Below are 115343 nucleotides of genomic sequence, written 5' to 3'. Positions count from 1 at the left end.
AGCTCACCGAACAAAAAAAGAACTATGCCAGGGGCAAACTCATCCGCATCACCCAAACATCGCCGGAGCGGGTTGAACCCCAATGCCCCCATTATGCGCTTTGCGGCGGCTGCGATCTGCAACACTTGTCAGATTTGAGCCAGCGGCAGCACAAGCGCCGGGCCCTGGCCGAGTTGTTTGCCAAGCTCTCGGGCCTATCCGAGCTGCCGGAGATAGGCGAGCTGGCTTCCGCCCCTTGGCATTATAGACGCAAGGCCAGACTGGCGACCTGGTATGGCAAACAAAGTCGCGAATTCACCCTGGGGTTCAGGGCCAAGTCAAGCAGTAAAGTAGTTGCCATTGGCGAATGTCCTGTATTGGCGGCTTCGTTGTCGGAACTGATAAAGCCGTTGGCAGCGCAACTGGCACACCTGCAGGGCGTGGCTCAGCTTGGTCATGTGGAACTGATTGAAACCGAAGCCGGTCGTTTTGTGGTGCTGAGAATTACCCGGCCACTGGTGAATAAAGACAAGGAAAAGCTCAAGGCTTTTGCCGGGCAGCAAGGATTACAGTTGGTGCTGCAGGACAATCAGGGTGAGTGTGAGTACCTTACGGGCAATCAGCCAAGCTACCGCTTGTCCGGCGCCGATGGCGATGAGCTGACGCTTAAATTTAATCCGGGGAATTTTATTCAGGTCAATGGTGAAGTAAACCGCGCCATGGTGGCCAAGGCCATAGATTGGCTGCAACCCAAGGACGGCGAGCACATATTGGATCTCTTCTGCGGCATGGGTAACTTCAGCCTACCGCTGGCGGCCACCGGCGTTAGGGTCACAGGTGTCGAGGGCGTGCCTGCCATGGTTGAGCAGGCCAGACAAAATGCCAAACAGGCCGGGCTTGAAGGGTTGCAGTTCTTTTGCGCCGATCTCAGCGCCGACCTCTCGGCCGAGCCTTGGCTTGGTAAGGTGGATAAGCTGCTGCTGGATCCCGCCCGTGCCGGTGCCTATGAGACGCTTTCTTATCTGAAAAACATCGCGCCCGAGCGAGTGGTGTATGTCTCCTGTAATCCGGCGAGCCTGGCGCGGGACAGCGTCTTGTTGCTTGAGCAAGGCTATCGCCTGGAGCGCCTCAGTGTGTTGGACATGTTCCCCCAGACCCATCACACCGAAGCCATGGCCTTGTTTGTGCGGAATTGATGCTTTTATTGTCTATCGAGTCAATTTTATCAATAAAGGTACTCACGGGGGTTTGACATCCCATCGGGTATGCTCAAGATAGGGAGTCTTGTTGAGTCTGTTAATCGGACACTAAAGGAAGGTGAGATGGTATCTGTTCGCGAAGCACACTTTAAGGATCCTGATTTCAATCTGGATGAGTGGGTTAATCGTTATGTGGCCGACTCCGCCGATGCCGGGCGTTTGTTGGAGCTGATAGCCAAGGTGGAAGCGCTGCCTATGGGTAAGTGCAAGCGTCCCAAAGCCGAGCTGCAGGCCAAGGCGCGGGAGATGATAGAGATCCTCGCGCCGCTCAACATGGATATCGAAACCCTGCAGGCCGCCATCTTATTTGTGTTTTTCGAGGTGGGCATAGTCGATGAAGCCAAGCTCACCGAAGACTTTGGCCCCGAGTTGGCTACCTTGGTCAACAGCGTCAAGACCATGGATGCCATAGGTGCGCTCAAGGTGGGCAATGACAGCCGCAGCAGCGAACCGCAAATCGACAATATCCGCAAGATGTTGCTGGCCATGGTGGAAGATGTACGCGCCGTGGTGATCAAACTGGCCGAGCGGGTATGCCTGCTGCGGGCCGTGAAAAACGACGATGAAGAAACCCGGGTATTGTTGGCCCGGGAAATTGCCGACATCTACGCGCCGCTGGCCAACCGTTTGGGCATAGGTCAGCTCAAGTGGGAGCTGGAGGATATCTCGTTTCGTTATCTGCATCCCGAGACCTATAAAGAGATTGCCAAGCAGCTGGACGGCAAGCGCCTGGACCGTGAAGTCTTTATCGACAACTTTGTCAATCAGTTGCAAACGCGGCTGGATGAAGAAGGCATTCGTGCCAAGGTCTATGGCCGCCCCAAACATATCTATTCCATCTGGCGCAAGATGCGCGGCAAGCAGCTTAAATTTGACGAGCTGTTTGACGTACGTGCGGTGCGAATCGTCACCGACCGGCTGCAGGACTGCTACGGCGCGCTCGGTGTAGTGCATACCCTTTGGCACCATATTCCCAGAGAGTTTGACGACTATATTGCCAACCCCAAACCCAACGGCTACCAGTCGATTCACACTGTGGTGGTGGGGCCGGAGGGCAAAACAGTCGAAATCCAAATTCGTACCCAGCAGATGCATGAAGATGCCGAGCTCGGGGTGGCGGCTCACTGGAAATATAAAGAGGGCAATCACTCCGGCAAACAGAGTGGCTACGAAGAGAAGATCAACTGGCTGCGCAAGATTTTGCAGTGGCAGGAAGATGTGGTCGAGAGCGGCAACCTGGTGGAGGAGATCCGGGCCCAGGTCTTCGAAGACAGAGTTTATGTGTTTACCCCGTCCGGTGAAGTGGTGGACTTGCCAGCCGGCTCGACCGTGCTGGACTTTGCCTACTATATCCACTCTCAGGTGGGTCACAAGTGTATTGGCGCCAAGGTCGATGGCCGCATAGTGCCGTTCACCTACCAGGTGGAAACCGGTGAGCGCATCGAGATCATCACCTCCAAGCATCCCAATCCGAAGCGGGATTGGCTTAACCCCAACCTGGGTTATATCAAGACCTCCAGAGCCCGCAGCAAGATCCAACACTGGTTCAAGCAGCAGGACAGGGACAAGAACCTGGTGGCCGGACGCGAGATGCTGGAAGCCGAACTGGCGCGGGTGGGGCTGACACTCAAGGATGTCGGCAGCGCAATTGAGCGCTTCAACATGACCAACATGGATGACCTGTTGGCGGCCATAGGTGGCGGCGATGTGCGCCTCAACCAAGTGGTTAATCATGTACAGAGCCGACTCAGAACTCAGGAGCCTTCTGACGAAGAAGCGGTGGAAGAGCTGGTCAAGAAAGGTCAGCAGAAACCCATAGGCGCCAATCGCGGCCAGATTGAGGTCAATGGTGTCGGTAATCTGATGAGCCATCTGGCGCGCTGCTGTCAGCCGGTGCCCGGTGATGAAATTTTCGGTTTTATTACCAAGGGACGCGGTATTTCGGTGCACAGAGCCGATTGTGAGCAGGTCAAGGAACTGATGCGCGCCCATCCCGAGCGGGTAGTGGATGTGGTCTGGGGCGAAAACTACTCCGGCGGCTACAAAATCCGTATTCGAGTGGTGGCCAATGACAGAACCGGTCTGCTGCGGGATCTCACCTCTGTGCTGGCGGCGGAAAAGTCCAATGTGCTGGCGATGAGTTCCTCATCGGATCTCAAGAACCAGACTGCGGCCATTGAACTTGAGATGGAGCTTTATAACCTCGACGGTTTATCCCGGGTTATTTCCAAGCTGACCCAGATAGACGGGGTAATAGAAGCCCGCAGGCTCTGATGCCGGATTGGTATTCGAGTGACACGAAAAACAGGACGCATAGGTTGCGTCCTGCTGTTTTTTAAGACTTATCAAAGAGTCGTTGGATTGGTAAGCGTATTAGCAACAAAGGAGTAACGGCGGTGGCGGCAGATATCAATGCATTGCTTGAGATTATGGCAAAGCTCAGGGACCCTGAGCTGGGTTGCCCATGGGACAGGGCGCAGGACTTTGACTCCATAGTGCCCTACACCCTGGAAGAAGCCTATGAAGTGGCCGACGCCATAGAGAGCCGCGACTGGCAGGAGTTACCTTCTGAGCTTGGCGATCTGCTGTTTCAGGTGGTGTTCTATTGTCAGCTTGGCAAGGAAAAGGGCTGGTTTGATTTCGCCACTGTGCTTGAGCGGATATGTAATAAGCTTATCAATCGTCATCCCCATGTGTTTGCCGCCGATACCGACTTGAGTTTTGACTCGGCGCCGGATGCCAAGAACAACTGGGAGCGTATCAAGGCGGCCGAGCGCGCAGGGCGCGAGCTGCACTCAGTGCTGGACGATATTCCCAAGGCGCTGCCGGCGTTGGCGCGGGCGGGTAAGATCCAAAAGCGGGTCGCCCGGGTAGGCTTTGATTGGCCCGAGCTTGAGCCTGTGGTCGGCAAGGTACAGGAAGAGATTGAAGAAGTGTTGCACGAAGCACGTCAAGCCACGCCGGATAAGGCCAGGGTTGAGGATGAAGTGGGCGACTTGCTGTTTGCTGCGGTGAATCTGGCGCGCCACTTGGGGGTGGATCCCGAGCAGGCTCTCAGAGGGGCCAACAACAAGTTTGAGCGGCGTTTTCGTGCTGTTGAGCAAAAAGCCAATGCCAGCGGCAAGCCGTTTGAAGAACATGATCTGCAGGCACTGGATGCTTATTGGGATCAGGTCAAGCGTGAAGAGCGCGGTGAAATCCAGTAGAAGGCGAAGCCTGGATTAAAAATGCGCGAATGAGATCAGAGCGTAAAAATTATCGTCATTCCTGTTTGGTAAATGGCAGGGGCTTTGATATACTGTCGCCCCGTCCTGGTGCTTTCATTCGAGCACCTATTTATCATTCTTTTTTCTCAGGTTCAGCATGACTACAAGGTATATCTTCGTTACTGGTGGCGTTGTTTCATCACTAGGTAAAGGCATTGCAGCAGCATCGCTCGCGGCAATTTTAGAGGCCAGAGGCCTGAATGTAACCATCATGAAGCTGGATCCTTACATCAACGTTGATCCGGGAACCATGAGCCCAACCCAACACGGGGAAGTATTTGTCACTGAGGACGGCGCAGAGACAGATCTGGACTTGGGCCACTATGAGCGTTTCATCCGTACCAAGATGAACCGCCGCAACAACTTCACTACAGGTCGTATCTACGAGGAAGTGCTGCGCAAGGAGCGTCGTGGTGACTACCTGGGTGCAACTATTCAGGTTATTCCGCACATCACCAACGCCATCAAGGAAAAAGTCCTCGAAGGCGGTGAAGGCCATGATGTCGCCATCGTTGAAATCGGTGGTACTGTGGGTGATATCGAATCTCTGCCTTTCCTCGAGTCTATCCGTCAGTTGGGTGTTGAACTGGGCCGCGATCGCAGTTTGTTTATGCATCTGACTCTGGTGCCTTTTATCGGCCCGGCTCAGGAAGTGAAAACCAAGCCGACTCAGCATTCAGTTAAAGAGCTGCGTTCTATCGGTATTGCGCCGGATATTCTGGTTTGCCGTGGCGACCGTGCTATTCCAGCCACAGAGCGAGCCAAAATCTCCCTGTTCTGTAATGTTGAAGAGCGGGCGGTTATCTCCCTCAAAGACGTGGATTCCATCTACAAGATCCCGGCGCTGCTGCGCTCACAAGGGCTGGATGAGCTGGTAGTCAAGCGCTTTGGCCTGAGCTGCCCTGAAGCCGACCTGTCCGAATGGGAAAACGTGGTTTATCAGGAAGCCAATCCAAACAATGAAGTGACCATAGGTATGGTCGGCAAGTACATCGAACTGCCGGATGCCTACAAGTCAGTCAACGAAGCGTTGAAGCATGCCGGCCTCAAAAACCGGGTTTCGGTGAACATCAAATATATCGACTCCCAGACTGTTGAAGTCAAAGGCGTTGAAGTGCTGGAAGGTCTGGATGGCATTCTGGTTCCCGGCGGCTTTGGTGAGCGTGGTGTTGAAGGTAAGATCCTTGCCGCTCAATACGCCCGTGAAAACGAACTGCCATACTTTGGTATCTGTCTGGGTATGCAGGTTGCCCTGATTGAATTCGCCCGTCATGTCGCCGGCATGGAAGGTGCCCACTCTACCGAATTCAACAAGGAAACCCCGTTCCCTGTTGTGGGCCTGATCACCGAATGGATCGATGAAGAAGGCAATCTGGAGCAGCGTGACGAGGCCTCAGATCTTGGCGGTACCATGCGTCTTGGCGCTCAGCTGTGCCATCTGATTGAAGGCACCAAGGCCGCTGCGGCTTATAAGAGCAACACCTGTATCGAGCGTCACCGCCATCGTTACGAAGTGAACAACGCCTTCCGTGAGCGTCTGGAAAAAGCCGGCTTGGTATTCAGTGGCTTGTCTTCGGATCGCAAGCTGGTAGAGATGATCGAGATACCTGGTCACCCTTGGTTTGTTGCCGGTCAGTTCCATCCGGAATTCACCTCCACACCTCGCGACGGGCACCCGCTGTTTGAAGGTTTTGTCGCCGCCGCCAGTACTTACCAAAAGCGTAATCTGGGTTAAACTATAAGAGCCGGACTGCTATGGCAGCTCCGGCTTTTTCATCCCCGGCCGCGCCGGGAAGTGTGAAGTGAAAGTCCAATACCCATATGAGAGACGCTGAACGCTCAGATGGGTATGGGTTTTTTCTTTAACTTTAATCGAGGACATTATGGCTAAGATCATTAACGTCATTGGACGCGAAATCATGGATTCTCGCGGTAACCCCACTGTAGAAGCTGAAGTGCATCTGGAAGGTGGTTTCATCGGCATGGCAGCAGCTCCATCAGGCGCTTCTACCGGTAGCCGTGAAGCGCTGGAACTGCGCGATGGCGACAAGGCCCGCTATCTGGGTAAAGGCGTGCTCAAGGCTGTTGACAATGTCAACGGTCCTATCCGTGAAGCCCTGCTGGGTAAAGATGCCACGGCTCAAGCTGAGCTGGATGGCATCATGATCGCGCTGGACGGCACCGAAAACAAAGACAAGCTGGGCGCCAATGCCATTCTGGCTGTGTCTTTGGCTGCTGCCAAGGCCGCTGCTGCCTTCAAAGGTATGCCACTTTACGCTCACATCGCTGAACTGAACGGGACTCCTGGCCAGTACAGCATGCCGGTTCCTATGATGAACATCTTGAACGGTGGTGAGCATGCCGACAACAACGTCGACATTCAGGAATTCATGGTACAGCCAGTCGGTGCCAAGAGTTTCCGTGAAGCCCTGCGTATGGGCGCTGAAATCTTCCACAACCTGAAGAAGGTGCTCAAGTCCAAGGGCCTGAACACTGCCGTGGGTGACGAAGGCGGTTTTGCGCCTAACCTGTCATCCAACGCCGATGCCCTGGCTGTTATCAAAGAAGCCGTTGAAGCTGCTGGCTACAAACTGGGTACAGATGTGACTCTGGCTCTGGATTGTGCGGCTTCCGAGTTCTACAAAGACGGTAAGTATGACCTGGCCGGTGAAGGCAAGGTATTCGATTCCAATGGTTTCTCTGACTTCCTCAAGTCGCTGACCGAGCAGTATCCTATCGTTTCTATCGAAGATGGCCTGGATGAGTCTGATTGGGATGGCTGGGCTTACCAGACCAAGATCCTTGGTGACAAGATCCAGCTGGTGGGTGATGACCTGTTCGTGACCAACACCAAGATCCTGTCTCGCGGTATCGAGCAGGGCGTTGCCAACTCGATTCTGATCAAGTTCAACCAGATAGGTTCTCTGACCGAGACTCTGGCCGCTATCCGCATGGCCAAGGAAGCCGGTTACACAGCCGTTATCTCTCACCGCTCAGGTGAAACTGAAGATGCGACCATTGCCGACTTGGCAGTAGGTACCGCAGCCGGCCAGATCAAGACCGGCTCTCTGTGCCGTTCTGACCGTGTTGCCAAGTACAACCAGCTGCTGCGTATTGAAGAGCAACTGGGCGCCAAGGCAGCCTACCACGGTCTGAGTGAGATCAAAGGTCAGGCGTAATTTTCGCCCCCAGCTACAAAAGGCCGCCACTTGGTGGCCTTTTTTGTTGTACTATCAACACTAATCGTATTTTTTAGGGCATGAGCTGAATTTATCACCATGAAACGACTGCTTTTTGTCATCGCCTTGTTGCTGGGGCTACTGCAATATCGTCTTTGGCTGGGAGAAAACAGTCTGCCGGAGTACTTCCATCTTGAGCAGCAGATAGCGGCTCAAAATGACAGCAATGCCAGGCTCGAAGAACGTAACCAGGTACTGAAAGAGGAGATCCGCGATCTGCGCAGCGGTACCGAAGCCCTGGAAGAGCGTGCCCGCAATGAGCTGGGGTTAATCAAGAAGGGTGAAACCTTTTATCGGGTTGTTGGTGGTGAGCAGCGTTCCATGTCTTTGGCCAGTCAGTAGCGGCCCAATTTCAACATAACGGATATCCATGAGCGAATCTATTTCCTCCCGAACCATAGCGGCCGGGGTCCCCAGTGATGAACCAGTGATTGCCATAGTACCGGCAGCGGGAATAGGCAGTCGCATGGGCGCCGACTGTCCCAAGCAGTATCTGCCACTTGCCGGCTCCTGCATTTTGGAGCAAACCCTCAAGGGGTTGCTGAGTCACAACGGCATCTCAAGGGTGATAGTGGCGCTGAACCCGGAAGATAGCTTCTTTGGCAAACTGGCGGTGGCCAGTCATCCCAAGTTAGAGACAGTCACCGGCGGCAAAGAGCGGGCCGATTCTGTGCTGGCGGCGCTTGAGAGCCTGGTAGCCGACAAGCCATTGCCCGCCAATACCTGGGCCCTGGTACACGATGCCGCCAGACCCTGCCTGACCCATGGCGATATTGATAAGCTGCTTGCTTCACGGAAACAACATCCTCAGGGGGCGATACTGGCTGCGCCAGTGCGCGACACCATGAAACGCAGCGGCGTTGATGGCTGCATCAGTGAAACGGTTGCCAGAGAAGCACTCTGGCATGCGCTAACGCCGCAGCTGTTTCCACTGCTCACTTTGACCGATGCGCTGAAAGCGGCGCTGGCCGCCGGTGTGCTGGTGACAGATGAAGCCTCGGCGATGGAGTGGCGCGGAGTACACCCGGCACTTATCAGCGGCCGCAGTGACAATATCAAGGTAACCCATCCGGACGACTTGCCGCTGGCAGCGCTTTATCTGGCGCATCAGCGGGGCAACTGAATACAGGAACAAGCAATGAATATACGTATTGGACACGGTTTTGATGTACATAAATTCGGTGGTGAGCCGCCCTTGGTCCTCGGTGGGGTGAAAGTGCCGTACCACACAGGCCTGTTGGCGCACTCGGATGGTGATGTGGTATTGCACGCGATTTCAGATGCGATACTCGGCGCCATGGCACTTGGTGACATAGGTAAACACTTTCCCGATACAGATGCCGAATTCAAGGGAGCCGACAGCCGGGTGCTGCTGCGTCATTGTTACCGCCTGGCACTGGACAAAGGCTTTCGTCTCGGCAACCTGGATGTGACCATTATTGCCCAGGCGCCCAAGATGGCGCCGCATATTGAAGCCATTCGACAGATGTTGGCCGAAGATCTGCACACAGATCTCGATTCCATCAACGTCAAGGCGACCACGACAGAAAAACTCGGCTTTACCGGCCGCAGTGAAGGCATTGCGGTAGAAGCCGTGGTGCTGATGTTCGGTATGTAATACCGACTCATTTACAGGAAAAGATTCAAATAAGATGAATTCATTACACTTTCTCTATGGCAAGCCTCTCTCCAAAGGCGATATGCGCACCAGCAACAGCGATTTTCAGGTGCAGGAAATACTGCCTTTTCTGCCCTCGGGCGAGGGTGAGCACCATCTGCTGCATATTCGTAAAGATGGCCTGAATACGGTTCAGGTGGCCGAGATGCTGGCCAAATTGGCCAAGGTGCATCCCAAAGAGGTGACCTTTGCCGGCCAGAAGGATAAGAATGCCATCACAGAGCAGTGGTTCGGCGTACGAATTCCGGGGAAAGAAACACCGGATTGGCTGAGTCTCAACAGTGAGTCCATCACGGTATTGAGTGCGGCGCGTCATAACAAGAAGCTGCGCATTGGTGCGCTTTCCGGTAACCGTTTCAAGCTGGTTCTGCGCCAGATAACTCAGCCGGAAGATGTATTGCAGCGGCTGGAGTCGATTGCCGAGGGGGGCGTACCCAACTATTTCGGTGAACAGCGCTTTGGCCACAACGGCCGCAACATAGAAATGGCGCGGCAGATGCTGCAGGGGCGCAAGGTGAAAGACAGAAACAAGCGCTCCATCTACCTGTCGGCGCTGCGCTCATTATTGTTTAATCAACTGGTATCTCAGCGCCTGGCGACCCATGGGCTTGAGTGTCTGGACGGTGATTGTGTCATGCTGGCCGGCAGCCGCAGCTTCTTTGTTGCCGAGCGCTGGGATGGGGTGTTGCAACAAAGGCTGGCAGAGAAAGATATTTTGCTGTCGGCGCCCATGTGGGGTAGGGGGCAGCCACTCAGCAGTGCCGATGCCTTGGCCTTTGAGGCTCAGGTTCTGGCCGAATACAGCGCTGATTGTGAAGGCCTGGAAAAAGCCGGGCTCGAGCAGGAAAGGCGACCACTGTTGTTGCGTCCCGAAGGGATGAAGTACCAGTTTATCGAGCCGGACACACTGGAGCTGGAGTTCAGCCTTCCCGCCGGCAGCTTTGCAACCTCAGTGCTGCGGGAACTGCTCGACTATGATGATGTGACCGAACGTCTGTGGCGTGAGCGCCAGGCGGCTCAGGAAGGAAACCCTGCATGAAAATCTTGGTCAGCAACGATGATGGGGTAACGGCTCCTGGGATCCGCGCCCTATCGGAAGCCTTGTCAGCCGTTGCCGAAGTGCTCACTGTGGCGCCGGATCGCAACTGCTCCGGTGCCAGTAACTCTTTAACCTTGACGAATCCCTTAAGGATTAATAAGTTAGACAATGGCTACATCTCGGTAAACGGCACGCCAACCGATTGCGTTCATCTGGCGATTCGTGAACTCTATGAAGGCGAACCCGACATGGTGGTCTCGGGGATCAATGCCGGTGCCAATATGGGAGACGATACCCTCTACTCAGGCACAGTGGCGGCGGCGATGGAAGGGCGTTTTCTGGGGTTGCCGGCAGTGGCCGTATCCTTGGTGGGCCGTGAGCTTACGCATTATGACAGTGCGGCGGCCTATGCGGTGAAGATCATCATGGGGCTTAAGAAGCATCCTATTGCCTCGGATCAGATCCTCAATATCAATGTGCCGGATCTGCCTCTCGATGAAATCAAGGGGATACGGGTTACTCGGCTCGGCGCCCGCCATAAGGCTGAGGGTATGGTCAGAGCCAGAGATCCTCACGGCCGCGAGGTGTTTTGGTTGGGGCCACCCGGGATTGAACTGGATGTGGGTGAAGACACAGACTTTTATGCCGTGTCTCAGGGATATGTATCCATCACCCCATTAACTGTAGATTTAACCGCCTATCGGCAGCTTTCACAATTGCAACACTGGATAGAAAAACTATGACCCGGGTAGCCTCCACATCGGCACTGAACTTAACCAGAAAACTGCAGGAAGCAGGGATCCGTCACCCGGGTCTGTTGCAGGTGGTGGCCAAAACCCCCAGAGAGTTGTTTCTTGATGGTGCCTTGGCGCACAAGGCTTATGAAAACACCGCTCTACCCATAGGCTCGGGCCAAACCATATCCCAGCCTTACATTGTGGCGAGAATGACGGAGTTATTGTTGGAGCATAATCCTGCCAAGGTGCTTGAAATAGGTACCGGATCAGGATATCAGGCGGCGGTGCTGGCGCAGTTGGTGCCAGAGCTTTGCACGGTTGAGCGGATCAAAAGCCTGCAAATTCAGGCTCGCCAACGCCTCAAACGCTTGGATCTGCATAATGTGGCCTTCAAATACGGTGATGGCTGGCAAGGTTGGCCCAACAGGGCGCCCTTCGATGCCATCATGGTGACAGCGGCGGCCTCTGACATTCCCACAGCCTTGCTGGAACAGTTGGCAGAGGGGGGCGTACTGGTGATTCCCGTTGGTGATGAGAGCCAACAGTTGCTGAAGATCCGCCGGGAGAGGGGACAGTTTATTTCCCAAGTGGTCGAAGCGGTAAAATTTGTTCCCTTAATCAGTGGCGGTTTGGCCTGATAGTCATTAAAGCATGCAGGAGTATTCTTGAGCCCATTGCATTCTAGCCAGTTTCTGCATAAAAAGGCGTCATTTCTTTGTCGCCTTGGCTCAGTGCTATTGGTCACTCTGGTTTCTGGATGCAGTTTTCAGGCTCACAGGCCGGCTCCGGTCGAATCCATTTATGGCGTAAAACGGCCGGCGATCGAAAGAGGCTCTATTCGCTCTGATACCTATAAGGTGAAAAAGGGCGATACCCTCTACTCCATCGCTTGGGGGGCCGGTAAAGACTATGCACAAATAGCCAAGTTAAATCAGCTAGATAAGTCTTATACCATCTACCCTGGCCAAGTGCTCATTCTCGATAGTAAAAAAAATGTTAAATCGAATTCGCAGCCGAGTTCGAGTAAAAACTCCAAATCCAAACCTCAAAAACCAAAAGATAAGATCTATAAAAAACAGACTGTTAAGCAGAAGCAAGCCGTCGCTCAAGCCAAGCAAAATAAGCCGAAAAAAACACTTGATCCCAAACCAAAGTCTGCTTACCCTGTATCCAATGGTAAACAGAATGTTAACCATGTTGTCCACAAGCCGAGTTCGACTCTGCCGGACAAAGTCAGTCGCTGGATATGGCCAGTCAATGGTCGGGTGATTGGCGCCTTCTCTGCCAAAGAGCAGGGAAACAAAGGAATCAAGATAGCCGGCAACCGAGGCGATATTATTAAAGCCACTGCCGATGGTCGGGTAGTCTATGCGGGTAATGCTTTGCGGGGTTATGGAAACCTCGTCATTATCAAGCATAGTGATGACTATCTCAGTGCTTACGCCCACGCCGATAAGATCTTGGTCAAGGAAAAGCAGCATGTGTCCGCCGGGCAAACTGTTGCGAAGATGGGAAGCACAGGCACCAACCAGGTCATGCTGCACTTTGAGATCCGCTACCATGGTCAGTCTGTTAATCCACTTAATTATTTACCCAAACGCTGATTGTTTGGGAGCCAAAGTTGGCATATGGAGGATAAAAAGCGATGTAAATTAGTTTGTTAAGGTTTGGGAGAGAATATTATGAGCCGCAAAAATGCTAGCGCACCCGTGGAAGAGCTTGTAGATTTATCCGTAAACGACACGGAAGTGGCGTCGAAGAAGGAAGAAGCTCTGGCCGAAATGGTTCAGGATGACCTGCAAAAGAACTTAGACGCGACCCAACTTTATCTGAGTGAAATCGGATTTTCCCCCTTGCTGAGTGCAGAAGAAGAAGTCTTTTTCTCGCGCAAGGCCCTCAAAGGTTGTGAAAAATCACGCAACCGCATGATCGAAAGTAATTTACGCCTCGTGGTCAAAATAGCCCGCCGTTACAACAACCGTGGCTTGGCACTCTTGGATCTGATTGAAGAAGGCAATCTTGGTCTGATCCGTGCCGTAGAGAAGTTTGACCCCGAGCGCGGATTCCGTTTCTCCACTTATGCCACCTGGTGGATCCGCCAGACCATAGAGCGAGCCATAATGAATCAGACCCGCACCATACGTCTGCCTATTCATGTGGTGAAAGAGCTCAATGTGTATCTGCGTACAGCCCGGGAGTTGGCTCATAAGCTGGATCACGAACCCACAGCCGAAGAGATAGCCGAAAAGCTGGAACTGCCGAGCAGTGATGTCAGCAAGATGCTGAAGCTGAATGAGAGGATCACCTCGGTCGACACCCCGATAGGCGGTGACAACGACAAGGCTCTACTCGATGTGTTGGCGGATGATGATGAGATGACGCCGGATGCCCAGGTGCAGGAAGAAGACATTTCCAATTCAGTAGTTAAGTGGCTCAATGAGCTCAATACCAAGCAAAGAGAAGTGCTTGCCAGACGCTTTGGCCTACTGGGATATGAACCTTCTACTCTGGAAGATGTGGGCTCGGAAATTGGCCTGACCCGTGAAAGAGTGCGGCAAATTCAGGTGGAGGCATTGAAACGCCTGCGCGACATACTCTCCTCTCAGGGGTTGTCGGTAGAGGCCCTGTTCAAGGCCTAAAGCAACTTACCATCCTTTGTAATAAAAAGAAGGGACGCATTGCGCCCCTTCTTTCTTGTATTTACAAGCCACAGCGATAGCTGGAGTAGCGGACTTAGTTTGCCAACGCCTTGAGTTTATAGATTAGGTCCAGCGCCTCTCTTGGGCTGAGTTCATCCGGGTTCAGCCTGCCAAGCAGAAGTTCAAGCTCAGATGGCGGCGTTTCCAGTTGCAGTGTGGCCTGCGCCGGGACATTGGAGTCTTGACCGTGATCGCGACTTTCAAGTTGTTGCAGTTTCAATTTTGCGGCCTTGATCACTGAGGCCGGAACACCGGCCAGTGAAGCAACCTGCAAACCATAGCTCTTGCTGGCGGCCCCCTCCTGCACTGCGTGCATAAAGACTATGCTGTCGCCATGCTCCATGGCATCCAGATGTACATTGGCAACTTGGGGCATCAATTCTGCCAACTGAGTCAGCTCGAAGTAATGGGTGGCAAACAGTGTCATGGCGCCGAGTCGCTGAGCCAGATACTCTGCCGCCGACCAGGCAAGTGACAAGCCGTCATAGGTGGAGGTGCCGCGGCCAATCTCATCCATCAGCACCAGACTCTCTGCGGTCGCATTGTGGAGAATATTGGCCGTTTCTGTCATTTCCACCATAAAGGTGGAGCGGCCCGAGGCCAGATCGTCCGAGGCGCCGATACGGGTGAAGATCCTGTCAACAGGCCCTAGAATCGCCTTATCTGCCGGCACAAAGCTGCCGATATGCGCCATCAGGGTGATCAGTGCCACCTGACGCATGTAAGTGGACTTACCGCCCATATTGGGGCCTGTGACCACCAACATTTTACGCTCAGGGCTAAGAGTTACCGGGTTGGCGATAAAGGGAGCCTGGCTGACCCGCTCAACTACTGGGTGACGCCCGGCTTCAATATGTATGCCCGGCTTATCGCTCAATTCCGGCTGGTTGTAGTTGAGGCTGTCGGCCCGCTCGGCAAAGTTGCTCAGTACATCCAACTCGGCCGCCGCCATGGCAAAGGCCTGCAACTCGCTGAGCTTGGGTAGCAGGAGATCGAACAGCTCGTCCCAAAGCTGTTTTTCCAGTGCCAGCGCCTTGCCCTGACTGGAGAGCACTTTCTCTTCATACTCTTTCAGCTCGGGGATGATATAGCGCTCGGTGTTTTTCAATGTCTGGCGTCTTTGGTAGCTCAGAGGCACCAGCGCCGACTGGCCGCGGGAAACTTCGATATAGTAGCCGTGTACCCGGTTGAAACCGACTTTCAGGGTGGCTATTCCCGTTTGCTCTTTTTCCCTGACTTCCAACTGTTGCAGATAGTCACTGGCGCCTTCACTGAGGCGGCGCCATTCATCCAGTTCGGCATGATAACCATCGCGGATCACGCCGCCATCACGAATGAGTACCGGTGGGTTGTCGACAATGGCCCGCTCCAGCAGCGCGAGTTCTTCAGGGAATTCACTGAGCTGGCGTTTCAAACGGCCAAGCTCGGGGCTTTGCGTATTTGCCAATAGTTGCTGCAGTTGCGGCAACAGCGCCAGCGCTTGCCGCAGACGGGCAAAGTCTCTCGGGCGGGCGCTTCTCAGAGCCAGGCGCGCCATGATCCGCTCCACATCACCGAGCGCCTTGAGGTCATCATGCAACGGTTCGAACAGGCCGCTGGCAATCAACTCCGCCACCGCAGTTTGTCGCAGGCCTATCTGTTGATGATCTCTGAGTGGCTGATGGATCCAGCGCTGTAACATCCTACTGCCCATGGGGGTAGCGGTTGCATCCAGCACCGAAGCCAAAGTATTGTCCCGGCCACCGGCAAGGTTCACCGTCAGTTCCAGATTCCGACGGGTGGCGGCATCCAACACTATGCTGTCGCTCTGGTTAAAGCGGGTAATGGCATTGATATGGGGCAGGGCGGTGCGCTGGGTATCTTTGACATACTGCATCAGGCAGCCGGCGGCCTGCAGTGACAGCCTGGCGTCTGTTATGCCAAAACCACGCAGATCTTTGGTGCCAAACTGATCCAGCAACAATCGCATGCTGGTATCCAAGTCAAACTCCCACTCGGGACGACGGCGTTTGCCCTTGATGCCGGCGATCAGGCTTTGTTGGGAAAAGTCTTCGCTGTAGAGCAGCTCGGCCGGTTTGGTGCGTTGCAGCTCTGCCTCCAATGATTCAAGGGTGGCCAGCTCGGCAATCACAAAACGGCCGGAGGCCACATCCAAGGTGGCGTAGCCAAAACCGTTCTTGCCTTCGTAGACGGCGGCCAGCAAGTTATCCTGACGTTCTTGCAGCAGCGCTTCATCGGTGAGGGTTCCGGGAGTCACTATGCGCACCACTTTGCGCTCGACCGGCCCTTTGGACGTGGCCGGGTCACCAATCTGCTCACAGATGGCAACCGACTCACCGAGCTGCACCAGCTTGGCGAGATAACCTTCCACCGCATGATAGGGAATACCCGCCATAGGAATAGGATCGCCGCCACTCTTGCCCCTGGCCGTCAGTGAAATACCCAAGAGCTCGGAGGCTTTTTTGGCATCATCGTAAAACAGTTCGTAAAAGTCCCCCATGCGATAAAACAGCAGCATTTCGGCATGCTGCGCCTTCATCGACAGATACTGTCGCATCATCGGGGTGTGTTTTTCCAAATCAGGGTTATCCATAGGCGTGATCACTGCATTCATGGGAGCTTTCAGATGTTTCCTTGACTGTTTTTCCAAGAGCGGTTGCCCTTTCGACAATGGCGCCAATAGTATCAGTTATTCATCACTGAACCAGTCGTGGGCGGGTAAATTTTATGCTTTCGGTCACAAGTGATTGATCCGCAAGCGGCCTTTAAATAAATTATCACCAGCACTTGATACTGTATGATTGTACAGTATACTAGGTGGCAGATTGGTATTGACGCCAAAGCTCTTAAAAGGAGCGGCAACATAGATTTCAGGCGGCGCATTGCGCCGCAATCAAGAGGGAACAGGAATGAAAATAGATCCAAACAAAGAGAAGGCGCTGAACGCAGTTCTGGGACAGATAGAGAAGCAGTTCGGTAAAGGTTCTATCATGAAACTGGGTGAAGACAGAACCATGGATGTCGAAACCATCTCTACCGGTTCGCTTTCTCTGGACGTGGCTCTGGGGGCCGGCGGTCTGCCAATGGGCCGTATCGTTGAGATCTATGGTCCTGAATCTTCTGGTAAAACAACCCTGACACTGGAAGTGATTGCTGCGGCGCAGCGTGAAGGCAAAGTGTGTGCTTTTATCGATGCCGAACACGCACTGGATCCTATCTACGCCAAGAAGCTGGGCGTGGATATCGATAACCTCCTGTGTTCTCAGCCAGATACAGGTGAACAGGCGCTGGAGATCTGTGATGCGCTGACTCGCAGTGGCGCCGTCGATGTCATCATTGTTGACTCAGTGGCGGCGCTGACGCCCAAGGCTGAAATCGAAGGTGAAATCGGTGATTCCCACATGGGTCTGGCGGCCCGTATGATGAGCCAGGCAATGCGCAAGCTGGCCGGTAACCTCAAGCAGTCCAACACTCTGCTTATCTTCATCAACCAGATCCGGATGAAGATAGGGGTCATGTTCGGTAACCCTGAAACCACCACTGGTGGTAACGCCCTTAAGTTCTACGCTTCCGTTCGTCTCGATATTCGCCGTACCGGCGCTATCAAAGAGGGTGACGAGGTTGTTGGTAACGAAACTCGGGTTAAAGTGGTTAAGAACAAGATTGCCGCCCCCTTCAAACAAGCCGATTTCCAAATTCTCTATGGTCAGGGGATCAACCGTACCGGTGAGTTGGTTGACCTGGGCGTAGCCCACAAGCTGGTGGAAAAATCCGGCGCCTGGTACAGCTACAAAGGTGACAAGATAGGTCAAGGCCGCGCCAATGCCGGTAAGTTCCTCAAGGAAAATCCCGAAGTGGCAGCCGAAATCGAAGCGGCACTGCGCGCTAAACTGCTCAGCAAAGCTGAAGCGGCTCCTGCCAGCGCCGAGACAGGTGAAGGCAATGTCGATCTGGAAACCGGAGAAGTCTTCTGAGCCAGTCGGTAATGGATGTTGCGGTCGCGCTATTGGCGCGCCGCGACTATGGCCGCGAGCAACTCAAGAGCCGCTTGCTGGACAAGGGCTTTGAGTCGCCGGAAGTTGAACAGACTTTGGATGCTCTGGAAGCCAAAGGTTTTATCGATGATCAGCGTTTCGCTGCAGCCTTGCTGCGCAGCCATATTGCCAAGGCCCACGGCCCGGGGAAAGTGCGTCAGGCACTGATGCAAAAGGGCTTAAATAAACAATGTATTGAGCAGGTTTTGGATGCCAGTGATTGTGACTGGTTTGCCTTGGCCCGTACGCGCGCGCTGAAGAAATTCGGTGATAGTCCCGCAGATGATATGAAAGAAAAAGCTCGTCGAATTCGTCACTTGATGGGGCAGGGCTTTAGTTATGATCAAGTGGCATATGCCCTTGAATATGACCCTTACGACTGACTTTTCCCTCTATCACAATTGCCCCTTCACAACTAAGCTTACCGCTGCTAAAGCATCCCAAACTGACCTTGTTTTACAAAACCCCAGCATTTACTTTCCTTGAGTTGCAGTCGTTGTTTGCACGCCAAAGTAACACTCAGCTGTTAACACTCCGTTCTGGCGCTTTTAGCTGACTTTATCTGTCCCGTTAAAACTTGCCGTAGCCTTCAGGGCTCCATCCCCTGAGTGATTCTGCGCCTGTGGCAAATGGTATTTGCTGACTCAGGTTATTGGGTTTCGGCTTATGCCGCTAACGCTCTCTGTACCTTGGCTGTATCAGGCGTCATACCCTGCGCAATCTAATTGGTATTCTGGCGCTGCATGCTTATAATGCTTGGCAAAAGAGCGCTTGAGTGGCCGGGCGACGCACGCCTTTAGACCACTTTTTATACATTATTCAGGCTTAAGCAACTCAGGACGATTTATGTACCAAACCACAGCAGCACTCAGAAGTGCTTTCCTGGAGTTTTTCCGCAAGAATGGCCATCAGGTAGTCGACAGCAGTTCACTGGTGCCAGGCAATGACCCCACTTTGTTGTTCACCAACGCCGGGATGAACCAGTTTAAAGACGTATTCCTCGGTATGGACAAGCGCAGCTATAGCCGCGCTACCACTTCGCAGCGTTGTGTTCGCGCCGGTGGTAAACATAACGACCTGGATAACGTGGGTTATACGGCCCGTCACCACACCTTCTTTGAGATGCTGGGTAACTTTAGCTTCGGTGATTACTTCAAAGAAGATGCCATTCGCTTTGCCTGGACCTTCTTGACTGAAGAGCTCAAGCTGCCCAAGGAACGTCTGTGCGTTACCGTTTATCAATCTGATGATGAAGCCTTTGATATCTGGAACAAGCAGATAGGGGTTCCCGCCGAGGACATTATCCGTATCGGCGACAACAAGGGCGCACCTTATGCTTCAGATAACTTCTGGCAGATGGGCGATACAGGTCCTTGTGGACCTTGTACCGAAATATTCTATGATCACGGTGCTCACATTCCTGGTGGCCGTCCAGGTACACCGGAAGAGGATGGTGACAGATTCATTGAGATCTGGAACATAGTCTTCATGCAGTACAACCGTCAGGCCGATGGTGTGATGGAGCCTCTGCCCAAGCCTTCGGTTGATACAGGTATGGGTATAGAGCGTATTGCCGCCATTATGCAAGGCGTGCATTCCAACTATGAAATTGACGTGTTCCGCACTCTGATTGCCAAAACGGCCGAGATCATCGGCGTGACAGATCTGGAAAACAAATCCCTGCGGGTTATCGCCGACCACATTCGCTCTTGCGCCTTCCTTATTGCCGATGGTGTGATGCCGTCCAATGAAGGCCGGGGTTATGTACTGCGGCGTATTATCCGCCGCGCCGTGCGTCACGGTAACAAACTGGGCGCCACAGACACCTTCTTCTACAAGCTGGTACCTACACTTATTGACGTGATGGGCGATGCTGCCAAGGGCCTTAAGGCGACTCAGAGCATAGTGGAAAAGGCGCTGAAAGCCGAAGAAGAACAGTTTGCCCGTACACTTGAGCGTGGTCTGGGTATTTTGGATGCTGCTTTGTCTGAGCTTAAAGGCGATACCTTGGATGGTGGAACCGTATTCAAGCTCTACGATACCTATGGTTTCCCTATGGATTTGACCGCCGATGTTTGCCGCGAGCGTAATATCAAGGTCGATGAAGATGGTTTTGATGCGGCGATGGCCGAGCAGCGTAGCCGGGCTCAGGCCGCCGGTCAGTTTGGTGCCGATTACAACGCCGGGCTGAAGATTGATGCCGACAGTGAGTTCTGCGGTTACAGTGAACTCAGCGGCAATGGCAAGGTTATCGGCATCTATGTCGATGGTCAGGCGGTCGACACTCTGGATGCCGGTCAGCAAGCGGTTATTGTGCTGGACAAGACTCCATTTTATGGCGAGTCAGGCGGCCAGGTAGGCGATAAGGGCCAACTGACAGCCGAAGGTTTGCTGTTTGAGGTGAGCGACACCCAAAAGTATGCCCAGGCCACAGGTCATATCGGCCAACTGAGCCAAGGCAAACTGACTCTGGGTCAGGAGTTGCTTGCGCAAGTCGATAAGAAACTGCGCCATCGCACTCAGCTGAATCACTCAGTGACTCACCTGCTGCACGCCGCGCTGCGTCAAGTATTGGGTGAGCATGTGACTCAGAAAGGTTCATTGGTGGAGCCCGAGCGTCTGCGTTTCGACTTCTCTCACTTTGAAGCGGTTAAGCCTGAAGAGCTCAAGGCGGTTGAGGAGATGGTCAATACCCAGATCCGTCGTAACCACGAGCTGAAAACGGCTGAGATGGACATAGAGCAGGCCAAAGCCAAGGGCGCCATGGCCTTGTTCGGTGAGAAATACGACGCCCAGGTTCGGGTTGTGACCATGGGAGACTTTTCTATCGAGCTTTGTGGTGGTACCCATGTGGGCCGCACCGGTGACATAGGTCTGTTCAAGATCACTTCCGAAGGCGGTATCGCCGCCGGTATTCGCCGTATTGAAGCAGTCACAGGTGCTGCTGCCATGGCCTTCGTCGCCGAGCAACAGCAAGAGTTGAGTGATGCTGCTAACTTGCTGAAAGCAGACAGTCACTCAGTGGTAGCCAAGCTTAAGGCGCAGTTGGAGCGTAGCCGCCAACTGGAAAAAGAGATTGCTCAACTCAAAGACAAACTGGCCGCCGCGGCCAGTGCCGATATGATTTCCGATGCGCAAGAGATTGCCGGAGTCAAGGTGTTGGTGAAACAGGTCGAAGGCATTGACCCTGGCTCTCTGCGTGGTCTGCAGGACGAGCTCAAGCAGAAGCTGCAATCTGGCATAGTGGTGCTGGGTCTGGCTCATGGCGACAAAGTAAACCTTATCGCCGGGGTGACTAAAGACTTGACCGCTAAGGTGAAGGCCGGTGAATTGGTGGCCATGGTGGCTGCGCAGGTTGGTGGCAAGGGCGGTGGCCGTCCCGATATGGCTCAGGCTGGTGGTAGTGAAGTTGCCAACTTGCCTCAGGCATTGGCATCGGTAACGCCTTGGCTGACTGAACGTCTGGCATAATTTCGCCACCAACGAGGTCTATGTGACACAAGAAGTACGTTCAGGCAGTAACGAGCGACTGTATGTCAAAAAGTTCGGCGGCACCTCGGTAGGCTCGATTGAGCGTATCGAGGTGATTGCCGAGCAGATTGCCAAAGCTCAATTGAGCGGCGAGCATCAGGTGTTGGTGCTCTCCGCCATGGCCGGTGAAACCAACCGTTTGTTTGCACTGGCGGGGCAGATTGACCCCGATGCATCGGCGCGGGAGATGGACATGCTGGTCTCCACCGGCGAGCAGGTGAGTATTGCGCTGATGGCGATGGCGTTGGCAAAACGTGGCGTCAAGGCCAAGTCGCTCAATGCCGCCCAGGTGCAAATCCACACCAATAGCCAGTTTGGCCGTGCCAGTATCGAACGAGTTGACGTTCAGTATCTGCTGGAATTGCTGGCCCAGGGAATTATCCCGATAGTGGCCGGCTTCCAGGGTCGGGATCAATTCGGGGAAGTGACCACTCTTGGGCGCGGAGGCTCGGATACCACTGCTGTGGCATTGGCTGCCGCGCTCAAGGCGCAGGAATGTCAAATTTTTACCGATGTGGCTGGTGTCTATACCACAGATCCCAATATTGAACCGAGCGCACAAAAGCTTGATGCCATCAGTTTCGAAGAGATGCTGGAGATGGCTCGGTTGGGAGCCAAGGTGTTGCACCCGGATTCAGTCTCTTATGCCGAGCGCTTTCGGGTTCCCTTGCGGGTGCTTTCCAGCTTTGAACCTGGCAGTGGCACCCTGATACGTTTCGATGCCTGTGAAGACAAGAGTAATCAAGTAGCGGGTATCGCTTGCAGTAAAGGGCAGGCGATGCTGAGTCTGAGTCGCACCGACGATTCACCGGACCCCTTTGCGGCAGTATTTTCACTGCTGGCCGAAAATGGTGTGGAAGTGGATCTGGTGACCAAGGCGGGTACAGATGACAGCGTCAGCTTTACCTTGGATGCCAGCAGGCTCCCTTGGGCGTTAAAGGCGCTCGATGAACCGGAACTTGGAACATCGTTTGGCCCATTGGTGTTTGAAAAAGCCCTGGCAAAGGTGTCTGTAATAGGTGCCGGCGTGCATCGCAGGGCCGAGGCAACCGCCAAGGTGTTTGATATCTTGGGGAATGAAGGAATTCATGTTAAGTTGATGGCAACATCAGAGATAAAGCTGTCAGTGGTAATAGATGAATCGGATTTACACAGGGCAGTTCGGGTGTTACATCACGCTTTTGAACTAAATAAGGTGTAATTAAACAACGGATTTAGTATTGAATACTATTAATTTGTACTAAGCTCACCTTATAATAATGGTTACGACGGATGAGCGCCGTGTGTAGAAGATATGGAAACTAGAGGAGCAATCGAATGCTGATTTTGACTCGTCGTGTTGGCGAAACACTGATGATTGGTGACGAGGTCACAGTGACAGTGCTGGGTGTGAAGGGGAATCAGGTACGTATAGGTGTGAATGCACCCAAAGAAGTTTCTGTGCACCGTGAAGAGATTTATCAGCGTATTCAGTCTGAGAAAACAGGAACACCTTCTGAAGGTGGTAACTTCTGAGGCGACATAAAGTGAACCTCCGTCAGGAATAGAAGAGTCAGTTTTTAAACTGGCTTTTTTATTTTCTGGAGCCGGAAAACCCTTGATAGCACAGGATTTGCGCGTTATTTAGGTCAGGTGATTAAAAACAGGACAAACGGAAAAGGTTTCGGAAAAAGGGTTTGACTTATTTTCTTCAAACAGTAATATGTGCGCCAAGAAAACGGAGAGGTGGCCGAGTGGCCGAAGGCGCTCCCCTGCTAAGGGAGTATGGGCTTTATGCTGGATAGAGTACCTGGCTACGAACCAGGCGGTCGGAGGTTCGACTCCTTCCATGCGCGCCAAATAGCAAAGAAGTAAGACGCCCCGCAATAGCGGGGCGTTTTGCTATCTGTTTCTTACTCGCCTGCAATTTCCTAGCTATCCACAGTGCCTTATCCGTAAGCTTGATACAGAGACACAGGCCCACTGAAAGTCCGGGATGTAACAAGTTCTGGATAGAGAACCTATTTTCATCATCAAGTACCATGCTTTGCTCTTCATATGACCTTTCCCCCGAATTTAAGACAATTTTATCGCTTATGGCGAACACATCCGGGAAAGGCTTTAAAACCATTTGTATTCACAAGTCCCCTATGTTGAAACTTGCCACCCTTGCCGGCATTCGCGATATCATCTTCCCTTCATTTTGGTTTGAGTTTTAGTTTTTCATCAAAAATATTAAATAAATATTTATGAATCATCATTCCCTATGAGGTTTTATTGATTTGTTTTGGTATGACCAATTTACATTGAGGAAGGTTTTTTGTTATAGATTGGTTATCGCTTTTGACCTAAGTCACATGGTTAGGTGCAACTTGGCCTGTTAGGCTAAAACAAGCAGTGATTGAAAATCGCACTTTTTCGCATATTTACCATTATTGTCCGGCTGGGGTGCCATGTTCTGTCATCTCAGACCAGACTTAGACATGGAAAGGCCTGCCGCGCCATTAACAAAATGAGGAAGATATGATGTCGCTTTCTGAGCAACTCGTGGAAGCTGTGGGGATTATGCTGCTCGGTATGGGGCTGGTTTATCTGTTCTTGGGGCTGCTGATCTTGGGGATCCGGATATCGGCCCATTATCTGGCACCTAAACCCAGCTTGGAGGATAAGAACCAAACTCAGGAAAGGGCCAAGGCACAATCCGCAGTCGTCGCCCAGGCAGGCGCACCAACGCCGCAACAGCTGGCAGCCATTAGCTGTGCCATTCACCAATACCGCAAACAGGCTTAAATGCCGCAATCTGATGGATAAAAAAGATGAGTAAAGCTTTAGCATTAACCGACGTTGTCCTGCGGGATGCCCACCAGTCATTGTTGGCAACCAGAATGCGTATCGAAGATATGTTGCCGATTGCATCCAAGTTGGACAGTGTTGGCTTTTGGTCCCTGGAGTCCTGGGGCGGTGCAACCTTTGATGCCTGTATCCGTTATCTGGGTGAAGACCCATGGGAGCGGATCCGGGCGCTGAAACAAGCCATGCCCAACACCCGGCAGCAGATGTTATTGAGGGGCCAGAACTTGCTGGGTTATCGCCATTACAGTGACGACTTGGTGACCCGGTTTGCAGAGCGCGCCCATGACAGCGGGGTCGATGTATTCCGGGTGTTCGATGCCATGAATGATGTGCGCAACTTGCAAGCCGCGCTGAAAGCCGTGATTGATGTTGGCGCTCATGCCCAGGGCACAATTTCTTACACCACAAGCCCCGTACATACATTGCAAACCTGGTTGACCATGGCCAAGCAATTGGAAGATATGGGCTGCCATTCACTCTGTATCAAGGACATGGCCGGTTTGCTCAAGCCGATGGAGGCATTTGAGCTAATAAGCCGCTTGAAGTCGGAAACTGATCTACTGATCACCATGCAGTGCCATGCCACTACAGGGTTATCAACCGCAACCTATCAAAAGGCGATTGAGGCCGGCATTGATGTTCTGGATACTGCCATTTCTTCCATGAGCCAAACCTATGGTCACAGTGCCACCGAAACCTTGGTTGCCATGGTTGAAGATACCGATAGGGCGACAGGCTATGACTTGGCACTGCTGGAGGAGATAGCCGCCTATTTCCGTGAGGTCAGAAAAAAATATGCCCGTTTCGAAGGGGCACTAAAAGGCATAGATTCACGCATTCTGCGGGCTCAAGTGCCGGGTGGCATGCTGACCAATATGGAAAACCAGCTCAGAGAGCAAGGCGCCGAGGACAAGCTGGATCTGGTGCTCGAGGAGATCCCAAGGGTGCGGGAAGATCTGGGTTTTATTCCTCTGGTGACCCCCACCTCCCAGATTGTCGGTACCCAGGCGGTAATCAATGTGCTGATGGGCGAGCGCTATAAGTCGCTGACCAAGGAGACGGAAGGTGTACTCAAGGGCGAATATGGTGCCACCCCGGCCAAGGTGAACAGTGAATTGCAACAGCGGGTGTTGCAGGGGGCCGAGCCTGTGAGTTGTCGCCCGGCCGATCTGCTCGCGCCTGAGCTTGAACATCTGCGGGCCGAACTGGCCGAAAAAGCGTTGGCACAAGGTTTGAGCCTCAGCGAAGAGCGCGACGATGATGTGCTGACTTATGCGCTGTTCCCGCAAATCGGCCTGCAGTTTATTAAGAACCGTGGCAATCCAGCGGCATTTGAACCCAAGCCAGAATTGGAAGCTCCTCTGTCACAAACAACTCAAACCAAGGCTGCCACCGGTGGGCGTCAGCCGGAGGTTTATACCGTGGACGTGCAGGGCCAGCGCTTTGTGGTGCAGGTCAGTGAGGGCGGTGATATCAGTCAGGTAGCGCCTTTGCCGGTGGCAGAGCCGCAGGCTGCTCCTGTGCAGGCTCCTGCTGTTGCCTCTGGGCCGGAACTGGAGATGAGCGCGCCGCTTTCCGGCAATATTTTCAAGGTACAGGTGGCTGCCGGAGACAGCGTTCGCGCCGGTGATGTCGTTATCATACTCGAGGCGATGAAGATGGAAACTGAGATCCGGGCTCAGGCCGATGGTGTAGTCAGCCGCATCCTGGTCAAGGAAGGTGATGCCGTCAGCGTCGGTACCAAGTTGCTGGCACTGGCCTAAGGAGCGATGATGGACGGTTTACTCGCTTTTTGGTCTGAGACGGGAATAGCGCACTTTACCTGGCCACAGGCCTTGATGATGTTGGTCGGTGCCTTGTTGTTGTATCTGGCAATCGTGCGCAAGTTTGAGCCTTTGCTGCTGCTTCCCATCGGCTTCGGCGCCATTCTGGCCAATATCCCCAATGCAGGTTTTACCGAGGAAAATGGGCTGCTCTACTATGTTTATCACGTGGGGATAGATACCGGGGTTTTTCCGCTGCTGATCTTTATGGGGGTCGGCGCCATGACAGATTTCGGTGCCCTGATAGCCAACCCCAAGACGCTATTGCTGGGCGCGGCTGCTCAGTTCGGGATTTTTGCCACCCTGATTGGTGCGATAGCCTTGAACCTGGTACCCGGGTTTGAGTTCAGTATGCAAGATGCCGGTGCCATCGCCATCATAGGCGGCGCCGATGGTCCGACGGCCATTTTCCTCGCCTCCAAACTGGCGCCTGATTTGCTGGGAGCCATTGCGGTGGCCGCGTACTCCTACATGGCCTTGGTGCCGCTCATTCAGCCTCCCATCATGCGGGCCTTGACCACGGAAGCCGAGCGGCAGATCAAGATGGAACAGCTGCGGGAAGTCAGCAAGAAGGAGAAGATCATCTTCCCCCTTATGGTGCTGGGAATGACCATATTGTTTTTGCCGACGGCGACCCCCTTGGTGGGCATGTTCTGTCTCGGAAACCTGATGCGCGAATCCGGGGTGGTGGATAGACTTTCCAACACGGCGCAGAACGAACTTATCAATATCGTCACTATCTTCCTCGGATTGGCGGTTGGTTCCAAGCTCTCGGCCGAGCAGTTTCTTCGGGTCGAGACATTGGGGATCTTGCTGCTCGGGGCGGTGGCTTTCAGCATTGGCACCGCTGCCGGGGTCTTGATGGCCAAGCTCATGTGTAAACTCAGTGGTGGCAAGGTCAACCCCTTGATTGGTGCCGCCGGGGTCTCGGCCGTTCCCATGGCCGCCAGGGTGGTGAATAGGGTTGGGCTAGAGGCCAATCAGCAAAACTTCCTGTTGATGCACGCCATGGGCCCCAATGTGGCCGGTGTGCTGGGCAGTGCGGTCGCTGCCGGTATTCTGCTGGCGGTATTGGGGAACTGAGCGCTTTGCGCGCTGAATAGCTGAGTGCCATGACGTTAAAAATAACCGGCGTAGCCAGTGTGCCGCGCCGGTTATCGGTTTTAAGGCTCGCTGGAGGGCAATCCGCAATGAGCGGGTTTTGGTACACTCTGAGTCGATTCAAGCATTCATTTCAAAGGCTCATATCAAAAGCTTAGGCCGTCAGCCAGATGGCCAGTGACAGCAGGGCAATCAAGGCACCACTGACGCCTATTATCCAAATAAAACCGCGTTTCCCCTGCGCCAAAGGGACATTGTTGAAGTGTAAAAACGCTATCCAGAACAGGGAAAGGATAATAGGTAGAAACAAAAGACGGGCCATGATTGCTCACTATTCAAAGAGATATGGCTTAATCATAGACCGGGGTTCTTCAAGAGTACCAGTCAGATGCTTGAATATTGCTCGCTGCAATTCCTTTATCCGCCAGCACCTGAATTAACATTTGTCTCAGTTTCTTGGCTTGGGCAATGGATTGTTGCACTTGCGGTTGGACATCTTCGAATTTGTCTTTAAAAGGGTCAATGGGCGGCGTAGGCAGTTCCATCACGACAGACTTGCCGGAGCGTTTGATCATGAGTCCTGTGCTTGCATATGCACCGAAGGCTTGTGTGAGCATATCAAGCTGCTCGGCTGCTCCCAGAAACATGATTTTGACCAGGCTTCCTGCCAATTGATGAACGATGCGGATTTGCTTATTGGGCAGTAGTGGGTAGAAATGCAGCCAGGAATGTCCGGCGGCGCGGTTTTTGGGTGTTTCCGGGTTCAACTCCGGGTGATATCTTTTCGCAAACTCAAGATAACTCCTGGCAAACTCTGTGACTTCGGGGCTAATGCTGGGCTGGTATCCGCGTCTTTGCTTGCTGATGCTCTCGGCCATAAGCCGTGCCCGGTACCATGCCCCTTGGGCGACAAAGTACGCCATGAGTTCCTCATAGGCGATGGTTTTATCATAGGGCTCATTGTTGGATGTCAGGTATTTTTGCGGAGCCAACAGACAGGTGCGAAAATCGACCCAATAGCCCTGTTCTATCCCATGTTCGCCGCGGTAGCGATACCTTAACCCTTGTTGCTGTTGTGGCGTTGCATCTATCTTGTTTTCGATAAGAATGGCTTGATGGGAGCCGTCATTGTCATTGAAAATCACCACGAGATCCGACTCGCCGTATTGGTTGTGAATGACAGAATGCCAGGCGCCGACAAACTCTACGGTGTGGGGGAATTCATATACCCGGGAAACCAACCAATTGCAGAAGGCCATTGAAGTGTGGCACTCCTCCAGCAACATCAAATCAATATCCCGCTCCTGAACAGATTGAATAAAGTTCAGCTCCTGCATTTATGACTCCTTTCCTTGTCCATCTTAGGGCTGGTTTTAACCCCTGGTTTTGTGGCTTTCTATCGCGATTGTATGATTTAAACTCTTGAGACTTAGCTGGGCAATGACATTGTTTTCTTATATCTTTCAGCGCTAAAAACTATTTATCTTTGAACTTGCCTGGATGGACATTTGATTCAGGCAGTATGCAGGAAGGTATCTTATGTGGGAACTCTGGCTGATGTTCAGCGGCGCTTTTTTGGCGGCGACATTGCTGCCTGGAGGCTCGGAAGTCTTGTTGCTGGCTTTGCTGGACAAGCAGCCGGAGATGGCATTGTCGCTGCTGCTTAGCGCCACTATAGGTAACACCTTGGGGGCCTTGAGCAGTTATCTACTTGGGCTATTGGGGCGCAAGGCGGTCACGCCCGAGCAACTCGACAGCGGTCGCCACAAGCATGCGCTGGCGCTGCTCAACCGCTACGGTTATTGGGCCTTGTTACTTTCCTGGGTGCCGCTGATCGGCGATATTCTGTGCCTTTTAGCAGGTTGGATGAAACTTCCTCTTACAAAATCCACTCTGATGATTTTGACAGGCAAGGGCCTGCGCTATTTGATTATTGTGTTGTTGGCTTTAGAGTGGCTGCAATGAGTTATTGGGTTTCAGTCTCTGGTTGAAGGAGTAACGTTTTGAAGAAATGGTTATTGGCGGCGGCAATTTCAGCCGCATTGGCGGGTTGCTCAGTGCAGACCGACACAGGATTGGCTGAGGTTTCCTCGGTACAACTGCCGGCAGGCGTGACTCTCATCGAGTCGGTCACCCCCAAGGCCGGTGAAGTCGGTATCCCTTACAGCAAGTATCGCTTGGCCAACGGCCTGACAGTGATACTGCATCAGGACAATTCTGATCCTCTGGTGCATGTGGATGTAACCTATCATGTGGGCTCGGCCAGAGAGCAGGCGGGGCGCAGTGGTTTTGCCCATCTGTTTGAACACATGATGTTCCAGGGCTCCGAGCATGTGGCCGATGAACAGCATTTCAAGATAGTCACCGAAGCAGGCGGCACCTTGAATGGCACCACCAACACTGACCGCACCAACTATTTCGAAACTGTTCCCAGTAATCAGTTGGAAAAAATGCTTTGGTTGGAGTCGGACCGTATGGGCTATCTGCTTCCGGCCCTGACCGACAAGAAATTTGAAGTGCAGCGGGAAACCGTGAAAAACGAACGGGCCCAGCGTATCGATAACCGTCCTTATGGGCGGATGAATGAACGCTTCAATCAGGCGTTTTATCCCGCCGGTCATCCTTATTCCTGGCCTGTGATAGGTTGGCCAGAGGATCTCGATCGTGCCACGCCCGATGATGTAAGACACTTCTTCCAACGCTGGTACGGCCCCAACAATGCCACCCTGACCATAGGCGGTGATATAGATACCGCGCAGACGCTGGCCTGGGTCAGCAAGTACTTTGGCGATATTCCCAAGGGGCCTAAGGTGGCGACCGATGCCAAACCTTTGGTAACGCTGGACAAGAGCCGCTATATCTCGATGGAAGACAATGTCCATCTGCCACTCATCCGTATTGCTTTCCCAACCGTTTATGCCCGTCATCAGGATGAGGCCGCGCTGGATCTGCTGGCCAATATTCTCGGCGGCGGCAAGACCTCGCTGGTTTACAAGAATCTGGTGAAAGATGGTTATGCGGTGCAGGCCGGGGTCAGTCATCCTTGCCAGGAGCTGGCCTGTCAAATGTCCATCTACGCCTTGGCCAATCCGGCCAAGGGCGGAGCACTGGCGCCGATAGAGGCCAAGATCCGCGAATCGATTGCCGAATTTGAACAGCGGGGCGTCACAGATGAAGATCTGCAGAAGGTCAAGGTGCAGTTCCGCGCCGACAGCATCTTCTCGCTGCAGAGTGTGTCGGGCAAGGTGTCCAACCTGGCCTATAACCAGACATTCGCCGGTGATCCCAATCAGATAGCCAAAGATTTGGCCCGCTATGATGCTGTGACCAAAGAAGATGTGATGCGGGTATTCAAGCGCTACATCAAGGATAAGCCCAGCGTGGTGATGAGTGTGGTGCCCATGGGCGCCAAGGCGCTGGTGGCCAAGGCCGATAACTTTACCCCGCCTGAGCCAAGGGTTGCCGCCAACGCCGTTGCCGGGTTGCAGCAGGCAGCAAGTGCCAACAGCAGTTTCGATCGCAGTAAGATCCCCGCTGCCGGCAAGGCGCCCTCCATGCAGGTGCCCAAGCTTTGGTCTGCCCAGCTGAACAACGGTATCAGTGTCATGGGCACTGAAAGCCATGAAACGCCTACTACCGAGCTGGTCATCTATCTCAACGGTGGTCACAGATTGGTGCCGGTGGAAAAGGCCGGGCTCGCCGGTTTGACGGCGGCCATGCTCAATGAGTCCAGCGCCAAACGCAGCAGTGAAGAACTGGCTCAGGCGCTGGAGCTGTTGGGATCTTCCGTGGTGTTCGACAGCAGCGGCTATCAAAGCAGCATCCGGATCTCGGCCTTGACTGAAAACCTGGATAAGACCCTGGCAATAGTCGAAGAAAGGCTGTTTGAGCCAGGCTTCAAGGAAACCGATTTCGAGCGGGTAAAACAGCAACAGTTGCAGAGCCTGCAACATCTGGCCTCGGATCCCAACTATCTGGCCGAAGAGGGTTTCAGCAAGTTGCTGTTTGGCAGCCAAACCAGTCTCGGTGTCAATGATAACGGTACGCTTGAGAGTGTCAGCCAACTGACGCTCGATGATATCAAGGCTTTCTATAAGGAGCAGTATCGTGCCGGCAACGCTCAACTGGTGGCGGTAACCGATCTGCCCCGCGAGCAGCTACTCGGCAAGCTAAAGGGATTGGAGCCTTGGGGCGGCCAGGCTGTGTCTCTGCCGACCTTGGGTGAGTTGCCCGAGGGTAAACCCGGTGTGGTATTTCTTATCGATAAGCCGGGAGCGGCCCAGTCGGTTATCAGCATAGGCAAGCGCGCCCTGCCTTACGATGCCACGGGCGACTTCTTCAAGGCTTACCTGATGAACTATCCCTTGGGCGGCGCCTTCAACAGCCGCATCAACCTTAACCTCCGGGAAGACAAGGGCTACACCTATGGTGCCCGCAGCTTCTTCAGCGGGGGGATTGAGCAGGGCTACTTCAAAGCGGGCGCCAGCGTTCGCAGTGATGTCACCGACAAGGCGCTGGCCGAGTTTATCAAGGAGCTCAAGGCTTATCATGATAAGGGGATGACGACACAAGAGCTTAGCTTTATGCGTGCCTCCATCTCTCAGGGCAAGGCTCTGGATTATGAAACGCCTTACCAAAAGGCCGGCTTTATCCGAATGATCCAGAAGTACGGTCTGAGCGATGATTTTACTACCCGTCAGGACGAGATTATCAACCAAACCAGTCTTGATAAGCTCAATGAGCTGGCTAAAGAGTGGTTGGATCCTGCCAGCATGCAAATATTGGTGGTCGGGGATAAAAATCTTATCGAGCCAGGTATTGAGGCAATGGGTTATTCAGTGATCAATCTGCCCTTGTAAAACGGTCACTTTGACCTCATATTGATCTTAACCGCAGCGGGTTACGACTCGCTTGCCACTATGCAAGGCGGTGATGCTTGAAAGAGCATCACCGCCTGTCTCTTTTAAATTACACTTGCCTGAAAGGCCGCTTAGGCTTTATTTTGGGCAGCAGTCACACAGAGCAGTCCTGTGCCTTTTGGTGATGAATCACCAAGAGATGAAAGCGGAGCAGGTATGCCCGGGTCTATTGGCCAGATAAAGGCCTAGGCCGCCAAGCAGAGAAAAAGAATTTGAAGTCATTTACCGAATCTGTCGCAATGCTCAAAGGAGCCGAAGGACGCGCCGCACTCAAGGATATGCGCCGTGGGATTGAGCGAGAAGCCTTGAGAATTGATGCCAGCGGGCACCTGGCTATGGATGGTCATCCCAAAACCTTGGGCTCGGCCCTGACCCACTCGAGGATCACTACCGATTACAGTGAGGCGCTGCTCGAGTTCATAACGCCTGTTACCCACAGCATAGATGAGCTGCTTACCGGCCTCACCGAGACTCATGCCTTTACCCTCAATCAGCTTAAGGGACAAAAGCTTTGGCCCGTGAGTATGCCTTGTTATGTTGGCGACGAGAAGGATATTCCCATCGCCCAATACGGCAGCTCCAACTCAGGGCGGATGAAGACCCTCTATCGCAAGGGCCTGACCTACAGATACGGCGCTTTGATGCAGATCATCTCAGGAGTGCACTTTAACTTCTCGGTTTCTGACGAGCTTTGGGATCTGCTCTATGCCCAGAGCGACAAGTCGGTTTCCCGCTGTGACTTTATCTCGGAGCGCTACTTTGGCCTTATCCGCAACTACCGCCGCTTGGTGTGGGTGTTGCCTTATCTGTTTGGCGCTTCACCGGCGCTGTGCGGCTCTTTCATCAAAGAGCAGCAGACAGAACTGGATTTTGAAAAGATGGGCCGCGGCACCCTGTATCTGCCTTGGGCCACCTCACTGAGAATGAGTGACCTGGGTTACACCAACAAGGAGCAGGAGCGGCTCAGTATCAGCTATAACTCGCTGGCGGATTATCTCAAGGGGATCCGCGCCGCCATCAAGATGCCTTCGGACAACTTTGCCAACATAGGGGTGAAGGTTGATGGCGAATATCGCCAGCTCAACGCCAATGTGTTGCAGATAGAAAATGAGTTTTATGCCCCCATTCGCGCCAAGCGTGTGACCCGCAGCGGTGAAAAGCCTTCCGAGGCACTGGCACGCGCTGGGGTGGAATATATTGAAGTGCGGGCACTGGACGTTAACCCCTTCAGTGCCATAGGCATAGAGGCATCTCAGGTGCGCTTCCTGGATCTGTTCCTGCTTCATTGTTTGTTGAGTCCATCGGCGACGACCGATAGCACAGGTGAGCAGGAGATAGCTGCCAACCTCAAGGCCGTGGTGTTGGAAGGGCGTAAGCCCGGCTTAATGCTGAGCCAAAATGGCGAGCCTGTGGCGCGTGAGCAGTGGATGCTGGCACTGTTTGCCGAGCTGCAGCAGTTGGCCACGCTGCTCGATGGAAAGGATGATGACCAGTATCAGCTGGCACTGGCCAAGTGGCATCAAGCCGTTATCGACCCGAATGAGACGCTGTCAGGGCAGGTGATGAAGACTCTGGCAGACAAGGGGCTGGATCACGGCGCCTGGGTGATGGCATTGGCGAAAGAGTATCAGCAGCAGCTGCTGAATTATCCGCTGAGTGCCGCAGCGCTGGCTTCCTTTGAAGCCGAAGCCCAGGCCTCAATCGAGAGTCAGTTGCAGATGGAAGCCGCTGATCGTTTGAATTTTGATGATTTTCTGGTTCAGTACTTTGCCGATGAACCAGCCGAGGAAGCAGTCAGTCAGTGAAGTCTTTGTTGTTAATCTCGGCCGCAGCCCTGTTGCTATCGGCCTGCGCCAGTGCTCCCGAGCCCGGGCGCGAATGTGGTACGGTTTCAGGTTATCTGGAGCCGGATCGGGAGCAGCAGTTTTATCGCCTGGTGGTCACCCATCTCGATGGCCAACCCGTGATTTCCAAACCCAACTATCAGTTGCCACCGGGTGAACACAGCTTTACCGTCTCTGAGCTGATAGATTCACCTGAGCTCAAAGTGCGATTGTCGGCCCGCACGCCCAAGGAGCTGAAGTTGCTGGTGGAAGCCGGGCAACGTTATCACCTGGCGGCCAAGTTCAATACCGACAGGCGCTATACCGGCAAGGATACCGGTTACTGGGAACCTGTGGTCTGGCAGCAGGAAGTTCATGAATGCGAGCTGCCGGAGCCGCAATAAAGCTCACTTTTTCAGAGGCTCAGGTTGCATTTGATGTTTGACTCGGGCGACACTGAGTCCAAGTTCAACCAAAGGCCTGGCCTTTGAAAGCCGTGAGATTTTCGTGAAGCGACAGTTTCTATCCAAATTTGCCCCGGCGCTTGCTGTTTCCGCCTCCCTGTTTTTGGGTGGCTGCGCCACTTCACCTCCCAAAGAGCCCGACAATATCTGTTCCATCTTCAAAGAGCACAGATCTTGGTACAACGCTGCCAAGGATGCCCGTGAAAAGTGGGGCGTTCCCGTGCATGTGCCCTTGGCCATGATGTATCAGGAGAGCTCCTTCAAGCATAATGCGGCGCCACCTATGGAGTATTTCTTGTGGATCATTCCCATAGGACGCGCCAGTGATGCTTATGGTTATGCCCAGGCCAAGACCATGACCTGGGATGATTATGTGCGTGAGACCGGCAACAGCTGGGCCAGTCGCAGCGATTTTGATGATGCAATGGATTTTATGGGCTGGTTTATCTACAAGAGCCATAAGATCAATGGTGTGTCCAAGTGGGACGCCCGCAACCAGTATCTCAATTATCACGAAGGCTGGGGCGGCTACAAACGCGGCAGTTACCGCAGCAAGGCCTGGTTGGTAAGGGTGGCCGACAAGGTGGACAATCGTTCCCGCCGTTATGCGGCGCAATATAATCAGTGCAAGGAAGACCTGGACGCCTCTTGGCTCTGGCGTTTGTTCTTTGGCTAGGGCAGGGGAAACTAAGCTGTTCCTCGGTAAAAGCGCACCCTTAAGGTGCGCTTTTTGGTTTCTCTACAGATGAGCCAGCCGTTTTATCAGCCGTGGTGCTCTGTCTTTATCAGCTTGCCGAACTGGTCGTAGAAGTTCCAGTCGCCGGATTCACGATTGCTGATATAGCTGCCTTCGGTACGTTTCTCGCCATTGGTCCAGAAGGTCTGCCACAGCCCCTCTTTTCTGTCCCTGAGGAAGGTGCCTTTCTCGGCCAGCTTGCCGTTGTTGTGGAAGTAACTGGCTTCACCCTCTTTCTGGCCCTTGCCCCACTGCTCATGGCTTTGTGGTTTGCCATTTTGGAAGTACTGGCTCAGTTTGCCATCGAGTTTTCCCTGCCAGTAGTTGGCCTGCTGTTTCAACTGGCCGTTACTGTAGTACTGCTCAGACTTGCCGTGCAGTACATCGTCATTGAATTCCTGACTGGCGGCGAGCATGCCATCTTCAAACCAGCTTTGCCACTGGCCGGTTTTGGCCCCTTTTAACAACTCGCCGGCCAGTTTCTGCTGCCCATTGTCGACATAGTACTCGCTGTAGCTGCCGGTCTTGTCGCCATTGTCATAGGTTTCCTTGCGATAAAGGATGCCCTTGAAGCTGTAATGCTCGCGTGCACCATGTAACTTACCCTGTTGCCACAGGCTCTTGATCCTGATATTGCCTTCTGGGATTGTGCCGAAGGTAGGATCGTCCTCTTCGTAGCGGTAATCTATCCAGGTACCTGTCTTCTTATTGTCCAGGTATTCCCCAGTAACCCGGCGGCGGCCATGGTAATACTCGGCATATTTGCCATTGAGTTTGCCTTTGACAAAGGTCTGCTCCCGGCTCTTGATCCCTTCGCGATACTGAATCCAGAGCCCGTCCTTGTCGCCGTTGAGATATGCGCCTTCCTCATTGGGATCGCCGTTGGCGTACCAGCGCTTGAAGGCACCATCGAGCGGATAACGATAATCCTTGGCGGCCTTGTCTTTGGCATAGTGGGCCAACTCCCTGGGCTTGCCATTGTCGTAGAAGCTCTCATATTTGCCGACCCACTTGCCTTCAATGACATCGCCCTGCTCCTGCACAGTGCCATCTTCAAAGTAGCGGATGGATTTTCCGGTTTGCTTGTCGTGCTGGTATTGGTTCAGGCTGCGTTTTTTACCGTTCGGGAAGTAACGGATAAAGTCGCCGTGACGCTCCCCCTGCTGCCATTGGCTGGACTCCTGCAGGACGCCGGCGCTGAAACGCTGATGCAACCCATCCAGCAAGCCCATGGCAAACTGGGACTTTTCCAGGGGCTTGCCGTCGATATCGAAACGCTCATACTTGCCATGGCGGGGATATTGGCCGTTGTCGCTCAATTGGCTGTCGTGGAAGGTTTCCAGCTCAGCCAACTGGCCATTGGGGTGAAAACGCTTCTGTACACCGGTTTGCAGGCCGTTTTTGTAGTGCTGCTCTATGACCAGTTTGCCTTCACTGTTGAAGTACTCCTGGGTGCCATCTCTTTCGCCGTCACTGAAATGCTCATTGCCCAGCAGTATCCCTTTGTCGTCAAACGTCTGACATTGGCCCTGGCGCTTACCCGCGCGATAAGCACATTTGAGCGCCAGCTCGCCGCTTGGGTGATATTTCAGGCTTTCGCCGTCCCGCTCGCCGGCACTGAAGCTTATCTCACTCTCTTTGCAGCCATCATCAAAAAAGCTCTGCCAGACGCCCTGACGTTGGCCATTGGCATCGAATTTGCCCTTGACCTTGATAACCCCCTGGGCGTTTTGCTCCAGATAGTCGCCTGACAGTTGGTTGTTGGCGTATTGCTGGCTTTGGGCCAGGGTGCCGTTTTCATAGAAGCTCTGCCACTGACCATGGCGCAGGTTGTCGGTATAGGTTTCGCTGGCCTTGAGTTTACCACTGGCGTAGAAACGCTTGACCTGCTCTTTGTTACCGTCGCGGTAGAAGACGCTTTCACTGAGACGGCCTTTAGTGTCGAAGGTTTGCCATTCCCCTTCCGGCACGCCCTTGTTGAACACTTGCAATTCGGTCATCTGGCCGCTGATGTCATACATGCGCCAACTGCCATTTTGATAGCCCTGGAAATATTGGCCCTCAATCAATTTGGCATTGTTGGAGTGAAATACCTGCCAGTGCCCATTGGGCAAGCCCTGGGAGAATTCCGCCAGGGTATAGCCTTGATTGTCCCGGACGATGGATATTTCGCCATTGAGGGGCATGCCACTGGCCAGATTGTAATAATGGGGAATACCATCCTGCTGGCGAACTTCCACCATTAAGGAAGAGAGGTTTTGTGCCGCCTGCGCCTGTTGCTGCACGGGTAGAGTGCTTGCGGCCAGCGCCGCCATAATTATGAGCTGTTTGTGCATCGGTTCTCCTTGTCACCTACTGCAGCAATCCCGTCATTGGGAGCCAGGTTTCTTTATTCGTGCCCACCCTTGCGGGCTCTTTTCTGCCGGTACATCTGGCTGTCGGCCAGTTTCAGGCTGTACTCCATATCGCCGTTGAAAGGCGCGATACCGGCACTGAAATAAACGGCAACCTCATCGGCAGCAAGCCTGGCCTCGGCCTGCTGTAAACGTTCTCTGAGCCAGCTTTCACTGCCGTAGCAGAGCAGCACAAATTCGTCGCCGCCAAATCGGCTCACCAGGGCCGGTGGCGGGCAGCTGCGTTTCAGCTCGGTTGCCAGACGCTTGAGGGCAAAGTCACCGGCACCGTGCCCCAGGTTGTCGTTGATCTTTTTCAGGTTATCCATATCCAGCAGCACCAGCATGCTTTCCAGCTTGGTCTTGGGCTGCCATTTTTGCGCCTGTTCTTCAAAATACTTGCGATTGGCCAGTCCGGTCAGGCAGTCAAAATTAGCCAACTGGTGGATCTGGCGGGATTTTTGATACAGAGCAATGGCATTGGCAGCTTCACGGGTCAAAATAGCCACCAGATCCCTGTCATAGGTGCTGAAACAGGCCAGCAGTGAGCTATCGAGGTTGAGCATGGCATAGAGCTGACCATCGATATGGATTGGGCTGGACAGGGTGGCCCGAATGGGAATGCTGGCGGCACTCAGCAGCAGGGCCTGATCTTCGGCGCTCAGGCTACTCTGGGCGTTGATTTTGCGCATATCGTTGACCACAACTACCCGGTTGCAGCGGCCATCGGTCAATCTGTATTCGAAAGACTGCTCCAGGGTCATATTCAGCTGTTGCAGCTTGGCCAGATCCAGCCCGAGTGCTGATTCAAAATGCAGCTTATTGCTGCCGGGTTCCACCAGTATGATGGAGCCCATTTCGGCGCCATCAACCATGGCGACTGCCTTGCCGAGCAGGGCGTTGAGAAAGGCGTGTTCGGTTTCGTATTGACTGGAAAGATGCACTAATTCGAAGGTGGCTTCGTTGATCCCCAGCACCTGCTCCAGGTGTTGCCACAGTCGGCCCAAGCGCCCTTGATGGACAAAATAGCCCAGGCTGTAGGCCAGGAAATAGATGATAGAAACCCCGCCCCACTGCAGCCAGGGAAGCTCACCGGCCGGGCTGGTGACCCAGAACAGTAAGGCTATCAGCAGCAGAGGCAGTAACAGAAGCAGCAGATGATAGCGCAGATCCAATGTGTCTATCTTCTGCTTTCTGAGTCCGTTCTGATCCAACAAATCCTGAGAATCCTAAAGTTATACCTTGAATCAAAGTCAGAGGCGGGCGAGGGTGCCCGCCCGTTTATCAGCCAAACTCCGCCAGTATCCACATAAGTGGCGCCTGATATTGCGCCGGCATCCACTGCTGAAGCTTGGCAATGCTGTCGGCCAACGCGTTTTTATCCAGTACCGACAGGTTCAGGTGGCCTACCTTGCGGCCGGGGCGCACCTCTTTGTCGTACCAGAACAGCTCGGCATTGGCCAGGCTCAGCCAACGGTCGTCCTTATCTATGCCTATCAGGTTGACCATCACACACTGGAAGTTAACCTGAGGCGTCATCAGTGGCAATTCGCACAAGGCCCGCAGGTGCAACTGGAACTGATCCATATGGGTGCCTGCCTGAGTCCAGTGCCCTGAGTTGTGCACTCTGGGAGCCAACTCATTGACCAGCAGGTGATCGCCCACCCGGAAACATTCCATCGCCATCACCCCCACATATTCCAGCTCATGCATTATGCTGCCGAGCATGGTTTCGGCCTCGGCCTGCAGCGGTTGCAGACGCGCCAGGGGGGCTATCGATGCCATCAGAATACCATCCTGATGCAAATTGAGCGTCAGAGGATAAAAGAAGCACTCGCCGCTGCGGCTGCGAACCCCAACCAGAGACACCTCTTCATCGAAGGGGATCGCCTGTTCGGCAATCGCTTGATTGCGCCAATCGGCCGGGATACTGGTCGATTCGGCTTGTTTCAACCAGTGCTGACCCTTGCCATCATAGCCGCCGGTGCGGCGCTTCAGTAGAACTCTTTCACCATATTTGTGATAAAGATCATTAGCTTGGGTGTTATCGTCCAGCAGTTCCCAAGGCGCAGTGGCCACCTTGAGCTGATCCAGCAGGGATTTTTGGGTGTATCTGTCGGCGAGGCGGCCAAATACCGGGCCATTGATGAAATGACAGTGTTGCGACAACTGCAGGCTCAGGGGCGATTCCGGCCACTGCTCACGCTCGGCGGTAATAATATCTGTGTCTGTCAGCGGCAACTTTTCATCACTTGGCGCCATGATATCCACGGGGCGGACATCTATGGCCAGCGGTTGGCCGGCATGACGCAACATGGCACCCAGTTGGCCATCGCCCAGTACCCAAACTCTCTTGTCAGCCATCTCAGTCTTCCCTCGGATCCGGATTATCGAGTACCGCGCGGGTTTGAGCTTCGCGGAAGGCTTCAAGGCGCTCGGCCAGTTGAGAGTCTTGAGTTGCCAGCATCTGACAGGCCAGCAGCCCGGCATTGAATGCCCCGGCTGTACCTATGGCCAGCGTTCCCACGGCAATACCCTTGGGCATCTGCACTATCGACAACAGGCTGTCCATGCCGCTGAGAGCCTTGCTTTGTACCGGCACGCCCAGTACTGGCAAGCGGGTCTTGGAAGCTATCATACCCGGCAGGTGAGCGGCGCCGCCGGCACCGCCTATGATGACCTTGTATCCTTTGTCTGCTGCTGATGCGGCAAATTCCATCAATTTGTCTGGGGTTCTATGGGCCGAAACCACTTCGACATGGTAAGGCACCTTGAGATAATCCATGATCTCTGCGGCCGCTTCCATGGTGGGCCAATCACTCTTGGAACCCATTACAACAGCAACGAGGGCTTGCATGATAACTCCTTAACTACTGATTTTATTTATAATATTTTGCCTGTTTCCAGGTCGGGTACAGTAACGGAAGGTGCAAACCAGTCCCATGCGTGCTCTGCGTTGGCTTACAGACCTGGATGCAAGGCGTGGTTCGCAGCTTCCTTAACCCGGCGTTGTTCCCAAGGCCGGGCGATAATGGCTGCAGATAATATCATGACAGGACGGCGCGCGCTGCCCTTGAACACTGTGTTTCGGACAAAAATCAGCCCGAGTAAAAGATGCGATAGAGGCGGCCTTGGGCATCATCGGCTATCAGCAAGGAACCATCCGGTAACTGCAGCACATCGGCGGGGCGTCCGGATACGGTTTCGCCCTTGAGCCAGCCTTCGGCAAACACCTGAGGTTCACCGGCCTTGCCCTGTTTTAACGGCACGAAACGCACTCGATATCCCACCTTGCTGGACCGGTTCCAGGAGCCGTGCTCGGCAATAAAAATGCCGCCGTGATAGGCCTTGGGGAAGCTGTCGCCGCGATAGAAGGTCATCCCCAGCGCCGCTACATGGGCGCCCAGCTTGACTTCAGGAGGGCTGAAATCGGCAGGCTGCTTACCTTTGCCGAATTCAGGATCCAGGGTATCCCCTTGATGAACGTAGGGATAACCAAAATGTTGGCCGCGCTGACTCAAATGATTGAGTTCATCGGCTGGCATATCGTCTCCCATCATGTCGCGGCCATTGTCGGTAAACCACAGCTGGCCACTGACAGGGTCGAAGTCGAAACCGACACTGTTGCGCACACCGGCGGCTTCGAGCCTTGGTTGTTTGCTTTGGAGATCCAGGCTGATTATTTTGCTGTAGTCGCTGCCGGCATCACAGATATTGCAAGGCGCGCCTATGGGTATATACAGGCGGCCATCGGCGGCAAACTTGAGGTATTTCCAGCCGTGATGCTTATCTGTGGGTAAGTCATCATAAAAGATTCGATAACTCGGGGAAGCACTCTGGCTCAGCTGCTGCTCGATATTGTCAAAGGCGAGAATTTGGCTCACGGCGCCCACATAGAGAGTCTGGTCCCGAAAGGCTAGCCCGGAAGGCATATTGAGCCCGGAGGCGATCACTTTGACCTTGTCGTGGCGGCCATCGGCATCTGTATCGATTGCCGCATAGACTTTACCTTCGCCGCGACTGCCGATAAAGAGTGTGCCCTGGCTGCCAAGCGCCATCTGGCGGGCATTGGCGACATTATCCAGATAGACTTCTATCTCAAAGCCCTGGGGCAGGCGGATATCCTTCAGTTCCGATGGCGCTGAATTTTCAGCAAGTGCAGAGCCACTCACAATAGCTGCCAGCAAAGCCGCCATAGAGAGAGCCGCTGCAAGCGAAATAGCGCGGTGCAGCGGGCGCAGTGAAACGGATGAATGCTTAGACATAAGGCCTCCTTGCCGTTGGGCATATCAGTATGACCTGAAATGAAGGCGAATAAAAAGGGAGGCTAAGCCTCCCTTCAATTTACTTTCTAACCAGCCCGTTATTTGGCGGATGCTTTGCTGCCAAGGGCGGTGCTTTTTTCCATCAGCCCCAACGCCGACAAGCCGGTGATCACGTCCAAATTGGAGGTCATGCCGTTGCCTCCACTGCCGTTGATATAGTTCTTCGGCATATCCACCTTGAAGTTGGGCAGGTTCTGATACAGGGAGTTGGCCACATCCCGGTTCAGCTCGGCCAGATACACCTTCTCATGGGCACCCAGGGCCTTGTATTTCGCCGCCAGTACATCGGCTTCGGCTATCCCTTTTTCACGGATCGCCTTGGCCTCAAACATGGCCGAGGCCGAGTTGGCTTTCTGGATCTCCAGGTTGGCCTGGGCGATTTCCAGCTCCTTGGCCTTGCTCAGGGTGGCGATATCTTTCTTCTTGCGTTCTTCCACCAGTTCACGCTCGGCGATTTGCCGCGCCACTTCAACCTCTTTTTGCTGGGCAATAACCGCCAGCTCCTTGGCACGTTGGGCATCCTGTACTTCGCGGGTACGCTGGATCTCTTTGCGCAGCTGCTCTGTCTTGGCCTGGGCCTTGGACGTTTCCTGCTCCTGAATGGTGCGGATCCGCTCGGCAACCAGTTTTTTCTTATCAGTCAATAGCTTGTCAAGCTGATCTTCCGGCTTGGGATCGCCAATGGTGACCTGGGTGACCGTGATGCCATAATGTTTGAGCGGGTTGTCCTGACGTACCGGATTACCGCTCTTGTCGGTAATAGGTACTGTCTTCCACACCAATTGTTTGGTGGCTTGCAGCTTGTTGGAATCTTCCTGATCGAAGCCAACCGGCACCAGATCCACCTGCTCGACTTCAACCTGGCGCCGCTCAGTGGTATAGATACCGTTGCTGAGCTGATCTGACAATTGTGCCTTGAACTGATTGAGGCCGCCCTGGAAAAACTCTTCGCCGGTATATTGGGTCGAGGTGATCACAGTGACGTTGCGGGCGTTCTTGATCAACATGGTGTCAATCAGGTTGTCGTTGGAGCGAAACTCCCGATGCATCGTCTTGAGCTGCTCGGGATCATAAGACAGCTTGAAGCGGAAAGTGGCCGGTACCTGGCCTGTGTAGGTATCGGCAAAACGTACCTGCAGCGCCGGCAGACGTTGGTAGAATACCTCGCCCTGGTTGTTGCCAAAGGAGACGGTAACGACCTGATCATAGCGGGTTATTTTCGACAGAAACGGCATGCGAAAGTGGATGCCGGGCTCGGTGAACACATCCAAAGAGCCGGTAACATTGTTTTGATGCACATAGGTGTAACCGGCATCTGTCATCAATACTGAGCTTTGGGCAATACCCAGGGCGGCCAAAACGCCCACCCCAATCAGAATGCGCTTGGGGGTAAAATAGGATTTAAAACCTGAGGCACTTTTCAGTTCCATCTAATCTTCCTTAATTGAGTTCCAATACGAAATTGACATAATCCGGGTATTTCTGCTGCCAGGCATCATCAAAGAAATGCCCGCCCTGATGCGGTTTGAGCTGCAGTTGATTACCCGGGCTAAAAAATTGTTCCAGCTGTTTATCCAGCGCCAGATTACTGCTGTGCTCCTGTTCGCCGTATGAGATAACCAGTCGCTTACCGGCGGGCGCCGAAGCCTTGAGCTCGGTTTGCATACCGCCTGCAGACAGCAGCAGGGCGCCGACATAATCATTCGGGTGTTTGGCCAGCAGGTGAGCGCTGTGAAGGGCACCCTGGGAAAAGCCCATCAGTGCCACTTTCTGCTTGTTGACAGGGCTGTTCTTTGCCGCCAGGGCTAAAGCTTGCTGCACTGCCTGGTGACTGGACTCGGTTTCGGTTCTGGCCCAGCGGAAGCTGTGCTCATTGAGCTTTTCCGTGCCGTTGATCCCGATAAATATTGCCCGTTCACTTGTCAGCAGTTTGGCCATATGGGCGCTGTCACTGCCTTCTGTGCCATAGCCGGATAACCAGACCAGCACAGGCCAGCCACCGTCAGGGGCAGCCCCCTGAGGGCGGTAGATATAAGCTGTACCGGCATCTTTTGCATGCTGAGGATAACGGCGTTTAACCTTATCCAGTACGGCGCGGTATTCATCCGAGTCCTTGATGCCGGCAAGTTCGTCGTCTTCCTCAAGCATTATCTGTTGCCACAGGCCGCGGCTGTCGGCCAACTGCAGCATTTCGATTGCCTGGTCTTTAAGTTCCAGCATTGCCAGAGTACCGGCGGCTTGATAGGGCGCCCAGATATTGCTGCTATCGCGCTCTGTGGCCATCAGGTAATAGGCGAGGGCGCCAGCGTAGTTGTCGTAGCGGTTTTTTTCTTCATCCCCTTTGGCGATAAAGTCTTCCGCATTGGCGTGACTCAGATACAGGTTGGCTATCGGGCTCAACGCCTGCCAGCGGATCTCCGCTTCCGTTTTACCCTCATCAGCCTGCGCCAATTGGCTCATGCAGAGCAATCCCAGCCCGGCACCCAGCTTCAACAGGTTACAGAGCTTTGTTTGTTTGGCTTGCATCCCCAGTCCTTTGCAATGTATGGCGGCAATTCAATATTGCGCCTTTTTTATCCTGTGCTTTTTAATCAGCGCCCTTTTCATCAGCGCGCATACTAGCAGATTAACTTTAGTGGGGGGATAGCCAATTTCTTACAGTTGTGTCAGTCAGTTGTGATTGAAACTGCTGACGGGATAAACAAGCGCCCGGATAACTCCGGGCGCAGGCAGAAAAAGAGCTCGGCGTTGCCAAATTATTGGGCGGGTTTCTCCTTGGCGGTAGCGCTTGAGTCCGGTGCCGTGGAATCGACGGTTATCTGTGGTACCTGCTCTTCAATCAGCTCTCTCAAGGTGGGATAGAACTTGAGCACACCTTCGATAGGCTGAACCTTGGCCTTGGCCAGTGTTCTAATGGGCTGGAACTGCAGATCGGCAACCAGCAGACGGGTATTGTTGCTCTGGCATTTGCGTATCAGTTTGTTCAACGCAGCCATACCACCGGCATCGAGAATGGACACCCCATCCATATAGAGCACTATGACTTGCTTATCCTGGGTCATCTGCGCGATTTCGGCGAAAATGCGCTCCGCCGCGGCAAAAAACAGTGGCCCGTTGATCTTCAGTACTACCCAGTCGTCCGGTAGTGGCCGGTCGATGTAGCGCTTATTGTTGCTGATATCGTAGAGACGGGTCATCTCGGCGATCTCTTTCATAAACAGTAGGGCCGCCAGCATGATCCCGAAGGAGATGGCGATCACCATATCGAACACCACTGTCAGGAAAAAGCAGCTTAAGAATACCCAGATATCGCTGCGCGGCGCGGTTTTCAGCAGTTGCCAGGCCTTGGGGGCTTCGCTCATGTTCCAGGCTACAACCAGCAGCAAGGCCGCCATGGCAGCCATCGGCAGGAAGGACAGTAAGCCGGCCAGTGCCACCAGCCCCAGGAGTACCACCAGGGAGTGGATAATCGCCGATACCGGGCTAAAGGCACCGGCCTTGACGTTGGCCGCGCTGCGGGCAATGGCAGCTGTAGCCGTGATACCGCCAAAGAATGGGGCCACTATATTACCTATCCCCTGGCCAAGCAGTTCGCTGTTGGCGCTGTGACGCTTGCCTGTCATGCCATCGAGCACTACGGCGCAAAGCAGGGATTCGATGGCGCCCAACATGGCGATGGCAAAGGCAGCCGGAGCCAAGGCTTTAATCATCTGCCAGGAAAGCCCCAGAGGTTCGCCATCCGGCCCAGGCTGCAACCAAGGCCACTCAAAGCTCGGCAGGAAGGGTGGAATACCATTGCCTTGGCTGCCATCGGGCAACAGATAATGGAAGCGGCTGCCTATGGTTTCTACTTCTTGCCCCAAATTGCCGAGCAGCAAAGCCAGTAGACTGCCGACAATGATGGCCGGCAGATGCGCCGGCACCGGCAATTTCAGTTTTGGCCACAGCAGCATGACAGCCAGAGTGACCAATGCCACCACTAAGCTGGGAAAATCGGTTTGTGGCAGCGCCAGTGCCAGCACCTGCAGTTTTTCACCGAACTGCTCCGGCATGCTGTCTATGGGCAGACCGAAAAAATCTTTCAGCTGCAAAACTGCGATGACCACACCTATCCCGGCGGTAAAGCCCAGCGTCACCGACTGGGGAATATATTGGATCAGGCGACCAAGGCGCAGCAGCGCCATGGCTATCAGGATAACGCCTGACATCATCCCCGCCATCAACAGGCCGGCGAGGCCAAACTCCTGGGCTATGGGATAGAGCAGCACCACAAAGGCGGCGGTCGGGCCAGAGATTGAGTAGCGTGAGCCGCCGGTGATGGCGATGATAAAGCCGGCTATGATAGCGGTGTAGAGACCATATTGAGGGGCTACGCCACTGGCGATAGCCAATGCCATGGCCAATGGAATGGCGATAATCCCCACAGTGACCCCGGCCATCAGATCCTGGCCAAAGTGCTTTCCACTATAGCCTTCCTTGGCGATGACTTCACGCAGGGCATGGCCCAGGCGCAAAGAAAAGAGTTGGGTTCTGAAATTGCTTATGTGAGGCACGTCGACAGGGCTCCAGAAAATCAAACCGGCTAAAGGCCGGGAAAAAGAGCCGCTATTTTAGGCTTCTGCAAACTCGCCTTGTGTGATGCGTGACTCAAAAGCTAAATTTTAAGCTTTTTTTTGAGCCAAAAGTGTGTTTGGTCGAGGCAGTTGTGCTTCTCACGTTTCCCCATCTCTTTTTCTCTGTCTTGGTCGCTTGGTGTTTCTCCGCCATCATCCAACGGCGCTTTGGCTTATTTGCAAGATTTGTTGGGGACTCAATAACCCTTTTGCTTCTGCTGCCCGTTTGCAATAACAACAGCCGAATAAGGAGAAATGTTATGAAGGCGATAATGTTGCCTGGCAAGTGCAAGGTAAATCAGAAAGGGAAGATGAGGATAAATCAAAGCGCCGCCATTGCCGGGCGCCGCTATCATCTTAGCCTGTTGGCCATCTTAGTTGGCAGTTTGGGGTTGACCGCTTGCCAGCCACAGCAGTCCCATGAGCCAACCAAGGTCGCCAATCAAGCGAGTGAGGCTCAGTCCTCAGAGGTTGAAACTACAGTGCTGCCAAGCAAAGACCCCGGGCAGGATATCGCGAACGCTGTCACCCATGCGCAAGCCCAGAAGTTAGCCGTCAGCGCCGCTGCATCGCCGCGGGCTTTGTACAAGCCGAGTGTCCAGCCAAGAAGCTTGAGCGAGCCCTCTGAATTGACTCTGGCGGATGTGAATTATCCCAGCGCCACAGTGCTTGCCAATGGCTCGGAGGTGTATATCGCCAACGGCATCATGGTGGCGGGCGAAACGCCGTTATCGACCTTTTCCGTCGACGTGGACAGCGGCAGTTACAGCCTGATGCGGCGCAGTATCAACCTGGGAATGTTGCCCCCCAAAGGCACAGTGAGAGTCGAGGAGTTGATTAACTATTTCGACTACAACTACCCACAGCCGGACAAAGGCGAGTCTTTCTCCGTCAGTACTGAGCTGGCACCGTCACCTTACAATGAAGGCAAGATGCTGCTGCGTATCGGGCTTAAGGGCTATGAAGTGCCGGCCAGTCAGATAGGCGCCGCCAACCTGGTGTTCTTGCTGGATGTTTCCGGCTCCATGTCATCGCAGGACAAGTTGCCGCTGCTGAAATCGGCCATCAAAATGCTCAGCGACACGCTCACCTCACAGGACAAGGTGTCGATGGTCGTCTACGCCGGTGAGGCCGGCGTAGTACTGGACGGTATCAATGGCGCCGATAGCGAGAGCTTAGACGCCGCTTTGGCTGAGCTTAAGGCCGCCGGTGGCACCAACGGCGGTGAAGGCATCCAAACAGCTTACCGTTTGGCCCGCAAGCACTTTATCAGTGGCGGGGTAAATCGGGTTCTGCTGGCCACCGATGGCGACTTCAATGTAGGCCTGACCAGCAAGCAGGAGCTGCTGGCGCTGGTTGAACAACAAAAGCAGCAGGGGATTGGCCTGACGACTCTGGGGTTTGGCCTAGGCAACTACCGCGACAGTATGTTGGAGCAGTTGGCGGATAAGGGTAATGGCCAATACGCTTATATCGATACCCTGAACGAGGCTCGTAAAATCCTGGTGGAGCAGCGTAGCGGCACCCTGCTGACCATAGCGTCGGATGTCAAAGTGCAGCTCGAGTTCAACCCGGCGCTGGTGGCCGAGTATCGCCTCATCGGCTATGAAAACCGCGCCCTCAAGCGGGAGGATTTCAACAACGATAAGGTCGACGCCGCCGAAATGGTCGCAGGGCATGTGGTGACGGCCCTGTATGAGCTCAGCCTTACGAATTCAAATAATCTGGCCAACGATGCATTGCGCTATGGTCGCGACCCTGTCAGCGGCAAGGAAAAATATAGCCGTGAAGAGCTTGGCTATCTGAAACTGCGAGCCAAACCGCCCTTGAGTGACAGCAGCAAAGACAGCAAGAGTCAGCTTTATACTCATGCCATTCGCCTGGACTCGGCCCAAAAGTCGCTTGCGCTCGCCAGTGATGATCTGCGCTTTGCCGCGGCGGTAGCCGGGCTTGGGCAACTGCTTAACGGCTCAGTGTATCTGCATGGCTTTGACTGGCGCCGGGTCGCCGAGCTTGCCGATTCGGCCAAGGGCGAGGACCCATACGGTTATCGACATGAGTTTGTCAGCCTGGCTCGCAGCGCTGCACTCTTGGCCGAGCAAGGCGCGCTTAAACCCGGACGCAAAACCGTGGCAGATAAACTCAGCGCCGAACCTATGTCCGAACCCATGCTTGAACTTATGCCAGCCGCCGGATTTAAGCCGCTGGAATAGGGGCATAGGCAAAACTGAGACCCAGAGTCACGCCATTGGGGTTTACAGTCCAATGGCGTGGGGGCAAACTCTCATCCCAATAGCCAATATATAGGCCCGGCCAGGGGAGAGAGAATTTGGAACAGCAAAGGCAAACGGGATTGCCAAGTGGAGAGGATGAGACCTGGATGCTGGCTTATGCCGCCGGAGATGCCCAGGCCTTTGAGCGCCTCTATCTTAAACACAAGGGCGGACTCTATCGGTATTTTGTCCGCCAGTTAAGCGATATGACCTTGGCTGAAGACTTGTATCAGGAAACCTGGAGCCGGGTGATCAAGGCGGCGCAGAGTTATCAACCCAGCGCCAAGTTTACCACCTGGTTGTACCGGATAGCCCACAACCTGCTGATTGACCATGTGCGGGCGGTCAAACCGGTCGACAGTCTCAGCATAGATGGGGATGAGCCTGATGCGCAGGCCAATCTGCTGGGCCCACAAACCGCCGAGCCGGATAGCGAGCTGCTGCGAAGTCGTCAGGTCGCCTGGCTCAAGGAGTGCATCGGCCTCTTGCCCCAGGTGCAGAAGGAAGCCTTCTTGCTGAATCAGGAGTCCGGGCTGACGGCGCAACTGATCAGCGAAGTGGCCGGGGCGACGCTGGAGGCCACCAAGAGCCGGATACGTTATGCCTATCAGAGCCTGCGTGACTGTTTGGGGCGCAAGACCCAGGAGAGCATTGAATGACAGAGAACAAACGCGATGATGCTGCCACGCCAGAGTCGCAGATAGATGCGCTCTATCGTGAAGGTGCTGTCGAGCAGCCGCCCCAGACCTTGGATCAGCAAATTCTGCAGCAGGCGAGGGACAACTGCCGCCAAGCACCAGAGGTGAGCCGTCCGGCGCCCGGTTTCTGGCAAAAGCACAGGTATGGCCTATCCGCCGCGGCATCTGTGATGCTGGTGGCAGGGCTGTTTATTCTTAATCCCGAACTGCGAAACTCATCGACGCCGCAGCTTAGTGCTCCGGTGGAAATAAGCCCGCAGGCAGATAGCGCTGAAGATGCGGCGCAGCCCGCCAGGCTGCAACCTATGGCGGCGCCGCAGCCCATGACCGCCAAGCGAGCGGCACCTCAGGAACAAGCTGTTCAGCAACAGGATATGCCTCCTCAAGAAAGTGCTGCAAAGAATCGCGCCGTGGCAGAGGACACTGTGCAGCAAAGAGCGAGAATGGCCCCCAGGCAGCAACAAGCCCTGGCCGCGTTGCCAAGGGATATCGACGGCCGTTTGGATCTGCTGACAAGTGTCATCGAAGTCGGTGAAATTGAGCAGGCGGCGGTGCTGGTACGAGGCATAGCCGCAGATTATCAACTGACGCTGCCGGATACCTTGGCCAAGATCTTGAGCCCAAACGAAGCGGCCCAGCTGCAACTGAAGCAGCAGTCCTTTATCCATCAGGATACGGCGCCCGAGAGTGCGCAAGCGCTTAATAAGGAGCAGAGCGAGCGCTGGCAAGCCTTGCTTGAGCGTCTCGAGCAGAGTCTCGAAGCCAAAGAGAATCACTGAGGCTAAAGACTGAGCTTAACTTAAAAAGAGTTATCGGGAAGCCAGTCAGTTTCAATCCATCACGGGGCAGGGAGCCTGCCCTCATTTTAATAACAGGAGTTTTTATGTTGACCGCCGATGATGTTATCCAGGCACTCGAGCTTGAGCCCCATGTTGAGGGCGGGTATTTCGGTCGTTCATTCGTCTCGGACAGCCGGTTTGATGACAGCCGTAACCTGTGGACCAGCATCTACTTTATGCTCAAGACGGGTGAAGTGTCCCACCTGCATCAACTGACGGCCGATGAGATGTGGTATTTCCACAGCGGTGAGTCGCTGACCATCTATATGCTCTCCGAGCAGGGTGAACTGACCGAGGCGCAACTCGGGATGGACTTGGCCAAAGGTGAGCGGCCACAGGTCTTGGTGCCCAAAGGCACTATTTTTGGTTCGGCAATGAATAATCCGGGCTATTCGCTGGTAGGTTGTATGGTGGCACCTGGCTTTACCTTCGATGACTTCAAGCTGTTCGGCCGTGATGAACTGCTTGAGCGTTTCCCTGAGCATCAGGCGTTGATAAACCGCCTGACCCGCTAGCGGGCGTTACAAGGTTAAGCTTATTTGAGCCGTCACTTTTAAACCGCTATTTTTGAACCGTCAAATCCCCTGGGGGCAGGTGCCAACCTGCTCCCTGTCATCTTGCGCCTATACTTGAAACATGAGTTGCAGCATAAGTGCTACATGCCCATTGCATAGGTGCTGACTCAAACCTATGTATCTATGGTCATCACTTGTATCTACGGTCGTCACTGTTCGGCTCAAAGGCTTGGACCGACTCAAGTGCTTGGATTGTCCGAAGGGGGTCTGCGTGCGCTGTCTGTGTTGTCTGCTGTTGTTGCTGTTTGCCCTCCCGACATGGGCTAAAGAGTGCCAGCAAGGCCTGACACTGGCCTACAATGATTGGCCTCCTTACGCCTGGACAGACGCTTTTGGCCAGCCGCAGGGACTGGACATTGAGGCCAGCCGTTTGATCAGCGGCAAGGTGGGGTGTCCGCTGAGTATAGAGGCGATACCGGCCAAGCGGGCACATCAGATGTTGAAATCCGGCCGTATTGATCTGCTTGCCGGGGCCACCAAATTGCCACAGCGGCAGCTTTATGCTCACTTCAGCCTGGCTTATCGCAGTGAAGAGGTGCGTATCTTCGTCAAACAGGGGCACCAAGCCGTCACCCAGGTGCGGCAATGGCAGGACGTGTTCTCGCAAAGGCTCAGGCTTATTCTGCCCGGTAACGGTTGGTATGGCGCCGACTATCAGGCATCCAAGCAGCGTTTGAGTCAGGCTTCGCTGTTAATCATCAGCCCCAACGCTTCCCAGGCGGTACAGATGTTGGCCTACGACAGGGGCGATGCGGTAGTGGGTGACTCCCTCTCAGTTCCTTTTATTGCCGGTGAGCAGGAAAAACTGCGGCTGGAGGCGCTGCAACCTGTGTTGGCGCAGGACGGGATCCATCTGATGTTGAGCAAGGTCTCGGTTGATGAAACCTTGCTCGAGCGTTTCAATCTGGCCATTGAGGCACTGGAGGCCGATGGCTCTCTGCCGGCGCTGCGGCGTAAGTGGCAGCAGATCTCCTACGCCAGACTCAGCCTGACGCCGAGCGTCGAGAGCGATCTTCATTTTGGGGATTATCCCCGGGCCCCTTGATGTTGGCTCTTCCCGGAAAAGACAGCGCCATGGAACCCGGGAGTAACAGCAAACAACCCAGGCTGTATGCAAGCAGATCCAGCCAGTCGAAGTGGCTGCCGATAACGATTCGTGCCAGGCGAATATGGCCCAGTCCCAGCTTATCCACTAAGCCAAAGGCCTGGCCAAACTCTATGGCGAAGGCAAATGCCAGTACCAAGGGAAGCAGCAGCCGACTTGCCCTGGGGCTCACGGTTTTAAGGGCGAAAAACATCAATATCACTACCAGCAGATCGCCGATAAACCCGCGGATGAAGCCGGGCGGGGCGTAGCGGGCTATCAATACTTCAATACCGAACAATAAAACTGTGGCCAAGGCAAAATGCCAGCGCTTCAAACCATCGAACCAGGGCACAGGTTTCATTGGGGCTCTCCCGTCAGCAAGTCGGCGTTTTGCTCGGCAAAAAGGTGCATCTGCTCCAGCAGCGGCAACAGTGCCATTCCAAGCGCGCTGAGACGATAGTCGACTCTGGGTGGCACTTCAGGGTAGAGAGTACGGGTAAGTACGCCGTCTTGCTCCAGCTCCTTTAGCTGAGCGGTCAGCACTTTTTGACTGACACCGGGTAGATGCCGTTTTAGGTAGCTGAAGCGCTGTGGCTGCTGTTGCAGCAAGAACAGGATGGCGGGCTTCCATTTGCCGCAGATCAGCCGCAGAACCTGATAGGCCGGGCAGAGAGGGGCTTGCTGATTGAGTGTCATAAGGCTGGGCGCAAGTTACTTTGGGGTAACTATGCCACCAATTTGTGCCTCCTTGTAGCGAACGCGCAGCAGTTTTATGATTTTATCAGGAAGGTCCTCACGGCGCTCTCTTGAAAGAGAGCGGCTAAAACAGTGACAGGCGTTCAAAGCCTATGACTTGTTTGCATCTTCCCTGACATTAATCCGCAAACCAAGGGGAGGGTTGAATGACCACTCTATTGCAAATCGATTTTGAATTTCCCGCCGAAATGATGGGCGATGCCCTGACTGAGCAGGCCAAACCTCTGGCCGAGTCAATTACCCGGGAGCCGGGTTTCATTGCCAAAATCTGGACCGAAAACCCACGCAGCGGCGAGGCCGGTGGCATTTATCTGTTTGAAGATGAAGCCAGCGCCGAAGCTTACGCCTGCATGCACTCACAACGAGTGGCGGCCATGGGCGCCCACAACATACGCATCAGGCTGTTCGATGTGAATGAATCCTTGAGCAAAATTACCCACGGCTGGCCGCTATCAGTTTGATTTTTCAGTATGCCTGCCGACACATTTGCTAAAACTTCTGTCGTCGGCAACAGCTGAATCCCGCTGCTTTCTCTGTTAACTTGTTGGACTCGCAAAACCGCGCTAACAGACTAATAACAGAGATAGAGGCATTCATGAAACTTCGTCACTCCGTGGCCTGCTGTATGCTGGCATTGGGAACTTTGGGCAGTGCAGCCGCCTACGCCGCAGAAGCGGGCCAGGGCTATTACCGTTCGCCCGCGATTCATGACAACACCCTGGTGTTTACTGCCGAAGGGGATATTTGGACTCAGAAGCTCGGGCAGGACAAGGCCGCCCGTTTGACCAGCCTGCCGGCCGAAGAGTTGAATGCCAAGATCTCTGTCGATGGAAAATCGCTGGCGTTTACCGCCAACTATGACGGTGCCCAGGAAGTCTATGTGATCCCCATGAGTGGCGGGATAGCCAAGCGCGTCAGCTTCGAAAACAGCCAGGTACGGCTGCAGGGCTGGACCGCAAATGGCGAAATTCTCTATGCCACAGACAATGCCCAAGGGCCGGCGAATTACTGGGTGCTGCGTTCGGTAAACCCGGATACCCTGACAACCCGTGATCTGCCGCTGGCCGATGCCATAGAAGGCGTGGTTGACCCACAAGGCGAATATGTCTACTTCACCCGTTTTGGGCTGCAAACCACAGGGGATAATGCCAAGGTGTACCGCGGTGGTGCCATGGGCGAACTGTGGCGTTATCAACTGGGGCAGGACAAAGAGGCCGTGCGGCTGGGCAAAGAGCATCAGGGCTCGCTGCGTCATCCCATGCTGTGGCAGGGGCGGGTCTATTTTGTCTCGGATGCCGATGGCAACGCCAACATCTGGTCTATGGCCAGCGATGGCTCAGATCTTAAACAGTTGACTCAATATCGTGATTTCGAAGTGCGCAGCCCCTATCTGGACGGCGGGCGCATAGTGTTCCAGCTGGGCGCCGATATTCACATGTGGGACCTGGCTTCCGGGCAGGAACAGAAGCTGGATCTGCGTCTGGCCTCCGACTTTCCCGAGCGGCGTGAACATTGGGTTAAAGATCCGCTCGATTTTGCCACCAGTGCCAGGCTGGCGCCGGCAGGAGACAAGGTGGTCATCACTGCCCGCAGCCATGTGGCGCTGGCGACTACAGATGGTTCCCGCCTGGTAGAGCTGGACTCGGACGGCAAGCATAGAATGCGCAATGCACTGATGAGTCATGACGGCCGTTGGGTCTATGCCATCTCGGATGCTTCCGGTGAGCAGGAGATCTGGCGTTATCCCGCCGATGGCAGCGCTGGCGCCAAGCAGCTGACCCAAGATGGCAACACATTGAGAATGAGCCTGGAGCTGTCGCCCAATGGGCGTTATTTGGCACATGATGATTATGCCGGTAATTTATGGCTGCTGGATCTCAAAGACGGCAGTAACAAGAAGATAGTGACCAACAACGAAGGTCTTGGCCCCTATGCCGATATCCGTTGGTCGCCGGATAGCCGCTTCCTGGCTTTGACTCGCTCGGAAGTCGGTGCCCAACGAAGCCAGGTGATGCTTTACTCGCTGGAATCCGCCAAGGGCGAGATGCTGACCAGCGACAAATACGAGTCTTTCTCGCCCAGTTTCAGCCCGGATGGTCAGTGGCTCTATTTCCTGTCAAACCGCGAGTTCCAGGCCACTCCATCTTCGCCTTGGGGCGATCGCAACATGGGCCCCGTATTTGACAAGCGTAGCCAAATATTTGCCCTGGCATTGAGTCAGGATGCCCGTTTCCCATTTCAACGTCCCAACGAGCTGCAAGGCGCTGCTGTCGGTGATGAAAAGGCCGTTGACGATAAGCTGAAAGTGGATTGGAAAGGCCTGAAGTCGCGGCTGTGGCAAGTCCCCATCGAGGCGGGCAATTACCAGAAACTGCAGGTGTTGGGCCCGGGTCTCTATCTGCTCGATAGGGATATCACAGGCAAACAGTCGGCGCTCAAGCTGGTGAAGTTTGACCCTTTGAGCCCCAAGTTGGAAACCTTCGCTGATGATGTGCGCGATTATCAACTCTCGGCCGATCAGAGCAAGGTATTGCTGCGTAAGCAGAGCAATCCCAAAGAGATGGTGATAGTGCCAGTGGGTGACAAACTGCCGGGCGATCTCAGCAATGCCGTGGTGCAAACATCCCAGTGGCAACTCGCCATTCAACCGCGTCAGGAGTGGCAGCAGATCTTTGAAGATGCCTGGCTGATGCACAGAGACTCCTTCTTCGACAAGAAGATGCGCGGTGTCGATTGGCAAGCCGCCAAGGCCAAATATCAGCCATTGCTGGACCGGCTTACCGACAGACATGAGCTGAATGACATCTTCACTCAGATGATGGGTGAGCTCGATGCGCTGCACTCTCAAGTGCGCGGCGGTGACTTTGCCAAGGATCCCGACATGCCCAAGGCCGCCGAGCTGGGTGCACGTCTGAGTCAGGTGAAAGATGGTGTCAAGGTAAGTCATATCTATCGCACCGACCCTGAATTGCCGATGCAGGCCTCACCGCTGGCGCGCCCCGGGGTCGATGTCCGTGATGGCGACATCATTACCCATATCAATGGCCGTAAGTTGGCTACCCTGGCGCAGCTCACCTCCATGCTGCGTAATCAGGCCGACAAACAGGTGCTTTTGGGACTCAAGCGCGGTAGCAAGCAGCACAAGGTAATAGTGCAGGCTATCAGCAACCGTGACAATGCCAAACTCAGGTATCTCGATTGGGTCAATGCCAATGCCGATAAGGTGGCCAAGGCCAGCGACGGCAAGATAGGTTATCTGCATCTGTATGCCATGGGCAGTGGTGATATTGAGAGCTTTGCCCGCGAGTTTTACGCCAACTACGACAAGGATGGCCTGGTTATCGATGTGCGCCGCAATCGTGGCGGTAATATCGACAGCTGGATCATTGAAAAGCTGCTGCGTAAGGCATGGGCCTTCTGGCAACCTACAACAGGCGCGCCTTATGTCAACATGCAACAGACGTTCCGCGGCCACCTGGTGGTACTGACGGATCAGTTGACCTATTCCGATGGTGAAACCTTCTCCGCCGGCATAAAGGCGCTGGGACTGGCGCCCTTGGTGGGTAAACAGACGGCGGGTGCCGGGGTTTGGCTCTCGGGGCGCAACAGCCTCACCGACCGGGGCATGGCGCGGGTTGCCGAGTACCCTCAGTATGCCATCGATGGTCGCTGGGTGCTTGAAGGCCGAGGTGTCAGCCCGGATATCGAGGTAGACAACCTGCCGCTGGCAACCTTCAAAGGCAAAGACGCCCAGCTCGAGCGGGCTATCAGTTATCTCAAGGATGAACTGGTACGCGAACCCATACCGGCATTGAATGCTCGCCCCATGCCTCCCAAGGGTGAAGCGGACGATATTAAGTAAGCAGTGATAAAAAACAGGGGATGCATTTTGCATCCCCTGTGCAGGTGTTAGGGTGTTATCGGCCAAGTGGTTCCCAGGCCGGTAGCACCCGTTTTTATTGCTCAGAAATTAATTTCCACTTCGGTATCGGCCGCCAGTGAGTTGGCGATAAAGCAGTTGGCATGTGCCTTTTCGTGGATCTTTTCCAGTGTTTCCCTATCTATCTCAGTGCCTTCGGCAAAAGTGACTTCAGGATTGAGGCTCATGCGGGTCACGGCAATTTTGCCAGACTCCTTCTTGCCGATTTCTGCGGTGGCGTTATCCCGGTAGCTCTCTACCGGTAAGCGCTTCAAGTGAGCTATGGTCAGGAAGGTCAGCATATGGCAGGACGATAATGCCGCCAGCAGACTCTCTTCCGGATTGACCTTGGCTTCATTGCCTTTGTATTCGGGGGCTGCTGATGCCAGCAGTTGTTGGCCTGTACCAAAGTCTATTTGATGATCGCGATTGAACTCTCCCTCGGGCGCCGGGCTGGTTTGCCAGGATACGGTCAGATGAAAACTCAATTGGATGCTCCTTGAGACGGTTTGCAAAGTAGCGGCCACTATAGCCTATTTGCCAAACCCTTGTCTGCCACAGGTCATCACGATTCCACCCGGCTCGATTTTTCTCATTACACCCAAGAGTCATTTCTTATTAACTAATTGTTTTAAATTGAATATTTGTGTTTTTGAACTTTAATGCTTTGGTCTTATCTCTTTGGTCATTCCACCTACTTTAGTCTTGCATCTGTCGTCTGGCGGCGCTATAACAACATTGTGTGTAAACACAATGTTTCAAATGTTAATAAAAATGATATTTCGAGATGGATCGAAATACTGATCAAAGACAAATTGCAGGAGAACATTATGCAGGCATTTTACAAGCCCCTCGCGGCAGCGGTTACCCTGGCGCTGTGCGTTGGTGCACAGGCTGCAGATAACGAACGTTACATCGTTAAGTTCAAGGAGGGGAAAGGCCCCGGCACTATGGCGCAGATGAAGGCCATGGGCGCCAAAATGGAACTGGATCTGTCGGCCCACAACGCCGCCGCCTTTTCCATCCCGGCTCAGGCTCTCAAGGGCCTGGCCAACAATCCCAACGTGGAATATGTCGAAGCGGATGTGAAACGTTTCCCGCTTTCACAGGTAGTGCCTTACGGTATTCCCATGGTACAGGCCGACCAACTCAGCGATGCCCAGACCGGTAATATGAAGGTCTGTATCATAGACTCAGGTTACCAGTTGGCCCATGAAGATCTGTCGGGCAACAATGTCGATGGCACCAATGATCCCGGTACCGGTAACTGGTACACAGATGAAAACCATCATGGTACCCATGTGGCCGGGACGATTGCCGCACTCAACAATGGGGTTGGTGTGGTTGGCGTAAACCCCAACGGCAATCTTAACTTGCACATTATCAAGGTGTTTAATGCCGATGGCTGGGGCTACTCATCCGGCCTGGTTGCCGCGCTGGACAAGTGTGAGCAGGCCGGCGCCAAGGTAATCAACATGAGTCTGGGTGGCAGCTTGAAGAGCCGCACCGAGGACAGCGCCTTTGCCGCCGCCGACAGCCGCGGCATTCTGAGTATTGCCGCCGCCGGTAACGACGGTAATACCCGTCACTCTTATCCGGCATCTTATAACTCTGTGGTGTCGGTTGCCGCAGTGGATGCCAACAAGCAGCATGCGGATTTCTCACAACGTACCAGTCAGGTTGAACTCTCCGGCCCGGGTGTCGGCGTGCTTTCCTCCGTGCCTATGGGCACTGCGCTGGTGGCTGCGGCCACAGTGGCCGGCAATGGTTACGAAGCCATAGGTATGGAAGGCTCACCTACAGATAGCGCCGCCGGTACTCTGGCTGACTGCGGCACAGGTGAGAGCCAGTGTGATGCCGCCGGTAAGGTGTGTTTAATTCAACGCGGTAATATCGCCTTCTCCGACAAGGTGCTTGCCTGTGAAAATGGCGGTGGTGTTGCGGCCATTATCTACAACAATGAGCCGGGGGCCTTAAACGGGACTCTGGGTGAGGTGGTTACCGCCATTCCGTCTGTGGGTGTGAGTGATACTGATGGTGCGGCCATGTTGGCGGCAGTTGGCAGCAATGCCAGCGTTGATATCGGCGCGGGTAACTATGCTTACTTCGACGGTACTTCGATGGCGACACCTCATGTGGCTGGGGTTGCGGCCTTGGTGTGGAGTCATTTCCCTCAGTGCAGCAACAGTGACATTCGTGCGGCATTACGTGCCACCGCCGAAGATCTCGGTGCTGTCGGCCGTGATGATGAGACAGGTTACGGTCTGGTGCAGGCCAAGGATGCAGTGGATTACCTGACCGCCAACGGTTGCTCAGGCGGTGGTACCGGCGGTGGCGGTGACACTGGTGGTTGTAAGGGCAAAGGCTGTAAGAGCCCTAAAAATCCTCGCTGATTGCTGGCTTTATTTTGAGATACGCACTAAAAAGCGCTGCAGTTGCAGCGCTTTTTCATGGCAGAGTTTGAGCCAAAATTGGTTAGATAAACCAACCCACAACAAAAACAACCGGCGACAACATAAGCGCTTTAGGCAGACTGCGACCGAGATAGCTGAGCTGCAAAACCACAGGCAGGGCAGCCAGCGTCATCAGGCCGAAAAACAGTATGCTGCCATAACCCCAGCCATACCCCATGCCACAAAGTACAAAGCTTGCCAGCAGGGCCAACCAACCGCCCGCATACAGCAGGCGGCTTTCCAGAGTTTTGGGAGCGCGCCCTATGGCTTCACGGAAATGACCGAACATGGACATGGCCAGCAGGCCAAAGGCGAGATAAGTCAACGCAATAAGTGCAATCATCATCCGCGCACCGCCTGAAGTTTTTGGGCCTTGGCCGTTTGTTTCATTGGCTGCCTCCCCAAACGCTTGAAGGCAAATAAGCCAAGGGCTGCGAAGGCCAGCGCCAGCAGATCAAATCCCGCCAATTGCCACTGACCGGCCGCGAGGTTACTCAGCAGGTTGGCTGGCGAGGTCAGAGCGTTCAGCAGCGGCAAGAACGCCAGTGCAGCTGTCAGCGCCGCCAGTTGAGCGCGCCACATGGCTCTGTCTCTGCGCCAGATAGCCAGCAAGCCACTGATCACCAGCAGAATAAAGAAACTGTGAACCTCCCATTGACTGCGGCCAGGCAAAGATGCCGGCAGCAGGCGATTGGCATAGAAAAAGGCCACTGTACCCAGTGGCAGACCGAGGATAAACATCAGGTTCAGCGTTTCCACCAGGCGCAGACCCAGGCTGGGCTTGGCGCCCTGACTGATGGCTTTTTGTTGTTTCTGGCGAATCTTTACCGCCCACATCAAGGTGCCGCTGGCTATCATCACGCAGCCGCTCAGCCCCAGAAGGAAGAAGAGCCCCCGCAGTGCGGTGCCGGAGAAACGGGCGGTGTGCAAGGACATCATGGCGTCGTGAGTCGCCTTGGCGGCGCTGATGTCATTGTCCGCGCTGTAGAGAAGCTCGCCATCAGTACCGCTGAACACCATAAACAGCTCCCGTTCTGTGACCTGCTCGCCTGTGTTGAAAGTGACCATGACCCGGCTGTTGGCATCATCCGGGTTGATCACTGACACCGACTTGAGCGGCAGTTCGGCAAAGGTTTGCTGCACCTTGGGCAGGAAGCTTGCCAGTGGCAATTGAGGCGCGGCTTCATTGGCGGCAGCTATGCGGGTAAAGCTGCTGCCGGGACGGGCTTCATTGATAAATTCCCGGCGGTCACTGTCATAGTTGACCAATATGCCCCAAGGCATATAGATGATCATCAGGGTGATAAGCCCGGTATAAGTGATCATCAGATGAAACGGCAGCGCCAGTACCGAACTGACATTATGGGCATCGAGCCAGGAACGGCTACCCTTGCCGGGACGGAAGCTGAAGAAGTCCTTGAAGATGCGCTTATGGATCACTATTCCTGAGATGATCGCCAGCAACATAAACATGGTGCAGAAACCGACAATCCAGCGTGCCGTGATGGCAGAGATATAGTGCAGATCGAAATGCAGGCGGTAAAAGAAGTTACCGCCGCGGCTCTCCCGCACTTCAGTCACATAGCCGCTATTATCGGCCTTGACTAGATGTTCACTGAAGGCGCCGCGGCGCTGCCCCGGCTCCGGCGGCTGTTGCCAGCCATAACTCAACATGGGGTGGCGCTCTGTGGGGAATTCAATCAGCCAGCGCTGGGCGTTGACCGCATTCTGCCTGAGATAATCCTCGCCCTGACTCAATTGCTCAGCAAGGCGGGTGTTATCGTAGGATTGGAACACCTCCTTGTGCAGCTCGGGCTGATTCCACAGGCTGATTTCATGGCGATAGTAGCTCAGGGTTCCGGCAAAAAACACCAGTAGCAGCACCCAACATACCAGCAGACCCACCCAGGTGTGGAGCCAGGTCATGGTTCGGAAAAAACTGTCTTTCATCTCAAACCCCCAGCAGTTTCAGCATGCCAAACAAGGCGGCTGCCAGCAGCAGGAGTTCTTGCCAGGCCCGCAAACTGCGTTTGACGCAAAATACCCTGATAACCACCATGGCGTAGATCAGAAAAGACAGCATCATGGCACTCACTGTACTGTCGATACGGCTCATAGGCAGGCTCACAGCCAACAGGGCACAGGCCAAAGACGCGATAAGATAACCGCCAACAATAGATGCCAGCGCCCGGCTGATAATGGTCAGGGCTTGGGGATAGCGCCTGGGAAACTGTAACAGAGATAGAGATTTCATGATTGCTGCGGATAGTCATTGACCACCAAGGGAAACAGATGCGCTGATTCTAGCTTAATAATAATTAATGATAAACATTACCATTCGTGTTTTACCTGTAAATAACGCCTGTATCGAACCGGCAGTTGACTTGATACAGAAGGGGCTGGAAATACTGAACTGAATTAAAACAGGCCAATGACCGGCGATAAAAACAGCACTAAACAGGGAACAAGATGAACTCTGGATTAATTTTGACCATACAAGAGCAGAATGAGGCACTGATCGAGCTTTATTTGAACATTGGCCCTTGTGTTTTACGCTGAAAGCCCCAAGCTCTATAAGTGAATCAGCAGAAAAAAGGAAAACCTATGAAAATTCAGCTTTCAGGTCATCATGTTGAAGTCACAGCAGCAGTACGTAGCCATATCGAAGAGAAGTTTTCCAAAATCGCCAAGCATTTCCCCAGCCTGTTAGGCTTGGACATCATCATTGCCAAAGAGCATGGCGTACATCAGGTTGATATTCGAACCAATTACGAGGGGGTGGCAGTCGCGGCCTCCGGCAAGAACGAAGTCATGTATCCGGCCATCGCCGAAGCAGGCAAAAAACTGGAAGCGGCGCTCAAGCACAGAAAGGGGCAACTCAAGGCCGATCTTCATGAAAAACCCGAGGTGACCACCCCGGAAATTGCCCACGAGATTATCCAGGAAATGGAACTGCGTTAATTCAAGTGCATTAACATTTACGTAGAAATAAAAAGGGACCATCAGGTCCCTTTTTATGTTTCAAAGCCTTGGTCTTATTCGATGATCTCGGCGTTGTGATAGACATTTTGCACGTCATCACAGTCTTCCAGTGCGGCAATAAACTTGTCGAACTGGGCGACATCTTCACCGGACACTTCCACCATGTTCTGTGGTACGAAAGTGATCTCTTCCATCTCAAAGTTGACCTCGGGGAAGGCTTCCAGCAATGCCGTCTTGGCCTTGTAGAACTCGGTGTTGGGGGCGTAGACACTGATCATGCCGTCTTCCAACTCGACATCGGCAACATCGACATCGGCCATCATCAGGGCCTCGAGCACCACTTCATCATCTTCACCGGGGAAGACAAATACCGCCTGGTGATCGAACATGTGGGCCACAGTGCCTGGACCACCCAGCTTGGCATCATTCTTCACAAAGGCCTGACGAACCTCGGTGAAGGTGCGCTTGCCGTTGTCGGTCAGACAGTCAACAATCACCATGCAGTTACCCGGGCCGAAACCTTCATAGCGGGCAGTATCATAGTCTTCACCGCCACCACCTTTGGCCTTGTCGATAGCCCGGTCAATAACGTGTGCCGGTACCTGATCTTTCTTGGCGCGTTCAATCAGGCGCCGCAGTGCCAGGTTACCGTCGGGATCGACACCGCCACCCTTGGCACACACGTAGATCTCTTTACCGTAACGGGAGTAGACCTTGGTCTTCTGTGCGGCCGTCTTGGCCATGGATTCCTTGCGGTTTTGATATGCTCTGCCCATCTTTGCAATGTCTCATCAATGCGTTGAAAAAGAGTGGCAGATTCTAGCAGCTTTCCCGCACTAAATGCACCTGTCCGCCCGCTGGGCTGCCGGCAGTGTGAAGCCACGCCTGATCATGCTTACCGTCTCCCGCCGCAGAAGCTCATTACCTCACTATAGACTTATGTCCAATTCGGCAGAGCGCCGTGCTTTGGGTTATGCTGAAAAACTCAAGGATCCCTTGTTTGGCACAAACCAACAATAAGGATAGGAAGGGAGGCTGCATGTCTGAGGAAAACCGTATTTTGCCTATGCTGGCAGGGTTGCTGCTCGGCGCGCTGGCGCTGGGTTGCGCTCAGCTGGCTTTAAGTGCCGACAATCTATTGCTTTCACTGCTTGGATGGAGTCTTGCGCTTATTGGCCCTGTATTGGCGCTGCGCTGGGCTTCCCGCCCTGTGGCCCAAGGCGCCAAGCAGACATCCGGTGAGGGCGCAGGTGATGAAAAGGCGGCGCAGCAACTGGGCCGGGATGCAAGCCGTATCGCTATCGGCGCTGCCGAAGTGTCTCACTTTGTTGACCAACTCAAGTTCACTCTGGACTCCAGCGGTCAGCAAGCCGGGCAAATTGCCGTGGCGGCCAGTCAGCTGAGTCATACCACCGTGGCTTTGAGCGAACATGCCGAAGTGGTGCTCAATCAGGCACAGGCATCCCGCAGTGTCAGCATGGAAGGGCGCCAGTATGCCGCCAAAGGTTTTCGTGCGGTTGAAGCCTTGAGTCAGGATGTCGACAAGGCCGCCTCCGGCGTGGGGCAACTCAAGGCGCAGGCCGATGCCATAGGCAAAATCACCGAAGTGATTGACAGTGTTGCCGCCCAGACCAATCTGTTGGCGCTTAATGCCGCCATTGAAGCCGCCAGGGCCGGAGAGGCGGGTAGAGGCTTTGCCGTGGTGGCCGATGAGGTGCGCAGTCTGGCGGCCAAGACCGCAGAGGCTACCCAGAACATTGCCGCCATGTTGACTCAAATTAGAGAGCTGACCGATGGCACCTCACAGCTAATGAATCAGGTGGTTAGCCAAACGGCCGGCGCCGTGGATGCCATGAATTCACTGGAGCAGAGGTTTGACAGTATCGCTTCGGGTGTCGAGGATTCGGCGCAGGCGTTGGAGCAGATTGAGGCGGCTTTACGTGAATATCGCGGCACTACGGCGGATATTTCCAATGCCATTACCCATATCAGCGAGTCGCTGACAGATACAGGTCGCCGCAGCGAGCAGATCTCCCGTCAGGCCTTCGGGCTGTCGCAGACCACAGAGGGAATGTTCCGGGCGCTTTCGCATTGGGATACCGGCAGTTTCGATCAGCTTATTCTCAAAGAAGCGCAGCAGGCCGCCAAGGCTTGCGGCCAGGCGCTGGAGCGCGGGTTGGCGGAAGGCAAGTTTACTGAGCAGCAGCTGTTTTCGCCGCAATATCGGCCGATAGCAGCGACAGAGCCACCCAAATACAACACCGCCTTTGACGGTTTTACCGACAAGCACTTTCCGGCCTTGCAGGAGCCGATACTGGAGCGTCACCGGGAGGTGATTTACGCCGGTGCGGTCGATAAGAAGGGCTACTTTCCGACTCACAATCAGCGTTTTTGCCAGCCGCTGACCGGTGATAGGGAGCGGGATATGCTGCAAAACCGCACCAAGAGATTGTTCAACGACCCAACTGGGATCCGCTGCGGCCAGCACACAGAGCCGGTGCTGCTGCAGACCTACAAGCGTGACACGGGTGAGGTGATGCACGATCTCTCTGTGCCCATCTATGTTAAGGGCAAACACTGGGGTGGCTTTCGGATAGGCTTCAAGGCCCAGTGATGCTGCGGTGCGACTGCGTCTTGGGCTCTCAAGGCTTGCGGCCGGCTCAGAGACTCAGATGCTCAAACAGCTCTGTGGCCAGGGCACTGAGTTCATCGGCGCTCGGATGAGTATGGGCATAAGTGCGCAGGCCATAAATACCCATCATCAGAAACCGGGTCAGCTGCGCCGGATCTTTATCGGCGGCCAGTTCACCTTGCACCTGGGCCTGCTGCAGTATCTGCTGCAACGCCGTTTGCCATTGCTGTAGATGTTGGCTCACTCTCTGTTGTACAGCCAGATCTTGCTCACCCACTTCGCTCAAGGCTTTGACCAAAAGGCAGGCCTGGCTGGCATCACAGCTGAGGCACTCGCTGACTATGTTGTCCAGATAACGCCGCAGGCACTCGAGTCGTGACCCCTCGGCCGGGAAAAAGCCCTGCAACTGCTGCTCGCGATCGGCGTGGTACTGGTCAATCGCCGCCAGAAACAGCCCGTGCTTATTGTCGAAGGCACAATAGATAGACCCCGGATGCAAGCCGGTTGCCCGGGTCAGATCCTGCATACTCGTCTTGCTGTAACCCTTGGCCATAAAGGCATTCATGGCGCTGCGCAGCACTTTCTCGCGATCGAATTCGGCGTTTCTCATAAGATGATTTCCCACAGTGATGCGCCGAGTTTACTGCAATTTGAATATTTGTTCAAAAAAGGCTTGAATGATCATTCAACAATCTTTATCTTGAACGAACATTCAAATAGGGGCTCAGCTCCTCAGGCTCTGAATAAGGCGAATGCCAGTGACTGAGCCGTTAACTCGCCAAGGGCAGGAACCATGTACCAGAACTTGTTTGAACAGTATCGTCTCAATGACAGCATCACACTCAATAACCGCTTTATGATGGCGCCGCTCACCCGTTGTATGGCCGATGCCGATTTGGTGCCGACCGATGCCATGTTGGCTTACTACGCCCGCCGCGCCGAGGCTGGGCTGATCATCAGTGAAGCCACCATCATTCGCCCGGATGGGCAGGGCTACCCCAACACTCCTGGGATCTTTACCCAGACTCAGATTGCCGGTTGGCGCCGGGTGACAGATGCCGTGCATGAAAAGGGCGGTAAGATTTTTGCCCAGCTGTGGCACACAGGCAGGGTCGCGCATCCGCACTTCTTTAATGGTGAACATGTGTTGGCACCATCTGCCGTGGGCGTTGAAGGTACAGTGCCGAGAATGCGCGAGCTGAGTTACCAAACTCCAAAGGCGGCCAGCAAGGCCGAGATTGCCGAACTGGTGCGTGATTACGCCAAGGCGGCAGAAAACGCCATTGAGGCCGGTTTCGATGGTGTGGAGATCCACGGTGCCAACGGTTATCTCATCGATCAGTTCCTGCATTACGACAGCAACCGACGTGAAGATGAGTACGGTCAAACGCCTGAAAACATGAGTCGCTTTGCCCTGGAAGTAGTGGATGCCACCATAGCCGCCATAGGTGCAGATCGCACGGCGCTGCGTTTGTCACCCGGGGCATACTTCAATATGAGTGCCGATCCACGTGACCGTCAGGTGTTCGATTATCTGCTCGCCGAGCTTGGCTCCCGCCGATTGGCCTATCTGCATGAGGGCATGTTTGACGACAACATGCACTTCGACTTCCTCGATGGCCGGGTATCGGACTACATGCGCCGTCACTACCAGGGAAATCTGGTGGGTGTGGGTGGTTACAGCCCGGAAACGGCCGCCGAGGCGATTGCTGCCGGGCGTTTTGATCTGGTCGCCATAGGCCGCCCCTTTATTGCTAACCCTGACTATATCGCCAAGGTTCGCAGCGGCGAGAGCCTTCAGGATTACTCGGATGAGATGCTGGCCACTCTCGACTGAAACAAGGCATTCCGGCCAGAGTCCCCTTAACCCGCTTAGCCATGGCGCCATCGAGATGCAGTATTGGCGGCGCCTGGCGTCCTTGTAGAATTGCCCCATATTTGGCGAGTATTTTGGCATACTCGCCGTTTTTTTTGATTGTCTCCAGCCCTTGATTGAACTCGGCAATCAACTCTGCGCCATGGGGATGAAGGCGACTGGTGCTCAGGTGCAGGTTGCGGATATCCAGTGGCGGACCGGTAAAGTCGAAGCTATCTTCCTGTTGCAGACGCCAGAATGTATCTGTGGCGACAATCTCATCCTCCAGAGTCAAATCCAGACGACCCACTGCCAACATCTTCAGATTGGACTCCAGACTGTTGTTGGGCACGCGAATAAAATCGCTCGCGGCGCGAAAACCGGTTTGATAGCTGTATCCGCGTACCACGCCGATTCTTTTCCCCTTGAGGCTGTCGAGATCTGTGTATTCAAAGGGATCACCACGGCGCTTGATGAAACGCTGGCGATTTTGCAGATAGGGCTCGGAAAACAGCAGCACTTGCTCTCGCTCCGGTGTATGCCAGGTGGCCAGCAGCAGATCGGTTTTGGCCTCTTTAACCGATCTCAGTGCCCTGGCCCAGGGCTTTAACTCCACCTGCAAGCGATAACAGTGAACCGCCAGGGCGCTCTGAACTATTTCCAGTGCCAAACCGGCTTTGCCATCGGCCTCAATAAAAGGGGGCCAGGGATCATTGGTCAGTGTCAGATGCAGCGGTACTGCCGGTTCAGAAGTCGAAGGGGATGCTGGATTACAGTTGGCGCAAGCCAGCCATGGCTGTAGCAGAAACAGCAGAGCAAATACCCAAGTCAGTTTCATATTTGACCCTTCATATCAGAGGCTTGGAACCCAAAAGTGCTGAAAGAAAGCTGCAGGTGTCGTCAGCATCCCATAAATCCACATGTAATTGCAACGTTACTAAATGCTACGAAATTGTTTGTTTTTGTTTGTTATATCTGGAGGGCAGATTTTCTGCGTAATTGAAAGCAAGAGTCTTAAAGAGGACCTATGACTATAACAAATAATCAGCTTGGAACGCGGTTCCGGCAGACGGCGCTGGCCAGTCTGACCGCGCTCTATTTCGGGGGCATGATGAGCGCCACCGCCCAGGTTCAGATGCAACCCGTGGGCAAAGGCAATTTCTATCAGCCGAGTTTTACCAAAGAACAGGTGTTGGCGGCAGACAAGGCTCGTAAGGCGAGCCTTGAAGGCGACATCTATGCCGGTCAGCCGGGTGTGCTCAACCAGGTATTGCGCCAGCGGACGCCGGAACAGATATTTCAGCCGGATCCATCTGTTAGCGGCGTTCAGAGCTATATAGTGCAGCTCAACGAAGAACCTCTGGCAACCTACGACGGCAGTATTTCCGGGCTGGCGGCCACCAAGGCACCGAAAAATCGCTCGCTGATCGCCAAAGGCCGGGTCAGTGTCAATACGACTGATGCCAGGGCTTACAGCCGTTTCCTGGAAAAGCGTCAGGACAGTTTCGTAAATCGCGCCCGTCAGGCCGGTGCCAATCTGCAGTTGAAACAGCGCTTCACCATTGCCAGTAATGCCATGGTGGTGGAGATGACTCAGGAAGATGCCAAAATTCTTGCCCGTCAGAGCGGCGTCAAACGGATAACCCCCAACCGCATTTTCCAACTGCGTACCGACAGAGGGCCTGAGTTTATCGGTGCTGACCGAATCTGGCTTGGCCAGGACCCGAGTACAGGCCTGGCCGCCAAGGGCGAGGGCATGTTAGTCGGGATCATAGATACCGGGGTTAACACAGATCATCCGGCCTTTGCCGAGGATCAAGACTATGTGCGTTTGAACCCGCTCGGCAGCAACAAGTTTACCGGTGATTGTGTCGCCAGCCCTGAGTTGTGTAACAACAAACTGGTGGGGGTACATTCCTACCCCGAGATTACAGATGTTTACGGGGCGCCGGAATTTCAGGCCAACCCCTGGGGCACACCTGTCATGTTGCGCCCGGCCAATGGTGAGGACTATAACGGCCATGGCTCCCACACTGCCAGTACAGTAGCAGGTAACCATCTGGACAATACGCCTTTGCAGGCTGCAACCGGTGATGCCACCAGTGATGGGGTCAATGTGCCCTTTAACTTCCCGGCTACCAGCGGTGTCGCGCCGCGGGCGCATATCATCTCTTACCAGGTGTGTTGGCCCGGCAACGGTGGTGATCCCTATGCCGGTTGTCCCGAGTCGGCGATTTTGGCGGCCTTTGAAGATGCCATTGCCGACGGGGTCGATGCGATAAACTTTTCCATCGGTGGCGCCGAATCTTTGCCCTGGGCCGACCCTATGGAACTGGCGTTTCTGGCCGCCCGTGAGGCGGGGATTTCTGTGGCTGTCGCCGCCGGTAATGCCGGTGCTTATTGGAGTGCGGATCACAGCTCTCCCTGGGTGACGACAGTTGGCGCCACCACCCACGACAGGGTGCTGGAAGCCGGTAACAAGCATATCGACAATTTCGGCGGTAACGAACGCTATCGCCCGTCCGAGCCTATTGTGGGCAAGAGCTTCTCCGGCGGCATTACCGGCGAAGTGGTACTGGCTGAAAACTATGCCGACCCTGACCCCAGTGATGATTTCAACGCCGCCTCCTGTAACGCACCTTTCCCCGCCGGAACCTTCCGCGATGACCAGATAGTCATCTGTGAGCGCGGTGACATTCCCAGAGTGGACAAGGCCAAGAATGTGGCGGCCGGCGGCGCCGGTGGTTTTATTCTGCAAAACGTGGACTATCAGGTCGACAATCTGGTGGCCGACAGCTTTGTGATCCCTGGGATCCAGGTCAAGCAGAGCGACAGATACAAGCTGAAAAACTGGGTTAGATACAGTGATCCCGGCACGGCCATAGCGACTATCTCGGACTTCAGCAACGAGTATCTGTTTGATGATGCCCTGGCCAATAACCTGGCGCCTTTCAGCTCAATGGGCCCGAGCCGCACCAACAACACCCTGGTGCCGGATCTCAGCGCTCCCGGGGTACAGATTTACGCTGCCAACGCCGATGATCAACCCTTTACCGGCGCGCCGGATGCCTCCGACTGGACCTTTATGAGCGGCACCTCAATGGCGGCGCCTCATGTGACAGGTGCCATGACACTGCTGATGCAGCTGCATCCCGAGTGGACCCCGGCCGAAGTGCAGTCGGCGCTGATGATGACTGCCGGGCCTGTGTATCTCAACACAGGTTATGAGTTGCTGGAGCCTTTCTATCACTTTATGGCCGGCGCCGGTGCCATTAATGTTGCCCGTGCGGCCAATACCGGCCTGGTGATGGATGAGACCATAGAAAATTACCGCAATGCCAATCCGGAGAACGGTGGGATAGTCAACTGGCTCAACTTGCCTTCCATGGTGGAAATGGCCTGTGAGCAAAGTTGCAGCTGGATGCGCACAGTTACCGCCACCCGCGACGGCAGTTGGAGTGCCGAGGCTTTGGGTAAGGAGCAGGGCTTTGAGCTCAGTGTTTCTCCCGAGAACTTTACCCTGGCCAAGGGCGAAAGTCAGACTCTGGTGATCAAGGCCAAAGTGCCACCGTTGATTGAGTCCAACGTCAATCCGGGTGAGCCGGGAGCGCCTTGGCAGCAGGTACAAAACAAGGACGCCTTCTTCAACGGTGAGCTCAGACTCACTGAAGCGTCAGGCACTTCCCCTGAGTTGCATATGCCGGTAGTCGTGGCCAGTAAGGCTGATCAGATGCCGGTATCCATGGACCTGGAGATCAGCCGGGCTCAGGGCAGTGAAACCCTGAAGATGAATACCTCGGCCTATGCTCAACTGACGCCTCGTTTCTACGGCCCGGTGCAGCCTGAGCTAAAAACTGCCACCCTGGAAGCCGTGGCGCCATTCCTTGATCTGGAATACATAGAGAAGGGCTGGGATATTCAAACCGTCACGGTTCCCGAAGGCGCCAAGCGTTTGGTGGTGGAAGTGCAGAGCGCCAAGCGCACCAGCACGCTTGAGGAGATGAACCCCCGTTATTCAGGGGTGTTCCCCTTTGTGATCCTGGGGCGGGATGCCAACGGCAATAACGGCTTTATCCCTTCGCAAGAGGAGATGGAGCAGGATGACAGGGCGCTCAAGGCAGAATACGATGCCGAGCTGGTGTGTTTCTCTTCCAGCCAAGCCGAGCACAACCTCTGTAGTCTGGAAAACCCGGCCCCTGGTACCTATTGGTTTGCCACCGCCATGGCCTATGGCAAGGGGGAAGTGGAAGCTGTGACCGGCCATGCGGTGATCATGGCCGATGACGATTTCGGTATGTTGAGCCTGGATGGTCCGGCGTCGCATGATGGCAATGGTGACTATCAGTTGACCCTCAACTGGAATATTCCCGATGCCAAGCAAGGGGATGTCTTCTATGGCGGTATGGATCTCGGTGCCGGCCCCGGCGCTGAAGGTTCTTTCGGTTTCAGTGCCCTCAATATCCGCCGCGGCGAGGATGCCGTAAGCTGGTCAGTCAGTCAGGACAAGGCGCTGAGCGAAGATGTGGTGGATGTTACCGTTAAACTGGCGGCCAACCTGGAATCCCGCGATCGTAACTATGAGTTGCAGCTCAAGTTACCCGAAGGCATGCGTTTGGCACCGGCGACCATCAAGAGCAATAATCCTGCGGTTGCAGAAGCGATTGTTGCCGATGAAAGCGGCCTGACGCTGACAGGCCAGCAGCCCAGCACTCGATTGGTGGAGCGGCAATACAAGGTCAGTACCAACCTCAACGATGCCATGTGTCGCACGCCTATGATTGATGAGTACTCCACCGGTGGCTACATAGATCTCTTCGGCGAGTTTGGCATGCAGCCCAACGCCGACTGGTTGGCCGGCGACTCTCAAGCCAGTGTCGATGTGCCTATCGATTGGCTGTTCTATAAAGAGGGCGCCGAGTTCAAGGTGTACAACCAGGCCAATGCCGGTTATATGCGGATGCATACTGTGGGCGCGTTGCAGTTTAACACTGCCTACTGGTATATGGGCGCGCACCGCGGCCCTGGTTTCCTCTACGAGGCGCTGGCCCCCTTCTGGCGTGGCAGTTTTGAGATGAAGTACCGCCGCCATTGGGAAGAGCCTTGGGGCTTGACCATAGCCACTCAGTACAAGGAAGAGCGTCCGGATTTGGGGGACTTGTTGTTCCTCGAGTTTGATAATGTTACCGACCGCCAGACAGGCCAGGAGTTTGACTTCCAGACCATACTGCGCAGCGGTATCGACGATCATCCCGGCATGTACGAGATCATCTATGCCTACCAGAACCTGGGGGCCGATGTGGCCGACGGGGCTGTGTTTGTCGAAGGCTTTGACAGTACCTGGTCCAGCGGCGCGGGGCCGAAGAATGGCTATCTTTATGAGATGCTGGGCTTCGATAACCTGGATACCTTGCTTAAGGACGATCTGGTGATCTGCTTTGATTACACAGGGCCTGAGCAGAGCCGGGTCGAGCTGAGCTTCAAGGCGGCGGTTCAACCCGGGGCTACCGGGAAGGCGCTTGCCATGACGCTTAATTACGATCTCGAAGGCGGCGAGCCGGGCACTTTGAGCCATCAGATTGCGGTTAAAGGCAATATCCAGCTGGCACCACTCAGTGACATGAGTGTTGCCGAAAATGGCCGTATAGACGGTATTGCCGTGACCTATGTCGATGCCGATAAGGTGCCGAATCTGTTGGAGGTCAGTGGTGAGCACATCAGCGCCGAGATTGACGGTGACAGCTTCAACCTGATCCCCGAGGCAGATTTTCACGGTGAAACTCTGGTCACGGTAACTGTGCGTGATAGCCTCAACAGTGGCGATGCCGCCAGCACCAGCTTTATGCTGAAGGTGGAGTCTGACGGGGTTGACCCTGTGAGCCCTCCAGAGCCGCCGCTGGAAGAGTCAGACTCGGGTGGTTCGCTCGGCTGGAGTCTGCTGGCGCTCTTGTCTCTTGGCTTGTTACGGCGCAAGCGCTGAGGCTGAGCTAAACAAAAGCCAAAGCTAGATCCAAAGCCAAACCTGAGTCCGGGTTCTCACTTGGGCCAGGTGCCAAAAACTGCTGACAAGGCAGATAAAAAAATCCCCGCAGGTTGCATCAGCGGGGATTTTTATTGCCAGGGCTCATTCAAAGCGGTTACTTACAGGGCTAATCATCACGATTGATACAGATTGACTTCAACAGGCCCCGGCATGGCTTCAGTCAGAAGCCTTGAACACCAATTGTTGTGCAAGACACTCTCTACAAAAGAGAAGGCCACGAGGACTTATTGGCACCTTCCCTAAGGAAGACGCCAATTGAGATCGAAGTCGTAGCGGATACCGGCAGCCACTATCGACTCATCCTCTCGGTTGTCATAGTTCTGCGCCAGATATTCAAGGTGCAAACGTACATTATTCAGCGGCTGCCATTCCAGTGTCAGGTTGTAACCGTCATAGTCCAGGCTGCTGAAATCTTCTATGCCATCTTTGAACCAGAAGTAACCCAGCTTGAGTTTGTAGTCCTTGCCAAGCGGCAGTGCCAGCGCGCCATCAAAGGTATCGCCATCTCGATTGTTAGCACTGACAAAGTCATACTCCTTGCGTTGGTAACTGGCGGCGGCATAGATGCCGTTGTGCCAGGTATAGGCTGCTACCGCGCCCCACACCTGCTCGTCACCCTGCTTGATATCGCCGGCATATTTATCCTGGGCCAGCCAGGTCAGCCCCAGATGCAACTGCTGCCAATCGAATCCCGCCCCCAGATTGATGATATCGGCGCCGCTATTGTATTCGCTGTCATCAAATACTGCCGAAGCCATCAGGGTGAAAAGCTCAATGTTAACTTGATAAATTAAAGCGTTGTCGACAAAGAAGGGGCTTTCCTGATTGTAGCCAAAGGGGCTGTTGGCATTGTTGAAAATGTCAGTGTATTCCGCCACCAGGGTATATTGCACCGGGCGTTGCCGCCCCAGAGTCAGTTTGCCGTATGGCGAGTCGACTCCGGCAAACGCCAGTCTCGCCTCACCGAAGCGGCCATTATCATCGATACGGATTTTCCATTCCCCTTGCGCCAGAGCACGCCAGCCGGGAAGAAATTCGGTTTCTGCCTTGACTCCAATTCGCGACAGCGCATCGCCTATGTCCCACTGATCTTTGCCGCGATCCCTGTATTCCAATGTTGGGCGCAGCGAGCCGTACAGAGTGAATTGGCTGGCGCCAAGGGAGGAGGTCATAGAGGGAGACTTATCCTGCATCGTTTGACTGGTGGCAGGCTCAGGCTTGCTGGCTTGTTGCGACGATGCTGAGGTTTGGCTTGTGTCTTGGGCCATCATTGGCGAGTGAGTGCCGGATTGTTGCAGCTGGGCTTGCAGTAGCTGCTCCAGTTCCATGACTCTTTGTTCCAATGCCTTGATGCGTTGCTCTTGGCTGCTGTCTTCGGCATTCGCCAGCAGCGGCAGCAGACAGGCGCTCAATATCAGGAGTTTGCCTTTCATATCGACTCTCCGGTAGCTGTGGATACGGTGCGCCCGGGCTTGTTACCTGGGCGCACTGGCGGTTTCAGACAATAAACTTGTTGAGTATGGCGTCCTGCTGCCGTACCTGTTCGGTTTGGGTATGCATGGCTGAGTTGGCCTGTGTCGCCGAATCCGATACCTGCACCGACAGATCCTTGATCCTGACCGTGTTGTTATTGATCTCTTCGGCCACCAGGCTCTGCTCTTCGGCGGCCGAGGCGATTTGCAGATTCATATCGGTGATCTGCTGAATGGCATCGCGGATACGGTTCAGCGCCTCATTGGCACCTTCTGCCTTGGTAACGGCTTCCTGGGTGGTATCCTTACTCTGATTCATCACGTCGGCCACGGCGCGGGATCCGGCCTGCAACTGCTCTATCATGGCGCGAATTTCTGTGGTGGATTCCTGGGTGCGCTGTGCCAGAGTGCGCACTTCATCAGCCACCACGGCAAAACCTCGGCCCGAATCACCGGCTCTGGCGGCCTCAATGGCGGCGTTGAGTGCAAGCAGATTGGTTTGATCGGCAATATCATTGATAACACTCAGAATCGTCGCGATATTGCTGGTGGCGGTTTCCAGCTCTTTGACCTCTTGCACTGCCATATCAATCCGCTCTGACAGGGCATTGATTGCATCTGTGGTGGCGCTGACCACCTGAGTGCCGACACTGGTGGCGTTATCGGCGTCTTTGGCTGCGGTGGCGGCGCCCTGAGCATTACGGGCAACATCCGACGAGGTGGTGGCCATTTCGTGCATGGCGGTGGCCAACTGTTCCAGCTCATGCAACTGGGATTTCATGGCGTCTGTGGATTGCTGCAGCTCGGCCGAGGTCATTTCAGAACTCTGCAATATCTGCTGCCCTATGGCCTTGGACTGGGTGATGAGCTGTTGCAGACTGGCGGTAAAGCTGTTGAAGCCAGATGCCAGTGCCGAGAATTCGGCGTCAGTGTCCGTATCCAGTCTCTGGGTCAGATCCCCTTCGCCCGAGGCGACATCTTGAATCGCCTTGTTAAGGGTTTCCAGAGGCCGCATCAGGGTTTTGATCAGCATCAGCAGCAGTGTGATGCTGACTATGACGGCGATAATGGCGTACAGGACGGAGCTGTTGCGCAGTTCGCTGACGGCGGCATAGGCGATATCTTCATCCAGCAGGGCGCCGACGTACCAGTTCTCACCACTGACCTTGGCAAAATCCAGGGTATAAGGTTTACCGTCCAGCATTACCTGCTGCGGATCTTCACTTAACGACACCTTGGGCAGGAAGTTGCTCATGGGTTTGCCGTTCAGCTCTGACTCGGGGTGGGCTATGGTGGTGCCATCGCCCGAGACGATAAACACATAGCCGGCATTGAAGAGTTTGACTTGATTGACCAACTCGGCCAAGCCGACCAGGCTGACATCATAAAAAATGGCGCCGATAAAACGGCCGCTGTCTTTGACCGGAGTGGCGATGGAAACCAGGATTTCCCCTGACGCCGAGTCGGCATAGGGCGCTGTGATAATCAAAGCGTCGGCTTGTTTGGCGTCCTTGTACCAGGGGCGCACCCTGGGGTCCCAACCGGCTCCGGGATCCCAGGCGGGATTGTTGTTGATGTTCGAGCCATCGCTTTCATAACCGAAGCCGACCAGAAGGAAGCTGTTTTTTATTACTGGACGGGTGATCACATCGCGGATGTGTGCGGGCGAAAGATCGGTTTCCAACATACTGGTTGAATAAGCGGCCAGTTTCTTGCGCGAGTCCAGCTCAGAAGAAACCGTGTTTTTGAGTCCATCCATGATTTCGGTCACGCTGGCTCCTACCTGAGCCTGCATCTGTTCCTGTACCGCAAAGTATTGCTTGGTGGAAAGCAGTGCAACTGTTACCAAAAGCAATGCAGAGGAGGCGGCGACAATCTTATGGCTGAACTTCATTGTTTATCCTCTGATAATGTTGACGTATCCCATAAATATATAGACATAAATCTACCCAGCGGCCATTGCGACCGGGACAATCTAGTACATTTGTTTAACAAGAATAGTGCAAGCCGAGGGGTTTTAACTGAGGATGTTTAATAAATGTGAACCAATAAGGCTTTCCAGCGCCATATTCTAACTGGGGCTGCTGGAAATATGGCTTAAACAACGCCCCTTGCGAATATAAGGGAAGGTGAGAACAAGTCCCATGCGTGCTCTGCGTCGGCTTACAGGCCTGTAAGCCACGCCCTTCGGGGCTTTCACAGCAACCAGCTTTCTGCGTTATCCGACTTCGACAGGCCCCGGCATGCCTTCAGTCAGATGCCTTGAACGCCAATTGCTGTGCAAGCCACTCTCTACAAAAGAGAAGGCCACGAGGACTTATTCCCATCTTCCCAAGGGGCGATACAGATTACTGGTTATCGGTTGCTGTTTGTTTGATAAATTCGGCGACATTTTCACCGGCTATGCGACCAAATACTATGGTATCGGCTATCGCATTACCCGCCAGCCGATTGGCACCGTGGACGCCACCTGTTACTTCACCGGCGGCATAAAGGCCGGCAATAGGCTTGCCGTCTTTATTCAATGCCCGGGTGTCAGTAGCGATTTTAAGGCCGCCCATAGTGTGGTGAACCGCAGGCTTAACCTGAACGGCATAGAGCGGGAAATGCAGATCGTCGGCCATATTCTTGCGGCCAAAATCGCTGTCCTTGCCACTGGCCTGAAAACCGTTATAGCGTTTGACGGCGGCTGCCGCCGTTTCGGCATTCATTTGGGTCTTGGCAGCCAGTTCTTTGGCATCGGCGGCTTTGTAGATGATACCCAGCTCCAGCATGCCCCGCAGTTGCCCCAGACGTTCAAACACGGTTTCATCAAATACCAGCCAGGCGTCTTTTCCGGGTTGAGCCCAGATGCACTCGGAGACTTTGTCCCTGGGGCCCATCTCGTCACAGAATCTGGCACCATCGCGGTTCAGCAATATGGCCCCGGCGCCGCGTGCTGTGCCTGAAATAACCATTTTACCGGCCGCTGCTGTGGGGAAGGCCTGGATTTGGTCGACATCCACAGTATCCACGCCAATGGCGGTGGCAAAGGTGAGTGCATCGCCGACATTGCCCGGGTTATTGGTAGAGTCCACGCCCTTGAGATCTGGTCTGTATTTGGCGACCAAGGCATTGTTGCGGGCAAAGCCGCCGGAGGCGATCACCACGGCCTTGGCTACCAACAGGTTCACCCCACTGTGTTTCCCTTGCACCAGTACTCCGGTGATTTTGCCTTGTTTATCTTGCACTAAGCGTATCACCTTGCTGTTGGTGCGGGTTTCAACTCCGAGTTTTTCGGCCGCCCTTTTCAGGGTATTGATGATTTCCGGGCCGGACTTGGCACCGCCGCTGGGCCGGTGCAGACGTTCGGCACTGTGGCCACCGGCACTGGCCGCAGAAGTCATATCTGCGCCCAAGGCCATCAACCAATCGATACCGGCACTGCCGTTGTTGACCAGGGTATGCACCAGATCCGGGTTATTGAGCTGGTGGCCACCCTTCATTGTGTCCTGATACCAGAGCGCCTTGCTGTCCTGATAACCACGAAACGCCTGGGTCAGGGTCTCTGCCGAAGCCATGCCACCGGCGGCCAGCATGCCATTGCCACCTATGTAGGGTTGTTTCTCAAGTAATACCACATCTTTGATACCGTGCTGGCGGGCCGATACGGCGGCGGCGTGTCCGGCGGCGCCGGCGCCAATGACCAGAAGCTCATGCCTTTCCACCGGACCTGCGGCCAGCGCCTTGTCTATGGCTTGCTGAGATACTTCGGGGAAGACATAGGTATCCGCTACCTTATCACTCGCGGAGAAGGGAATATGAAAACTGCTCTTGAAGCTGTCATGGCAGGTCTGACACACCATCACAGGCTCCTTGTGGCCCGAGTGGCAACTGGTGCAGGACAGGTCAATAAGATGACTGTGGTGGGGCGAAAGCGGTTGTTTTGCCTGCTGAGCCAACTCCTGCAGCGAGCCGTGGCAACTGATACAAGCCTGGTTTTCCCGAGCCTCATTGTCTTTTACCTCTATGGGCTGACTGTGGCAGGACTGACAATCGGCCCCGGCCTGTTTGATATGGTGCTCGGCCAGACCCGCAGCAGATACCATGCCGGTATACAGAAATGCAGTACCGGCCAATAACATTATTCTTTTCATGAATATCCTCACACATGGTTTTGTTATGCCTTGATAATATTGTTAATGCATGGGTGAGTTATCAAACCAATCGTTTTCGTCTGTGACGTTAAAAAAACTAAAGTGTTAAGAGAAAATATGAGAATAATTCCACCAATGAAGGCGGTGATTTGTTTTGAAGCGGCCGCAAGACTCAAGAGTTTTAAATTGGCAGCGGTTGAACTGAATGTGACGCCGGGCGCAATCAGTCACCAAATCGCCGCATTGGAAAACTTTGTCGGTAAAGAATTGTTTGACCGTAGTCACAGGCAATTGGAGCTCACTCACAGCGGCCGAAAATATTTCGCCAGAGTCGCGATTATTCTACAAAATATGGAAGAAGCCACCATAGACCTTGGGGTGCAGGGGCATAGCCCCTCATTGAGAGTAGCTGTGCCGCCGTCATTGCTGAAAAACTGGCTATTGCCAAGAATGAGCCAGAGTCATATTTATCATAAGGGGATCAGTATCGAGTTTATCGATACCCTGGAATATCTTGATTTTGGAAGTACTGGTCTGGACCTGGCTATTAGATACGGTTATGACTCCTGGGATAATTATTATTCCGTTCATCTCTTTGATGAGGAAATGGTTGCCGTTTGTCACCCTGAATACTGTGCGGTTAATTATGATTCTTTAACACAAAATGCCGTCGATAATATGACCTTGATATATACCAATAATAGATTGGTACAGTGGGATATAGTATTACAGTACTTTGGCATTGAACGGCGAGCACAACAGTCGAGATTGGTATTTCAAAATTCAGTTCAGGCCATAGAAGCCGCGGTCTTGGGCGCGGGAATTGCCTATGTCAACCGCTTGCTGGTGGACAAGGAGCTGGAGAAACAGCGTTTGGTGATCCCGTTTGAGATCCGCATGCCTGAGCACAAATCGCCTTCATATCATCTGGTCAGCACCTTCGAGCGAATGCAGCATGAATCTACTGCGCTGATTTATCAGTCTATTCTGGAAGAGGTAAAACGTATCCCGGAGCGTTCTTCTGTCAGCACAGGTCGACAGCGGTTGGGGTGTTCAACCCCTTCGGGATAATCAAACGCCGCCCTTGAGCGGCGCTGCTTACTTTAGCGTTGGATTACGCTTTATCTTTGGCTTTTAAAGCTGACAGCCTGGCCGAGGCCAGCCCCAGTAAACTGCCATTCGGGTAATGACCGCGCTTGTCGGCCTTGCCGCTTTCCATATCACACAGCAATGCCATCGCCTCGGTCACATGCTCGACCGTCCAGATATGGAACTTGCCTTTGCTGATGGCGTCCACCACAGGCTTTTTCAGCATCAGGTTGTGGGCGTTGGCCGCGGGAATGATTACCCCTTGGGTATGTCTGCGCCCCTTGATGGCACAGACATCGAAAAAGCCTTCAATCTTTTCATTGACCCCGCCTATGGGCTGGGCTTCACCGAACTGGTTCATTGAGCCTGTGATGGCAATATCCTGGCGCAGGGGAACCTGGGCGATTGCAGAGATAATGGCGCAGCATTCGGCCATGGAGGCACTGTCGCCATCGACCCCGGAATAAGATTGCTCGAAGGTCAGGGAGGTGGTCAGCGGAATATCGGCCTCGCGTCCCAACAGGGTTTTGATATAGGCCGAGAGGATCCACACTCCCTTGGAGTGAATACGGCCGCCGAGGCGCACCTTGTGTTCAATGTCCAACACTTCGCCCTTGCCAAAGGCTGTGGTCGCGCTGATACGGTTGGGCAGGCCAAACTGATGATCTGTGGTGGCGATAACCGACAGGGCGTTGACCTGGCCGCAGACTTTGCCGTGCACATCAATGAGGGTGGTGCCCTTGTGAAAGCTCTGCATCAGTTGATCCCTGAGACGCGATACCCTTTGCTCCTGCTGCGCCAGAGCCTGCTCTACATGGGCGAGACGAATACTGCGGGCGTTGGCCGCCTTGGCGCAGTAGTGGGTCTCCCGTAGCAGGTTGGCGATATTGGCCGAGTGCAGTGACAGCTGGGTTTGGTCATCGGCCTGGCGCGAGCTGAATTCGATTATCCGCGCAATGGCGCTGCGATCGCAGTGCAACATCTGGTTGTCATGCACTATCGAGGAGATAAATCTGGCATAGAAACATTCGGCTTTCGGACTTCTTGGCATCACATCTTCAAAGTCGGCGGTCACCCGAAACAGCTCGCTGAAGTCGGGATCATAATGCTGCAGTAACTGGTAGGTCTGGTTGTCACCGAAGAGCACGATTTTGACATCCAGAGGGATAGGCTCCGGCGCCAATGAAACTGTGCCGGACAGGGAGACTTCACGCTCCAGCGAGCTGAGATCCAGACTGCGGGAACGCAGGGCCCGTTTGAGTCCGTCCCAAACATAGGGCCGCTCCAGCACCTTGACCGCATCCATCAGCAGCACCCCGCCATTGGCCTTGTGCAGGCTGCCGGGGCGGATCAGCGAAAAGTCGGTAAAGACTGTGCCGCGGTAAGTGGCGTTTTCCACATAACCAAACAGGCCGTGATAGGTGGGGTTTTCCTCTACCACCACAGGGAATTTCTGCTCCTCTTGACCCACCAGCAGGTTGACCTGATAACGCCTGGGCATTTTCTTTTCCAGCGAGGCATAGGCCAGCGCCAGTTGGTCTTCACTCTCCTCGAGGAAGATATCCAGGTTACCGAGCATATCTTTCTGCATCGCCGTCAGAAAAGAGCGGATCTCCGGCAGACTGCGGTATTCATCCTTGAGCGGCTTGAAGAAATGGCTCAGTACTTCGCGGGCCACCTGTTCATCGTGCTCCTGCTGCTTGGTGCTGAACTCCTCTTCCCATTCGGTCAATTGGCGGATAATGCCCCGCAGGCGCGATTCCAAGTGTTTGATATTCTGTTCAAACGCCTGCTGCTCGGCTTCTGGCAGGGCGTGATAGGTTTCCTCGGTATGCGGCTCTTCGCCGTTCAGCGCCATCAACTGATATTCGCCCTGAGTGTTGATGGAGAGGCTTATTTTCATCCCCTTGGCTTCTTCGCTCAGAGCCAACAGCGCCGCTTCCTGTTTTTGCGCCAACTGACTCTTGAGCTTGTCGGCGCGGCGGTAATACATCTCGTTGTCAAATGCCAACGGCAGCGCCTTGACCAGCCTGAGAACCAGTTTTTCCATCTCTTTCTTGAAAGTGACGCCCTTGCCGGCGGGCAATTTGAGCACCTTGGGGGTACGGGGCTGGTCGAAGTTGGCCACATAACACCAGTCGTTAAGTGTCTTGTCGGTAAATTCATGGCGCTTGAGATAACGCAACATCATGGTGCGTTTGCCCAGACCATTTTGGCCTATGGCATAGATGTTGTAGCCCTTTTCCTTGATGGACATGGCAAATTCCACCGCACTCTGGGCTCGCTCCTGACCTATGATGTCATCCAGCGGCTCCAGTTCGCGGGTAGACTTGACCTCATCTCCCAGATTGTCGAGATTGGCGGGACGGTATACCTGACTGGCATCTAAGCTGGTGACGGCCATGGGCGCTTCCTTGTTCAAATAGGGCAGAGAAAAGTAAAACTGCTTTTTATGACAATAAGATGCGCTGCAGCCTAAAGCAAACGTCAAGCCGAATAAGTCTCTCGGGCGGTTAATTTTTCACCCGTAAGCCACGTTTGCTGCTGGAACGCAGGAATAACACCTATCCGGCACCAGGTAGCAGGGTATAATGGCGGTTTGCCCTAAGCTTTATCTTTGAAGGACTCTCCATGGAATTTGCCGCTTTTTCTCTGCCCGAACCGCTACTGACCAATCTGGCCGGACTGGGTTTTAGCAAGGCAACCCAAGTGCAGGCAGAGGCCATTCCTTTGGTGCTCGCCGGCAGCGATCTCCTGGTGAAGGCACAGACGGGCACAGGGAAAACCGCCGCCTTTGCCTTGCCGTTGCTGGCGTGTTTAATGCCCGCCACGACTGAGAGAGCAGTAAAACCCGCAGCACCCAAGGCTCTGGTGCTGGTGCCTACCCGGGAGTTGGCGCAGCAGGTTTTCGATAACATTAAAAGCTATGCCAAGGGCTGCGAGCTGAAGATTGCCATTGCCTATGGCGGTGTGCCACTCGATGGGCAGCTAAAGAACTTCAAGGATGGCGTCGATATCTTGGCCGCCACGCCCGGGCGCCTGCTGGATCACCTTAAAAAGCGCAGTCTCAGGCTGGATAAGGTTGAGACCCTGGTGTTTGATGAGGCCGACCGCATGTTGGACATGGGGTTTGAAGATGAGATCTCGGCGCTGATGAAAAAGATGGCCAAACAGCGCCAGACTCTGCTGTTTTCCGCCACCTTCAACGACAACATCTGGCGTCTGGCCAAGACTTTGCTGCAGTCTCCTAAAGTGCTGGAGCTGCAAGCATCGGAGCAGGGTGGCAGTATCAAGGAGCGATTGATTGAGCTCGATAGCGAGCGTAAGGCCGCCGCCGTTGCCGCCCTTTGTCGCCGGCACGACTGGCGTCAGGTGTTGCTGTTCAGTCGCACCAAGGAGGGGGCCGACAAACTGGTCTGTGAGCTCAGTGCCGAGGGCTTGGCCGCCAGTGCGCTGCACTCAGATCTGAGTCAAGCCCAGCGGGAGCAGACCTATCAGGCGTTCAAGGCGGGTGAATGCCGTTTGCTGGTGGCCACAGATGTTGCCGCCAGAGGCCTGGATGTAGCGGCCTTGCCTTGCGTTATCAATCTGGAGCTGCCGTTCAAGCGCGAAGATTATGTGCACCGCATTGGCCGCACCGGCCGCGCCGGCATGGAAGGGCTCGCCATCACCCTATTCAGTCGTGACGACGAGCGCCTCCTCGAAGAGCTGGAAGCCATGCTCGACAGACGCCTCCCCAGAGAATGGCTGCCCGGGTTTGAGCCGGATCTCAACCGCAGTTTTGATGCACCGAGAAACCAGCGTAAAGCCGCCCAAAAGCAACGTGCCCGCAAGAGAGCGCTTGGTAAAAGATAACAAGTCCGGTTTAGTTGAGCCTACTTGAGTTAATCAACCGCAAATGCAAACAACACAAGTATTCTGGTCCTGATGGATTCGAGCATGGATGCCAGAGTAGAGCCATCAGGGATGATTTCACGGCGTGCCGAGAAGCCGTTAGGACGAAAGCCCACGGCAGGTGCTTGATAGTTGTGTGGATTGGAAACCTATGCTGTTCAAGCAGTTTGAGTCGATGCATACCTTTTATCTTTGGGGTGGCCGATAGGTAGGAAAGCTATTGGGTTCATTCGCCAAAGTGGGTCAGTTGCGCTAAGCTAGTGGCCCGGTTTTCAAGAAACAGTCTCCTGGGGGAGCCATGTTCGCAGTCGATACCCATACCCACACAGTTGCCTCTACTCACGCCTACAGCACGATCCATGATTACCTGGCAGTCGCCAAGCAGAAAGGGATCCGTTTGTTTGCTACCACAGATCATGGCCCGGCGATGGCCGATGCGCCGCATTTCTGGCATTTCGTGAATCTTAGGGTGTTGCCGCGGATAGTCGATGGCGTAGGGATATTGCGCGGAATTGAAGCCAATATTACCAATCTGGAGGGGGAAATCGACTTCTTTGGTGAGTTCCTGGAGGAGCTGGACTTGGTGCAGGCCGGGTTTCACGAGCCGGTATTCCCTCCCGCCGACAGTGACAGCCATACTCAGGCGCTGCTGAACTGCATTCGCAGCGGCAAGGTCGATATCATTACCCACCCAGGCAACCCCAAATATCCATTGGATCAGGAGCTGATTGTCCGCGCTGCCGCCGAGCATAATGTGGCGCTGGAGATCAATAACTCCTCTTTTGCCTCCTCCCGCAAGGGCAGTGAAGACAGCTGCCTCAATATTGCCAAACTGGCGAAACGATTCGATGCCCAGTTGGTGATGGGATCAGATTCCCATGTGGCTTTCAATCTGGGGGAGTTCCCGCTCGCGCTTGAGATAGTGGATGCCGCCGGTTATCCAAGAGACAGGCTGCTCAATCGCGAGCCATTGGCACTGCTTAATTTCCTGCAGCAGCGAGGCCACAAGACGCTTGGTGAGTTAATCGACTACTTTAAGAGTGAGGCGGCCGCGGGCTAACCTGGTTCGCCTGCCTTGAGGATACGAGCCACAAAATCCATCAACTGATTAGCCATGAATCCCGAATCGTGAAAGCCAAGACTACCCGAATATTGATCACCGGCGCTCATGGCCAGCTCGGACAGGCACTGCTGGCGAATTTGCCTTGGTTGCCTGAGTTTTCGCCTTCCAGGCTGCGAATGGAGATACCTGAGGCAAGCCTGGTGTCCGGCAGTGCTGTAAAACCCCGCAGTGCTATAGCACCCGGCAGCGCAATTGAAATTGTGGCGCTCGGGCATCAGCAACTGGATTTAACCTCAGCAGATTTGCCCGAGTGGCTCAGCGAAATCAATGCCGATGTGATAATCAACTGCGCCGCCTACAACGCCGTGGATGCGGCCGAGCAGGATATGGCTGCCGCCATGGCGCTTAATGCCGAGGCGCCGGAGCGTTTGGCCATCTGGTGCCGGCAACAGGGTGCTTGGCTTATCCATATTTCGAGTGACTATGTCTTCGGGAATGTATTCGGGAATGTCTTCGGGAATGATTTGGGGAATGCACTCGGAAACGTTTCTGGAAATGCTTCTGCCAATATGCTCGGGAATGCGCCCAGAGCCTTGACCGAGAGCGATGTTTGCGAGCCTTTGAGTATGTACGGCCAGAGCAAGCTCGCCGGCGAGCAGCGCTTGCTTAAGGCCAATCCCGGCGCCCTGGTGCTGCGAACCTCTTGGCTTTACAGCCGTTTTGGCAGCAACTTTGTGTTGACCATGGGGCGATTGCTGACCGAGCGCCCCGAGCTCAAGGTGGTGGCGGATCAGGTCGGCACGCCAACGTGGGCCGAGGCGTTGGCGCGGCTTATCTGGCAGTTGCTCATCTGGTTTCATCTTAAGCCAGAGAAGTCCGCGGTGCTGAGCGGCTGCTTTCATTACGCGGCAACGGGGCAGTGCAGCTGGTATCTTTTCACCAAAGAGATAGCCGAGCAAATCGCCAAGCAGCAGTGCAATTCTGCGCCAAGCTCTCAGGCGGCGACGGCATTGCAAACCGCGTCGTCATCTCAAGCCGCGTTGCAATCTCAAGCTACATTACATGCTCAACCAAACCCGGCGCCAATCACGCCAGGGTGCCGGATAACGCCTGTCAGCACAGCAGAATACGGCGCCATATTGAATCGAGCACAGGCGCCGCGCCCGGCGTATTCGACGCTCGACTCAAGCGCTCTCAAAGATGCCATGGCGGCCATGCCTTCGGCATTTCGCTGCTATTTGCCAAAAGATTATCCGTCACCCATCTGGCTTACCTGGCAGGCGCAGCTGGCGCTGATGTTTTCGGGGCTTGGTGCACCTTCCTTGGATTGAATGGGCTTAAACAGGATGAAAAGTAAGGCAAAACCGGCTGTAGATTATAATCAGTAGCTAAAGGTTATACCCGCCAAAGCCGGGTGGCTGGCATAATAAACTATCTTGTTGATCCAAAGGATGAAACCTTGTCGAATAATCCCCCCAAGACCTTGCTTGATGCCAAGCAGCTGACACTTTTGGCCGAGATGGCCCGCGCCGCCGGTGAGGCGATAATGCAGTATTATCAGGGCGGCGAACTGGCGATTGAGCGCAAGGCCGATGACAGTCCGGTCACGGCTGCCGATCTTGCCAGTCACGCCGTGTTGCAACAGGCGCTGGCGCGTGAGTTTCCAACCTGGCCACAGATGTCGGAAGAAGCGGCGGATATCCCCTGGGCGCAGCGGCGGGGCTGGGAAACCTATTGGCTTATCGACCCTCTCGATGGCACCAAGGAGTTTATTAAGGGTAACGGCGAATTTACCGTCAACATTGCGCTTATTCACCGAGGCCAGGCGGTCGCCGGTGTTGTCTATGTGCCCGCCACAGCCGTGTGCTATTTGGGCGCGCTGGGACTCGGTGCCTGGCGTGAGACCCCAAATGCGACTGGGTACCAGCGTGTGGAATTGAATGCCAGGGCCGGGGTTAAGCGCCAGATCCCTGTGATTGTCGGCAGTCGCTCGCACTCGAGCCCGGGGCTTGGCGAGTATCTGCAGCAGCTTGGCGAGCACGAAATGAAGAGTGTCGGCTCATCACTCAAATTCTGCCTGCTCGCTGAGGGCAAGGCGGATATCTACCCCAGATTGGGCCCTACCAGTGAATGGGACACGGCGGCGGCTCAGGCCGTGCTTGAGAGTGCCGGTGGCCGAGTTTTGGAATATCCAGCCGGCAACAACTTAAAATATAACCAAAAAGAAACTATCCTCAATCCTTGGTTTATCGCATACAGTGCCGATTGGCCTTGCGATTGAAGCAGATATAAACACCGGAGTTGAAAGCATGATGCGTATCGGCGTTGATTTGGGCGGCACAAAGATTGAATTGGTGGCTCTGAGTGGCGAAGGGAGTGAGCTGTTTCGCAAGCGAATTGCCACCCCCAGAGACTATCAGGCGACCATTGAGGCCATCTGTGCCTTGGTCGATGAAGCCGAAACGCAGCTGGAAATGACAGGAACCATCGGCATTGGTATTCCCGGGGTGATCTCGCCCTTTTCCGGTTTGGTGAAAAACGCCAACTCCACTTGGTTAAATGGTCATCCGCTCGATAGAGAGCTCGAGCAGCACCTGGGGCGCAAAGTGCGGGTTGCCAATGACGCCAACTGTTTTGCGGTCTCCGAGGCGCTGGATGGCGCCGCCGCAGGCAAAGAGGTGGTGTTCGGGGTGATCATAGGCACAGGCTGCGGTGCCGGCATTGCCATCAATGGCAGGGTGCATCAGGGGGGCAATGGCATAGGTGGTGAGTGGGGCCATAATCCCTTGCCCTGGATACGCGCCGAGGAGTTCAACAGCACTGAGTGTTTTTGCGGCAAGCATGACTGCATCGAAACCTTTATTTCGGGAACAGGGTTTGTCCGCGACTATAACCAGGCCGCTGGGGCGCAGCTCAGCTCGGGCGCCGAGGTGATGGCATTGCTGGAGCAGGGGGATGCCGAGGCTAGCGCGGCCTTTGAGCGCTATCTTGACCGTCTGGCCCGTTCTCTGGCCCATGTGATCAATCTGCTGGATCCTGACGCCATAGTACTTGGCGGCGGCATGTCCAATGTGCAGGCTATCTATCCGGCATTGCCGGACAGGCTCAAACACTATGTGGTCGGCGGCGAGTGCCGAACCCCAGTGTTGGCCAATCACTACGGCTGCTCCTCCGGGGTACGCGGCGCCGCTTGGCTGTGGGGCCGGGACTGAGTTTGGCAAGGCGCTCTGGCCGTATTACTGATATTCGACTTAGGCGCTTTAGGCACTTTAGAAAAAGGGAAAAGCACTCGAACATGTATTGGGGCGAGTGAGCCTATAGCCCTTCGCCAATCACTGGTCAGCCGAGTAACGCTTCTGTAAGCTATGGCTACTTTTGCCAACCTTCGGATATCAAGCGTGTTCTGGCTGAAAAAAATCCTCTCTCAATTCTTTATGCCCATTCCTCTAACCTTGGTCACTCTGCTGCTGGCTTGCTTTTATATCCGTCGCAGGCCGGGAGTAGCGCGCGCCCTGGTGGTTTTTGCCATCACTTGGGTGCTGCTGCTTTCCAGCTCTATCGGCAGCAACACGCTGCTTGCGGGGCTTGAGCGTCAGTATCCACTTTATACCGCTGCACCGGCGCGCTCCTGTGTGGTGATGGTACTGGGTTCTGGCCATGATGATCAGGTTGGCGGACTCGCGCGACATATGTTGTCGGCAACGGCGCTTGAGCGTCTCAGTGAAGGGGTGGCGCAACTCAAGGCGGCCAACAGCAAAGATTGCCTGCTGGCGGTCAGTGGTTGGAGCGGCGGCCTTGAGCAGCAGAGTCATGCCCGGCGCATGGCCGAGGCCGCCATCGAGTTGGGGGCCGAGCCATCGCGAATTCTAATGCTGGAGTCGGCCCGCGATACCATAGAGGAAGCCCTGGCGTTGCGGCAGGCCTTCGGTGCCGACACCAATGATAAAGGAATAGATGCCTTGGGTGGCAGACAACTGATCCTGGTCACTTCCGCCAGCCATATGCCAAGGGCGATGCGAATATTCCGCTCGACCGGGCTTGAGCCTCAGGCGGCACCGACCGACTTTCTGCTTAGGCGCGATCACTGGTGGCGCCTGACCACATCCAATCTGGATAAATCACAAAAGGCGCTGCACGAGTATCTGGGATTGGCCTGGTTGACTGTTACCGGCCGCTAATGGTTCTGAACCCTGGTCATGAAATGAATAAACGGCTGACAAGCCGCTGACAATAGAGCAAAAGCGTTATGGAAACTATCACAATAAGGCCGGGCAGCAAGCGCAATGGCATTACACTGACCCTGGCCGGAGGGCTGGGCGTTGTCCTGGGTTTGGTGCTATTTATCGGTTGGCCCTGGATGTTTGCGCCCGGACTGGTTTGTTTCGCCCTCGGGGCTGTGTCTTTGGTGCTGGGAATTGCCAAGCAGCTCGAGCCCCATGTCAGTCTTGAATTCAGCGCCGAAGGGCTGAGATTCTTTCATCGCCGCGGCAGCTTGTTTGTGGCCTGGGATAATATTCAGCGGCTGGATCAGCCCAGAGTCACCCAAGGTATGGAGCAACTGACGCTGCCCTATGTCGGGCTCAAGCTCAAACGTATCAATCCGCTGCTGGATGCCATTTCACCCAGGTTGGCGACCGGGCTCTTGTCGGAGCAGCGGCCCTTGCTGATGACAGCTGCCGCCCAGGATGAAGAGCTGCAAACACTGGAAGCGGCACTCAGCGCCGAGTTTGAACCCCTGACGGTCAATGATGAGCGCTACAGAGGCGTTTTGGCCATGTTTGGTCGCCGCTGCCTGACGCTGGACAAGTACTTGGGTTATCACCTCTATATTCCAGTGGATGCTTTGGATCAACCGCCGGAGAGCTTTGTCCGTAAACTGCGGCAACTGTGGCAGCAGAGGGTGTCGGCTACTGAGTTGTAATTTCTGGCTTGAATAAGTTGAGAAAAGGCAAGGGGACCCGGTTGGGTCCCCTTGTTGTTGCAGAGTTGAGGGAGGGCCTTGCAGGGACAGCCCTCAAGGTACGGTACTAGTGAGCACCCCCTGCGTGTACCTTATCTACGCCATAGGTCTTGCCTTCGGCGTGACAGGTGGCACAGGACTCAACCGGCAGGTTGGCGTCTGTGGCAGCATCACCGGCAACGAAGGCACCATTGCTCTTGAAGTGGGCCAGAGCGGCCGCGTCAGAGTGAGCGTGACAGGTACGGCAGGATTCTGCAACCGGAGAGATATACTCGGTAGCCGAAATCTTGATTGCACGCTTGGCGGATGTCAGGCCACCATCGGCGGCGAACAGCGGTGTCTCGTCTTTGTGGCAGGCGGCACATTCAGTTTCCACTCCTGGGTAGCCGTGCAGCTCGCCTGAAGCGTCACGGAAGATGGCGGCTTCACCCCAGTTACCACTGTGGAAGCGGTGGGCAACTGTCATCAGATCCCGGTTGGCATACAAGAGCTCGGGTACTTCAGCAAATATAGGATTGCCATCGGCATCCAGATTACCTGTGTTGTACTCGGAGGTGCCGTGATAGGAGCCGTAATAGCTGTTGTTATGGCAGTCCATACACTGATCGAAGGTGTAGGTGCCGTGGCGGGTACCCTTGATGTAGTCCAGGGTGCCGTGACAGGCATTACACTTGGCTTCACTGGCGCTCATCCGCTCAGCAATGGCAAAGCGGGCTGTTACTGCATCACCACCGTCAAGGTTATAGAACTTAACGCTTGAAGTGGCGCCAATCGGATTACCGGCATCGAAGGGCATGCCTTCGGCACAGGCGGCTATCTTACCTGAGTTATCGACACAGAAGTTGGCCTCGGTACCGACGTAAATGGTGCCCATCGCCTGAGCTTCCGGTACATCAGCAGTCAGGGTCAGCACGCCATTGGCGGCGCTGCCGCTGGCAAGACCGGGCCTGCTGCCCCAGCGGGTGACTTCACCCTTGGCATCCACATTACCCATCAGAGTGGCGTCTTTGTTGAGCACCGCCAGTTGAGCTGCGTCAGTCAGTGGTTGACCATTGAAGCTGACATTGGCTGTGATGGTAACCAGTTTATTGCCCGCCGTGGTAGAAGCGGCAGCTGTGGCCGAGGTGAACTCAACGGTCAACAGCTCGGCATATTCAGCTCGTTTACCCACCTTGTGAGCCTGGGTTGGACTGAGTGCTCCGCTGCCATGACAGGACTGACATTGACTGTCGTCGGTCTGGGCCAGGTTGAAGTCAGAGTGGCCTACGCCGGTTTCAAAGTTGACATTGATATGGCAGCCGACACAGGCTTCGCGGTAGATATTGGCGTTCCAGGAGTCACCGTTGTTGTGGCAACTGGCGCAGTTGTTGAGTTCTGCCGGGAAGCCGATTTCACCGAAGTACTCTTTGGCTTCACCGGAGAGGAAACCTGCGATGTGATGGCCGGCATGCAGCCTGTGAACCATGGGGCCGAAATCAAATACCCAACCTTCGGCTTTTTGGGCTTCGTCCGGTACCAGAGCCGGGTTGTGGCAGGCAACGCACTTCTCAGTGCTTTGGTAGTTGTGGTGCGCGTTTATCTTGGCGATGCGGCCTTCGACTTCGCCGTGGCAGGCGATACAGGCGGCATCTGTTACCGTATCTTTACCTGTGGCTTCAACCAGCTCGCCGGATGCCGGAATATAATCCAGCGGCGTAGAGAGCACCTTGTCTGCAACCGCTGCGCCGCTGGCATCCTTGAGGTTATAGGCGCGCAGGAACAAGCGATGAGGTGCGCTGAGGTTGTCGTTGGCATTCATAATGGGGGCGACCCCGTCATGTTCCCAAGTGCCGGTATAGGTACCTGGCTCGGCCGGATCTTCAACCAGAAGACAGGCATCGCCAGTCTGACCTCTGGAGCTATAGGTGCCATCCAGGGTGCAATACATGGAGCTGCCCAGTTCCTGAGCCGTGGCATTATTGACCCATTGCAGCGGCGCACCGCTGCCCGAGTCATTGCTCATGGCGGTAATAGAGTAGAGGGCGACCTGATCCAGGCCCGTCAGAGGGACTCGCTCCCCTGAGCTGTTGGTGGCCGAGGCCTTGAACTTGAGGGCGAAGGCTTCGCCGCCTGCCAGTGTGTTGTCGGCCGGCACTATCTCGAAACTGACATCGCCGGCACTGATAATGGTGGAAGTACCTGAACCTGCGGGGGCTCCTGGCTGTCCGGGTTCGCCTGGTATGCCAGGTTCACCGGGGGCTCCGTCTTTTCCGTCCTCACCGTCCCCGCATGCGGTAAGGCACAATAGACTGGTCAGAGCCAGCGCCAGTAATGACTTATTATGGTTTTTCATCATAGCGTCCCTTTATTCAAATTATGGGTACTGCTTGTGCAGTAACTTGAATATACATACATCTAAAGTAGTAGTTTTGACTTATTGTTTTATTTGTGAATTAAGGGTTAAAAAATTGATAAAGAAATAACTGATGGTGAAATGGATAATTTCAGTTTTTGAAATTGCCGAATCTACAGGGCAGAAAACCCATACCAGGGACAAAGCGGTCAGCGGCTTTTGAGAGGTGGGCGAAGGGTGTCGGTGCTGGTGCGAGTAAAGGGGTCAGGCACAGGACCTGACTCAGTTTTCAATACTCGGCTTTGGGGTAGAGTTCTTGAGTGACCAGAGCCAGCAACTGCTTTCTCTGTTGCTCGGAGTAGCGGCGGTAGCTGGGGGCTTTTTCCACCAAGGAGTAGCTTGGCAGCGAAAATGCCCGGTGGAGTTTGGCCACCTCGGTTTCGGGCAGATGTTGCACCCGCAAACCCGGCATGCCCTTGATAAGCGCCATTTCGTTGGGAGTGCTGAAGGCTACACTGCCCATGGTAAGCAGGTGAGCGTGCCATTCTTCCCTGTCGTGTACGGCATGTACCTGGGATAGGGGTATGCCTTCTTGCTGACAGAAGAGCTCCATGGGATCCATGCGTTCGTTGAAGCCCTTGATGGTCAAGTAAACGAAGGTGTATTGGCTGATATCTTCGAGGGTGATGGCCGGCGATCTTTGCCACAGGGGATGATCTTCTCGGCTGACCACACATACGCCCATGGTCTGCCCAAGTGAACTCAGAATGAGATCCAACTGCTCAGGGTGTTCGAGACAGATCCCCAAATCCAGTTGTCCACGGTGAATCTTCTCTGCCGAGTCGTCCTGCCAGGGGTAGAGCCTGACCTGACCCAACTGCTGTTGAATGTTTTTCAGCCCCAATTTCATCGCCAGTGCGGAAAGCAGTCCATGCGCCACGGCAATATGGATACAGATGTCGTTCGAGGGCTGACGGCTCTGATGAACCTGTTGCTCCAGCCGATGCACTGAGTGAATGAAATCACAGACGGGCTGATACAGGCTTTCGGCCAGTGGGGTGGGCTTGAGTTTTTGCTGGCGGCGATAGAAAAGCTCGTCATCAAAGGCCAGCCTGAGCGCGGCCAAACAGCGACTGACCTTGGGGGCGGAAACCGCCAAATCTCTTGCCGTACAGTTGGCATGCCCCGTCTCATAGATGTTCTTGAACACCATGAGAGTAAAGATATCCAATTCGCACAACTGCTTGAGTAATCGACTCGTCACTTACATCCATCCCGCGGCTTTATACCACTTAGGGGGTAGATGTTAGCTCTCCGAGCAGCGCATTACTGTGACAGAGCACCATTCTGTGCTGCTTTTGTATATTTTGTGAACAAAGTGTGATGGAGATCCTGTTGCAGGATCCCATACTTTAAACTCATTCCTGGGTTTGCAGCCTCAACTCGGTAGCCGTTTCGCTGTCATTACCCAGCTGTTTCAGCAGATTGACCTCTTCTTTGACTCTCATGCCGATAAATTGGCCACCTTCGAAGATCTCCATCGACTTACTGGCCACTTCACCTTCGACAGTCCCTGTGCCGCAGATGGTCAGTTTTTCACAGCAGAGCTTACCGCGAAACAGTCCGGAGACCTTGAGCTCCTGGCAGGTGAGTTCGCCATCAACTAAGCCGTTGGCTTCTATGGTCAGCTTGCTTTCGGCGTTGATTTTTCCATAAATGGCACCGCCAACCAGAGTCTCGCCATCGAAGTGACTCTCACCGGTGATTTTGCTGCCCTGGGCAATATATGTGAGCCCCGTCGTTTTTTTGCTTTTACCAAACATAATGCTTTTTAAGAGTTTTTTCTCAGGGAAGGCCCGATGTTACCCGTTATTGAAAAAGAACAAAACCACTAAAATTTGGCGCTGTGGGAGTCAGATTTTTGGCTCCCGGATGGGAGTCAGGCGGGGTCTGGCTCTACCAGCTTGATGGCAGAGGCGGGGCAGGGGGCAACGCAGGCGCCGCAGCCGCTGCAGCGCTCGGCATCCAGTACAGGTAGAGCGGTAGCCCCTAAAAGGGGCGGAAAGCGGATCGCCCGCTCGTCGCAGGCATCCTTGCAGCTTTGGCAGACAATACCCTGGCGGGCGAGGCAGTTGTCGGCAAATTGGGCTATAAGCCGCCAAGGCGCTTCGCTAAGAGGCCTGAATGCCGGCTCTGCACAGCTGGTGACACAGGCTTGGCAAAAGCTGCATTCGGCGCGCTGGAAGTTAAGCTCCGGAAAGCCGCCATCCCCCTTAATAAGCACTTGGGTCTCGCAGGCATCCACACAGGCGCCGCAGCGAGTACAGGCATCGATAAATTCCGCTTCCGGTTTACTCCAGGGCGGCCTGACCACATTACTCTTGCGGCGACTGAACAGATGTCTGCGGGATAGATCCATGACTAACCCTTGTAACCGTTAGGATTGTTGGATTGCCAGTTCCAGCTGGAGTCGGCCATATCCTGCAGGCTGTGCTCAGCCTGCCAGCCCAGCTCTTTGGTGGCATGGGTAGGGTCGGCATAACAGGCGGCGATATCGCCGGGACGACGTGGGGCAAACTCAAAGGGGATCGCCTTGTTGCAGGCTTTCTCAAAGGCTTTGACCATCTCAAGTACGCTATAGCCTTGGCCAGTTCCCAGATTATAGGTAACCAGACCCGGATTGGTGGCGAGTTTATCCAGTGCCTTGAGGTGGCCTATGGCCAGGTCAACTACATGGATATAGTCACGCACACCTGTGCCGTCTACCGTGGGGTAGTCATTGCCGAATACGCTGAGTTTATCGCGCTTGCCGACGGCAACCTGGGCGATAAAGGGCATCAGATTGTTGGGGATATCGTTGGGATCTTCACCGATGCGGCCGCTCTTGTGGGCGCCGACCGGGTTGAAATAACGCAAGCGGGCGATGTTCCAGCTGGCATCGGCCGCGGCCAGGTCCGCCAGAATATGTTCCACCATCAACTTGGACTGACCATAAGGGTTGGTGGCGCCGGTGGGGAAGGCCTCGGTGATCGGCAGACTGGCGGGATCGCCGTAAACTGTGGCCGATGAGCTGAATACCAGGTTGCGAACGCCATATTCTTTCATCACCTGGCACAGAATAAGGGTGCCGGTGACATTATTTTCATAGTATCTCAGCGGCTGGGCGACGGATTCACCCACCGCCTTAAGGCCGGCGAAGTGAATAACGGCTTCGAAGCTGTGGTCACTGAAGACTTTCTGCAGGAATGCCTTGTTGAGAATATCGCCTTGATAAAAGAGCACGCTCTTGCCGCTGATCTCTTCGACTCTGGCCAAGGCTTCGACACTTGAATTGCTCAGGTTGTCTATCACCACAACCTCTTTGCCCGCGGCCAAGAGTTCAACCAGAGTGTGGGTGCCAATATAACCGGCTCCACCGGTGACCAAAATTGTCATGCTTTACTTCCTTTAACCAAATCGCCCAGATAGGCGGCAAATTCACGTCCAAGCTCGGGGTGGCGCAATGCATGTTCCACCGTTGCCTGCATATAACCCAACTTATTGCCACAGTCATGGCTCTTGCCACGCATGTAGTAAGCGTTGACCTGCTGGCTTTGCATCAACATGGCAATGGCATCCGTGAGCTGGATTTCATCACCGGCACCGGCCGGCGTCTTGCCAAGCAAGGGCCAAATGGCGGCAGGTAGCACATAGCGACCCACTACAGCCAAGTTAGAGGGGGCTTCGTCGACATCCGGTTTTTCAACCAGTTTGATAAGCGGCTGGGATTCGCCCGGCTTGAGATCGTGGCCGTTGACATCGGCTATTCCGTATTGGTCTACCTTCTCGTGAGGCACACCTTCCACCATGATCTGCCCGGTTCCTGTGCGGTCAAACAGGCTGACCATTTCGGCAAGATTATCGCGGGAAAGATCGCTGGCGGCATCGTCTATCAACACATCCGGCAGCAGCACGGCGAACGGCTCATCACCTACTACCGGACGGGCACAGAGAATGGCGTGTCCCAGCCCTTTGGCCTGAGCCTGGCGGACGCTGATGACAGTGACATTTTGCGGGCAGATGGACTGCACTTCATTGAGCAGTTGCCGCTTTACCCGGCGCTCAAGCTGGGCTTCCAGTTCAAAACTGGTATCGAAATGGTTTTCAATGGAGTTTTTACTGGCGTGGGTAACCAGCACGATTTCCTTGATGCCGGCGGCAATGGCTTCGCTGACAACATATTGGATCAAGGGTTTATCTACTACCGGCAGCATCTCTTTGGGAATGGCCTTGGTGGCCGGCAGCATTCGGGTGCCAAGACCCGCAACGGGGATTACCGCCTTGCGGATGGTGGTCGATTTTATCGGCATTCAGATACCTTGGGTGCTCGGGATAAATCAGCCCCTATTGTAATGCAGTGGCACCGAAAAGCCATTTGCAAAAAGGGCTAATTTCGCTGGGAATATGCAAAAAAGCCTGTTTGGAGCACAAAAATAAGCTTCTGAGTTCACAGAGTTAAACACCAATTTGTAACTCAATCTTTACAAATTTTCTTCACTGGTCGCCGGAAATAAAGTGTGACCTGGTTAACAAAAGTGCGGCCTTGAGTGAACATGAAATCAGAAACGATTCAGGCAGTGAGTATGGACTATGAGTAAAGCAACTCAATATGTGGCCCGTCACCCGGGCAGTGATGGCCGAATAGATTACCCGCAGGACGAGCACGCCATCTGGCAGGAGCTGTATGCCCGTCAGGAACACAACTTGCCGGGACGTGCCTGTGACGAATACATGCAGGGACTCAAGGCGTTGGACTTGCCCAAAGACAGGATCCCGCAACTGGGTGAGCTGGATGCCGTGTTGCAGGACACCACGGGCTGGAAGACGGCGGCGGTGCCGGCGCTTATCTCATTCGGGCGCTTCTTTGAACTCCTGGCCAACAAGGAGTTTCCGGTGGCAACTTTTATCCGCAGCAGGGAGGAGTTTGATTACCTGCAGGAGCCGGATATCTTCCATGAGATTTTTGGTCATTGCCCCTTGTTGACCAACCCGGCCTTTGCTCATTTCTCCCATATTTATGGTCAGCTGGGGCTTGATGCCAGCAAGGAAGACAGGGTCTTTTTGGCACGTCTCTACTGGTTTACCGTGGAGTTTGGTTTGCTGCGTACCCAGACTGACGGCCTGAGAATTTACGGTGGCGGCATTTTGAGCTCGCCGGGCGAGACGCTGTACGCCTTCAGCGACACACCGGAGCGCAGACCCTTTGAACTGCTGGATGTGTTGCGCACTCCCTATCGGATAGACATTATGCAGCCCATCTATTACGAGATAGAACATATTGATTTTCTGGATGAAATCGCCCGCATGGACATTATGAAGGCGATTACCCAAGCCAAACGACTGGGACTCTTTACCCCCAAATTTCAACCCAAAGCCAGCTGATACTGGCGGTAATGGCCTGCGTGCAAGCATGCTGGCCACTTTCAAGGAGATGTTATGACTGAACTGGCCAATATGAAGTGCGAAGCATGCCGCGCCGATGCTCCCAAGGTGACAGATGCCGAGCTTGCCGAGCTTATTAGGATGATCCCGGATTGGGGCGTACAGGTGCGCGATGGCATCATGCAGCTGGAGCGGGTTTACAAGTTTAAAAATTTCCGGCAGGCAATGGCCTTTAGCAATAAGCTGGCGGACTTGGCTGAAGAAGAGTTTCACCACCCGGGGATCCTGACCGAATGGGGCAAGGTGACTGTGACCTGGTGGTCGCATTCCATTAAGGGGTTGCACCGTAACGACTTTATCATGGCTGCCAAGACAGACCAGTTGCTGGATTAATCTTTTCCTAATATATTCAGTGTGTTGATTGTCTCTTCACACTGAATCCTTTCCCTTTGTTACAAATCCGCTGTAAAGCGAGCTTGCCACTTGTGTCAGAACCTTCTAACGTATAGGGCGCATTTTTACATCGCCTGCCGACCTCTTCATGCAGGCGATAATCCCAAAGAATCTGAATTATAAAAGGGAATGACAGTTATGCGCTTGGAAGTCAGTTGTCAGGATCGCGTTGGTTTAGCCAAGGATATTTTAATGGTGCTGGAGCGATACGGGATTAACCTTATCGCTATCGACGCCAGCAACAAGGGATTCTTATATTTGCAGTTTGCCGAGGTCGGCTTTGAGACCTTGAGTGAGTTGATGCCCCAAATCCGTAAGGTGGAAGGGGTGCACGACGTCAGAACAGTTTCCTTTATGCCCTCGGAGCAGGAGCATTACGCCCTCAAAACCCTATTGAAAACCCTGCCGGATGCCGTGTTTTCCCTCGACGGTAAGGGACGTATTCGTATCGTCAACGAGTCGGCCTTGCTTATTCTGGAAATGGCCGAACATGAAGTAATAGATGAATCCCTCAATCACTGGGTGCAAGGCTTCAATTTTGGTCGCTGGCTCAGTGAGCCCAAGGTGTTGGCGCAGGCTACCCGGGTTGCTATTGGCAGCAACGAGTATCTGGCCGAGATGCTGCCCATCTATCTGCCGGATGAAAACGACAAGAGTATTCTCGCCGGCGCCGTGGTGGCACTCAAGTCACCTGCGCGGGTGGGCAAACAGTTCAACGCGCTGCAGAGCCAGAGCAGTGGCTTTGATTCCGTGCTGGCCGTCAGCGACAAGATGAAAGAGGTACTCAAGCAGGCCAAGCGTATGGCACAGCTGGATGCGCCTTTGCTGATCACCGGGGAAACCGGCACAGGCAAAGAGTTGATGGCCAGGGCTTGTCACGATGCCAGCATGCGGCGGGAGAAACCCTTTATTGCCATCAACTGCGCCGCCATGCCCGACAGTGCCGCGGAAGAGGAGCTGTTTGGTTATGTCAGTAAGGGGGAAGTGGTTAAGCGGGGTTTCTTCGAAGAAGCCAAGGGCGGCACCGTTTTCCTCGATGAAATTGCCGAGATGTCCAAGGCCGCTCAGGTCAAATTGTTACGCTTGCTGCAGGATGGCAGTTTCCGCCGTATCGGCGGCGATGTAGAGGTGCGCGCCGATGTCCGTATCATCTGCTCGACCCAGAAGAATTTGGCTGAGTTGTGTCAGACAGGTGAGTTCCGTGAAGATCTCTACTACCGAATTCATGTACTGAGTTTCCATATGCCGGCGCTGCGTGAACGCAGGGTCGATATTATCCCGCTGACGGAAATGTTCCTTGAACACTACAGCCAGCAGCTTTCCAGCCCGGTGCGGCGGATCTCGGCGTCCTGCCGCGATCACCTTTTGACCTATGCCTGGCCCGGTAACGTGCGGCAACTGAAAAACGCCGTGTTCAGAGCGGTATCCATGTGGGACGGTTCGGCCGAATTGACCATAGAACAGTTGAAACTGCCTTCCTATGCCGAAGGTTTTGGCTATTTCGACAAGGAGTTTGAAGGCACCTTGGATCAGGCCATGAAACAGTTTGAAGCCGGTTTGCTGCGGCGTCTCTATCCGGCGTACCCCAGTACCCGCCAGTTGGCGAAAAAGTTGGGGGTATCCCACACCGCCATTGCCAATAAACTCAGGGAATATGAGATCAGCAAGAAGCGCTGAAGCCCTGTAAAGCGGATTTGCCGCCGGAACGGCTGAAATTTAGGCTATCTTTGAGCGCAAAGCCTTTGCCGGCGCTTGCTGATGGCAAGCGTCAGTGAAAGTTTACAAACTCGTTCCCGTGCGGGCTAAATGTGAAGTGAGTCACAGAGTTTTCATTGCCCGCGGCATGAGGTATTACTGGCGGGATAACAGAAACGGATTGAGCCGGGCACACAGCCTGATGAAAACCATTAATCCGGGCAGAGACAGGAAGGAGCAGGTATGAAATTAGCGACATATGACAATGGACGCCGCGATGGTCAACTCATGTTGGTCAGCCGGGATTTGAAGAAGACAGTGGCTGTCCCCGCCATAGCCCAGACCATGCAGCAATTGCTTGACAGTTGGTCACTGCTGGAACCTCAGCTCAGAGAGCTTTCCGATGCCCTGAATGCCGGCATGTTGGATAACACCCAGGACTTTGACGAGAGCCGTTGTTTGTCACCTTTTCCCCGCGCTTACCAGTGGGCCGACGGCAGCGCTTATGTCAATCATGTTGAGCTGGTACGCAAGGCCCGCGGTGCCGAAATGCCGGAGTCTTTCTGGACAGATCCCCTGGTGTATCAGGGCGGTTCAGACAGCTTTATCGCCCCCAGAGCTGATATCCCGCTGGCAAGCGAAGATTGGGGCATAGACTTCGAGTCGGAAATTGCCGTGGTTACAGATGATGTACCCATGGGCGTGAGTGCTGAAAACGCCGCCTCTCACATCAAGCTGTTGATGCTGGTTAACGATGTGTCGCTGCGTAACCTGATCCCGGCCGAGTTGGCCAAGGGCTTTGGCTTTTTCCAGTCCAAACCTTCCAGCAGTTTTTCGCCGGTGGCAATCACACCGGATGAGCTGGGGGATAAATGGCAGGATACCCGGGTTCACCTGCCGCTGATCACCCATCTGAACAACGAACTGTTCGGCAAGCCCAATGCCGGGGTGGATATGACCTTCAACTTTGCCGAGCTGATCGCCCATGTCACCAAAACCCGCCCCCTGGGCGCCGGTGCCATCATAGGTTCGGGCACCATTTCCAATTATGACAGAAGCGCAGGTTCCAGCTGTTTGGCCGAAAAGCGCATGCTGGAAGTGATTGCCGAGGGCAAGGCGGTGACGCCATTTATGGGCTTTGGAGACAGGGTCAGAATCGAAATGCTGGATGATGCCGGGCATAGCATCTTCGGCACGATAGATCAGCAGGTAGTTGAGTATATAGCCGAGTAAAATAACTCGATAACAAAACGGGGCTCTCAATAAAGATGAAGCCCCGTTGGTTTTTATACCGGCTTGGTATTGCCTTCGAATGTGTCAGCGTTAAGGCTTTGGATAAAGCGTCACCAAGGCGGAGTCGCAATCTAAGGTTAGCGAGCTTTGGGAGAACAACTTATGTTGAAATTATATGGTTACTGGCGCTCCAGCGCCGCTTATCGGGTGCGAATTGCGCTCAACCTCAAGGGGCTTTGCGCCGAGCAGCTCTCGGTTCATCTGGTGCGCAATGGCGGCGAGCAGCATCAGGCTGCTTTCAAGGCGCTTAACCCGCAGGAGTTGGTACCGGCTTTGGTGGTGACGGATGAAACCGACGAGCGCGCCGAGTTGGTGTTGTCCCAATCGCTGGCGATCATTGAATATTTGGATGAAGCCTTTGGCGGTGAGGCGCTGTTGCCGGGTGATATTGAGCAGCGGGCGCTGGTCAGGGCCATGGCGATGGGGATTGCCTGTGAGATCCATCCTTTGAACAACTTGCGGGTGTTGCAGTATCTGACCGGGACGCTCAAGTTGGATGACGCGGCCAAGAATGATTGGTATCGCCACTGGGTCGAACAGGGCTTTGGTGCATTGGAGCAACAGCTGCAGCAGTACTCGGGCCGGTATTGTTTCGGCGACCAGGTCAGCCTGGTGGATATCTGTCTGGTTCCCCAAGTTTATAATGCTAAGCGTTTTAATATCGATTTGTCTCCTTATCCCAATATATGTCGTATTAATGATGAGTGCCTGACTCTGCCGGCCTTTATTGATGCAGCACCTGAAAATCAACCAGATGCCCAGTAGTTTTATTATTTTATAGTCATCTATGCGGTGACTATAAAATAACCTTAAAAATACCCCGCGCTTGAAAAACCTCTCTTATAAAATGATACCTTTCTGTTAATAACAGGCTTTTGAAAATAAAATCTGCTCAGCAATTTGTAACTAATTATTTAAACAATATGCTGTTTTTATTACATTTGCGATCTGGCTTATATAGGAAATTGTTTTTAGATTTATAGGCTTACCATTTCTTTATTTAGTCTTTTATAAAATACCTCAAATAACGTATTTCGTATCATATGTAGGATTTTTCCTGCTTGTTGTTTTTCTCTTATTGAATTGGCTGTTACATGTGATACATATGTTAATGCTTGATTTTGACCAAGCTATAACAATAAAAAATACGCCATACCTATTAAACATTTGCTTCCGAAAACCTGTTTTCGGCGGTATGGCGTTTTATTATCAAAAGGAAAAGAAGTATGCATAAGTCGATTATTGCGCTGAGCATAGCCGCAGTCTTATTGGCGGGGTGTGGCAGTGACAACAAGAAGGCACCTGAGCCGGTTAATACAGCCCCTGAGAGTCAGGATGTGACCTATGACGTTCGTCAGTCGGTACGCCTGGAAGGTCAACTGGAAGGAAGAGATGCCGAAGGAGGGATAACCTTTTCGTTAGTGGATCCCGGCGAAGTCAAGTTAGGGACTTTGACCATCAATGATGCGGCCAAGGGTAGCTTCAGCTACCAGACCGATGCGTTGGAAGGCACAGAAGTCGTGCGCTTCAAAGTCAGTGACGGCAAGAGCGAGTCTGTCTCAACGCTGACATTGCGTATCGACGGTGGCGACCCTTTGTATCAGCATCAGTGGCACTTGAAAAACACAGGCCAAAATGCCTTTGCCAAGAATCGCGGTGTGGCCGGTGAAGACATGAATGTCAGTGATGCTATTGCCTCAGGTGTTACCGGTAAAGGCGTTATTGTTGCTGTGGTAGATGATGGTCTGGAGATTAGTCACCCGGATCTCAAGGCCAATGTTATTGAAGGCGGCTCCTATAACCTGATCACCGGCACTATCGATCCTACGCCATTTGCCGACAGTGCTTCGCACGGTACTTCTGTTGGTGGGATCATAGCCGCTGCCGGTTGGAATGGCCTTGGCGGCCGCGGTGTTGCCCCCGATGCCAACCTTATCGGCTTTAACTTCCTGGATAAGGATCCCAGCGGTAAGGTCAAGAGCGTACAAACCTTTGAGAACTTCGCCAAGTCCCACGGTGCCAGTGCTTACAGTGACAATGCCAGGGTGTTTAACCAGAGTTATGGACGTCAACCGCTGAAAGCCGACTCAATGAAAGAGAATGAGTATGAGGTTTATCAACAAGTTACCACTAAAAGCTTTGATGGTAGAGGTAGTATTTTTGTTAAATCGGCGGGTAATGGTTTTCGCTATAACTACTTAGGGCCCAATTCTTTGGGGATACCTCAATTCCTATTACCTGGAGATTTTTTTAGCGCTGAAGCGGAAAACAAGCCTGCAAATAAAGGGTTGCCTTACCACAACGCCAATATGTCTCCAAATAACACCAATCTTTATAATATGGTGATCAGTGCAGGAAGTGCAGATGGTAAACTCAGCAGTTACTCATCGGTGGGGGCAAATGTTTTTGTTAATGCTCCTGGTGGTGAATCTGGTGATGAAGACCCAGCGATAGTGACCACGGACAGAGCCGGCTGTGACAAGGGGAGTTCGGTGGCCGAAGAACGCCCAGGAACGCCTTTTGACGGCGGCCTACACCCACTCAATTTAGAGTGTGACTATCGCTCTACCATGAACGGAACTTCGGCAGCGGCGCCAAATGCCAGTGGTGCAGTCGCCATGATTATGAGTGCCAACCCATCACTTTCATGGCGTGATATTAGGCATATTCTGGCATCAACATCTACTCAAGTAGATGCTGATATTGCCGCTATCAGAGTTCCACTGAACGATGCTGCTAATTCTCCAGTGTATGAAGCTGTGCCTGCTTGGTTTACTAATGCTGCAGGGTTCAATTTTCATGATTTTTATGGTTTCGGCCGTATCGATGTCAGTAAGGCTGTTGCCATGGCTAAGGACTACAAGGTGGAACTTGGCGAGTATCAGGTGAGTGATTGGCAAACTCATAAAGATCTGAATGAGGCTATTCCCGATGGATCTTTGAAAGGTGTCAGTGATGTCCAGAATTTTGGCTCGGACTGGGTGGTTGAAGGAGTTCAAATTACACTTTCGGCAGATCATAAACGTTTAGCAGATCTAGCTGTAGAATTGATTTCACCGTCAGGTACCCGCAGCGTCTTGATGACACCGTACAATGGCTTTATTAACGGTGTACTTGATAATGCTCCCGGATATGAAAATGCTCCCATGTTGTCCAATGCTTTCTATGGTGAGAGCGCCAAAGGAGATTGGACTCTGAGAGTTATCGACGTTAATAGCGGCGAGCTGGGATACATTTACCGGGTTGGAAGAACTAACGTTGAAGAAGAGCTAATGGATAATGAGGCCAATGGCATACTCAAATCTTGGTCTTTGCGTATTCACGGTCATCAGGCTGTCAAAGCATCATAAGGAGAATGGACATGAAAAGTATCACAATGACGGTTGCGGCATTACTCATTACAACCATGCCTCTTATATTGCATGCAGCTCCTTTACCTAAGGAGGGGTCTGCGTTGCAAAAGATGCTTCCTGCTAAGCCAAATAAGGATACCTTGTTGGTAAAATCCGGCGATAAGATTGTTATCGCAGATACGCTGATAAAAGATCAGCCTCTAGTTAATAGTGATGGCAAGGTTATCGCCATACCTACGGGAAAGCTGATTGTAAAATTGGCTGATGGCGTATCAGCTGCTGATTTTTCGCAAAGTTATAATCTACGTTTGGATTGGCAAAGCGATAATAATCTTACCTTGTTGGCTGTCCCAGAAGGTGTGGACCTGTTGAAGTTACTGGAGTCGTTGAAGCAACATCCTCAGGTTCTCAGAGCTGAATTGGACTTAGCGCAGGATTTTTATCAACCTTGGTAATCAAGTTCGATAAGAGTTTTCCTTGTTTGATAAACCGCTATGAATACTTATAGTGGTTTGAGTAGAAGAAGGGCAGAAGCTTTGGCTTCTGCCTTTTGAATTTTGTAATGGGTACTATACCCTACAAATTTCATTCATTTTCTCAAACAAGGGATTTGAACAGAGGTGAACCTCTTACTTATTGGCCAGCAAAAACTCCACAAAGGCCCGGTCGGCCTGGCTTACCGGGCGCTGTTTCTTCCAGGCAATATGCAGGTCGAGATGTACAGGAGGTGCGAAGGGCAGGGCTATGATGTCATCTCTTTCATTGACCACCATTTCCAACACACTGGTGACGGCAAACCCTTGACTTACAATCTGTTTTATCAGGTTGATTAGATTGGTTTCAAAGGCGATCCTAGGCTCGAGTTGCAGCTCTCTGGCTCGGCTCAGCATCCATTCACGATGAAAATAACCGGGTTTGAACATCACCAACTCATGGGCGAAAAACTGCTCCAGCGTTACGGCCTCGTTTGTGGCCAAGGGGTGTTCAGGGCTTGAAGCTACCACCATCTGCTCTCTAATTAACAGACAGGACTCGAACTCAGGCTTGAGGTCCTGGGCCGTGATAATCGCTATATCCACCTCTTCCTGCTCCAGCATCCTCAGGGCATCGCGGGTGCCTCCCTCAAACAGAGACAGCTTCAAATCAGGATACTGATGGCGAAAGGCCATCACCCGTGACGGCAGGTAGAAAGAGCCCAACATACCGGGCACGGCAATTCGCACTTCGCCCTTGGCCAGCTCGGCCATGGCCCGGATATGGGCCTCTGCCTGACTCAGCTGTTTGAGGATCAATACCGCATGTTGATGCAGCGCCAGCCCTTCGGCAGTGAGGCGAATGCCGCTTTCCTGGCGGCTGCCACTACGGTCGACCAGAGTGACGCCGAGAGATTGCTCCAGCCGCTTGATACTCTGACTGAGGGCGGGTTGGGCCAAATTCAGCTTCTCTGCTGCTCGGGTAAAACTGCCGTACTTAACCAGGTTATCCAGGTGTTTTAGTTGTCGGATGTCCACGTCTCGCCTTACTCTTGCGGATAATCTTGAGGAAGTTTTTCAAGCATAACAAAAATTGATGAAATCGATATTATTTATCTATTATTGTTATGCATTGCCCGGTGCTAACCTTGTTGTGGTGAATCCTTTGCTAATTTAAGAGGTCGGAGTGACTAAGGTCGAAGCCGTTGGCCGGCATGCGCGTGATACCCGTTTGATTTGGGCACTGTGCGTGGCATCAGTGGTGGTTTATATCAATCTGTATTTGATGCAGGGGATGCTGCCCTTGATTGCCGAGCATTTTCAGGTAACGGCAGCCAAGTCGACTCTGGTGCTTTCTGTCACCAGCTTTACGCTGGCGTTTTCCTTGCTTGGCTATGCCATAGTCTCGGACAGGATTGGCCGTCACAAGCCGATAGTTATCAGCCTCTGGGCCCTGGCGCTGTCCAATATCTTGTTGGTATTTGTTAAAGATTTCAATGCACTGGTGGCGGTAAGGTTGCTTCAGGGGATATTGCTGGCGGCTGTACCGGCCATCGCCATGGCTTATTTCAAGGAGCAACTCAGACCTGAGACCATGCTCAAGGCCGCGGCGGTTTACATTACCGCCAACAGTTTCGGTGGCATTATCGGTCGGCTGTTTGGCGGGCTGATGTCGCAACATCTATTATGGCAGGATGCCATGTGGCTGCTGCTGGCGGTGAGTCTGTTTGGGGTGGCACTGGTCAGCTATTTACTGCCCAATGCCGTCAGCGCCGCCAAGCGAGAACGGCTGCCGAAACAGTGGCGTTTCTGGCGCGGTGGCAGTGAAGACTTACGGGGCTTTGTGCATCACCTCAAGGATAGTCAGATGCGACTGGCTTACCTTATCGGTGGGCTGGCATTTATGATGATGGTCAACCAGTACAGCTTTATTCAGTTGCACTTGATGGCACCGCCTTATGATTGGAGCCGGTTTGAGGCGACACTGATTTTCCTCTGCTACTCAAGCGGCACACTGGCGTCTTATTACACCGCCAGGTGGATCGCCCGCCATGGGCAGTTGCCTCTGTTCAGAATTTCCTTGCTGCTGATGTTGTGCGGCAGTCTGCTGACTCTGCTGGATACCCAGGTGTGGATCTGCGTAGGCTTTTTGCTCACCTCCTGCGGTTTCTTTATTACCCACAGTTGCTGTAACTCCTTTGTGGCCATGCGCGCCAGAAGCCACAGGGCCAAGGCCACTTCATTATATCTGTGCTGCTATTACCTTGGCGCCGCAATGGGAGGCCCTTTTTTGATGCTGTTCTGGCAGCGAGGCGAGTGGCAGGGCGTGGTGATGGGATCCATGGTTTTGCTGTTTTTGACTTCGCTGGCGGTTTGGCGCCTTGGCTGGCGGCAAAAACAGCCGCTCAGCCAGGAGATGGATACGCCTCAGGGGGCATCGTTGAGGTAATCTTTACGCTCAAGACCATATTTGCGCATCTTGTCGTAGAGGGTCTTGCGCGGTAGCTCCAACTGTTCCATGGTCAGCTTGATGGAGCCCTTGTTGTGCGCCAGGGCTTCTTCAATCAGCAGTCTTTCGAAAAACTCCACCCTTTGAGTCAGTGACATGCCGCTTTGCAGGCTGTCACTGCTGCCTATGGCGCCGGCAAAGGCTGCCTCGGCGCCAAGCAGAACATAACGTTCCGCCAGATTTCTCAATTCGCGCACATTGCCGGGCCATTCATGGGTACTGAGACGGGCCTGCTGCTCACCGCCAAGGGCAATCAGCGCCTTGTGGTAGCGGGCCGAAGCAATACGGGCAAAGTGCAGAAACAGCAAGGGAATATCTTCCCGTCGCTCCCTCAGCGGCGGAATGGCCACAGTCACCAGATTGAGACGATAGAAGAGATCTTCGCGAAAGCTGCCCTGGCGGCAGAGTTCTTTGAGGTCGACCTTGGTTGCGGCAATCACCCTGATATCCAGCGCTATGGATTTATTGGAGCCAAGACGCTCGACTCTCCTGTCTTCCAGTACACGCAGCAGCTTGACCTGCAATGCCATAGGTGTGCTTTCAATTTCATCGAGGAACAGGGTACCGCCGTTGGCGTACTCAAACTTGCCAATCCGGGTCTTGTCGGCGCCGGTAAAGGCTCCTGCTTCTGCACCGAACAGCTCACTCTCTATGATGTTTTCCGGGATAGCGCCACAGTTGATGGCGACAAAGTTGGCGCCGTGTCTGGGGCTGTGATCGTGCAGGTAACGGGCAACCAACTCTTTGCCGGTGCCGGTTTCACCCTCGATCAGGATATCGGCCGGAGTATCCAGCACCTGGTGGATGAGATGGCGCATCTGACGGATACCCGGACTGTTGCCGAGGATCCTTGGGCCTGGCAGGCTCTGGGATTCCAGCTCCTGCTTGAGCTTGCGGTTCTCCAGCGTCAGGCTGCGCTTGTCCAGTGCCCGCTTGACGACATCCAGAATATGCTCGTTGTTGAAGGGTTTTTCCAGAAAGTCATAGGCACCCTGTTTAACGGCGCTGACCGCCATGGCGATATCGCCAAAGCCGGTGATCAGTATCACCGGCAGATCGGCATCCAGCTGTTTGATTTGCTGCATGACACTGATGCCGTCCATGCCGGGCATGTTGACATCGGTAATGACCACTCCCATCCAGTTGCGGCTGAGGTGGCGCAAGATCTCTTTCGGTTGGGTCGATGCCTTGGCACTGATGCCTTCGAGTTCAAATAATTGGCTCAGCACTGTGCCTATATGGGGTTCGTCGTCCAGGATCAGGACTGTGTATTCTTGTTCGCTCATTGGGTTTCCTCGCCGCGGTACAGAGGCAACAGGATCTGAAATACAGCGCCACCTTCGGCGGCGTTGGCGACGCTGATGGAGCCCTGCATGGACTCGACAATTCGGCGGGAGATGGAGAGTCCCAGACCCAATCCCTGTCGTTGGCTGGTGGTAAAATAGGGTTCGAAAATTTTCTCCATCTGGCTTTCGTTGACGCCTGGGCCGGAATCCTGAATACGGATACACAGCATCTCTTCTACGCTGATGCTGATGGTCAACAAACGCTCATCGACTCGTTGCATGGCCACTATGGCGTTGCTGATAAGGTTCACCAGTACCTGTTGCAGGCGTATTTTATCGCCGTAGAAGCACCAGGGCTTACCCGGGAGCTGCAGTTCGAGCCGGACCCCCTGTTTGTCGATTTCCGGATGCACTATGGTCAGCGCCTCCTGCACGGTTTCATTGATACTGGTGGGCTTGTCCTGGCCCTGGCTCTTGCGGGTGAAGCTCTTGAACTGGGCAACTATTTCCGCCAAGCGGTCGGTCAGGCTGATGATGGTGACCAGGTTTTCCTGTGCCTTGTCATGCATGCCCCGACCAAGAAAGGTTTGAGTGTTTTGGGCATAACTGCGCAGCGCCGCCAATGGTTGATTGATTTCATGGTTGATGCTGGCAGACAGACTGCCGATGACAGTCAGCTTGGCGGCCTGGATCAGTTCATCCTGGGTTTGTTTCAGTTGGGTGTTGGCATCTTCCAGCTCCCGGGTACGTTCTTTGACCCTATGTTCCAGCTGGCTCTGGGCCTGGCGCATGCGTCTTAGGTTACGGCGCCGCTCGATACTGAACAGCAGCCCCAATGCCAGCAATAGAAAGATACTGGCGGACAGCAGCATCACAGGGGGCAGTGAACGATACAAAGGTGCAACAGGTGTCAGCACATGCACATACCAGCCTACCTTGGTCATTTCATTGCGGGTATCCAGGTATTGGGCCCGGCCCTGATCGTTTTCTATCCGATATAGTGCCCTGTGGGCGGGTGTTTCCTGCCGGTAGGGCGGATCTATCCTGAGTTCCTGCAGCTTACGGTCGGCATAACGGCGGCTAAGGGTTATCTGTTGCAACCTTTCCGCAGCCAGGGGTTGCAGTGACCTCAGACGCCAATTGGCAATACTGGCCAGAAAGATGACTTCATCCTCACCGCTGATGGCCAGTTCATACTGGCCCGCCTTGGCTAGCCCCGTCATCTGCTCTTCAATATCGGCAATATCGACCTTGACCACTATGACACCGAGTACTTTACCCTGATCGTAAATCGGGTAGGAGAAATAAAACCCCCTGGTGTTGGACGAGGTGCCGACGGCGTAATAGCTGCCCAGCCTGCCGGCTATGGCTTCTGTGTAGTAGGGACGAAAGGCATAATTCTGACCGATAAACGAATAGGCTTGCTGCCAGTTACTGGCGGCAATAGCATCCCCTTGGCTATTGAGCAGATAGATATCAGAGGCTTCGGTGACATGCTGTATCTCTTCAAAGTATTTGTTGATTTTGCTGATTTCGCTCTTGTCTGCGCTACTCTTGATTACCCGGGCCAGCATGGGGTTGGTGGACAGCACATGGGGAATACTCTCATAGCGAATGAGTGCGCCTTCAATAAAGCTTATGACTTCGCTGAGCTGTTTGTCTGCCAGGGCCTGGTATTGGGTGAATCCCTTATCCAGATGGTACCAGTAGGTCAGTTTGAGGGTAATAAACAGACCCGTCACCAGCATGGTGGTGATAAGCAGGCGCTTTCGGGTCTTGTTGTTGAGCGGCATCTTATTGTCCCGGCGTTATTCGGTGTAGTTCCGGCGTAAGAAATCGGCGAGTCTTAGACTCGCCGATAGCCCTGATGATTTCAAGGATTAAAAGCCCCGCAACGAATCCAGATACTCAGGCAGGAACAGGGACACTTCAGGAACATAGGTGATCAGAATAAGGAACCCCAATAGCAGCAGCAGCCAAGGCAGGCAAGCGTGGATTACCCAACCTATGCTCTTGCCTGTGATCCCCGAGGTCACAAACAGATTAAGCCCCACCGGCGGCGTCAGCATTCCTATCTCCATATTGACTACCATGATGATCCCAAGGTGAATGGGGTCGATTCCCAACTGGGTGGCGATGGGAAAGAGGATTGGCGCCATAATAAGCAAAATGGCTGATGGCTCCATAAAGTTACCTGCGGCCAGCAACAACAGGTTGACTATGATGAGAAAGCCCCAGGCAGGCAGGCCCATGCCGACTATGTTTTCGGCAATCATGTGAGGGATCCGCTCTGTGGTCAATACATGGGCGAACAGCATGGCGTTGCCTATGATAAACAGCAGCATGATGCTGACTTTGGCGCCATCCCTGACGACGGCGCGTATCTCTCTGTCGGCAGGTGTCTTGAGTAACCCCAGTAAGCTGTATCCCAGATTGCGGCCTATGGCTTTGACTATAGGCTCACCAGGATTGCGCCAGGCGACATTTTTCAGTGGCCCGATATCGCGATAGCCGAAGACGGCAATGAAATAGGCATAGATACAGGCGACCGCCGAGGCTTCCGTGGGGCTGGCGACCCCGCCGTAAATGGAACCCAGCACTATGACAATCAGCATCAGGCCACCCAGCGCCTTGGCCGTTGAGATAGAGAGCTTGCGAATGCCGGGGAAGGGCAGGGAAGGTAATCCCTTGATACGGGCCACTATATAGATGGCCAGCATGATTAGCATCCCCGCCAGTAACCCAGGGATCAGCCCGGCCATAAACATCCGCGCCGCGGACACTTCGGTGGCTGCCGAATAAACCAGCATCACAATCGATGGTGGGATCAGTATTCCCAGGGTACCTGAGGTGGTAATAACCCCGGCGGCAAATTTTTCCGGATATCCGGCGCGGATCATGCCGACGATAACTATGGAGCCGATAGCCGCTACTGTGGCCGGAGAAGAGCCGGAGACGGCGGCAAACAGCATACAGGCCATGACCGAGGCCATGGCCAAACCGCCGCGGATATGGCCGACACTGTCCATGGCGAAGTCGATGATCCGCCTGGCGACGCCGCCGGTGGAGAGAAAGGCCGAGGAAAGAATAAAGAAAGGGATCGCCAGCAAAGTGTAGTGCTCTGAAGTGGACTCATAGAGTTTCAGGGCCACAGAGGCCAGCGAATCGTTGGAAAACAGTAAAATAGTCAGCATGCTGGAGAAACCCAGTGCAATGGCAATGGGCATGCCGAGCAGCATACAAACAAATAAGACGATAAAGAGGGTAGCTATTGTCATGGCGTTATCTACTCATGCTTGGAGTTGTTTTTGTCTTCGCCGGCTTCGTTTTCGTCTGCCAGGTGCATGCTTTCCTTGGCTTCATCGTGGAAGCTGAATCCTTGTGAGCGGTTGGTCAGAATGGCAAAAAACAGTTCAATGAAACGCCAGGTCAACATGGCAAAACCGATAATCAGAATGCTTTGGGAGATCCACAGCGGTACTGCCGGATCTTCCACATCTATGCGCAAGGTTTCCCAGGCAAAGTCGGGGTCCAGTTTGGCAACCAGGGCATGGGGGAAGTCGATATCTTCCATGGGTATCCCAATCTGATACATCTGGCTGAGATAATCCCAGCTGCCTTTAAGGAACAGGCCGCAATAGATCAAACAGATGACAGCAGCCAGCATGGCGGCGTATTTGCGGCCTGTCCTGGGAAGCTTTTTGACGAAGGCATCGACACCTATATGGGCACCGACTTTAACGCCGTATGACATGCCAAAGAGGACAAACCAACCACAGAGGGTCAAGGTCAGCTCCTGCATCCAGAGAAACCCTGTATTGAAAAAGAAGCGGGCAACGACTTCGACAAAGACAAGTACCGTCATCAGGGTGATCAATAAGTTGAGAAAGCCTTCCTCAAAGTAGCCCAAGGCGCGTGAAATCATATTGCTCTCCGCAGAAATTGCGGGGGCCGGAGCCCCCATACTGACTTACTGGTTGGCGGCCACGGCGGCATCTATCACGTCTTTGCCGATTTGGTCTTCAAATTTGGCCCATACCGGCTTCATTGCATCAACCCAGGCCTGGCGTTGCTCTGGGGTGAGCTCAACTACCAAAGAGCGTTTGGAGTCGATGATCAACTGGCGGTCCTGGTCATTCTTGTCACCGGCAATCTTGTTGCCATAGGCAATGGCTTCATCGAGCGCTTCTTTGATGATTTTCCGCTTATCGCCGGGCAGACTCTTCCAGAACGTGTTGGAGGTCACCACCATGTAGTCGAGCACACCATGGTTACTTTCGGTGATATGGCTCTGCACCTCGAAGAATTTTTTGGAGTAGATATTGGACCAGGTGTTTTCCTGACCATCTATGGCGCGGGTTTGCAACAAGGTGAACACCTCGGAGAAGGGCTTTTTCACTGCAGTTGCATCAACGGCGGCAAACTGGGCCGCCAGAACGTCAGAGGCCATAACCCGGAATTTTTTGCCGCTGGCGTCCTTGGGCAAAAGCAGCGGCTCATTGGCAGAGAACTGCTTCATACCATTGTGCAGATAACCGAGGCCAACAACGCCTTTTCGCTTCATGGAGTTCAGCAGCTTTTGCCCGGCTTCACTCTGCTGGAACTTGTCGACAGCGGCCATGTCTTTGAACAAAAACGGCAGATCGAACAGCTGTAGTTTTTTGGTGTAACGCTCGAACTTGGAAAGTGATGGCGCAACCAACTGCACATCGTTGAGCAGCAGCGCGGCCAGTTCATTGTTGTCTCCGAAGAGTTGTGAATTGGGGAACACACTGACCTGATATTCACCCGGCAGGCGTTCTTCGACCAAGGCCTTGAACTTCAGCGCCATCTGGCCCTTGGGGGTGTTTTCTGCCACAACGTGGGAAAACTTAATCTCTACCGGTTCTGCCAGAACCGAGAAGCTCGCCAATGCGCCGGCCAAAGCCGTCACTTGGGCAAGGGTTTTCAGTGGCTGGGTAAAGAGTTTGGATGGATTGAATGCACTCATGATGTGTCCTTTTTATATGCTCTTGAGTTATTGAAAAATACGTACCCCAAAGTGCGTATCTCCAGCGGGAATACAGCCGACTTTCCCTAAGGTCTGTATTGGGTAAGGCAAGTAGTGCGCCAACTTGATTACTTTTTTGTAACTCATTGGTTGCTAAAGTGTAGTTTATTTGATGTTTGTCACGTCTTTTTGCTGTTTGGGTGAGATCTTGCTCACATTGCTGTCGATTATGGGTGGAAAACCGCCTATTGCGACTTTGATTTACTTGGGGGGATCTATGCGCTTGAGCACGGCGTCACTGGGCAGTAGCTCCAGATGCCCCTGCTCGTCAAAGTACCAGCCGGTAATAAAGCCCTTCTGACGCATAGTCACCAGGTTATGCATCACTTCTCTGGCTTCTTTTTGCGCCGTTTGCTCGTCATAGTCGTTGGTGTGCTTCAAATAGGCCGCAATGCTGGCGAGGGAAGCCGATTGACTGATTCCTGTCATAGCCTCTGTTCCACAAAAAAGATGCTTTCCTGAAGCGTAGTTGAAAATTTAGCCAGCGTGAAAGAAGCGCTAGTATTACAGCCTGGGGCGCTATCCGGGTGTGTCTTACTCAGAATATGGCTCGGCAGGGCAATCCAGAGCCGCAATATCTATCTTGTGACTGTCGGCCAGAGCTCTTTTCCCTTGTAGGGTTAGGCTGCTAGAATATGCGCACTTTTCATTTGCCTGCCTGGCAGGCGTTTATTCTTAAGGTTAGTGTTCAATTATGACCACCAAGACGCGTTTTGCTCCCAGCCCTACCGGCTTTCTTCATGTGGGCGGTGCCCGTACGGCTCTATACTCCTGGTTGCACGCTCGTGCCAATAATGGCGAGTTTGTGCTGCGTATCGAAGATACGGATCTTGAGCGTTCTACTCAGGAGGCGGTTGATGCCATTCTGGAAGGGATGGAATGGTTGGGCCTGAATTGGGACGAAGGTCCTTACTATCAGACCAAACGCTTCGAACGATACAACGAGATCATCGCTCAGATGTTAAAAGAGGGCACGGCTTACAAGTGTTATTGCTCTCGTGAGCGCATTGAAGCTCTGCGTGAAGAGCAGGCCGCCAAGGGTGAACGCCAGAAGTATGATGGCTGCTGCCGTGATGCCGCTCCCCGTGATACAGATGAACCTTATGTAGTGCGTTTCAAAAACCCACAGGAAGGCAGCGTGGTTTTTGATGATCATGTTCGCGGCCGGATTGAAATTGCCAACGAAGAACTGGATGACCTAATCATTGCCCGCAGCGACGGTACTCCTACTTATAACTTCTGTGTGGTGGTTGATGACTGGGATATGGGTATCACTTGCGTGGTTCGCGGTGAAGACCATATCAATAACACCCCAAGACAGATCAACATTCTCAAGGCCCTGGGTGCACCTGTCCCTGAGTATGCCCACGTATCCATGATCCTGGGTGACGATGGTGCCAAGCTTTCCAAGCGTCACGGCGCAGTGAGCGTAATGCAGTATCGTGATGACGGTTATCTGCCGGAAGCATTGCTGAATTACCTGGTGCGTTTGGGCTGGTCTCATGGCGATCAGGAGATCTTCTCTCTGGAGGAGATGAAGCAGTTCTTCAAATTGGACGATATCAACAAGGCGGCTTCGGCATTCAATACCGAAAAGCTGATTTGGTTGAACCAGCACTATATGAAGTCGCTGGATCCAGAATATGTGGCCGGTTTCCTCGAATGGCACATGCGTGATCAGCAGATAGATACCAGTAATGGCCCGGCACTGACTGAAATCGTTACTGCATTGGCAGAGCGTAGCAAGACACTCAAAGAGATGGCTACCTCCAGCCGTTACTTCTATGAAGACTTCGAGGCGTTTGATGAAGCACAGGCCAAGAAGCACTTGCGTGGGGTAGCATTGGAACCCTTGCAACTGGTGCAGCAGAAGTTGGCAGCTTTGCCTGAGTGGACCGTGGAAGCGATTCACAATGCCATTGAGTCAACTGCGGCCGAACTGGAGGTAGGAATGGGTAAAGTCGGCATGCCTTTGCGGGTTGCCGTGACAGGTGCGGGCCAATCTCCTGCTCTGGATTTAACCTTATTTCTCATTGGGAAAGCTCGTTGCGAGCAAAGAATCTCCAAAGCGGTTGAATTTGTAGCAGCCAGAATAAATTCCTAAAAAAGGCGTTGACACATTTGGGTGTGCTGCATAGAATGCGCCTCGCAGTTGAGACACAGGGCAGCAAGTTGCTGGCAGTACACTCAAATGTAATGAGAGATAGCTTGGGGCTATAGCTCAGCTGGGAGAGCGCTTGCATGGCATGCAAGAGGTCGACGGTT

At 53.9% G+C, this 115343-nt stretch carries 92 protein-coding genes (1 of these 92 running past the window's edge); 55 read left to right on the top strand and 37 right to left on the bottom strand.

The window, feature by feature from the left end; genetic code table 11:
- From rlmD to rpoS, 13 genes are all read left to right on the top strand, one after another.
- Positions 1 to 1175, top strand: partial view of a 23S rRNA (uracil(1939)-C(5))-methyltransferase RlmD gene (rlmD, locus tag ON072_RS07775; RefSeq protein WP_144438448.1) — the 3' portion only. 163 nt of this gene lie to the left of the window's left edge; the window shows 1175 of its 1338 coding nt (coding positions 164-1338); its start codon lies off the left edge, out of view; its stop codon occupies positions 1173 to 1175.
- 126 nt (positions 1176 to 1301) lie between these two features.
- The gene (gene relA / locus ON072_RS07770; protein ID WP_044734857.1) at positions 1302 to 3512 is read left to right on the top strand and encodes a GTP diphosphokinase; all 2211 of its coding nucleotides are present in this window, start codon (positions 1302 to 1304) and stop codon (positions 3510 to 3512) included.
- Positions 3513 to 3634: 122 nt separating this feature from the next.
- On the top strand, positions 3635 to 4444 hold the full coding sequence (mazG, locus tag ON072_RS07765) for a nucleoside triphosphate pyrophosphohydrolase (protein ID WP_259663124.1): 810 nt from the start codon (positions 3635 to 3637) through the stop codon (positions 4442 to 4444).
- Positions 4445 to 4601: 157 nt separating this feature from the next.
- Positions 4602 to 6239, top strand: a complete 1638-nt coding sequence (locus ON072_RS07760) for a CTP synthase (RefSeq protein ID WP_028781516.1) — start codon at positions 4602 to 4604, stop codon at positions 6237 to 6239.
- A gap of 148 nt (positions 6240 to 6387) precedes the next feature.
- Positions 6388 to 7683, top strand: coding sequence for a phosphopyruvate hydratase (eno, locus tag ON072_RS07755; protein ID WP_025889133.1), 1296 nt, complete (start codon positions 6388 to 6390; stop codon positions 7681 to 7683).
- A gap of 99 nt (positions 7684 to 7782) precedes the next feature.
- A complete protein-coding gene (gene ftsB / locus ON072_RS07750) occupies positions 7783 to 8085 on the top strand; it encodes a cell division protein FtsB (RefSeq protein ID WP_025011658.1) in 303 nt (100 codons plus the stop codon).
- 28 nt (positions 8086 to 8113) lie between these two features.
- Positions 8114 to 8866 (top strand): 2-C-methyl-D-erythritol 4-phosphate cytidylyltransferase, encoded by a 753-nt coding sequence (ispD, locus tag ON072_RS07745; RefSeq protein ID WP_071239240.1) that lies wholly within the window; start codon positions 8114 to 8116, stop codon positions 8864 to 8866.
- A 15-nt stretch (positions 8867 to 8881) separates the two neighbouring features.
- Positions 8882 to 9361: a 2-C-methyl-D-erythritol 2,4-cyclodiphosphate synthase gene (gene ispF, locus ON072_RS07740; RefSeq protein WP_071239239.1), complete on the top strand. Its 480-nt coding sequence runs from the start codon at positions 8882 to 8884 to the stop codon at positions 9359 to 9361.
- A gap of 34 nt (positions 9362 to 9395) precedes the next feature.
- Positions 9396 to 10460 (top strand): tRNA pseudouridine(13) synthase TruD, encoded by a 1065-nt coding sequence (gene truD, locus ON072_RS07735; RefSeq protein WP_208129241.1) that lies wholly within the window; start codon positions 9396 to 9398, stop codon positions 10458 to 10460.
- Positions 10457 to 11203, top strand: a complete 747-nt coding sequence (gene surE, locus ON072_RS07730; RefSeq protein WP_044734853.1) for a 5'/3'-nucleotidase SurE — start codon at positions 10457 to 10459, stop codon at positions 11201 to 11203. Before truD ends, surE begins: the two co-directional genes overlap by 4 nt.
- Positions 11200 to 11835: a protein-L-isoaspartate(D-aspartate) O-methyltransferase gene (locus tag ON072_RS07725; protein ID WP_044734852.1), complete on the top strand. Its 636-nt coding sequence runs from the start codon at positions 11200 to 11202 to the stop codon at positions 11833 to 11835. The genes surE and ON072_RS07725 overlap by 4 nt, the downstream gene beginning before the upstream one ends.
- A 54-nt stretch (positions 11836 to 11889) precedes the next feature.
- Positions 11890 to 12801 carry a peptidoglycan DD-metalloendopeptidase family protein gene (locus ON072_RS07720; protein WP_062793901.1) on the top strand — a complete coding sequence of 304 codons (912 nt, stop codon included), beginning with the start codon at positions 11890 to 11892 and terminating at the stop codon, positions 12799 to 12801.
- Positions 12802 to 12879: 78 nt separating this feature from the next.
- Positions 12880 to 13836 carry an RNA polymerase sigma factor RpoS gene (gene rpoS / locus ON072_RS07715; RefSeq protein ID WP_025889143.1) on the top strand — a complete coding sequence of 319 codons (957 nt, stop codon included), beginning with the start codon at positions 12880 to 12882 and terminating at the stop codon, positions 13834 to 13836.
- Between the two features lie 94 nt (positions 13837 to 13930).
- On the opposite strand, the gene mutS is transcribed toward rpoS, so the two are convergent.
- The gene (mutS, locus tag ON072_RS07710) at positions 13931 to 16489 is read right to left on the bottom strand and encodes a DNA mismatch repair protein MutS (RefSeq protein WP_371874331.1); all 2559 of its coding nucleotides are present in this window, start codon (positions 16487 to 16489) and stop codon (positions 13931 to 13933) included.
- 316 nt (positions 16490 to 16805) lie between these two features.
- Between mutS and recA the strand changes: the two genes are divergently transcribed.
- The 8 genes from recA (at position 16806) to ON072_RS07670 (ending at position 27199) form a co-directional block, all read left to right on the top strand.
- The gene (gene recA / locus ON072_RS07705) at positions 16806 to 17870 is read left to right on the top strand and encodes a recombinase RecA (protein WP_025011663.1); all 1065 of its coding nucleotides are present in this window, start codon (positions 16806 to 16808) and stop codon (positions 17868 to 17870) included.
- An 11-nt stretch (positions 17871 to 17881) separates the two neighbouring features.
- Positions 17882 to 18313, top strand: a complete 432-nt coding sequence (locus ON072_RS07700; protein WP_371872948.1) for a regulatory protein RecX — start codon at positions 17882 to 17884, stop codon at positions 18311 to 18313.
- Positions 18314 to 18776: 463 nt separating this feature from the next.
- Positions 18777 to 21401 carry an alanine--tRNA ligase gene (alaS, locus tag ON072_RS07695; RefSeq protein ID WP_115390129.1) on the top strand — a complete coding sequence of 875 codons (2625 nt, stop codon included), beginning with the start codon at positions 18777 to 18779 and terminating at the stop codon, positions 21399 to 21401.
- 22 nt (positions 21402 to 21423) lie between these two features.
- Positions 21424 to 22662, top strand: coding sequence for an aspartate kinase (locus ON072_RS07690; RefSeq protein WP_044734850.1), 1239 nt, complete (start codon positions 21424 to 21426; stop codon positions 22660 to 22662).
- Positions 22663 to 22778: 116 nt separating this feature from the next.
- Positions 22779 to 22976, top strand: coding sequence for a carbon storage regulator CsrA (gene csrA / locus ON072_RS07685; RefSeq protein ID WP_025011666.1), 198 nt, complete (start codon positions 22779 to 22781; stop codon positions 22974 to 22976).
- A 987-nt stretch (positions 22977 to 23963) separates the two neighbouring features.
- Entirely contained in the window at positions 23964 to 24230 is a 267-nt protein-coding gene (locus ON072_RS07680; RefSeq protein ID WP_025010953.1) for an OadG family transporter subunit, read from the top strand.
- 26 nt (positions 24231 to 24256) lie between these two features.
- A complete protein-coding gene (oadA, locus tag ON072_RS07675; RefSeq protein WP_261753003.1) occupies positions 24257 to 26056 on the top strand; it encodes a sodium-extruding oxaloacetate decarboxylase subunit alpha in 1800 nt (599 codons plus the stop codon).
- A gap of 9 nt (positions 26057 to 26065) precedes the next feature.
- Entirely contained in the window at positions 26066 to 27199 is a 1134-nt protein-coding gene (locus ON072_RS07670; RefSeq protein WP_101059799.1) for a sodium ion-translocating decarboxylase subunit beta, read from the top strand.
- 172 nt (positions 27200 to 27371) lie between these two features.
- Here the strand turns inward: ON072_RS07670 and ON072_RS07665 are convergent, their stop codons facing one another.
- Both ON072_RS07665 and ON072_RS07660 read right to left on the bottom strand, forming a co-directional pair.
- A complete protein-coding gene (locus tag ON072_RS07665; protein WP_025010950.1) occupies positions 27372 to 27539 on the bottom strand; it encodes a hypothetical protein in 168 nt (55 codons plus the stop codon).
- A 49-nt stretch (positions 27540 to 27588) separates the two neighbouring features.
- Positions 27589 to 28554, bottom strand: coding sequence for a PD-(D/E)XK nuclease superfamily protein (locus ON072_RS07660; RefSeq protein WP_186264718.1), 966 nt, complete (start codon positions 28552 to 28554; stop codon positions 27589 to 27591).
- Positions 28555 to 28756: 202 nt separating this feature from the next.
- On the opposite strand from ON072_RS07660, the gene ON072_RS07655 reads away from it, so the two are divergent.
- The 5 genes from ON072_RS07655 to ON072_RS07635 all read left to right on the top strand — a co-directional run bounded on the left by ON072_RS07655 (position 28757) and on the right by ON072_RS07635 (position 35099).
- On the top strand, positions 28757 to 29182 hold the full coding sequence (locus ON072_RS07655) for a YqaA family protein (protein ID WP_025888301.1): 426 nt from the start codon (positions 28757 to 28759) through the stop codon (positions 29180 to 29182).
- Between the two features lie 38 nt (positions 29183 to 29220).
- Positions 29221 to 32076: a M16 family metallopeptidase gene (locus ON072_RS07650; protein WP_261753002.1), complete on the top strand. Its 2856-nt coding sequence runs from the start codon at positions 29221 to 29223 to the stop codon at positions 32074 to 32076.
- A gap of 299 nt (positions 32077 to 32375) precedes the next feature.
- Positions 32376 to 33941: a glutamate--cysteine ligase gene (gene gshA, locus ON072_RS07645; RefSeq protein ID WP_261753007.1), complete on the top strand. Its 1566-nt coding sequence runs from the start codon at positions 32376 to 32378 to the stop codon at positions 33939 to 33941.
- Complete coding sequence (locus tag ON072_RS07640) at positions 33938 to 34363, top strand: hypothetical protein (RefSeq protein ID WP_044734843.1); 426 nt, start codon at positions 33938 to 33940, stop codon at positions 34361 to 34363. The genes gshA and ON072_RS07640 overlap by 4 nt, the downstream gene beginning before the upstream one ends.
- 103 nt (positions 34364 to 34466) lie before the next feature.
- Positions 34467 to 35099, top strand: a complete 633-nt coding sequence (locus tag ON072_RS07635; RefSeq protein WP_028781530.1) for a transglycosylase SLT domain-containing protein — start codon at positions 34467 to 34469, stop codon at positions 35097 to 35099.
- Between the two features lie 86 nt (positions 35100 to 35185).
- Here the strand turns inward: ON072_RS07635 and ON072_RS07630 are convergent, their stop codons facing one another.
- From ON072_RS07630 to dauA, 8 genes are all read right to left on the bottom strand, one after another.
- Positions 35186 to 37495, bottom strand: a complete 2310-nt coding sequence (locus ON072_RS07630) for a toxin-antitoxin system YwqK family antitoxin (RefSeq protein ID WP_261753001.1) — start codon at positions 37493 to 37495, stop codon at positions 35186 to 35188.
- Positions 37496 to 37548: 53 nt separating this feature from the next.
- Positions 37549 to 38769: a sensor domain-containing diguanylate cyclase gene (locus ON072_RS07625; protein WP_045282616.1), complete on the bottom strand. Its 1221-nt coding sequence runs from the start codon at positions 38767 to 38769 to the stop codon at positions 37549 to 37551.
- Positions 38770 to 38836: 67 nt separating this feature from the next.
- Entirely contained in the window at positions 38837 to 39916 is a 1080-nt protein-coding gene (purK, locus tag ON072_RS07620) for a 5-(carboxyamino)imidazole ribonucleotide synthase (RefSeq protein ID WP_144224689.1), read from the bottom strand.
- A gap of 1 nt (position 39917) precedes the next feature.
- Positions 39918 to 40409 (bottom strand): 5-(carboxyamino)imidazole ribonucleotide mutase, encoded by a 492-nt coding sequence (gene purE, locus ON072_RS07615; protein ID WP_028781534.1) that lies wholly within the window; start codon positions 40407 to 40409, stop codon positions 39918 to 39920.
- A 241-nt stretch (positions 40410 to 40650) separates the two neighbouring features.
- A complete protein-coding gene (locus ON072_RS07610; protein ID WP_243880757.1) occupies positions 40651 to 41817 on the bottom strand; it encodes a PQQ-dependent sugar dehydrogenase in 1167 nt (388 codons plus the stop codon).
- Positions 41818 to 41915: 98 nt separating this feature from the next.
- Positions 41916 to 43307 carry an SPFH domain-containing protein gene (locus ON072_RS07605; RefSeq protein ID WP_025010940.1) on the bottom strand — a complete coding sequence of 464 codons (1392 nt, stop codon included), beginning with the start codon at positions 43305 to 43307 and terminating at the stop codon, positions 41916 to 41918.
- Between the two features lie 10 nt (positions 43308 to 43317).
- Positions 43318 to 44403, bottom strand: coding sequence for an alpha/beta hydrolase (locus ON072_RS07600; protein WP_144224687.1), 1086 nt, complete (start codon positions 44401 to 44403; stop codon positions 43318 to 43320).
- 230 nt (positions 44404 to 44633) lie between these two features.
- Positions 44634 to 46430, bottom strand: a complete 1797-nt coding sequence (gene dauA / locus ON072_RS07595; RefSeq protein ID WP_101059793.1) for a C4-dicarboxylic acid transporter DauA — start codon at positions 46428 to 46430, stop codon at positions 44634 to 44636.
- A gap of 371 nt (positions 46431 to 46801) precedes the next feature.
- On the opposite strand from dauA, the gene ON072_RS07590 reads away from it, so the two are divergent.
- The 5 genes from ON072_RS07590 to ON072_RS07570 all read left to right on the top strand — a co-directional run bounded on the left by ON072_RS07590 (position 46802) and on the right by ON072_RS07570 (position 51920).
- Entirely contained in the window at positions 46802 to 48703 is a 1902-nt protein-coding gene (locus ON072_RS07590) for a vWA domain-containing protein (protein ID WP_261753000.1), read from the top strand.
- Between the two features lie 167 nt (positions 48704 to 48870).
- Entirely contained in the window at positions 48871 to 49422 is a 552-nt protein-coding gene (locus ON072_RS07585) for a sigma-70 family RNA polymerase sigma factor (RefSeq protein WP_096142720.1), read from the top strand.
- Entirely contained in the window at positions 49419 to 50240 is an 822-nt protein-coding gene (locus ON072_RS07580) for a hypothetical protein (protein WP_144224683.1), read from the top strand. Before ON072_RS07585 ends, ON072_RS07580 begins: the two co-directional genes overlap by 4 nt.
- A 104-nt stretch (positions 50241 to 50344) precedes the next feature.
- Positions 50345 to 50815: a cupin domain-containing protein gene (locus ON072_RS07575; RefSeq protein ID WP_028781541.1), complete on the top strand. Its 471-nt coding sequence runs from the start codon at positions 50345 to 50347 to the stop codon at positions 50813 to 50815.
- A 271-nt stretch (positions 50816 to 51086) separates the two neighbouring features.
- The gene (locus tag ON072_RS07570; protein ID WP_157824673.1) at positions 51087 to 51920 is read left to right on the top strand and encodes a substrate-binding periplasmic protein; all 834 of its coding nucleotides are present in this window, start codon (positions 51087 to 51089) and stop codon (positions 51918 to 51920) included.
- On the opposite strand, the gene ON072_RS07565 is transcribed toward ON072_RS07570, so the two are convergent.
- Together ON072_RS07565 and ON072_RS07560 are read right to left on the bottom strand one after the other, a co-directional pair.
- Positions 51859 to 52323, bottom strand: coding sequence for a ribosomal maturation YjgA family protein (locus ON072_RS07565; protein ID WP_261752999.1), 465 nt, complete (start codon positions 52321 to 52323; stop codon positions 51859 to 51861). The genes ON072_RS07570 and ON072_RS07565 overlap by 62 nt on opposite strands.
- Positions 52320 to 52658 (bottom strand): winged helix-turn-helix transcriptional regulator, encoded by a 339-nt coding sequence (locus ON072_RS07560; RefSeq protein WP_071239225.1) that lies wholly within the window; start codon positions 52656 to 52658, stop codon positions 52320 to 52322. Before ON072_RS07560 ends, ON072_RS07565 begins: the two co-directional genes overlap by 4 nt.
- A 206-nt stretch (positions 52659 to 52864) precedes the next feature.
- Here ON072_RS07560 and ON072_RS07555 point away from each other — a divergent pair, with 206 nt between their 5' ends.
- Both ON072_RS07555 and ON072_RS07550 read left to right on the top strand, forming a co-directional pair.
- Entirely contained in the window at positions 52865 to 53179 is a 315-nt protein-coding gene (locus ON072_RS07555; RefSeq protein ID WP_025010933.1) for a monooxygenase, read from the top strand.
- A gap of 134 nt (positions 53180 to 53313) precedes the next feature.
- Positions 53314 to 56580, top strand: a complete 3267-nt coding sequence (locus ON072_RS07550; protein ID WP_261752997.1) for a S41 family peptidase — start codon at positions 53314 to 53316, stop codon at positions 56578 to 56580.
- 101 nt (positions 56581 to 56681) lie between these two features.
- On the opposite strand, the gene ON072_RS07545 is transcribed toward ON072_RS07550, so the two are convergent.
- Positions 56682 to 57125: an OsmC family protein gene (locus tag ON072_RS07545; protein ID WP_028781544.1), complete on the bottom strand. Its 444-nt coding sequence runs from the start codon at positions 57123 to 57125 to the stop codon at positions 56682 to 56684.
- Between the two features lie 342 nt (positions 57126 to 57467).
- Here ON072_RS07545 and ON072_RS07540 point away from each other — a divergent pair, with 342 nt between their 5' ends.
- Positions 57468 to 59030, top strand: coding sequence for a S8 family serine peptidase (locus ON072_RS07540; RefSeq protein WP_261752996.1), 1563 nt, complete (start codon positions 57468 to 57470; stop codon positions 59028 to 59030).
- Positions 59031 to 59112: 82 nt separating this feature from the next.
- On the opposite strand, the gene ON072_RS07535 is transcribed toward ON072_RS07540, so the two are convergent.
- The 3 genes from ON072_RS07535 to ON072_RS07525 are packed head-to-tail and all read right to left on the bottom strand — an operon-like array spanning position 59113 to position 61344.
- Complete coding sequence (locus ON072_RS07535) at positions 59113 to 59436, bottom strand: DUF3325 domain-containing protein (protein WP_261752995.1); 324 nt, start codon at positions 59434 to 59436, stop codon at positions 59113 to 59115.
- On the bottom strand, positions 59433 to 61040 hold the full coding sequence (locus tag ON072_RS07530; protein WP_261752994.1) for a PepSY-associated TM helix domain-containing protein: 1608 nt from the start codon (positions 61038 to 61040) through the stop codon (positions 59433 to 59435). Before ON072_RS07530 ends, ON072_RS07535 begins: the two co-directional genes overlap by 4 nt.
- A 1-nt stretch (position 61041) precedes the next feature.
- Positions 61042 to 61344: a DUF3649 domain-containing protein gene (locus ON072_RS07525; protein WP_025010929.1), complete on the bottom strand. Its 303-nt coding sequence runs from the start codon at positions 61342 to 61344 to the stop codon at positions 61042 to 61044.
- Between the two features lie 350 nt (positions 61345 to 61694).
- On the opposite strand from ON072_RS07525, the gene hpf reads away from it, so the two are divergent.
- The gene (gene hpf, locus ON072_RS07520; protein WP_025010928.1) at positions 61695 to 62051 is read left to right on the top strand and encodes a ribosome hibernation-promoting factor, HPF/YfiA family; all 357 of its coding nucleotides are present in this window, start codon (positions 61695 to 61697) and stop codon (positions 62049 to 62051) included.
- A 74-nt stretch (positions 62052 to 62125) separates the two neighbouring features.
- Here hpf and ON072_RS07515 read toward each other — a convergent pair whose 3' ends face one another.
- Positions 62126 to 62848, bottom strand: a complete 723-nt coding sequence (locus tag ON072_RS07515; protein ID WP_025010927.1) for a YebC/PmpR family DNA-binding transcriptional regulator — start codon at positions 62846 to 62848, stop codon at positions 62126 to 62128.
- Between the two features lie 263 nt (positions 62849 to 63111).
- On the opposite strand from ON072_RS07515, the gene ON072_RS07510 reads away from it, so the two are divergent.
- Positions 63112 to 64686: a methyl-accepting chemotaxis protein gene (locus tag ON072_RS07510; protein ID WP_234503122.1), complete on the top strand. Its 1575-nt coding sequence runs from the start codon at positions 63112 to 63114 to the stop codon at positions 64684 to 64686.
- A gap of 46 nt (positions 64687 to 64732) precedes the next feature.
- On the opposite strand, the gene ON072_RS07505 is transcribed toward ON072_RS07510, so the two are convergent.
- A complete protein-coding gene (locus ON072_RS07505; protein ID WP_028781551.1) occupies positions 64733 to 65314 on the bottom strand; it encodes a TetR/AcrR family transcriptional regulator in 582 nt (193 codons plus the stop codon).
- Positions 65315 to 65497: 183 nt separating this feature from the next.
- Here ON072_RS07505 and ON072_RS07500 point away from each other — a divergent pair, with 183 nt between their 5' ends.
- The gene (locus ON072_RS07500) at positions 65498 to 66541 is read left to right on the top strand and encodes an alkene reductase (protein WP_144224674.1); all 1044 of its coding nucleotides are present in this window, start codon (positions 65498 to 65500) and stop codon (positions 66539 to 66541) included.
- Here ON072_RS07500 and ON072_RS07495 read toward each other — a convergent pair.
- Entirely contained in the window at positions 66459 to 67397 is a 939-nt protein-coding gene (locus ON072_RS07495) for a substrate-binding periplasmic protein (RefSeq protein ID WP_144224672.1), read from the bottom strand. The genes ON072_RS07500 and ON072_RS07495 overlap by 83 nt on opposite strands.
- A gap of 189 nt (positions 67398 to 67586) precedes the next feature.
- On the opposite strand from ON072_RS07495, the gene ON072_RS07490 reads away from it, so the two are divergent.
- A complete protein-coding gene (locus tag ON072_RS07490; protein ID WP_144224670.1) occupies positions 67587 to 72536 on the top strand; it encodes a S8 family serine peptidase in 4950 nt (1649 codons plus the stop codon).
- 302 nt (positions 72537 to 72838) lie between these two features.
- Here ON072_RS07490 and ON072_RS07485 read toward each other — a convergent pair whose 3' ends face one another.
- The 3 genes from ON072_RS07485 to ON072_RS07475 form a co-directional block, all read right to left on the bottom strand.
- Positions 72839 to 74032, bottom strand: a complete 1194-nt coding sequence (locus ON072_RS07485) for a porin (protein ID WP_144224669.1) — start codon at positions 74030 to 74032, stop codon at positions 72839 to 72841.
- 64 nt (positions 74033 to 74096) lie between these two features.
- Positions 74097 to 75965, bottom strand: a complete 1869-nt coding sequence (locus tag ON072_RS07480) for a methyl-accepting chemotaxis protein (RefSeq protein ID WP_144224667.1) — start codon at positions 75963 to 75965, stop codon at positions 74097 to 74099.
- A gap of 454 nt (positions 75966 to 76419) precedes the next feature.
- The gene (locus ON072_RS07475; protein WP_261752992.1) at positions 76420 to 78207 is read right to left on the bottom strand and encodes a flavocytochrome c; all 1788 of its coding nucleotides are present in this window, start codon (positions 78205 to 78207) and stop codon (positions 76420 to 76422) included.
- Positions 78208 to 78324: 117 nt separating this feature from the next.
- Here ON072_RS07475 and ON072_RS07470 point away from each other — a divergent pair, with 117 nt between their 5' ends.
- A complete protein-coding gene (locus ON072_RS07470; protein WP_144380250.1) occupies positions 78325 to 79278 on the top strand; it encodes a LysR substrate-binding domain-containing protein in 954 nt (317 codons plus the stop codon).
- Positions 79279 to 79321: 43 nt separating this feature from the next.
- Here the strand turns inward: ON072_RS07470 and ON072_RS07465 are convergent, their stop codons facing one another.
- The gene (locus tag ON072_RS07465) at positions 79322 to 81700 is read right to left on the bottom strand and encodes a Lon protease family protein (RefSeq protein ID WP_144380249.1); all 2379 of its coding nucleotides are present in this window, start codon (positions 81698 to 81700) and stop codon (positions 79322 to 79324) included.
- Between the two features lie 227 nt (positions 81701 to 81927).
- Here ON072_RS07465 and ON072_RS07460 point away from each other — a divergent pair, with 227 nt between their 5' ends.
- The 7 genes from ON072_RS07460 to ON072_RS07430 all read left to right on the top strand — a co-directional run bounded on the left by ON072_RS07460 (position 81928) and on the right by ON072_RS07430 (position 89174).
- Complete coding sequence (locus ON072_RS07460) at positions 81928 to 83151, top strand: DEAD/DEAH box helicase (RefSeq protein ID WP_144380247.1); 1224 nt, start codon at positions 81928 to 81930, stop codon at positions 83149 to 83151.
- Positions 83152 to 83488: 337 nt separating this feature from the next.
- Positions 83489 to 84250, top strand: coding sequence for a phosphatase (locus ON072_RS07455; RefSeq protein WP_261752991.1), 762 nt, complete (start codon positions 83489 to 83491; stop codon positions 84248 to 84250).
- A 68-nt stretch (positions 84251 to 84318) separates the two neighbouring features.
- Entirely contained in the window at positions 84319 to 85584 is a 1266-nt protein-coding gene (locus ON072_RS07450; protein ID WP_186298923.1) for an SDR family oxidoreductase, read from the top strand.
- A 188-nt stretch (positions 85585 to 85772) separates the two neighbouring features.
- The gene (gene cysQ / locus ON072_RS07445; protein WP_144380255.1) at positions 85773 to 86534 is read left to right on the top strand and encodes a 3'(2'),5'-bisphosphate nucleotidase CysQ; all 762 of its coding nucleotides are present in this window, start codon (positions 85773 to 85775) and stop codon (positions 86532 to 86534) included.
- A 28-nt stretch (positions 86535 to 86562) separates the two neighbouring features.
- The gene (gene mak, locus ON072_RS07440) at positions 86563 to 87465 is read left to right on the top strand and encodes a fructokinase (RefSeq protein ID WP_044734818.1); all 903 of its coding nucleotides are present in this window, start codon (positions 86563 to 86565) and stop codon (positions 87463 to 87465) included.
- 186 nt (positions 87466 to 87651) lie between these two features.
- A complete protein-coding gene (locus tag ON072_RS07435) occupies positions 87652 to 88431 on the top strand; it encodes a YdcF family protein (protein ID WP_313955051.1) in 780 nt (259 codons plus the stop codon).
- Positions 88432 to 88499: 68 nt separating this feature from the next.
- Positions 88500 to 89174, top strand: coding sequence for a DUF2982 domain-containing protein (locus ON072_RS07430; RefSeq protein WP_101059771.1), 675 nt, complete (start codon positions 88500 to 88502; stop codon positions 89172 to 89174).
- Positions 89175 to 89280: 106 nt separating this feature from the next.
- On the opposite strand, the gene ON072_RS07425 is transcribed toward ON072_RS07430, so the two are convergent.
- From ON072_RS07425 to galU, 6 genes are all read right to left on the bottom strand, one after another.
- Positions 89281 to 91548 (bottom strand): OmcA/MtrC family decaheme c-type cytochrome, encoded by a 2268-nt coding sequence (locus ON072_RS07425; RefSeq protein WP_261752990.1) that lies wholly within the window; start codon positions 91546 to 91548, stop codon positions 89281 to 89283.
- A 286-nt stretch (positions 91549 to 91834) separates the two neighbouring features.
- The gene (locus ON072_RS07420) at positions 91835 to 92809 is read right to left on the bottom strand and encodes a LysR family transcriptional regulator (protein WP_045282639.1); all 975 of its coding nucleotides are present in this window, start codon (positions 92807 to 92809) and stop codon (positions 91835 to 91837) included.
- Between the two features lie 154 nt (positions 92810 to 92963).
- Positions 92964 to 93368 carry a bactofilin family protein gene (locus tag ON072_RS07415; protein WP_025010908.1) on the bottom strand — a complete coding sequence of 135 codons (405 nt, stop codon included), beginning with the start codon at positions 93366 to 93368 and terminating at the stop codon, positions 92964 to 92966.
- Positions 93369 to 93484: 116 nt separating this feature from the next.
- Positions 93485 to 93964, bottom strand: coding sequence for a ferredoxin-type protein NapF (napF, locus tag ON072_RS07410; RefSeq protein WP_144380239.1), 480 nt, complete (start codon positions 93962 to 93964; stop codon positions 93485 to 93487).
- Between the two features lie 2 nt (positions 93965 to 93966).
- A complete protein-coding gene (gene galE, locus ON072_RS07405) occupies positions 93967 to 94980 on the bottom strand; it encodes a UDP-glucose 4-epimerase GalE (RefSeq protein ID WP_093982646.1) in 1014 nt (337 codons plus the stop codon).
- Complete coding sequence (gene galU / locus ON072_RS07400; protein WP_025010905.1) at positions 94977 to 95888, bottom strand: UTP--glucose-1-phosphate uridylyltransferase GalU; 912 nt, start codon at positions 95886 to 95888, stop codon at positions 94977 to 94979. The genes galE and galU overlap by 4 nt, the downstream gene beginning before the upstream one ends.
- Before the next feature lie 286 nt (positions 95889 to 96174).
- Here galU and phhA point away from each other — a divergent pair, with 286 nt between their 5' ends.
- From phhA to ON072_RS07365, 7 genes are all read left to right on the top strand, one after another.
- Entirely contained in the window at positions 96175 to 96966 is a 792-nt protein-coding gene (phhA, locus tag ON072_RS07395; protein ID WP_025888339.1) for a phenylalanine 4-monooxygenase, read from the top strand.
- A 54-nt stretch (positions 96967 to 97020) separates the two neighbouring features.
- Entirely contained in the window at positions 97021 to 97359 is a 339-nt protein-coding gene (locus ON072_RS07390; protein ID WP_025010903.1) for a 4a-hydroxytetrahydrobiopterin dehydratase, read from the top strand.
- Positions 97360 to 97557: 198 nt separating this feature from the next.
- Positions 97558 to 99096, top strand: a complete 1539-nt coding sequence (gene tyrR / locus ON072_RS07385; RefSeq protein ID WP_025010902.1) for a transcriptional regulator TyrR — start codon at positions 97558 to 97560, stop codon at positions 99094 to 99096.
- Between the two features lie 261 nt (positions 99097 to 99357).
- Positions 99358 to 100347 carry a fumarylacetoacetate hydrolase family protein gene (locus tag ON072_RS07380; RefSeq protein WP_025010901.1) on the top strand — a complete coding sequence of 330 codons (990 nt, stop codon included), beginning with the start codon at positions 99358 to 99360 and terminating at the stop codon, positions 100345 to 100347.
- 165 nt (positions 100348 to 100512) lie between these two features.
- Positions 100513 to 101172, top strand: a complete 660-nt coding sequence (gene maiA / locus ON072_RS07375) for a maleylacetoacetate isomerase (RefSeq protein ID WP_025010900.1) — start codon at positions 100513 to 100515, stop codon at positions 101170 to 101172.
- Between the two features lie 461 nt (positions 101173 to 101633).
- Complete coding sequence (locus tag ON072_RS07370; RefSeq protein WP_274626009.1) at positions 101634 to 103757, top strand: S8 family peptidase; 2124 nt, start codon at positions 101634 to 101636, stop codon at positions 103755 to 103757.
- A gap of 11 nt (positions 103758 to 103768) precedes the next feature.
- Positions 103769 to 104215: a hypothetical protein gene (locus tag ON072_RS07365; RefSeq protein WP_052658087.1), complete on the top strand. Its 447-nt coding sequence runs from the start codon at positions 103769 to 103771 to the stop codon at positions 104213 to 104215.
- A 174-nt stretch (positions 104216 to 104389) separates the two neighbouring features.
- Here ON072_RS07365 and ON072_RS07360 read toward each other — a convergent pair whose 3' ends face one another.
- Positions 104390 to 105271: a LysR family transcriptional regulator gene (locus tag ON072_RS07360; protein ID WP_028781271.1), complete on the bottom strand. Its 882-nt coding sequence runs from the start codon at positions 105269 to 105271 to the stop codon at positions 104390 to 104392.
- Between the two features lie 148 nt (positions 105272 to 105419).
- On the opposite strand from ON072_RS07360, the gene ON072_RS07355 reads away from it, so the two are divergent.
- Positions 105420 to 106682 (top strand): MFS transporter, encoded by a 1263-nt coding sequence (locus ON072_RS07355; protein WP_261752989.1) that lies wholly within the window; start codon positions 105420 to 105422, stop codon positions 106680 to 106682.
- Here the strand turns inward: ON072_RS07355 and ON072_RS07350 are convergent.
- The 6 genes from ON072_RS07350 to ON072_RS07325 form a co-directional block, all read right to left on the bottom strand.
- A complete protein-coding gene (locus ON072_RS07350; RefSeq protein ID WP_096142300.1) occupies positions 106661 to 108028 on the bottom strand; it encodes a sigma-54-dependent transcriptional regulator in 1368 nt (455 codons plus the stop codon). The two genes, ON072_RS07355 and ON072_RS07350, sit on opposite strands and share 22 nt — an antisense overlap.
- Positions 108025 to 109821, bottom strand: a complete 1797-nt coding sequence (locus ON072_RS07345; protein WP_208157174.1) for a sensor histidine kinase — start codon at positions 109819 to 109821, stop codon at positions 108025 to 108027. Before ON072_RS07345 ends, ON072_RS07350 begins: the two co-directional genes overlap by 4 nt.
- Positions 109822 to 109908: 87 nt before the next feature.
- A complete protein-coding gene (locus ON072_RS07340) occupies positions 109909 to 111306 on the bottom strand; it encodes a TRAP transporter large permease (RefSeq protein WP_025890112.1) in 1398 nt (465 codons plus the stop codon).
- Positions 111307 to 111314: 8 nt separating this feature from the next.
- Complete coding sequence (locus ON072_RS07335) at positions 111315 to 111953, bottom strand: TRAP transporter small permease (RefSeq protein WP_025012078.1); 639 nt, start codon at positions 111951 to 111953, stop codon at positions 111315 to 111317.
- A 45-nt stretch (positions 111954 to 111998) separates the two neighbouring features.
- Complete coding sequence (locus ON072_RS07330) at positions 111999 to 113018, bottom strand: TRAP transporter substrate-binding protein (RefSeq protein ID WP_025890111.1); 1020 nt, start codon at positions 113016 to 113018, stop codon at positions 111999 to 112001.
- Positions 113019 to 113279: 261 nt separating this feature from the next.
- On the bottom strand, positions 113280 to 113507 hold the full coding sequence (locus ON072_RS07325) for a hypothetical protein (protein WP_025890110.1): 228 nt from the start codon (positions 113505 to 113507) through the stop codon (positions 113280 to 113282).
- A 265-nt stretch (positions 113508 to 113772) separates the two neighbouring features.
- Between ON072_RS07325 and gltX the strand changes: the two genes are divergently transcribed.
- Complete coding sequence (gltX, locus tag ON072_RS07320) at positions 113773 to 115182, top strand: glutamate--tRNA ligase (protein WP_045282644.1); 1410 nt, start codon at positions 113773 to 113775, stop codon at positions 115180 to 115182.
- Positions 115183 to 115343 lie beyond the last annotated feature (161 nt).

It is taken from the genome of Shewanella sp. K8 (genome assembly GCF_028823715.1).
Lineage (GTDB): Bacteria > Pseudomonadota > Gammaproteobacteria > Enterobacterales > Shewanellaceae > Shewanella > Shewanella algae.
The sequence above is the reverse complement of the archived record's forward strand: the minus strand, read 5'-3'. Positions and strand labels throughout refer to the sequence as shown.

Bases quoted from the DNA above. Each gene is read 5' to 3' on its own strand.
- relA (WP_044734857.1), top strand. From the start codon at position 1,302: ATGGTATCTGTTCGCGAAGCACACTTTAAGGATCCTGATTTCAATCTG.
- ON072_RS07760 (WP_028781516.1), top strand. From the start codon at position 4,602: ATGACTACAAGGTATATCTTCGTTACTGGTGGCGTTGTTTCATCACTA.
- eno (WP_025889133.1), top strand. From the start codon at position 6,388: ATGGCTAAGATCATTAACGTCATTGGACGCGAAATCATGGATTCTCGC.
- ftsB (WP_025011658.1), top strand. From the start codon at position 7,783: ATGAAACGACTGCTTTTTGTCATCGCCTTGTTGCTGGGGCTACTGCAA.
- ispD (WP_071239240.1), top strand. From the start codon at position 8,114: ATGAGCGAATCTATTTCCTCCCGAACCATAGCGGCCGGGGTCCCCAGT.
- ispF (WP_071239239.1), top strand. From the start codon at position 8,882: ATGAATATACGTATTGGACACGGTTTTGATGTACATAAATTCGGTGGT.
- truD (WP_208129241.1), top strand. From the start codon at position 9,396: ATGAATTCATTACACTTTCTCTATGGCAAGCCTCTCTCCAAAGGCGAT.
- surE (WP_044734853.1), top strand. From the start codon at position 10,457: ATGAAAATCTTGGTCAGCAACGATGATGGGGTAACGGCTCCTGGGATC.
- ON072_RS07725 (WP_044734852.1), top strand. From the start codon at position 11,200: ATGACCCGGGTAGCCTCCACATCGGCACTGAACTTAACCAGAAAACTG.
- rpoS (WP_025889143.1), top strand. From the start codon at position 12,880: ATGAGCCGCAAAAATGCTAGCGCACCCGTGGAAGAGCTTGTAGATTTA.
- mutS (WP_371874331.1), bottom strand. From the start codon at position 16,489: ATGGATAACCCTGATTTGGAAAAACACACCCCGATGATGCGACAGTAT.
- recA (WP_025011663.1), top strand. From the start codon at position 16,806: ATGAAAATAGATCCAAACAAAGAGAAGGCGCTGAACGCAGTTCTGGGA.
- ON072_RS07700 (WP_371872948.1), top strand. From the start codon at position 17,882: ATGGATGTTGCGGTCGCGCTATTGGCGCGCCGCGACTATGGCCGCGAG.
- alaS (WP_115390129.1), top strand. From the start codon at position 18,777: ATGTACCAAACCACAGCAGCACTCAGAAGTGCTTTCCTGGAGTTTTTC.
- csrA (WP_025011666.1), top strand. From the start codon at position 22,779: ATGCTGATTTTGACTCGTCGTGTTGGCGAAACACTGATGATTGGTGAC.
- ON072_RS07680 (WP_025010953.1), top strand. From the start codon at position 23,964: ATGATGTCGCTTTCTGAGCAACTCGTGGAAGCTGTGGGGATTATGCTG.
- oadA (WP_261753003.1), top strand. From the start codon at position 24,257: ATGAGTAAAGCTTTAGCATTAACCGACGTTGTCCTGCGGGATGCCCAC.
- ON072_RS07670 (WP_101059799.1), top strand. From the start codon at position 26,066: ATGGACGGTTTACTCGCTTTTTGGTCTGAGACGGGAATAGCGCACTTT.
- ON072_RS07665 (WP_025010950.1), bottom strand. From the start codon at position 27,539: ATGGCCCGTCTTTTGTTTCTACCTATTATCCTTTCCCTGTTCTGGATA.
- ON072_RS07660 (WP_186264718.1), bottom strand. From the start codon at position 28,554: ATGCAGGAGCTGAACTTTATTCAATCTGTTCAGGAGCGGGATATTGAT.
- ON072_RS07655 (WP_025888301.1), top strand. From the start codon at position 28,757: ATGTGGGAACTCTGGCTGATGTTCAGCGGCGCTTTTTTGGCGGCGACA.
- gshA (WP_261753007.1), top strand. From the start codon at position 32,376: ATGCTCAAAGGAGCCGAAGGACGCGCCGCACTCAAGGATATGCGCCGT.
- ON072_RS07630 (WP_261753001.1), bottom strand. From the start codon at position 37,495: ATGCACAAACAGCTCATAATTATGGCGGCGCTGGCCGCAAGCACTCTA.
- purK (WP_144224689.1), bottom strand. From the start codon at position 39,916: ATGGCTGACAAGAGAGTTTGGGTACTGGGCGATGGCCAACTGGGTGCC.
- purE (WP_028781534.1), bottom strand. From the start codon at position 40,409: ATGCAAGCCCTCGTTGCTGTTGTAATGGGTTCCAAGAGTGATTGGCCC.
- ON072_RS07610 (WP_243880757.1), bottom strand. From the start codon at position 41,817: ATGTCTAAGCATTCATCCGTTTCACTGCGCCCGCTGCACCGCGCTATT.
- ON072_RS07605 (WP_025010940.1), bottom strand. From the start codon at position 43,307: ATGGAACTGAAAAGTGCCTCAGGTTTTAAATCCTATTTTACCCCCAAG.
- ON072_RS07600 (WP_144224687.1), bottom strand. From the start codon at position 44,403: ATGCAAGCCAAACAAACAAAGCTCTGTAACCTGTTGAAGCTGGGTGCC.
- ON072_RS07590 (WP_261753000.1), top strand. From the start codon at position 46,802: ATGAGGATAAATCAAAGCGCCGCCATTGCCGGGCGCCGCTATCATCTT.
- ON072_RS07585 (WP_096142720.1), top strand. From the start codon at position 48,871: ATGCTGGCTTATGCCGCCGGAGATGCCCAGGCCTTTGAGCGCCTCTAT.
- ON072_RS07580 (WP_144224683.1), top strand. From the start codon at position 49,419: ATGACAGAGAACAAACGCGATGATGCTGCCACGCCAGAGTCGCAGATA.
- ON072_RS07575 (WP_028781541.1), top strand. From the start codon at position 50,345: ATGTTGACCGCCGATGATGTTATCCAGGCACTCGAGCTTGAGCCCCAT.
- ON072_RS07565 (WP_261752999.1), bottom strand. From the start codon at position 52,323: ATGAAACCTGTGCCCTGGTTCGATGGTTTGAAGCGCTGGCATTTTGCC.
- ON072_RS07560 (WP_071239225.1), bottom strand. From the start codon at position 52,658: ATGACACTCAATCAGCAAGCCCCTCTCTGCCCGGCCTATCAGGTTCTG.
- ON072_RS07555 (WP_025010933.1), top strand. From the start codon at position 52,865: ATGACCACTCTATTGCAAATCGATTTTGAATTTCCCGCCGAAATGATG.
- ON072_RS07550 (WP_261752997.1), top strand. From the start codon at position 53,314: ATGAAACTTCGTCACTCCGTGGCCTGCTGTATGCTGGCATTGGGAACT.
- ON072_RS07540 (WP_261752996.1), top strand. From the start codon at position 57,468: ATGCAGGCATTTTACAAGCCCCTCGCGGCAGCGGTTACCCTGGCGCTG.
- ON072_RS07535 (WP_261752995.1), bottom strand. From the start codon at position 59,436: ATGATGATTGCACTTATTGCGTTGACTTATCTCGCCTTTGGCCTGCTG.
- ON072_RS07530 (WP_261752994.1), bottom strand. From the start codon at position 61,040: ATGAAAGACAGTTTTTTCCGAACCATGACCTGGCTCCACACCTGGGTG.
- ON072_RS07525 (WP_025010929.1), bottom strand. From the start codon at position 61,344: ATGAAATCTCTATCTCTGTTACAGTTTCCCAGGCGCTATCCCCAAGCC.
- hpf (WP_025010928.1), top strand. From the start codon at position 61,695: ATGAAAATTCAGCTTTCAGGTCATCATGTTGAAGTCACAGCAGCAGTA.
- ON072_RS07515 (WP_025010927.1), bottom strand. From the start codon at position 62,848: ATGGGCAGAGCATATCAAAACCGCAAGGAATCCATGGCCAAGACGGCC.
- ON072_RS07510 (WP_234503122.1), top strand. From the start codon at position 63,112: ATGTCTGAGGAAAACCGTATTTTGCCTATGCTGGCAGGGTTGCTGCTC.
- ON072_RS07505 (WP_028781551.1), bottom strand. From the start codon at position 65,314: ATGAGAAACGCCGAATTCGATCGCGAGAAAGTGCTGCGCAGCGCCATG.
- ON072_RS07500 (WP_144224674.1), top strand. From the start codon at position 65,498: ATGTACCAGAACTTGTTTGAACAGTATCGTCTCAATGACAGCATCACA.
- ON072_RS07495 (WP_144224672.1), bottom strand. From the start codon at position 67,397: ATGAAACTGACTTGGGTATTTGCTCTGCTGTTTCTGCTACAGCCATGG.
- ON072_RS07490 (WP_144224670.1), top strand. From the start codon at position 67,587: ATGACTATAACAAATAATCAGCTTGGAACGCGGTTCCGGCAGACGGCG.
- ON072_RS07485 (WP_144224669.1), bottom strand. From the start codon at position 74,032: ATGAAAGGCAAACTCCTGATATTGAGCGCCTGTCTGCTGCCGCTGCTG.
- ON072_RS07480 (WP_144224667.1), bottom strand. From the start codon at position 75,965: ATGAAGTTCAGCCATAAGATTGTCGCCGCCTCCTCTGCATTGCTTTTG.
- ON072_RS07475 (WP_261752992.1), bottom strand. From the start codon at position 78,207: ATGAAAAGAATAATGTTATTGGCCGGTACTGCATTTCTGTATACCGGC.
- ON072_RS07470 (WP_144380250.1), top strand. From the start codon at position 78,325: ATGAGAATAATTCCACCAATGAAGGCGGTGATTTGTTTTGAAGCGGCC.
- ON072_RS07465 (WP_144380249.1), bottom strand. From the start codon at position 81,700: ATGGCCGTCACCAGCTTAGATGCCAGTCAGGTATACCGTCCCGCCAAT.
- ON072_RS07460 (WP_144380247.1), top strand. From the start codon at position 81,928: ATGGAATTTGCCGCTTTTTCTCTGCCCGAACCGCTACTGACCAATCTG.
- ON072_RS07455 (WP_261752991.1), top strand. From the start codon at position 83,489: ATGTTCGCAGTCGATACCCATACCCACACAGTTGCCTCTACTCACGCC.
- cysQ (WP_144380255.1), top strand. From the start codon at position 85,773: ATGGCCCGCGCCGCCGGTGAGGCGATAATGCAGTATTATCAGGGCGGC.
- mak (WP_044734818.1), top strand. From the start codon at position 86,563: ATGATGCGTATCGGCGTTGATTTGGGCGGCACAAAGATTGAATTGGTG.
- ON072_RS07430 (WP_101059771.1), top strand. From the start codon at position 88,500: ATGGAAACTATCACAATAAGGCCGGGCAGCAAGCGCAATGGCATTACA.
- ON072_RS07425 (WP_261752990.1), bottom strand. From the start codon at position 91,548: ATGATGAAAAACCATAATAAGTCATTACTGGCGCTGGCTCTGACCAGT.
- ON072_RS07415 (WP_025010908.1), bottom strand. From the start codon at position 93,368: ATGTTTGGTAAAAGCAAAAAAACGACGGGGCTCACATATATTGCCCAG.
- napF (WP_144380239.1), bottom strand. From the start codon at position 93,964: ATGGATCTATCCCGCAGACATCTGTTCAGTCGCCGCAAGAGTAATGTG.
- galE (WP_093982646.1), bottom strand. From the start codon at position 94,980: ATGACAATTTTGGTCACCGGTGGAGCCGGTTATATTGGCACCCACACT.
- phhA (WP_025888339.1), top strand. From the start codon at position 96,175: ATGAGTAAAGCAACTCAATATGTGGCCCGTCACCCGGGCAGTGATGGC.
- ON072_RS07390 (WP_025010903.1), top strand. From the start codon at position 97,021: ATGACTGAACTGGCCAATATGAAGTGCGAAGCATGCCGCGCCGATGCT.
- tyrR (WP_025010902.1), top strand. From the start codon at position 97,558: ATGCGCTTGGAAGTCAGTTGTCAGGATCGCGTTGGTTTAGCCAAGGAT.
- ON072_RS07380 (WP_025010901.1), top strand. From the start codon at position 99,358: ATGAAATTAGCGACATATGACAATGGACGCCGCGATGGTCAACTCATG.
- ON072_RS07370 (WP_274626009.1), top strand. From the start codon at position 101,634: ATGCATAAGTCGATTATTGCGCTGAGCATAGCCGCAGTCTTATTGGCG.
- ON072_RS07365 (WP_052658087.1), top strand. From the start codon at position 103,769: ATGAAAAGTATCACAATGACGGTTGCGGCATTACTCATTACAACCATG.
- ON072_RS07350 (WP_096142300.1), bottom strand. From the start codon at position 108,028: ATGAGCGAACAAGAATACACAGTCCTGATCCTGGACGACGAACCCCAT.
- ON072_RS07345 (WP_208157174.1), bottom strand. From the start codon at position 109,821: ATGCCGCTCAACAACAAGACCCGAAAGCGCCTGCTTATCACCACCATG.
- ON072_RS07340 (WP_025890112.1), bottom strand. From the start codon at position 111,306: ATGACAATAGCTACCCTCTTTATCGTCTTATTTGTTTGTATGCTGCTC.
- ON072_RS07335 (WP_025012078.1), bottom strand. From the start codon at position 111,953: ATGATTTCACGCGCCTTGGGCTACTTTGAGGAAGGCTTTCTCAACTTA.
- ON072_RS07330 (WP_025890111.1), bottom strand. From the start codon at position 113,018: ATGAGTGCATTCAATCCATCCAAACTCTTTACCCAGCCACTGAAAACC.
- ON072_RS07325 (WP_025890110.1), bottom strand. From the start codon at position 113,507: ATGACAGGAATCAGTCAATCGGCTTCCCTCGCCAGCATTGCGGCCTAT.
- gltX (WP_045282644.1), top strand. From the start codon at position 113,773: ATGACCACCAAGACGCGTTTTGCTCCCAGCCCTACCGGCTTTCTTCAT.